The sequence below is a fragment of the Rhodococcus ruitaii genome, assembly GCF_055230935.1.
Genome location: NZ_JBUYWC010000003.1, coordinates 288,358 through 402,163, shown reverse-complemented (window position 1 = coordinate 402,163; position 113,806 = coordinate 288,358). Strand labels below are relative to the sequence as shown.

The window sequence follows — 113,806 nt, the reverse complement described above, 5'->3', positions numbered from 1 at the left end:
CGGCTGCACGCTCCCTGTTGGATGCGGCCGTGAACACCATGTCGGCGTGGCGCGCGGCGACCTTGATGCCGGGCCCGGAGCCACCGGCCTGCGCGACCAGTGGCCGGCCCTGCCGGCTCGGCGCGACGTTGAGCGGTCCGATGACGCTGAAGGATTCGCCCTTGTGATTGATCGGCGAGGCGTAGTACCGCGTGACGCCGTCGGGGTCGCGACGCACCTCGCGATTCGCCCAGAGGGCTTCGGTCACGTCGAGGAATTCCGTTGCGCGGCGGTACCGTGTCTCGCGGTCGGGGTGGCTGGTCTTGCTGTAGTTCAGCGCGAGTGCGTCGCCGACGGTGGTGACCGCGTTGAGCCCGGCCCGGCCGTCGGACGCCTGGTCGAGCGAGGCGATGAGACGCGCGAGTGTGTAGGGATCGTAGAACGTCGTCGACGCGGTGGCGATGAGTCCGACGTGCTCGGTCTCGCGGGCCATCGCGGTCAGCGCAGTGATCGGCTCGGCGGGCCCGCCGTCGAAGGCGGGTGAGTTCGGCATGCCGGGTACGTCGCCGAGGAAGATCGCGGTGAAGAGACCCTCGTCGCCGAGGTGGCCGTAGGTCATCAGCCGCTCGAACGGGTCGACGAGCGCGGTGCTGGCGTGGTGCTGCTGTTCGTAGGAGGGAGCCCCCATGTGGAGATTGACGTCGTTGCCGACGAGGTTCAGGTGGAGATAGCGCCGAGTCGCCATGGGCCGTCCTTCAGATCAGAGGTGGCATCGAGAGTCGTCCTGTAATCCCAGTCACACGCTATAGATGGATGGTTCGGCAAGTCAATAGACAATGCGTCCATCTTTTGAACGAATGGGCTCGTCTGCGTGTTCACGCGGGTCTACATCGCTTCGGATCGTGCAGGAACCCGGTCCGCGACCGCGGCTCGACCCGCAGCGATTCCCCACACTCCCGCGACCGCAAGTGTGGCACCGGCACCGCCGTAGACCATCCCGCTCGGGTTGGCCATCACGTTGCCCGCGGCATACAACCCCTCGATCACGTCGCCGTCGACATCGAGAACCCGCCCTTCGACGTCGGTGCGGGGCCCACCCTTCGTGCCCAGCGCCGAACTGATCACCTCGACGGCATAGAACGGTGCCGTTTCGACCGGACCCAGTGTGGCACCGGGGGAATCCGGATCGCCCATCCTCCCGCCCGGGAATCGGTCGAACGCACTACTGCCCCGCGAGAAGTCCGGGTCCACGCCGTGCGCCGCGTGGTCGTTGAAGCGCGCGACGGTGTCCGTCACCGCGTCGGTCGGAAGCTCCAGTGCTGCAGCGAGTTCCGATATGGATGACGCCCGGACGACCCACTCCGGAGCCGGAGCCCCCGGGCGAGCGCCGAATACACCGAACCTGTCGACCGTGGACTGGTCGAAGATCATGTACGCCGGGATATTCGGGTAGTCGAGTCGCGACTCGTCGAGATGATGGAAGGCACCACCGAAGGCGTTGTAGTTCGCCGCTTCGTTGGCGAAGCGACGGCCGTAGCGGTTGACCATGATCGAGCCGGGGAGCGCCCGCTCACGCGACGACAGCATCGCAATAGGAGCCCCGTCGCGCCGGGTGCCCGGGCAGGGTACCGACGGCGACCACCACGCCTCACGCATATTGCCCAACCGGGCACCGACTCTCATGGCCATCCGGAGGCCGTCACCGGTGTTCGTCGGCGCACCGATGGGACGCGTCAACGGGCCACGCAAGAAATCGCGCACCAGATCCGGGTCGTACTCGAACCCTCCGGTCGCGAGCACCACCGCGGAGGCTCCAATGGCCTTCACTCCATCGCCGGTCTCCACCTCGACACCGTCGACGACTCCCTCATCGGCGCACAGCCGCAGCGCCCGGGCCCCGGCGTGAACGTCGACCCCGCGCTGGAGGCACGCCTTCAGGAGACCACCGACCAGCGCGCGACCCAGCCCTTCTTCCTCGGCTTCCGCGCGGGCGGCGAGCATCTCGGGCGCAACCACCCCTGTTCCGCCACCGAGTGGCATTTCGGCCAGCACGATGCGTTGGATGTCGCCGGCAATACGGTCGATCCACTCCTCGATCCCGGCGAAGGAGAACAACCCGGGTTCGAGTGTCCGCCCACCGCCGGGCTTCCCGCCGGGATGTTCGGGGTGGTAGTCGGGATATCCCTCGACAAGCTGGAGTCGTAGGTCGGTGTGCTCGTGGAGGAAGTCGACGAATCCGGGGCCGCCAGCAATCAACGCCTCGGCCAACTCGGGCAGGATCATCCCGTTGGACAGGCTCGACAGGTAGGCCATTCCCTCCTCCAGGGAATCCTCGACGCCTTTCTCCGCCGCGACCGGGTTGCCGGGAACCCAGATTCCCGCACCGGACAGTGCGGTGGTGCCGCCGATCAGCTCGGCCTTCTCGAACACCGCTACGTCGACACCCTCGAGCGCGGCGGCGAGCGCTGCGGTGAGGCCGGCGGCTCCCGACCCGAGAACGATGACGTCGTACGTCTCCTGCATTGGCATTCGCCCCACCATCTCGTCTCGCACGTGTTGTATATATTGAACGCCTAGTCTCTATTGATGCACGTTCGCTATGGTAAGCGGGATCACACCACCCCACAAGAGCCCACTCGAACCGGAGGCCGGAGTGTCAGAGCCCGAAACCTACGATGTCATCGTCCTCGGCAGCGGCGCCGCAGGACTCACCGCCGCATTCACTGCAGCACACGCAGGTGCCCGTGTCGCGGTCCTCGAGAAGAACGACCGCGTCGGCGGCACGACCGCCTGGTCCGGAGGGCACGTCTGGATCCCGAACAACCCCTACATGGCAGACATCGGCGCGACGGACAGTGTCGACGACGCGATGACCTACCTGATGTCCCTCGGACGCGGCATCCTCGACGAACGCCTGGCACGTGCCTTCGTGGACGCCGGACCGAAGATGGTGCGCGCACTTGCCGACGACGGCGGAGTCAGGTTCTTCGCCGTGCCCGGCCTACCCGATTACCACCCGTCGAATCCCGGCGGCAAGACCGACGGCGGCCGCACACTCGGGCAGGAACTGTTTGCCTTCCCCACCCTGGGTGAGTGGCAGGACAAGGTCGAGGTGACCCCCTACTACTCGCCCTACCTGCGCATGGACGAGACCGCGATCGGCTGCGCCGTCCCCAAGGCGCCCACCGACGAGGAGAAAGCACACCGCGAGGCCGAAGACCTGCGCGGCATGGGCGGAGGCCTCGTCGGCCACCTCCTGAACGCGTGCCTCCAGGTAGGCGTCACGATCGAGGTGTCCACAGCGGCACACGATCTGATCATCGAGGACGGCCGCGCGGCCGGTGTGGTCGTCGAGACCGCCGACGGAGGCCGGGCCCTCCATGCCACACGCGCTGTCATCCTGGCCACCGGCGGATTCGAGTGGAACGAGGAATACCGCACTGCGTTCCTGCGCGGCCACGTCACGAAACCCGCCTCGATACCCACGAACACCGGCGACGGACTGCGCATGGCGATGCGCGCCGGAGCTGCACTACAGAACATGCGCGAAGCCTGGTGGATCCCCATCACCGAACTCCCCGAGGGCATCAACTCGATGAACCTCGAGATGATCAACGGCGACCGCACCCGGCCACGCAGCATCATGGTGAACCGCACCGGCCGACGCTTCACCAACGAGGCCGTCAGCTACAACTCGGTCGTGGGCGCCTTCCATCAGGAGGACGTCACCGCGTTCCGGTACGCCAACCTTCCCGCGTGGCTGATCTTCGACCACACCTACCTCACCACCTACGGATCGACGGGTCGCCCCTACACGGGCACCACACCCCCGTGGCTGGTGGAGGCGTCCACCCTCCGCGACCTCGCGCTGGCGCTCGGCATCCCCGGCGACGAACTCGAGCGCACCATCGACCAGTGGAACGCGAACGTCGCCGCAGGTAAAGACCCGCACTTCGGCCGAGGCGAGAGCGCCCACGACCGGTGGTGGGGTGATCCTTACAAGAAAGGGAGCATCGAAGGCACGCTCGGACCGATCACGGACGGTCCGTTCTACGCCATGGAATTGACCGCCGGCGTCATCGGCACCAAGGGCGGGCCGAAGGTCGACGAGCACGCCCGCGTCATCGATCTCGACGGCACCGTGATCACCGGGCTGTATGCGGCGGGCAACGTCTCGTCGCCGACCGGCGCGTCGTACGGGGGCCCCGGCGGAACACTCGGCCCCGGAATGACATTCGCCTGGATCGCCGGACGGCACGCAGTCGGTGCAGATCGATGAGCACGTGCGGCTCGATCGTCGAGGCGTGGCGTGAGCGGGTCGCTGCCGGTCCGCACCGCGCGGCGATCCGATACTTCGACGGCACGATCGACGCCGCCACCGCCGAGTCGCTGACCGATGCGCTGGCCACCGAGCTGCAAGCGCGGGGTGTGCGCTCGGGCGACCGGATCGGCATCTATCTACAGAACATCCCGTACTACCCACTTGCCCTGCTGGCCGCGTGGAAGGCCGGCGCAATCGCGGTGCCGCTCAATCCGATGTACCGGGGCGACGAGTTGCGGCGTCTGGTCGAGGATTCCGGCACGACGGGGATCATCGTCGCGCGTGGTACCGACGAGGAGACACGCAACGCGTTGGCGGGAACCCCGGTCCGGTGGTTGATCTCGGCGTCGTCGCGAGATTTCCAGACACGGAACGACCCTCGGGTGTTCACCGAACCGGACCCCGCGCCCTCCCCCGACGGCGACCTCACCACGATCCTCGCTGCACGACGAGGTCAGCGTCCGGCTCGGATCATGCACGACGGCGACGACATCGCCTTCCTCACCTACACCTCCGGCACGACCGGACCGCCCAAAGGCGCGCTGAACACCCACCGCAACTTCCTGTGCGCTGTCGCCGGCTACGCCGACTGGATCCGCCTTGCAGCCGGCGATGTCTCCTACGCGATCGCTCCGATGTTCCACATCACCGGCCTCTCGCTCAACGCCGGGATCGCGCTACTGAACGACGCCACACTGAGCATGAGCGGACGATTCGAGGCATCGGTCGCACTCGACACGATCCGTGAGCACGAGGTCACCACGACGGTCGGCTCGATCACCGCGTTCAATGCGTTCTTCGGCGTCCCCGGTGCGGGCGACCACCATTTCGCGAGTGCGAAGCGCATCTACTCCGGCGGAGCTCCGATCCCACCGGCGACGATCGACGCCTTCCGCGACCGGTTCGGCGTCTACCTCCACAACATCTGGGGGATGACCGAGACGACGGGCGGGGGCATCGCGGTGCCGCCGGGTGTGGCGGCTCCCGTGCACGGGCCGAGTGGCACGCTCTCGGTAGGGGTCGCCACACGCGGCGTCGAAGTCGTCACGGTCGATGCCCAGGGCCGGTCGCAGCCACCCGGGGAGGAGGGCGAACTCGTCGTCGCGGCGCCGCAGGTGATTCCCGGCTACTGGCAGAACGAGGAAGCCACGGTGCACACACTTCCCGGTGGCCGTCTGCATACCGGCGACGTCGCCATCATCGACGACGAGGGCTGGGTCTATCTCGTCGATCGCATCAAGGATCAGATCAACACCTCGGGCTACAAGGTGTGGCCGCGCGAGGTGGAAGACGTGTTGTACGAGCACGCTTCGGTACTCGAGGTCGCGGTGGTGGGGGTGCCCGACAATTACCGAGGTGAAGCGGTGATCGCGTATGTCTCACTGCGAGACGGTAAGAGCACCGACCCGGTCGAACTGGTCGAGTTCGCGGGCGAGCGCCTCGCGGCGTACAAGCGACCCCGCGTGGTCCACGTGCTCGATGCGCTCCCGAAGACCGCGACCGGCAAGATCCAGCGAAGCGCGCTGCGCGACCGGTGAGCGACAGGAGGATCTCTGGCCGAGGGATCAGCGCCGAGGGGTCCTGCGGCTGTAAGGGCGTCGGAGTTCCGGATGGTCGTTGCTCCGCTTCACTGCAGCGACGATCTCGGGATTCGATAGATAGAGTTGCTCGTTTCGGGTCAGCAAATCTGCCGGTTCGAGGATCAGCGTGCCGTCTGACTCTTCCACGATCCGGTACCTCGCAGCGCGGTTCTTCACCTTGCCCAGACTGATCCTGTTGCGACTGTCCAGTTCTGCGTGCAAGTCACTCATCAGAGCCTCATCAAGTCTCGGTCGGTGTAACTGTGCCCATTCGGCACCGCTTCCATACCCTACCCACATGCAGCAGATGATGCAACGACAACATTACCCATTTGCCCATCCGGTTCATGATCGCTAGGGTCTTGCGAGTGGCCACCTTTCGGATCATGGACGAACCCGACGACGCGATGAATGCGCTACATGCATCGAACCCCGAGATGTGCGAGCGCATAGAGGACGCTTTCGATGCACTCACAGCCGATCCGACTAGCCGACGATTCAAGACCAGGTATCTGTCACCTCCCACCCCCGGTCGGTGGGTATACATCGTCTACGCCCCGGCAGGGGGCGAAGACTGGTGCTTTGTGTGGTGGCTGGATCCCACAACAGAAGTGCCGGAGGTCGTCATCGACTATGTCGGTCCGAACGTCTTCGAGTAACCGTCCGCCTACCGGAACAGGGCTCGTCTCGTGTGCGGGTCTCCGGGTCCATCGGCTCGATGCCCTCCTCGATCGCCTTGATCAGCAAGGCCGTGAATCGGGTGTAGAAGCGCGCCATCCGGATGAATCCCGTGCCGAACCAGAGCCCCGGCTGCGCCGATCGGCGCCAGGTGTTTGCGTACTCGCCGTCGGCGGCGCGACCGTACGCCTTGTCGATCTTCGCTGCGGCGGAGCCGAGCACCGGCTTCAGGTGACCCCAGAACTGGTGGTAGCCCGTCGCGAAGACGATCAGCTCGACGTCGCGCATCTCCGATCCGTCGGTGAACACCACCGTAGTGCCGTCCTTGATCTCCGCGACCTCGACACCCTGCTTCAGGCGGACTCGACCATCGGCGATCAACTGGGACGCGCCGATGTCGATCTGGTAACTGTCCTTGCCCGACATGTGCGCGCCGATGATCCCTGTGCCGTCCGGACCCCAGTTGAGCTTGAACCCCTGGGATTCGAGTGCGTCCAGTAGTTCCTTGTCGGCCGCCTTCGCGAGCTGCACGAGTTCCTTGTTGAATTCGTCCACTCGTTCGTTGGGCAGGGCATAGGTCATCTGGTCGGCGAAGTCCGGAGTCAGCGTCATGTCTTCGGTGAACAGCGTCGACCAGTACTTGTGGTAGCTCGGGTAGGTGACGACGTAGGTCGAGGTGCGCTGCACCATCGTGACGTCGGCGTCGTGCTCCCAGAGGTCGTGCGCCAGTTCGTGACCGCTGACCCCCGAGCCGATGACGAGCGTCTTCTTGCCGGCGTAGCGGTCGCCGTCCTGGAATTCGTCGGAGTGCACCGCGACACCGCGGTATTCCTGGAGTCCCTCGATCTCGGGAATGCGCGGCGAACCGAACATACCGCCCGCGACGATGAAGTGGCGCGGGTGCAGGTCGCGGATCGAGCCGTCGCCCAGCTGCACGCGGACGGTCCACCGTTCGGATTCCTCGTCGTAGTGGCCGCCCAGGAACGTCGTGCGCGTCCACACGTTGAGGTCGAGTGTGGTGGCGTACGTTTCGAGCCAGTTCGCGAACTTGTCCTTGGGGGTGTGCGCCGGCCACGTGGCGGGAAGCGGGAGATACGGCAGGTGGTCACCGTAGACCGTGCTGTGCAATGCAAGCGATGCGTAGCGTTTGCGCCACGTGTCGCCGATACGTGCCTCCCGGTCGATCACGAGCGTGTCGACGTCGAGGGCACCCAGCCTCGCCGCGAGAGCCAGGCCGTTGTGGCCGGCACCGAGCACGAGCACGGTGGGGTCGCGATCGTCGAACGACGTCTCGTTGTGCCTGTCGTCGGCCCAGCGCGTGCGGCCCGGGACGACGCCGTAGACCTTCCCTTCGGGGCGACGGTGACGAGTTCCCTCCGGGAATGCTTCGAGCGCTTCGACCTGGGTCTGCAGCGTGAACGCAACGAAGCGCGACCCGTCGCGTACGAGTCGCGCGAATCCGCGATCGATCCGGTCATTGGTCGTGAAGTCGAAGAACCCCATGATGTCGTCGCCGGAGACGAAGGGCTCCTGCTCTGCACTCACAGCGAAGCCGGACGCGCTCCATTCCTTGGTGAGCTCGATCAGACGACCAGCGGTGTGCGCGCCACCTACGGCGTGGTGGAAGTCCCACGGGAAGGCCATGAAGTCGCGCCACGTGGCGTCGGGGTGCAGGCATGCCTCCAGTTCGACCTCCGAGCCCTTCTCGAGCGCAGACGCGAATTCCGCGAGCCAGGCCGTGAAGACCTGTGCCGCATTCGGAGTGTCGCTCTCCGGGGCCGAGGTGCGCCGAGCTTCTGTCATTGGGTGCGACTCCTTCTCGGTGTGATGCTCGATCCGAAGACTTGTGTATTTATCGAACAGTTTGGTTCTATATACACACATATTGGTCGAGTGGGGCGCACCCCGTCAAGGGTTCGGAGCGGAACCTTGTGGCGCCCAACGCGATCAGCTACCGTTTAAGTGCATTTTCTGCACATATCTGTGCACTATATGAGACGGAGGTAGGGATGACGGTCAGCGACTCCCATGACGTGGGGGCCGGGCTGATCGTCCGCACTGTTGCGTCGCCACGCGCTTCGACGAGGCGATTTCTGGTGCTGGTCCTGAGCCGCGACCACTCGAATACCTGCCGCGATCTCGCCGCCGACGGACTGGCGATCGTCGTGGTCCCCGTCCGTTCCGGCAGTGCACTCGACGACAGCGACCGCGCCTTGCAGTGGGCCCGCTCGGTGGCCACCGACCTTTTCGATGCAGACCCGAGCCGCATCGCCGTTCTCGATACACCGGAAACGCAGCCCCGCGCCGCCGAGCTCGCCGAACGAGTACGGGTTCGGAAGGAACCCCCGATCCTCGCCGAGACATTCCACTCCACCGATAACGATCTGCACGCTCGCATCGCGGCACTCCCGGGTTTCGACGGCCTCACCGAGCCCGCCGTCGCAGTCCACCGCAGGGTCGAACCAGGCACACTCGACCAACTCGACCACCTGACACGGTGGGACACCACGAGCATCGACACCATTCGTGCGGCCTACGCCAAGGTCACTCCTCCCCCGACCCCGACGAACGACCGAGTCGAGCGGGTCGACGACATTGTCCCCGGCACCGAGGAGCGACCCGGCGTACCCGTCCGGTGGTACCGGCCGTGCGAGGCCACCGGTCCACTCCCCGCGATCATGTACTTCCACGGCGGCGCCTACATCATGGGTGGGCTCGACGAGAACGACGATCGGCTCGATCTCCTCGCCGCCGACATCGGTTGCGCGGTCGTCTCGGTCGACTACCGTCTGGCACCCGAGAATCCCTACCCCGCAGCGCTCGCCGATGCCGAGCTGGTCTGGCGCCACATCCTCGCGAACGCCGACGCTCTCGGAGTGGACCCGAGCCGTCTCGTCATCGGCGGTGCAAGCGCCGGAGCCGGGCTCGCCACCGCGTTGTGCATCCGGCTCGCCGAGGTGGGCCTGCCCCAGCCCGCGCTCCAGCTCTTGGTCTATCCGATGCTCGACGACCGTGAGCACGGCTCCCTCCGGGCACTCGAGGGCGGTGCCGGACATTGGGGTCTGTGGCGACTCGAGGCCGAACGTCACTCGTGGCGGGCGTATCTCGGCGAACTCCACGGCACAGTCCCCCCGGCAACAGCCGCACCCGGACGAGCGACACCCGACGACGTGCGCGGCACCGCACCCGCATTCATCGGTATCGGCGACGTGGACGCGTTGCTCGACTCCAACCTGCACTATGCCGCGCAACTGTCCCGAGCCGGGACTCCGGTCGAACTCCATGTCTACCCCGGGGTGATCCACGGCGGGTTCGTCGCCCGCCCTCGTACACGACAGACTCAGCGTTTCCTCGACGACGTCCACACCGTCCTGCGCAGGGTCTTCGAGACCGAGAACTGACGTTCAGCGCATCGCGGCCAGCAGCGCGTCCGACATCGCGTCGATCGCGCGTTCACGCTCGATCTCCCACCCCTGGATCAGCCAGAGATGCATGAAGTAGTCGAGCATCGAGTAGAGCATCGCGGCACTGAGACGCAATTGCTCCCTGGTGGCCGACGTCTTGGTGCCCGACCATTCGACGACCAGTTCCTCCATGGTCCGCATGTGTTCTGCGGCGAACTCCGGATCGGCGGCGCGCGCCTCGTGCAGCGTCTTGTAAAGGATCGGCGCCTCCAGATAGAAGTCGACCATCCGCTCGAAGAACTTCCGCACCGAGGCTGCCTGCCCGCGCCCCCAGTTGAAGCCGTCCTGGGTCTGCCACTCGACCATCCGCGCGTCGCGGAGGTTTCGCAGCACTGTCGCCTTGCCGTCGAAGTGCAGGTAGAAGGTTGCTCGCCCGATTCCGGCCCGCTGCACGATGTCGTCGACCGTGGTCGCGAAGTATCCGCGCTCTGCGAACGCATCCAGGGAGGCATCGAGGATACTCTGCCGTGTCAGGTTGCGTTGACGCTCGCGCATGGACAGTCGTGGAGTAGTGCTCATGAGTCGGTGATCCTAACTGTGGCCGCAGCCGTGATCAGGGCCGCAGCCGGGCGGCCTTGCTGAGCCGGAACCCCGGGGGAAAATTCTCGTCGTTCGCCTTCACCGAATTGGTCAGCCCCGCCTCCATCATCTCGGCATCGAGATGGAACTCCTGCTCGTCCGGGCGGACGAGCCGCCCCATGGACTCGACCATACCGGTAAGGAGACTGCCCATGTACTCGCCCTGATGCTGCTTCATCATCCTGAAGAACATCTTCTGGATGACGACGGTGTCGGTCGGGCGGTTGCGTGCACACGCCTTCGCGTACGTCTGTACCTCGTCCTCGAGGTCTTCGCGGGCCACGACCTTGTTGAGGAAGCCGCATTCGTACATCTCGTCGGCGGTGAACGGCCGGCCGGTGAACACCATCTCCTGGAAACGCCGGATCCCCATCGTCATGGCCCACGTCCACATGCGCGGGCCCCAGCCGACGTAGCGGAACGCGGCATGCCCGAACAGTGCGTCGTCGGAGGCGATGACGAGGTCGGCATCGGCAGCCTGGTAGAAGTGCCACCCGTAGCAGTAGCCCTTGACCTCGACGATGCTGATCTTGTTGAACTCCTGCAGACTCCGACAGCCGGACTGGGCGTCGGCGAACCACGGCCCGTAGTTGCCCATGTTGCGGTACGAGTCCTTCGGCGGATAGACGACGTCGGGATCGTCGATCTTGAATTCCTTGAGGCGCTCGGCCGAATCGCCGCCCTCGACACCGGCCATGAAGTCCGGCAGGTCCACTCCGCTTCCGAAATCGTCGCCCTCGGCCCGCACCACCAGGACCTTCACGTCGTCGTCGATGCTCGCTCGATGCAACAGGTCGGCGTAGCGCAGTCGCGCGGCCACGGTGGGCGCGTTCAGGCGGTCGGGCCGGTTGAACGTGATGGTCGCGATCTTCGACGCCGGATCCTTCTCGTAGAGGATGATTTCGTCCGCCGACGGCGGTTCGTTGTTCGACATGTGTGCTCCTCGAGGTCAGTACTGGTTGCCGAGACTTGTCACCGAGCGGGAGCCCGGCCGATCACTCCGTTTTCCTCCAACGCACGCAGGTCGTCGATGGTGACGCCCAACGCCTTCAGTTCGTCCTCGTTGTGTTCCCCGAGCAACGGCGCCGGTCGCTGTGTCAGTCGCTCGGGGAGTCCGGTCATGGTGAATGGCAGGGTGCTCTGCCGGTACCGGCCGGCCACAGGGTGTTCCATGTCCTCGAAGAACTTTCGCGCGATCAGCTGGTCGATCTCGGCCTGGCGGTGTGGCTGCATCATCTTCGCGACCGGAACACCGGCGCTCCACAGCCGGTCGACTATGCGCTCGGAACTTCGGCCTTCGCACCAGGCCTGCAGGAGCTTGTCGATCTCGTCATGATGCTCGAGACGCCCTGCAGCGGACGCGAAGCGGGCGTCCCGGAGTTCCGGAACCTCACTCAGGGCATCGACGAGCGCACCCCACTGGGTGTCGTTCTCGACGGCGAGTGCGATCCAGCTGTCGAGCCGGCCGAACTCGTCGATGTCTCGTGTCCGGTACAGCCCTTGCGGAGCGGCGTCCGGCCCTCGGTTTCCCTGTCTCGTCAGGATCGCCCCGGTCGCGGTGTATTCGACGATCTGCTCGGCGGTGATGCTCAGTGCCGCATCGATCATCGACGCTTCGACGAGCGCGCCCTCACCTGTGGCCGCGCGGTGTTCGAGCGCGAGCAGCAGACCGTACACCGCGTGCATGCCGGCGTTCGGGTCGCCGATGCAGGAGGGTTCGAGTGGGTTTCTGTCCGGGTAACCCGTCATCCAGGTCAGGCCTGCGGCGTCCTCGATCGAGTAGGCGAATGCGGCGATGTCGCGCCAGGGACCGTCGAGCCCGAAGCCCGGCATACGCACCATCACGATGTCGGACCTGATCTCGCGTACCCGCTCGTAGTTCAGTCCGGCCTGATCGAGCACCCGCGGCGTGAAGTTCTCTACGAGCACATCGCAGGTTTCGATGAGACGCTCGAGTAGTGTGCGCCCTTCGTCGGTGGTGAAGTCGATCGTGACGCTCTTCTTGCCGGCATTTCCGCCGAGATGGATGGGTGAACGTTCCCACCACATGTCGACGTCACCCGACACCCCGCCGACGAGCCGACCACCGTCCGGCCGCACCACGGACTCGAGGTGAATGACGTCGGCGCCGAGCAAGGCGAGCAGGTGGGTCGCGGTGGGACCGGCCCAGAAAGCCGTCATGTCGAGCACCCGCAAGCCGGCGAGCGGCAAGGTGCCACTGCTGCTGTCACTGTGTGCGCGCACAGGGCCGAACGGGTCGTGGTGTGCGCCGAGAGCTGGAGACGGTTGCGGCGCAGCCCAGGTGAACGACGACACCTGGAAGGGTTGACGAGGCTGCAGGAACTTCCCGTACGGGTTCTCGACGAATACCGTGCGCGCTTCGAAGTGGTCGAGTGTGGCGACGTTGCTGGGATCTGCGACGGGAGCGTGCGGGATTCGGAAGGCGATCGCCAGTTCTCGGATCTCGTCGACGGTGCGCTCGGCTACCCATTCAGCAATCAGGGGCGCCACCTCTGCCGGACGGGACATGATGGCGTCGTCCTCGATCCATTCCGCGTGGTCCATCATCACGTAGAGGTCTTGACGCTGTTGCAGCGTCCCGCAGGCCATTCCGACCAGACCATCGGCAGCCTGCTGCACGCCCGGGAGCACCAGAGCGCGTTCGGCGCGCCACGGCCGCTCCATCACATCGTGGTAGGTGACGGGGTAATACGTCAGACTCAACACGATCGCCTCGAGCATCGACAGGTCGATTAGGCACCCGCGACCCGTGAGGCGCGAATTCACCCGTCCGGTCAGTGCCCCGATGGCGGTGTAAGTGCCGGTCACGAATTGTCCCACCCGGCCGCCCACCTGGACAGGCGCACGATCGGGCGCGCCACGACCCAGCCCGACGATCGCACCGGACCACGCTTGAAGCGTGAATTCGGTTGCAGCCCTGTCGCTCCACGGGCCTTCGAGTCCGAACGGGCTGATCGATACGATGACGAGGTGCGGGTGGTCGGCTTCCAACCGCTTCGGATGCAGCTCGGCGATGGTCGCGAATGGGGAATCGGCCGACCAGATCACCGCATCGGCGCTTGCCAGCAGCCGCCCGACCTGCATTGCGACGTCTGCGGATTCGGGATCGAGGACAAGGCTTTCCTTGCCGCCCGCCAGGAACTGGAACAGCGGACCGCTCTCCTCGCCCCCGATCTCGGCGCCCGAGCCGGACCAGCGGCGCAACGGGTCGCCTTCCACGGCTTCCACTTTCAGGACCGTGGCACCACCGTCGGCCAGGAGCCTGGTCCCGTAACCGCCGGCGACGCCGACGGACAGATCGACGACGACGAAACCCTCGAGCGGAAGCTCTTCGATCCGACTGTCCTGACCTTTGCACATTCGAGATTCCTCACGCCCGTCGGATCAGCGGCCAACCCAGTTCGCTGGACGATGTGTCTTGTCATTGGACACTGTCCCTCAGCGCAGGTGTCATCGTCAAGCAAATAGTGAGACCATCCAGTGAAATGCTCGCGTTGGTCAGCCTACGGTGGCACCAGAAGAGCTGTCGGCGACGTGCTTCTCCATCCGCAGGGCGCTCAACAGCTGCGCCGACAGCAGGCTCGCATCCTGCGCGATGCCGGCAGCAGCGACGAAACGATCCGGTCGCAGGAACAGGACAGACTCGCGGTGGACGTCGAACCAGGCCTTGAGCTGCCCCGGGTCGCCGACCACGGTCACGTCGTCTCCGTAGGAAGTCTGCCCCACCTGGGCGGCGGGAACGACAGCGACGAGCCGCGCACCGATCTTGCGCCACGCCGCCACGCTGGGCTTGTCGAGCACTGCGGTGGGGTCGTTGTTCCAGCAGAGCACCGCGAACCAGCTTCCGAGCGCCTCGTCGAGCCGGCATCGGCCGTTCTCGGTGACGACCTCGGGCTGAATGAACATCCGGCCGACCGGCGAGTCCTTGCCGGGGAGAGGTACCACCGCCCCGGTCTCGTATCGCGGCATCGGCTTGAACCGCATCTCGAGGATGTAGCGCTTGAGAGTGGGGAGCGCCGACGCCGAGCGAAGCACACGGTCGCGAAGCCAGGCAAGGCGCTTGTCGCGCACCGAGATCACCCGACCGATCGTGGTCGACAGGTCGATCATGGCGCGGGCATGCCCGCGCCGTTCTGCGTCGTAGGTGGTCAGCAAGCCGGGGTCGGCCTGCCCGGAGCACACCGCGGCCAGCTTCCAGCCGAGGTTGACTGCGTCGCGCACACCGCTGTTGTACCCCTGCCCTTGCCAGACGGGCATGAGGTGGGCGGCGTCTCCCGCGATGAAGATGCGTCCGCGGCCGAAGTCGCCCGCAATCCGCGAGTGGTGGGTGTAGACGCGGTAGGCGATGATTTCGGCGTCCTCGGGACGCGGGATGTGCAGGCCGAGGAGTGTGCGCACGAAGCCGATGTCGTCGACCTCGCTGTCGTGCTCGTCGTCCATGAGCATGAACTCGAAGCGCCGGATGCCGTGGGCGATGGAAATGGACGCGTAGGGCCGCTCGGGGTCGGCGCCGACGTAGCTGTTCGGCGAGCCGAGGGGGTCGTGCGCGAGGTCGACAACCAGCCAACGGGTGGACGACGTGACACCGTCGAACGCCGTCCCGATGATGTGGCGGGTTCGGCTCTTGCCGCCGTCGCATCCGACCACGTATCGTGCGCGCACCTCGCGAGGTGCGTCCCGGTCGCCGAGTTCGACGACGACACCGTCCCCATCTTCCCGCAGGGACTGCATCGGGTTGGACCAGCACACCTCGACGGTGTCGAAACGTGCGAGGCCTTCGAGGAGTTCGGCATCGACGAGTGGCTGGACGAATCCGTTGCGCCGCGGCCAGCCGAACTGCGCCTGACTCGGCGCCATCTCCGCGAGAAGCTCACCGCCACCGTTGACGAATCGCAGGATCTGATTCGGAATGAGGTGCTGTTCAACGTTTTCTGCTAGACCGATGCCCTGAAAGGCACGCATGGACTCATCGTCCAGTCCCACGCCACGCGGGTAGTCGATGAGGACGTCTCGCTCCTCCGCGATCAGAACCTGCAGGCCTCGGGCCCCCAGGATGTTCGCCAAGGTGAGCCCCACGGGCCCGGCTCCCACGATGAGCACATCGACGGCAGCAGACTCCGAAGCGGATCGTTCTCGACCGTCGGTCACGGGCATTCCCCTTGCGTCAGTGTGTGTATTTATCGAACACCGAGCTTCTATATACACACGTACTATGTCGAACGCGGAGCTATAGTGTCAACACCGCTACCGCAGCCGAAGTGCATATAATGAGCGTCATGTTGCACTTTTCGCTCACGGGCATGCACTGAATGCCGACGTCGAACGGGCGCCAGCAGCCTGCACCCCAGGTCGGAAGCCGGACACTGGCCCGCGGACTCACCGCGCTGCTCGCCGTCGTGGACTCCCCCGACGGCATGACCGTTCAGCGCCTCGCTGCCGAACTGGACGTCCACCGCTCGATCGCGTACCGAATCCTGCAGACATTGCGCGACTTCGGCTTCGTGACGCACGGATCCGACGGCAGCTACCGCCCCGGAGCGCTCCTCGCAGCCCTCTCGACGTCCTACCTACCGGCGCTGCGCGAGATCGCCACCCCGGTGATGCGGCGCCTCGCCGACCAGGCCGGGTGCACCGTGCACCTGTTCGTCGTCGAGGGCGAGGAAGCAGTCTCGATCGAGGTGGTGGAGCCCGTGACGGTGCTCCAGCACATCGCTTTCCGCGCCGGAATGCGGACGCCGCTGGACCGCGGCGCCGCCGGGTACGCGCTACTGGCAGCGGGCCCGGCGCTTCCGGGCGAGCCCGAGTCGGTCGTCGAGGCACGGCGCCGTGGATACGCCACGAGCTCGGGTGAGGTCGAGTCCGGTGCCTACGCGGTCGCGGCCCCGATCGCGAACTCACACCCCGCGGCGTGCCTGACGCTCATGAGCCATCGCGAAAACCAGCTGTCCACGGCTGCGCCGGAGGTCGTGCGGTCGGCACAGGAGATCGCATCGGCAGTGCTCGAGGGCTGAGCACCGTCATGCGTCGCCGCAGAGAAAACCGATCACTGCCTTGTCGCAGATCTCCTGCTGCTCCCACTGCGGCCAGTGTCCAGCTCCGTCGATGAAGAGGAACCGCCCGTTCGGCATCTTGTCGGCCATGTCCATACCCGCCCCCGCAGGTCCGGACGGGTCGTCGCTGGTCCAGATCACCAGTGCGGGTGCCGTCACTGCGGCCAGGTCGACGTCGGTGACCATGTTGCGCCGCCGCACATCGGGATCCTGCAGGCACAGGACGTGCCGCATCGACTCGGCGAACCCGGGTCGCGAATAGATCGCGCGTCGGCACCCGACGAGTTCGTCTGTGACACTCGACGGGTCGGCCATGAGCCACTCGAGACGCGCCCGGATGCGTTCCTCCGAAGGGTCGTCGGCGGCGGCCTGGCTCAAGTCCCTGATCCGCGCCATCACCTCCGGGGCAGCCATGGTCCCGCCGGGCGTGTTGAGCACGACACGGTCCAGTCGTTCGGGGTGCTCAACAGCGAATTTGATTGCCACCCAACCACCGAGCGACTCGCCGGACAGGTGCACGCGCTCCAGATCCAGATCATCGAGTAGCGCAGCGAGATGCCCGACGTAGGTGTCGATCTCGAGATCGCGCTCGGTCGGGGTGGTGTAGCCCTGCCCGGGGAAGTCGTAGGCGACGACGGTGAAATGTTCGGAGAGCGCAGGAATGTTTCGCGAGAATGCTTCCAGATGCCCGCCCGTGCCGTGCATGAGCACCAGCGCAGGCCCGGAGCCCGCGCGCAGCACGCGGGTCCGCCATCCGTCGATCGCGCGGTACTCGATCGTGTGCGCCACCGTGCCGAGGTCGTCCCAGATCGTCATTGCGCAGCCAACTCCTTCGGTAGTGCAGTGACCTTCGGTAGTGCAGTGGCCTTCGGTAGTGCAGTGGTGACGGCGAATCCGGCAAACCACTCTTTGATCGGGCGGTAGTAACGACGTGTCATCTCGTAGTCGCCCTGCGTGGACAACGCGCCGTAGGCGGCGATCCAGGTGCGTATCTCGTGGGCGGAATGGCCACCCTCCTCGACGAACCAGTCGGTCGATCTCTCATCGAACGCAGTGGTGTCGCCCGACTCGAACGCGTCGAGCACAAAGGTGTCGAACTCGGGGTTGAGGTCGTGAAAATCGGTTGCTCCCGACGCAAACTCACCCGCCGCCGCGACCGTGCGAGATTCCCGCACCCGACGCTGCTCGGCCGTGGGATTGCGCCCGTGGATAATTCGTTCGGCCACGTCCGGCGTAGCGTTTTCCATGCGGGGCACCGGCGGGTCGTGCGAGAGGCCGCCCGACCCGACGATCAGCACTCGCTTCCCTGACTCCGCCAGCGCTCGTCCTGCAGCCTCCCCCAGCAGACGCGCTCGGCTTGCGGGGCCGAGCGGCTCGGCCACACAGTTGATGAACACCGGTACCAGGGGCGGAAGCTTGTCCACAGAACCGAACAGGAACAGCAGCGGCTGAACGAAGCCGTGGTCGACCTGCATCGCCTCGGACAGCGCCACATCGATGCCCGACTCGAGTGCGTGCCGCGCAAGGGTATAGGCGGCGTCGCGGTCGACGGGTAGCGGACCCTTCGGCAACCCGTAGTCGCCCACGGATGTGGCTGCCGCACCCACGCAGAACGACGGCATCAGCTCGTACAGGAATCCGTTGTAGTGGTCAGGGGCGAAGACCAGCACGAGTTCGGGATCGAATTCCTCCACAAAGGCGCGTGCCCCTGTGAGCTGGGCGTGCACCTCGTCCGCAATGTCCGCCGCAGGGTCGTGCAGCCCGATCAGCGGCGAGTGCGACGAAGCGCAGAGGGCAAGCGGCATGGTCACTCCGTTCATCGGCCGAGCAAGCCGCGGTGTTGCGTTATTTACACATCACCTCTCGGTATCTACACGCGAGACAGTAACACTCGCCCCCCGGAGGTTCAACGAAGTCCGCCCCGCAGCCGCCATCCCCTCCTGAACGAATGGCACACCGGGTTCGATCATCGAGACGAAGGGCACATTCGCTCACCGGGAGAAGGAACTGACCGGCAGACGCAACCGCACCTCGGTACCGCAGGGTGCGTTCGACGAGAATCGAATGTCGCCGCCGTGCCGTTCGACGATGTGCTCCGAGAGAATCAAGCCGATCCCGGACCCGTCCTGTTTCGCCGAGAACACCCCCGACGTGAGGCGGTTCTCGGGTGCACGCGCCATACCCCGACCCCGATCCGTCACGGAGACACAGGCCCACTCCCCGTCGCGCGACGTACTCACCGTCAGTTCCTTGACCTCGGTGGTCGGCAGCATGATCTCGTCGATCGCATTGAAGCACAGGTTGATGATCACCTGTCCGATCAGCACACTCTCGCCCTGAACCGGCAGGAGATCGGTCGTCGGATGCACATCGACGCGGATGCCGAGCTCGGCCGCACGCAACCGCACGAAATACAGGCTCTCGTCGACCACCTCGTTGAGATCCAGTGCGGTCATTGTCGATTCGATACGTCGCACATACCGTTTGACAGATGCCACGATCTCCGCGGCGCGGCTCAATTGTCTCTCTGCCATATCCAATCCGTACGACAGCTGCTCGCGGTCGAGGGTTCCTCCCGCGACACGCGCCTTCAGTCCGCCCAGGTAGTTCGACGACGCGGCGAGGGGCTGACCGAGCTCGTGGGCCAGAATCATCGCCATGTCGCCCATCGCGTTGTAGCGGCTCAGATACTGGAGGTTCGCCTCCTGGTACTCGTGCCGCAGTTCCAGTTCGACGCGTTCGGTGACGTCGCGGAAGGCCAGCACACGCGAGACGATGCCGTCGTGCACGACGTCCTCTAGCTCACCGGCCAGCCACGCGACACTCCCGCCCGCTTTCGCGATCCTCTGCGTGATCTTGACGGATCCGTTACGGGACGCGAGTTTGGCCACCACCTGTTCGGAGTTCAGCGCTGGGTCGCACCGGCCCAGGTCTTCGAGATGGACGCCCGTCAGCCGATCGGGGGTGGAATCGAACAGTCGCGCGGCGAGCGGAGAGATATCTTCGATGCAATTGTCCTCGTCGAGCACCAGAATCCCTGCCGATGTGTGTGTCATGATCCGCTGCAGCGACTGCGACACCCAACTGAGTTCCTGCTGGATTTCAACCTCCTCCGAGATGTTGCGGAACTCGACCATCACCACCGGACCGTCCTGGAATTGCATGAGCGACGCGGTGGCATCGGTGAGGAAGTCGACGCCGGCCTTGGTCCGGTATTTCCACTGCCGGCGACTCGACCCGTGGACGACGGCGGACTGCAGCCACGCGACACCGAGCGCTCGCCGGTACTGCCGTTCCTGGCTGCTCATGTGGTGCGCCTTGAGCGGGCGCAACTCCTCGAGCGTGAATCCGAACATTCGACAGGCTGCAGGATTAGCCCACAGGATGTTCTTCGACGCGGCCTCGTGGATCAGGATTCCCGTCCGCGTGTGTTCCGCCATCGCTTGAAAGTCGCGCCGGGTCGGGAACATCGATCAGCACCTCCGAAACGGGACGACCCATCATGGAACGCCGCCGGTCACAACCGCCATCGGTAATTACTTTATGACCTCGGGAGAAAACCCCGATACCGCCGTAGCCGACTCGTCCATAGCGTGTTCATCAGCGCGAACACGTAGCGAACGGAGACGACATGACGATCCCCAGCACCACCGAACGGATCGCGGCCGAGCCTGTCGGCACGGCCCGGGAACGTGCGTTCGACGATGCACTCGAGACCCTGCGCGACCGACGCGACGAGTTCAACCAACAGCACTTCGTCCCGCCCGAGTACATCGCCCAGCTCAAACGCGCAGGGATCTATCGGGCATCGACGCCGGTGCAGTTCGGCGGTGAACCGATGGATCCGTCGTCGTTCATGAAACTCGTCGAGCGGATCTCCGCGGTCGACCCTGCCACGGGCTGGGTCGCGAGTTTCGGATCATCGCTGGTGTACTTCTCTGCTCTGCCGGTTGCAACGCAGGCGAAGATCTACGCCGACGGACCCGACCTCGCCTATGCCGGTGGCCTGTTCCCAATGCAGGAAGCCGAGAAGGTGGAGGGCGGTTACCTGTGCAGCGGGCTCTGGCAGTTCGCCAGCGGGTGCCGCGGCGCCGACATTCTCGGCATCGGCCTCGCCGGGGGCCCGGAGACCAACGGCATGCCTCTCACAGCACTGGTGGATCCGGCCGACGTCGAAATCGTGGAGAACTGGGATGTGGCCGGAATGAAGGCCACCGGCTCCCACGCCGTCCGCGCAGAGCAGCTCTTCGTGCCCGAAGAGATGACCTTCGTGCGTGGCGGAGTGCCACAGGTGGACGAACCGATCACCCGCTACCCGATGCTCCCGTACGCGGCGCAGGTCCTTGCCGTGGTGACGCTCGGGGCGGCTCGCGGCGCCCTCGACTATGTACGTGAGGTGGGTTCGGCCCGTTCCAGCATCACCGGCGGCACAGCCAAGGGGAACCGCCCCGCATACAAGTCGGGCCTCGCGAAAGCCGAGGCCGATCTGCGCTCGGCGCGGGCATTCTTCTACGAGGTCACCGACGAGGTCTGGGAGCTCGCCGTATCGGGCGCCACCATCACCGACGAACACAAGGCATTGCTCCGATTGGGTGCGACCCAGGCTGCGCATGTAGGCCGCGCTGTAGTGCTCGCCGCATTCGATCTCGCGGGCACCGGCGCGATCTACGAGAGCCATCCACTCCAGAGATACCTTCAGGACGCGCTCGTTCCAGCCCAGCACGCGATGCTCCAGACCAACACCTTCGAGGCCGCCGGTTCGATCCTGCTCGGGCTCGACGCCGGTATCCCCAGTTTCCCCTGACCGGGCTCGCACCCAACCGAAAGGACGCCGTCATGGCCGAACCGCTGCGCACCCTGTTCTGCATCGGCAACAACCAGAACTTCTTCGATCTGCCCAAGGCGGAGATCGGCCCGGTCTGGGTCGGCATTTCCACCATGCTGTCGGACCTGAAAAACATGGACGGCATCGACATCATCGGCACGTTCGATGACGACGCCCACATGGTCGGGCCGTCCGATGGGTGGCCGTGGACCTGCTACGTCCTTGCCGATGTGCGGGACCAAGAAACGGTGAAAAATGCCTGCAACCTGCTGCGCACCACCATGATCGGCGAATACGCACTGTGGAAGTACTTCAAGATCGAAGCGCGGATGGGTCGTGAGCTGACCATTCGGGACGACGTGGAATCGTGATCCGATGACCGCCCTCGAACGCCGACTCGCGGTTCTCGAAGCGAAGGACGCCGTCCGCGACTGCCTGACCCACTACATGGACCTGTGCGACGTGCCCGGGCCACCTGAGAGCGCCGACCAGATCGGCCTGCTGTTCACCGCGGACGCAACCTGGGAGGGTGTCGGCCCTGAGTACGCCGGCAAGTTCGGTATCGCCCGAGGCCGCGCCGAGGTGGTTGCGCTCGTCTCGCGGTATCTGCCACCGGCAGAGCACTTCGTCCGCAATACTCATCTGGTCGGCAGCGAGCAGATCCGGGTCACAGATGATGATGCTCGGGGCCGCTGGATCATGCAGCAAACTTCGCTCTACACGGACGGGACCGCCGAGTTGTTGTGCGCCCGACTCGACATCGACTTCGAGATCGAACGACTCCCCCATCCCGCCGCCCGGATGAGCCGGTTCCGCACCCAGCGGATGTTCGCGACACCGCTGCCCACCGACGCAATGGCCCACCTGCACTGACGCGGACGCCCGCACGACACGACCCCCAAAGGAAGAGCACCATGACAACGGTCGAGCATTCGATCCAAGAGAACTACGGCGACCTCGTCGGCACCGATCGGGTCGCCGGCCGGCTCTATACCGATCCGGAAATCTTCCGCGTGGAGATGGAGAAGATCTTCTACCGCACGTGGGTGTGGGTCGCGCACGAGAGCGAGATCCCCGAGGCCGGATCGTTCAAGACCACACAGGTGGGTGATCAGCCGGTGATCGTCACCCGCGATCGCAAAGGCAATTTCAACACCCTGCTCAACCGGTGCCGACATCGCGGCGCGACCGTGTGCGACCAGCGCAGCGGCAAGGCGAACGGTTTCACCTGCCCCTACCACAACTGGTCGTACGCACTCGACGGTCGCCTGCGCGGCATCCCCTACCCGGACGGGTACGAGGGCGTCATCGACAAGAAGGACTACCCGCTCCAGACCCTGCGCACCGAACGCTACATGGGAATGATCTGGGCGACGTTCAACCAGGACGCCGAGCCGCTCGAGGATTTCCTGGGCGACGCCAAGATCTGGATGGAGCGGTTCTTCAAGCAGAGCAACGGTTTACCGACCAAGGTCATCGGGGTACACAAGTTCCGATTCAAGGGAAACTGGAAGATCCAGCTCGAGAACACCACCGACGGCTACCACTTCCCGATGGTCCACAAGTCGTGGATGGCCTCGGTCGACGCGGAAACCGCGAACATGATGTCGTTCATGGACGATCCGAGCGCCGAAACACACTCGCTCGGGAACGGGCACAGTGTCGCGATCATGGCAGCCGCCCACATGGACCTCGACATCGACGACGGAACCGAAGAGATCCAGCCTCGATTCCAGCATCTCGTCGACGAACTCGCCGAAGCCGGCGAAAGTCCCGAGCGGATCCGCCGCTACATGCGCTCGATGCACGGATGCGGATTCAACCTCAACACGTTCCCGAACGTGGCGATGTCGTCGTCGTTCTTCCGCGTGCTCATCCCCATTTCCGTCGACGAAACCGAGATCTGGCACATGGCCATCGGCATGGACGGCGGGCCGGAGAGCGTCAACCAGGAGCGACTGCGCATTCACGAACATTTCCAGGGGCCGTTCGGTTTCGGAAGCCCCGACGATGCCGAAGGCTGGACCCGCGTGCAGATCGGTGCCGGCGGCAATCCCAACATGCCGATCCTCGTCAACCGCGGGGAAGCGCGCGAACATCTCACCGAAGAAGGCTGGCCCACTTCACACGTCACCGACGAGACGGGAATGCGTGAGGCCTACGCAATGTGGAAGAAGCTGATGAGCGATGACTGATCTCACCCTGACCGACCCGCGCGTCCTGCGCGCCATCGAGCTCGTCTGGAAGGAAGCCGAAGCGCTCGACGACAAGGACTACAAGTCGTGGGAGCAGATGTATACCGACGATGCCCATTACGTCGTCCCCATCGACCCGGATACCGACGACTTCCAGTCGTCGCTCAACCTGGTGTACGACGACAAGCGCATGCGGCGTCTTCGCGTCGAGCGCATGCTGCAGGGCTATTCGCCGTCTGCGGTGGCGGCGGCACGCACCGTCCGGGTCATCTCCCGCTTCACCGTGCGCGAGCTCACCGACACCACCGTCACCATCCGCTCGGCTCAAATTCTCAACGCGTTCAAACGAAACGAGTTCCTGACACTCGGTGCGAACCTGACGCACACCATCGTCTTCGACGACGAAGGTGACGACAAGATCTCCCTCAAGGTGATCCGCCTCGTCGACAGCGAGGACGCGGTCAGCGCCTCCGGTTACCTGCTGTAAGGAGCTGACATGCCCACACCACGCACCGACGGCATCGCGGTCGTCACCGGCGCCGCCGGCGGAATGGGCGCCGTCATCGCCCGGAAACTGCACACCGACGGTCGGCGCGTCCTGCTTGCCGACCTCGACGGCGCTGCGGTCGACGCGCTCGCATCGGAATTGTCCGCAGACGGATCCACCGCGCGCGGGGTCAAACTCGACGTCGGCCACAAAACCGGGTTCGAGAAGGGGCTTGCGGTGTGCGAAGAGCTCTGGGGCACGCCCACGATCCTCGTCAACAACGCTGCGATCACCCAGGCAGCCGACCTGATGACCCTCGCCGAAGACGACTTCACCAACGTCCTGAACACGAACGTCAACAGCATCTTCTTCGGATGCCAGGTGTTCGGTGCTGCCATGGCCGGCGAGGGTTTCGGACGAATCGTCAACATGGCCTCGCTCGCGGGCCAGAACGGCGGCACAGCCACGGGCGGCCACTACGCCGCATCCAAAGGTGCCATTCTCACCACCACCAAGGTGTTCGCGCGTGAGCTGGCGAGCCGGGGCGTGACAGTCAACGCCGTCTCTCCTGGCCCGCACGACCTGCCGGTGGTGCGCAGGACGGTGCCCGCCGACAAGCTCGACAGCATCATCGCCGGTATCCCGGTGGGGCGGCTCGGCAGTCCGTCGTTCATCGCGGACACGGTCGCGCTATTGGTGTCCGATGACGCCTACTTCGTCACCGGCGCCTGCTGGGACGTCAACGGCGGACTGTACGTCCGCTGACTGTCGCTACACAAGGAGAACCGGACATGGCACTCATCGACGTCATCGTCTCCGATATCACCCAGGAAACTCCGACCGTCAAGTCGATCAGGTTGGAAAAGCCCGACGGGTCGCCGCTGGGTACCTATCTTCCGGGTGCGCACATCGACGTGGAAGGGCCGACGGCCATCACCCGCCAGTACTCGCTCTGCAGCACCCCAGACGCCGCGGACTCGTTCGCATTCGCCGTCAAGCGTGAAGCCAACTCCCGCGGCGGGTCTGCCGCTCTGCACGAACTCGCGGTCGGCGACAGGCTTCGCATCAGCGAACCCAGGAACCTACTCGGCATCGCAGACGACGCACAGCACCATGTGCTCGTGGCCGCAGGCATCGGCATCACCCCGATGTTGAGCATGGCCCGCTACATGGACGTCCACGACATCAGCTTCGAACTTCACTACTTCGCCCGCACCGAAGCCGAGGCCGCGTTCCTGCCGTTGCTGAACGACCGCTGCCCCGAGAAACTCCACGCACACATCGGAGTTGCCCGCGACGGCCAGGAACAGGTACTCGACGCGGCCTTCACGACATTGCCGACAGGTACGCACGTCTACACGTGCGGACCGGACGGATTCATGGACAAGGTCGTCGCGGTCGCGGGCCGGCATGTCTCGCCCGATGCTGTCCACCTGGAGAACTTTCACGCCGTCGAGCAGCCCGATGCTGCGGAAAACACGGCGTTCGAGGTGGAATTGGAAGGCGAGACCTACGAGATCCCCACAGACAAGAGCATCGTCGAAGTACTTCAGGAGAACGGCTGCGACATCGACACCTCGTGTGAGGAAGGGATCTGCGGCACCTGCATCATGCAGGTATTGGACGGGGCGCCCGAGCACCGCGACAACGTGCTCACCAAGGCCGAGAAGGAATCGGGCGAGGTCATGGCGGTATGCGTGTCGCGCACGAAGAGCACCCGACTCGTGCTGGATTACTACTGAGCTGGATTATTACTGGGGTTCTTTGTTTCTCGGGGGACCGAATCATGGAACAGGCGCGGGTCGTGGGCGTTGATGATGTGGACGTCAGGCCGGTTCTCAGCCCACAGTTCGCTGAGGCGAACATGGTTTTCCCGGACACGGTTCCAGTCGTGGGCGATGATCCGCTCCATGGCCCGCAGCGAAAACGGTGACCGTGTGCCATCGAGCTGACCGTGGTGGTAGAAGGCGTCACCCGTGTGAAGAATCCATCGGTCTCCTGCATCGACGGCGACGGCCGCGTGTCCCCGACTGTGGCCGGGCAGGGCGATAAGCACGATTCCGTCGTCGATCTCGGTCAGCTGCCGAACGCCACGGAAGGAGCGCCACAAATCCCCTTGCGCGGGCTCGTAGGTGACAATTCGAGGTACGTGATCGCGCTGGGTAGGCAGATAACGGCCCTTTTCGATCGGCCCATGGGGATGGAGCGCCGCGTCGTTCTCCTTCGCGGTGAGATGCACCCGAGCCCAGGGAAAGTCGGCCAGTCCTCCGGTGTGATCGGCGTCGAAGTGGGTAAGCACGATGTCGCGTACGTCGTGGGGGTCATGGCCCAAATCCTGGATTTGCCGGATTGCGGCCTCGGCTTCGTCGAAGACCGGGCGGACGAAGTGCCGAGCGGGCCCGAATCGGGCGTCCGGTGCCTGCCGGTCGCGAAGGCCCAGTCCGGAGTCGACGAGGACCAACCGCGATCCGGTTTCCACCAGCAGGACGTGGCATACCAGCCCTCCGGGTGCGCCCCAGGGGCGCATGGTGCCGCAGTTGAGATGCGTGACTTTCATAGTGTGACCTCTTTCGGGTGTTCAGCCGAAGGCTTCCATGATCTCGGCCATTGCGGGAGGGTCGCCGCCGATCAGACCGGCATCGATCTTCTGGATAGGCTTGGTGCCGCCACCGTCGGAGATCTCGATCACCGAGCCGCGTGATGATCGGTTTCCAGATAAGCGAAACCGTCCGTCGGCGCCACTGATGCGGCCTTCCTGTCCGACGGTGAAACCGGCTGCCAGGGCGCGATCGTAGAGATCCTGGTAGCTCTCACTCCAGTAGGCGGTGTGCTGGACGCCTTCGTGGCCGGCGTCGAGGAAGTCGCGGTACATCGACGGCGCATCGTTGGTCGGCGAGATCAGCTCAATCTGGATATGCCGCCGCTGTTGGCCCGGAGCCGGTAGGCGGCCTCCTCCGCCCGAGCAACCGGGTAGACGGAGTCCAGTCGCGGGGTGATCTTTCCATCGGCGACCGCGGGAAGCACATTCTCGGTGAGGGCGCTGACAACGTCGGCGAGTTCGGCACGAGTGCGGATGCTGAAAGTGGTGCCGATCAGGCGCTGTCGACGGAACGCGAAGGTGTCGAGGTTCAGTTCGGTGGCGGCGAGGTCCTCGCTGGTGGTGGCGACGATCACCGTCCCGGCCGTGAACGGACCGGCTTCCTGCGAGTTCGCGGTGTAGCTGCCCTCCAATGCGTACCAGTCGGCGCGGTTGAGACCGGCAGCCACCACCTGGATACGCAACGCGCCGAGCTGGTCGGGTACATCGACCGTGTCGAGAACCCATTCGGATCCCCTGCCGCCGATCAGGGCGCGCATACGGGTGGGCTCGGATGCGGTGGCTGTCGTCACGGTGTGCTCCTGCGGGTTAGTCGTCGAGGCGGGGCGGGGTGGTGTCGAGCAGGCGTGGGTCGGGCTCGGCGCCGCTCATGGAGAGGGCGCCCTTGAGCGCGCCGGCGAGTGTGAGCAGATCCCGGGGACTCGTCTTGTCCAGACCACCGAGGAGTTGTTTGAGGATGGTGAGCTGGTCGAAGTAGATGCGTTCGGTGACCAGGTTCTCGTTCTCGTCGAAGACGAAGTAGGCCGTCATCCGGGTGCGGTGTTTCGAGCGGGTCGGCGGGATCGGACCGAGATTGCCCAGGTGGGTGCCGAGCAGCCAGAACTCCACAATGACCGCGTCCGGGCTGTGCCGGACGGCGATGAGTTCGTGGTCCTGGTCCGGGAACGCGACGCGGGTGTCGGTGTAGTAGCCGCGTACTTCCGAGTCGCCGTCGTGCACCGACATCTGGGCGATCAGCTCGTAGTGCGGATGCGGGAAGGTCGACAGTGTGGCGTCCCAGTCCTGGTCGACCTCGTCGCGGAAGTGGTCGAGCACGAGTTTCTCCCGGGCGCGCAACACCTCCTCCGGTGGCATCGTGAAGCGGGGCGGGATCTGGGTAGCGGTCATGGCCGAGTCTCCTGCGGGTCGGTGCCGAAAGGGGTGGTGCTTCTCAGTCGCGGTGGGTGAGCGATCCGTGGACGAAGGTGGGGTTGGTTCCTGGGTTGGTCCAGGCGCCAGTCAACTCGCTGGAAGGGAAGAACTGCAGGAATCGCTCGTCCGTCTGGGCGTGGTCTGCGATCGTCTTTTCCATGCCCCGGCGTCTTGATCACCGCGACACCCGGTCCGAGGATCACCGAGCCGTCGATCGGCAGGAATGCCTCGGCGGGCACGTCGCGGTAGGCGGCGGGTTGGTACCACGGCTTCTGCAGCGGGTGCAGCTCGGCCATGCCTCCAGGAAACCGGACGCCTTCGCGGTGAGTTCGTCGAAATACGGTGTGTAGCGGCCCAGTTCGTGATCGACAGGAACGGCGCGATCGCCCGTGATGCACGGAAGAGGCCGAACCGCGACGGGTAAGGCAGCGTGATCAGGTCGCAGGCCTCGACGGCATCCGGCTCGTCGAGGCCGGAGAGCGTGTCAACCTCCACGCCGATCGCCGGAAGGTCGGCCGACTCGACACTACCCCACGGAAACGCGGTCATCCGCTCACCTCCAATAAATACCCACACCGTGGGCAATAAGATGTGAGTCACACTATATCCACATCGTGGATTTTGACAACTACGGTGCGTCCATCGGCAGGCGCGTAGGCCACACTGGGTTCATGACCCGCAGTACTCAGTCGCCCGGAGAACCCACCGCTGCCAGGCGGGGGCGGCCTCCCAAAGGAGCTTTCCGGCTCTCCCGGGAGGCCATCGTCGATGCGACACTCGAGGTGATCGACACCGACGGTGTTGCGGCGGTCAGCATGCGGGCGGTCGGACGAGTGCTCGGTGTGGATGCGAAAAGTCTCTACAACCACGTCGAGGGCAAGGACGGTCTACTCGACGCCGTCGCCGAGGCACTTCTCGGCGGGATCGATCTCCCCGCACCCACGGGTGATCCAGAAGACGATCTGCGCCGGATCGCGCAAGCTTTCAGGGAGCAGGCCCTGGCACACCCGGCAGCCGCGGCACTCGTGCTGACCCGGCAGCTGTCCTCCCTCGAAGGCCTCGCTCCCATCGAGGCGGTCCTGCACGTCCTGGGAGAAGCGGGATTCAGCTCGACCGAATCCGTCCATCTGCTCAGGACATTCGTGGCAACACTCATCGGAGCGCTCCTCCGCGAAGTCTCCGCCGGGCCGACCTACGGCACCTCGGATCCTGAACTCGTCGCAGAGCGGATGCGTGTGCTCCGTGCCTCCCGACTCGTCAACGTCGCGGCGGCAGCCGAGGAACTTGCGCATTTCGATGGCGAAGCCGAGTACCGGTACGCTGTCGACTGCGCAATCGAGATAGTGCTCAATCGCGCCGCACGGGCCTCGTAGTAACAGGAAATCGGACCACGACCGACCTGCTTCTATCGATCCACGTCCCGGACCTCCACTCCATATCGAAGGAGGTCCCGGACGAAGGTTCCTATGCTGTCGGAGTCGGTCTTGCTCTTGATTCGGGCCCGGTGAACATCGACGGTCTTCACGCTCATGCCCAGCCTCCGAGCGATGTTCTGACTCGGCAACCCTTCGACGACCAGCGCGAGGATCTGCCGTTCCCTCGGAGTCAAGCACTCGAGCTTATCCTGAACCACTGCGCGCGAAACATGTTCGGCAAAACGGGTTCTGGCCTTCTCCGCACCGGACTGCACGGCGTCGAGCAGTCGCTGCGGATCGTAGGGCTTCTCGAGGAAGTCCATCGCGCCCTTCTGCAGCGCCCCGACGGACATCCTGATGTCGCCGTGTGCAGAGACGAAGATGATCACGACGTGCGGAGCGAATTCGTTGATTCTCTCCTGCAGCCGCGTGCCGCTCATCCCGGGCATCCGCACATCGAGCACGATGCACGCCGGCATCGAACCGTCGTACACATCGAGGAAGGCATCGGCACTGTGGCAGATCACCGGCTTGATACCGATGCTCTCGAGAATCCAGTCGACTGAATCGCACAGCGCGGGGTCATCGTCAACGACATACACCGTCGTTGCCGGAATGTCCTCGGGCGTGCGTGGCGTGGTCATTCGGTGTCGCCTCGCGGCCCGGTACTGTCTCCCCACGCAGCCTCAGCGGTCCAATACCGTGCTCCCACCGCACTGAGTTCGGGCTCCCACGGCGTGGTGCGCCTCAACAATGGTTCTTCACCGCGCACCGACTCGTCGGCGGCTTCCGGCCCGTCCGCTTCCACCGTCCAGTGCACCCAGTTGACCTCGCGGCCGTACTCGTCGTGCACGAACAGGTCGACGTGATGCCACCCGTAATTGAAGGTGTCCTCGTAGCAGGTGAGAAACATCCGGTGATGGTTGATCGGTCGCGGTGTCAGCATCCGAGTATCTTTCGAAGTCCCGGTATCTTTCGAATTCACTGTGTCTCCCGAATCCGTCAGTGGTGCAGTCATCGTCATCCGGCTATCGGAGGAAGCTCACGGAGTGCAGCCTCGATTTTCTCCCCCACGTCGAACAGATGCCCCTCGTCGCCTGCCGATCCGATCACCTGCAGACCCAGTGGAAGGCCCGACACCGTGCGGGCACCCGGCACGACCACCACCGGCACACCGAGTAGTTGCCATGGGCGGCTGAGGATCGGCGATCCGGTTGCAGACAACCCCTTCGGCGCCGGACCGGTCGCGGCCGGCCCGACGATCACGGACGGGCCGTCGAGGATCTCGCGCAGGAGTTCGCGCGAGCGGTCGCGACGGATCAGGGAGGCGGCGTATGCCGAATCTGTGATCTTCCGACCCTGCTGCAGGAGATCCACAATCTGAGGACTCAGTTCGTTGCGATGCTCGTCGAACTCACGGGTACGCATCTGTGCGGCCTCGTATCCCATCACCGTGAGGTGATCGTCTGCGAGGGTCTTTACGTGGTCGTCCCAGTCGAGCAGATCGGACCGGATGCCGAGATCGTTCAGGAGGGCGGGGATTCGCCCCAGCAACACGCTCATCGCGGGATCCATGCGGTCGAGCTCGCTGCCTCCCCAGACGAGAACTTCTGAAGTACTGCGGATCGAATCGCTCGGGTGCACACCGCGGAACGCATCGTGCACGTAACGGAGGTCGGCGACCGTGCGGGTCAGAAACCCCAGTGAATCGAGCGATTCGCTCAGGCCGATGATTCCCGACATATCGGTGCTGCCGTGTGACAGGACCATTCCCGCCGCGCCGCAGTACGACGCGGGTCGAGTGAGGGATCCTGCAGTCTGCGTTCCGAGCGCCAGCGGCACCGTGCCTGCACCCACCGCAGCGGCGGACCCGCTCGACGACCCACCCGGCGTGTGATCGAGCGCGTGCGGGTTGCGGGTGGGGCCGGGACGGAAGTAGCCGAACTCCGTCGTCACTGTCTTGCCCTGGATGACGGCACCGAGCGATCGGAGCCGAGCAACACAGGGTGCGTCGGAAGTCGCTGCGGAGGAAGACGTGACGGATGAGCCGGCACGGGTGGGCAAACCGGCGACGTCGATGAGGTCTTTCACGCCGACGGAGACACCGCGCAACGGAAAGTCGCGCGGATCGCGGTCGATGTCCGTTGCCTCGGCGGCCACCGTCTGCGACAGCTGCACCCATGCCGCGAGTTCCGGCTCCCGAGCCTCGATCGCTGCCCTGACCTGGGAAACAGCCTCCGTCGCCGTCGTCGAACCCGCACCTATCGACCGCACTTGATCCGAAACCGAGAAGCCAACTGCGGGCGAGTTCACATCTTCCTCCTACATTCGCTGACCTCACCATTCTGCCCAGTTGGCGCGGTCGCCGACAGTAAAGGTTTCTCTCCTACCCGAGCAAGGAAGCGGCAAATATGTTTTTCCACACCGTCGGTCCGATGGTTCCGCTCGAACATTTCTTCACGCACCACGCCCATTCCCAGCCCACAAGAAAGGCGGCTGCACATGGCTTCGTCCGTGGCGCCGGACAAGATCATCGATTCTCCCCGACCGGGGACATCGAAGAAGATCGATTTCGGCAGAATGAACCGCAAGGCCTGGCTCGTCACAGCGCTGCTCGTCCTGTTCCAGATCGTTGCGTTCGCCGACAAGGCAGTCTTGGGCCTGGTTGCGTCCGAAGCGATCCCTGATCTGGGTATCTCCGCGGTCGAATTCGGTTTCATCGGCAGTGCCTTCTTCTTCCTGTACGCCATCGTCTCCGTCGTGACCGGCTTCCTCGCCGCCAAAGTCTCGGTGCGATGGATTCTCCTCACGATGGGCGTCGTGTGGGCGGTCATGCAGTTCCCCATGCTTCTCGGTGGCGGTGCCGCAATCCTGCTGGTCACCCGCATCGTCCTCGGCGGCGCCGAAGGACCGGCCACGGCAATGTCGCTGACCTCGGTCCACTCGTGGTTCGAACCGCGGCGTCGCGCCCTGCCGTCGAATCTCGTGGCTGCCGGTTCCACCCTCGGTCCCGTGCTCGCCGCACCTGCGCTGGCGTGGGTCATCGGCGAGTGGGGCTGGCGCTGGGCCTTCGGAGTGCTGGGGATCGTCGGATTCGCCTGGGTCGTCGCGTGGGTGTTACTCGCCGGCGACGGCCCGTACTCGGGTCACGGAAAACACGGCGAGGATGGTGTGCCTGCCGAGACCGACGCCGAGTTGAACACCGAGGACGTCGACAAGCAGAAACCTGTCGCACTCTGGCGCGCATTCGCCAGCCTCGCCTTCCTTGCCGCAGTGATCGGCGGCGGCTCCAACTTCTGGGTGCAGGGATTCGTGACGACGTGGCTTCCGCAGTACCTCGGGACCGTCGTCGGGCTTTCCTTGCCCCAGGTCGGAACGGTCACCACCATTCCGTGGATCCTGGGCGCGGTCGTGCTGCTGCTCCTCGGGTTCCTCGGCCATCGGCTGATGCAGAGGGGGTTCGATTCGCACCGTTCCATCGCGATCCCCTTCGGTATCGCGGCACTCGTTGCCGGTGTCTGCTTCATCCTCGTCCAAGCGATGTCGGGTGTCTTCGCTGTGGCGCTGCTGTGTATCGCGGCCGGATGCAGCCTCGCGTACCCCATGACCGCATCAGCGTTGGCGTTTTCCGTGGGCAAGAAGCAACGGCCCATCATGATGGCCACGCTCGGTGGTGTCGCCTCCGTGGGAGCGATCATCTCGCCCACGCTCGTCGGATGGCTGATGACCCGAGCCGGATACGTTTCGCCGCCGTCCGGATCGGAACTCACTCCGGAGATGGCGAACAACATGGCAACCGGTGTGCACCTGGCATTCACGATCACGGGCGTCGTGCTGCTCGTCGGCGGCGTGCTGTGCATCCTGTTCCTCCGCCCCGAGGCCCTCGGACGCAAGCTCCAGGCCGGCTACAGCAAGTAAATTTCCCCGAGCAAGGAGGGCACTCATGTCCACCGATACCACCACCGACATCGATAAGGGCCTGTTCCGCGAGGTCATGGGCCACTACCCCACCGGAGTCGCAGTTGTCACGGGATGCGCGGACGACGGCGAGTTGCTCGCTCTCGTCGTCGGCACGTTCAGCTCGGTGTCGCTCGAGCCTCCCCTCGTCTCCTTCATGCCGATGAAGACATCCAAGACGTTCGAGAAGCTCCGCCGATGCACCTCGGTGTGCATCAACATTCTCGGCGGCGAGCAAGAAGACCTGGTCTCGACAATCGCACAACGATGGGAGAACAAGTTCGACGGCATCGACTGGTTCACCTCACCGTCCGGCGATCCGGTGCTGGCGCAATCGGTCGCGTGGGTCGACACACGCATCACGAACACAGTCGACGCGGGCGACCACTGGATCGTCCTGTGCAGCGTGAGTGACATGGCCGTCACCAATCCTGTAGCGCCCCTGGTGTACTTCCAGGGAGGCTACGGAAGTTTCGTCAGCACATCATTGATGGCCCGCATGGACCACGAGATCCTGGGCACGATCGAGGAAGCGGACGCCGCACGTCCCGATGTCGAGTCACTTGCCCAGGACGTCGGATGCGAGGTCAACCTCTATACCGCGATCAGCAGAGAAGAGATGGCGACCGTTCTGTCCGCGGTCGGCTCGGGTATCGAGCGGGAGAACGGACTTGCGCGGCGGATTCCGATGGTGCCACCCATCGGCGACAGCGTGGTCTTCGACCTCGCCGACGACGAGCAGGAGCGGTGGCTGGCCAAGGCCCGCGGCATCGACGAATCCGTGAAAGAGCACTACCGGCAACGGATTGCGTTCCTCCGCACCCACGGCTACGTACTCTCCCTGCTGCCACGAGAGGGCATTACCGCCTACGACCCGATGTGCGAGGCCACGCGGCGATACGAGTGCGGGCGCCTGACACCCTTGCAGGAGCGTGATATTCGGGCATCGATCGTCGAAACAACGGTCGACTACCGTCCGCGGGAACTCGATCCCGAGTGTCGCTACAACGTGGGCTCTGTCGTGCTGCCCGTCCGTGACCGGGACGGTAACCACACACTGACGCTACGTCTGGCACAACTCCCGATGCATGCGTCCGGAGCGGAGGTCGCGGAATGGATTTCCAGGGCCAAGGCAGTCGTCGCGGTGTTGGAAGGAGAAGCTCGACCAGCGTAAGAGCGGAGCAACGGACAGATACAACCTTTGCGAAGGCCTGTGTCTGTCAATTGCCGTTGCAACTACCGCCGGCGCGCCCTGCCTACTGTGTCGACCTGGAGTGCGCGCACCGCATCGAACTGGCGGCCGGATTCAGAAGCACCCCCGCTACCCTCGGCGCCTGCGACACCTCCCGACAGGCCGCGAATTTCACTCGTCCGGTGGGTACGTCAGGGTCCCGTCGTGCACCCGCGCATTCTCGTTCAGGGAAGCCACTTTCGTCGACGAAGCGGACAAGATGTGTCTCACGTCGAGGCCCGCGACGATCAACGCGTCGGTGATCAGCCGACGATGGCACCGCCACGGTACCGCCTCGCTGCACATGATTGCCGGCCGCTCGTGCCCGGCGAGTTCGATCAGCTCGTCCATGCCTTCCCGGAAGTCGTCGGTCTGCATGTAATCTGCATAATCTCGAAATGCCTTGACGCGCCATGCTCCATTGGCTGTGGGTGTGCCGCGCGGCGTATGACGCCTACCTCCCAATTGCCGCATCCACCGGTAGCCGATATCGGACGGCAGAGCCGCGATGATCGCCACCCTGTTCCACTGGGGGAACTTTCGCGAGGACGGAAATGAACGGACATCGACCAGGTGGCTGACGTCGTTGGCTCGCAGCATGGTCAACAGTTCGTCGAACTCCCGTGTCGAGTGCCCGATCGTCCATACGCTGCTGATGATGGGTACCTACGCCTTCGTCAGCGCGTCGCCCTTGTGCATGGCGATATGAGCGGTCTTGTCGCTCTCGATCTCGTACTGCGGGTCGCCCGTACTGCAGCGGCGGATGTGCCCCTTGTACTCCACGTCTTCGGTGTGCTTCTTGATGATCACGCCCTCGACGTAGCCGGCTTCGGAATTCCATCGAACGTGGTCCCCGACACGGAAATCATGTGCCATGGCTGTGCCCTCCATGCGTTGATGCTCGCTGACCGTTCTCACACGAACAGGGAGTTGTTGTCCTCCGGTGGCGCGCTGGGAGCGTTCCTCCATTTGCACGGCTTTCCGTTGGTTCACAACCGACGGAAAGCCTGACCAACGGTGGAAGCTTTCGAATCAGCGTTGCCCGGGGCGTTGCTGACGCAACTTCGCCACCAACTCCTGCGCCTTCCGCTGATTCTCCGGCTTGGACGCCTCGCGCTTGATGACCTGGACCGCCTTGATCGCGACGCCGGTCTTCAGAACCTTGCTGAACATGCCCATCGTGTACCCACCTGTCGCTGTTCCCGAGAGTTCGGTACTTCTACCATACGGAGCGGTCGGAACCGCACCCGCCGACGTGGTGTCCACCGCACCTCCGATTACACGGGGAGTGGCCGTTCGACAGCCGAACGCAGCAACGAGCGGAATCTTCCGGGCGCCTCCAACCAGGGAAAGTGCCCCGCCTCCGGAAGGATCGCGACGTCGCAGTCGAGGCGCGCACCCAACCGCGTCAACTCGTCGGCAGGTCGTGGATCTCCTGCGCCTCCGATGATCATCGACCCGGACGGCAGCACATTTCGCAGTTCGTCGATACGGGCATCGAGGGGGTGTGTCTTCTTCTCCACACCCAACTGGCTGTTCATCGAATAGTTGATCGGACGCCGGATGCGCGCGGCTTCCAGCGCCCACCGCCACGCGCGACGTCGGTCGGCGTGGTCGGTGAACCAGGACAGCGCGAGGAACTCGATCTCCTCGGCCTCGGACCGGGTCTCCATCGCGTCGAGGATCTCGAACCGGGATTGCTGGGTGTACGTTCGCCGCGACACTTCTGTCGTCTTGCACGGCTCACGCCAGTTACCCGTGAACGGTCCTGCCAGGTGGATGAGCCGCGCGACCCGTTGGGGGTGCGCGAGCGTGAAATAGCTGGCCAGGTCTGAACCGTACGAATGACCCACCAGCACGACCTGCTCGTGACCCCACCCGTCGAGGAGTCGTTTCAGGTCGGCGATGTGTCGTGTGAGGGTGTGGGGGCCGTCCCAGCACGACTTGCCCGTACCGCGCTGATCGTAGCGATGTACGACGGTGACGTCGTCGAGCATCTGCGCGACCGCTTGCAGATAGTCGGGGATTCCGGGGCCGCCGTGCAACAGAACGACCGGCGGCGCAGATCTACGCAATCCGGTCGTCCAGGTGCGGAGCGTGGCATCGTCGTCCATCCCGACCATGCACATCGCCATACACACAATCTAGAAGGTTCGCCGACGCTCCGCTGCCGGACCCGGCAAGAAGGTGTCAGCGCGACGCTCGCGCCAGCAGTTCTCGGGCTTCCTCACTGCCGTTGAGGACGCGGGAGGTACGGCGCTCGATCTTCCATTCCCCCTCGATACGGGCGAGTTCGAAGCGGTTGGCGGTCACGCGCCACACTCGGTACGAATCGGAATCGAGGTTGCGACGAAGCAACAGCGAGTGGCAGGTGGCGGTGGCGGTGGCGCCGTCGACCCGGATGTGGACGGGGTCGAGGAGGTGGCCGCAGCCTTCGGTGATGTAGTCCTGATGGGGCCGGGTCCGCACCATCTCGGTGATCGCGTCGCGGCCTTCCATCACCCGGATGTCGACGTCGTAGACGGCGTCCTCTGTCCACAGCGCACCGACGGCATCTGCGTCGCCGGCATCCACGGCGGGACCATAGGCCGTCAGCACGTCCTGGATCGCGGCCTTGTCCTCGAGGAGCTGAACGCGCTCGAGCAGCGAGGTCACCAGTTCTGCAGTGTCGGTCATGTCGCTCCGTCCGGACCGAGGGCACATCGTGGTCAGCGATGTGAGGGCGAACCCTGTTCTACCGGCCCTGGCAGCGCGAGGTGTCCTGCGTCCCGTTCAACGGAAAGGGCAGCGGCGACACACCAGTGCCTGCGGGGCCTCCGTGCGTCACCACGATCACGCGAACTCGCCGACACGCCCACGAGGCGTTATGCCACGTTGCGCTTCGGCGGTCGAGTTGGCCCCGCGTGTGGGATATGGTCGGGCCGCTGAGCCAGGAAAGGTTCGGTAGCTGGACACAGAGGATCCGATGCCGCACGAACAACACTTCACGTTGGGTTTGTGGGTGCCGTATCTGGCGTTCGTTACTGCGGCGGTCGGCTGCTACGTCGGATTGTGTTGCGTGAAGCAGTCCAGGAGATGCCTGACGCGCGCTGTCGGTGTGCGCTGGCTCGTGATGGCAGCCCTGTCGATCGGCGGAGTCGGCATCTGGCTCATGCACTTCATCGGCATGTCGGGTTTCTCCGTGCCTGCTTCCCCCGTTCGCTACGACCTCGGCACCACCTTGTTCTCGGTGGCACTTGCTGTTGGGGCGACGCTGTTCGGCCTGCTGATCTCGGACGCTTATCCATCCGCAGCCCGGCGGCTCCCACGCTCTGTGACGCTGACCGTCGGCGGGACAGTGATGGGAACGGCCATCGTTCTCATGCACTACAGCGGCATGGCCGCAATCCGAATCCAGGGCATCATCCACCACGACCCGACAATGGTGGCAGCATCTGCGGCCATCGGCATCGTCGGGTCTGCGGCCGCGATGTGGGTATTCGAAGTGCCCGGGAAGTTTCCCGCGCGGGTGGCATCGACACTGTTGCTGGCCTGCGGCGTGGTGGCGTTGCACTACACCGGCATGGTGGGCATGAGTGCAGAAGTCGACCTCGATGCGCCCGCCCCCGAGGGCATGTCGGCGTTGTCGCTGTTGTTCCCGGCGTTCGTCGTCGGGATCGTCGTGCTTGCGGTGCCGATCGCCGCGCTTCTGCTCTCCCCCGAGAGCGACTGGGGTCTAGACGATCGGGGGCAGCTGGACGACCTGTCCCGCGTAGGAAAGTCCGGCACCGAAGCCGACGAGTAGCGCGGTGTCTCCCGGCTTGGATACGCCGGACCGGAGTAGTTCCTCCATTGCCATCGGGATCGACGCGGCGCTCGTGTTACCGGTCTCTCCGATGTCGCGCGCGACCGCGACGTTCTCGGGTAGATGCAGTCCCTTGATGAGCGCGTCGGTGATCCGGCTGTTGGCCTGATGCGGGACGAAGGCATCGAGGTCGGCGGCGCGTACGCCGGATTTCTCCAGTGCCTCGGTGCACGCCTTCCCCAGAAAACTCACCACCCAGCGGAATACCGCCGACCCGTTCATCCGGATGTACGGACGCACCGCCGGGGCACCGCCCGCCGCTGCTTCAGCGACTTCGTCGAAGTACGTCGTGAAGTCTTTGTCCTGCTTGATGGCGTCGGTCTGACTTCCGTCCGAGCCCCACGCGACCGGACCGATCCCCTCCGACTCGGCCGAACCCACCACGGCCGCTCCGGCACCGTCTGCGAAGATGAACGCGCAGGTCCGGTCGGTCGGCTCGAGCAGGTCGGACAACCGTTCCACCCCGATGACCAGCACATTCCGGGCCTGCCCGGCACGAACGAGGGCCGCGGCGTTGCCGAGGGCGTAGCAGAATCCCGCGCAGCCGGCCGAGATGTCGTAGGCGGCGGTGTCTTCCATGCCCAGTTCGGTGGCCACCACTGCACCGGCAGACGGCCCCAGCACCATCAGCGACGACGTAGCGAGCACGACAGCGTCGATCTGCTGGGCCTCCAGACCGGCCGCGGCGAGTGCGTCGCGGGAGGCGGCGACGCTCATCGAGATGATCGTTTCGTCGTCTTCGGCCCACCGCCGCGAAGAGATGCCGGACCTCGTCTTGATCCATTCGTCGGAGGAATCGATCTGGTCGACGATCTCGGCATTGGGCACGACGCGCCGCGGTCGATACACCCCCAGACCCAGCAGTGCAGCGTGGGTGACGGGTGCGGCGGTGGCGATCTGAACGGGCATGATTTCCTCTCCACATGAACCAGGTGGTTCACCCTCGTATTCAATTGTGTGCAGGCCGCCGGCTGTGTGCAGAACACCGGGCGAGCAGCACCCCGACAGTGCCGGTGGCCTGCGCCCGGCGCTCATTTTGTTTCGGGAAGGTTTACGTTGTCACCTTCGAGTCCAGCTTGCTCAGGCGACACGCGGAGCCAGAGGCCGATCAGGAAGCGTGTTCTTCCCCTGCCATCGTGTATTCGCCCTGTTCGAGACGTTCGACCAGTTCTCGCGTCCATTCGATGGCGCTGTCGGTGGTCTTCGCCCAATACCTGATTGCCTCGATGTGGTGCTGCCAATCCGCGTCGGAATTGCGCTCGTACTCGCCGACGACTCGCTGACGCTTGACCGTCAACGCGTCGAGCCGCACGCGAAGTAGGTCGAGCACGCGTTCGCGTGGCAGCACGGACATGAGCCCGATAGCCGCGACGATCTCAGCGGGATCCTCCCCCGAGGCGAGCGCTTTCTCGAGCAGCGTGCGGAACTCTTTCTCACCTTCGGCTGTGATCGAGTACTCGGTCCGGGCCGGGCCTGCTGCGGGGGAATCGGAGGCCACTTCCTGCAGAAGCCCTTGGTCGCGGAGGCGCCGGAGACCGTGGTAGACCGAGCCCTGCTTGAGACTCCCCCACAGGTCGACACTCCAGCCCTCGAGGTCGCGCATCACCTGATATCCGTGCGCGGTGGTGTGCCCACGAACTGCTCCGAGGAGGAGAAGCCTGGTGGCAGTCACTGGGGGAACCTTCCGTCGCGAGGTAGTGACGACCAATCTAGTACATCTTGACTAGTCGACAGAATGCTCTACCGTCGAACGGCAGTAGTCAAGTTGTACTAGTTTCAGACTGGAGGACTTCACATGCACCTCGTCATCGCCGGGGCCTCGGGCGCAACAGGCCGGATGCTCATCGACAGCGCCGCCGCAAGCGGCCACGAGATCACCGCCCTGGTTCGTCCGGGAAGCGGGTTCGACGCACCGGACGGCGTACACATGCGAGAGGCCCAGGTCACCACCGACCGCGCGCTGACACTCCCCCACGACACTGACGCCGTGATCTCGACCCTCGGAAAGAGGTCCTACGACGACACCGATCCCGTGTGTGCCGCGGGTACCGAAAACCTGCTGGCCGCAATGCAGCGTCAGGACATCCGCCGGATCGTCGTGGTATCGGCGTCGCCGGTACTGCGGTCCGGTGTCGGTGAACCGTGGTGGTTCCGCCACACAATTCGTCCGATAGTCCGACGTAAGGGCCCGAACATCTACTCGGATCTCGAAGCGATGGAAGAGGTGCTGCGCACGACGGGTTCGTTCTGCGACTGGACGATCCTGCGTCCCGGCTACCTCGTCGACAAGCCGGGACGCGGCCATCGTCTGATCCCCGAGGCGAATTCGATCGCCAGCGTGCACCGCGTCGACCTGGCCGGAGCCTTGCTGGAAGTCGTGCAGAACCCGGACACCGGCCGGCGCGCGTACGGCATCGGCGTGGCGAAAGCGAATCGGACGACGTAGGTGTCCGAAATGATGGTTTGTGGCGCATATTTCGCCTCACCAACCATCATTTCGGGCATCTCCGCCGCCCAGCACCGTGTCGGGCTCTGCCAGGAGCTGCTAGTTTGCGGGGGTGCCATACCTCGGACTGATCATCACCCTGCTGTGGCTGGGTTGCCTCGTCGACGTGATCTGCTCCGACGAAGAGCGCGTCCGGCACTTACCCAAAATGCTGTGGCTGATGGTGGTGCTTCTCCTACCGCTGGTCGGATCACTGCTCTGGCTGGTCCTCGGCCGACCCCAGGGCATCGCGGAGATCCTGGCATCGCAGTCGGCTCCCCATCCGCGACCCACCCGTCCCGTCATCGATCCCGAGCACGACGAGGACTTCCAGCACCGATTCCGCGCGCGCGTCGAAGAGCAGCGCCGGGTCGCTCAGGAACAGCGTCAGCGTGAAGAAGGCAACGAAACCGCCGGTTGACCGTCGGGGGCCAACTCCGGACTCGCACCACCCCTCGAAGGTGCGATATCGCGGTAGCTGCGCCGACCCTCACCTCGCGGTGCTCGGCAGGCCGATGCCCCTTGCATGGCATCGTCGCCTCGACTATCTCACAACGAACCCTCAGCGTTACTTATTCTAAAGAATCAGTGCGAATTGCCCGGCACGCTGACCCTCGCTCCACCACCCACGCCTCGAGCCGACGCAGCTCGGCGCAGACTCCGACCTTGACCTTATACCCCCTGGGGGTACGGTAGGGGTATGGCCGAGTACACATGTCCGATGCATCCGGAGATCCGACAGCAAGGGCCGGGCTCGTGCCCGATCTGCGGCATGGCCCTCGAGCCCGTAGTGGTGACGGCCGAGACCGGCCCGAGCCCCGAACTCGCCGACATGACGAAACGGTTCTGGGTCGCGCTCATCCTCACCGTCCCGGTGTTCGTCCTCGAGATGGGCTCGCACCTGATCCCCGCGCTCCACGACCTCGTACCGCCCAGGGTGTCGACGTGGATCCAATTCGCCCTCGCCACCCCGGTCGTGCTGTGGGCGGGATGGCCGTTCTTCGTCCGCGGCTGGAATTCGATCCGCACCCGGTCGCTGAACATGTTCACGCTCATCGCGATGGGCACCGGTGTCGCGTGGGCGTACAGCGTGGTCGCGACGCTCGCGCCCGGGATCTTTCCCGACGAGTTCCGTCAGATGGACGGCTCCGTCGCCGTGTACTTCGAGGCCGCCGCGGTGATCACGACGCTGGTGCTGCTCGGCCAGGTCCTCGAACTCCGCGCGCGTGAGCAGACGTCCGGCGCGATCAAGTCGCTACTCGATCTCGCACCGAAAACCGGCCGACGGATCGACGACGACGGCACCGAGCACGACATCCCCCTCGACCACGTGCACATCGGAGATCGCCTACGGATACGCCCCGGCGAGAAGGTCCCGGTGGACGGTGTCGTCGACGACGGCCGCTCGTCCGTCGACGAAGCGATGGTGACCGGCGAATCGATGCCGATCACCAAACAGACCGGCGACCACGTCATCGGCGGCACGGTCAACGGCACCGGCAGCCTCGTCATGCGCGCCGAGCAGGTCGGCAGCGACACGGTGCTTTCGCGGATCGTCGCGATGGTCGCCGAAGCGCAGCGCACCCGCGCACCGATCCAACGCCTCGCCGACGTCGTCGCATCGTGGTTCGTCCCCGCCGTCATCGCGATTGCCGTGATCGCGTTCATCGTGTGGGCGCTCGTCGGCCCGTCACCATCACTCACCTACGCGCTGGTCGTTGCGGTGTCGGTGCTGATCATCGCGTGTCCGTGCGCCCTCGGGCTGGCAACTCCGATGTCGATCATGGTCGGTGTGGGACGCGGCGCCGGACTCGGCGTGCTCATCAAGAACGCCGAGGCACTCGAGCGCATGGAGAAGATCGACACCCTGGTCGTCGACAAGACGGGCACCCTCACCGAGGGCAGGCCCACGGTCACAGAGATCGTCGCGGCCCACGGCTACACCGGCGACGAGGTCCTGCGTCTCGCCGCAGGCGTCGAACGCGGCTCCGAGCATCCCCTCGCGATCGCGATCGTCGATGCCGCCGAACACGCGGGGATCACCGCCCCCGAAGTCGCCGATTTCGATTCGCCGGTCGGTCGCGGCGTGGTCGGCGTGGTCGAGGGCCGACGTGTGACCATCGGCAATGCGTCGTACTTGCAGGACGAAGGTGTTGCCACGCAGACACTGCGCGAGCGCGCCGACGATCTGCGCCGCGATGGCGCCACCGCGATCTACGTCGGTGTCGACAAGGCGGTGGCCGGGGTCCTGGCCATCGCCGACCCCGTCAAGGACACCACCGCGACTGCGCTCGAGGAACTCCGCGGCGACGGCATCACCGTGGTCATGCTCACCGGCGACAACCGCACCACCGCCGAGGCCGTGGGCCGCAGCCTCGGTATCGACCGGGTCGAGGCCGAGGTCCTCCCCGACGGGAAGAGCGACGTGGTGCGCCGACTCCGCGACGAAGGCAGGGTGGTCGCCATGGCCGGTGACGGCGTCAACGACGCACCCGCGCTCGCCGCCGCCGACGTCGGTATCGCGATGAGCACCGGCACCGACGTGGCGATCGAGAGTGCGGGCATCACCCTGCTCCACGGCGACCTCACCGGCATTGCGCGGGCACGCGCGCTGTCGGAGGCGACGATGAGCAATATCCGCCAGAATCTCGTATTCGCGTTCGTCTACAACGCAGCCGGTATCCCGCTTGCCGCCGGAGTTCTCTACCCGGCGTTCGGGATCCTGCTCTCGCCCATCGTCGCGGCCGCTGCGATGGCGCTGTCGTCAGTCAGTGTCATCGGAAACGCCCTGCGCCTGCGGGCGAAGGAGTTCTGATCCTAGCCCCGAATGGCGTCACGCAGTTCAGCGGCGAGGTCATCGGTGGCAGCGACGATTCCGCTCCACCGCTTCGTGAGGTCGGTGTCGAACACGATGGGACGGTCGTACGCGTCGATCACCGCTCCTCCCGATGCCTCGACCTGCACAACCGCCGCCGCGATGTCCATCAGGCGGTGCGTGTCGCTGCCCGCGTCCACGAACGCGTCGGTCGACCCTGTCGCGACGAACACCGCTTCGAGGGTGCTGCAGCTGAGGATACGGACGCGAGTGGCCTTCTCCGCGACACGCCACCAGGCGTCGCGGTTGCGTTCGTGCGGACGGAGCATCGAGACCGCGGCCGACGACAACGACGTGCACCCGCTGGTCCGGAACGCAGACCGGCTGCCCGACGCCCACCAGGTCTCTCCGGTGTGTAGCCAGGTGGTCGACGCTTCGGTGAATTCACCGTCCATCACCACGGCAGCGCTGAAGCACGCCAAAGGAATTCCCGCGGCAGCGTTGGCCGAACCATCTACGGGATCGACGACGAGGGTGACGGCGGACCCGACGTCGACCCAGCCCCGCTCCTCCGACAGCACATTCGCGCCAGCCACGGTGGCCGCGGAGATGATGGCGTCCTCGACGAGGACGTCGATGAACATCGTCGGCGTGCCGTCGGCCCCTTCCATCGCGATGGACTTCAGCTTCTCCCGCGAGTATTTCGCTACGGCGTCGCGGTAGGCGGTGAGGGCGGCGTCGGAGGCTGCGCTGAGCATGCGACCGGCAGTGGTGGTCGCAGATTCGGTGAGATGCATTCGGTTACTCCAGATCGTATGTAGCAGAGAAAATCAGGACACGACCTTGCGGACCCAGATGGCGAGACCCTCCACGACCATCACCACTGCAAAGATCATGAGCACGATCATGGTGACCACGTCGAACTGCATGACGCGGGCCGCATTCATCAGGTAGAAGCCGAGCCCGCCCGCGCCGACGACACCGAGAAGCGTGGCGGCGCGGATGTTGGTATCGAGCTGGTAGAAGAGGTGCGCAATGATCGCAGGACCCGATTGCCGCACCGTCGCGGCAATGAGGACCTGCATGCGTGCCGCGCCACCGGCGACCACCGCGTGTTGCACACGAACGTCCGTCTCTTCGACGGAATCGGCGATCAGCTTGCTGAGCAAGCCAATTGCACCGACCGACAAGGCAATTGCACCTGCTGTGGCACCGAGGCCGGTGACAACGATGACGATGATCGCGAGAATGAGATCGGGGATGCCGCGCACGACCACGATGAAGATGCGGAACCCCTTTGCTATGCCTGGCGTCGGCGCGACATTCCGGGCGGCAAGCAGACCCACGGGGATCGCGACGATCAGGCCGATCAAAGTTGCCGCGAGAGCGATCTGCAGCGTGACGATCAGCTGCGCCCAGAGCTCGTCGCCGATGCCGCCGGTACCGGGCGGAAAGAACAGGGAGAGAGTGTTCCACATCGACCCGAACCCCTCGACCATGCGCGAGAAATCGAGGTTCGCGGCCCAGGTCGACACCAGCAGAGCCAGCACGAACAGGACGACGTAGGAAGTGCGGACCATACGCTCACCCGTCCACGGTGGGCTGACGCGGTACCGACCGTCAGAGGTGCGCAGCGCGGTGGAAGTCTGCTTCTCACCCGGCTCCCGCTCCACCCAGCCGCCCTGAGCATTCGAGACACGACTGCTCAAACGGGAGAACAGTCCACGTCGCGCGGGGACGTTGTCGCCGAGCACCATCCGCCGCAGAGCACCGGAAATCAACTCGACGATGACGCACAGCGCGACGATGAACAACGCAAGGGCCATACCTCGCTGATAGTTCATGGTGCGTAGCGCGGCCGAGAGTTCGAGACCGATGCCGCTCACACCGACATAGCCGAGGATGACGGAGGCCCGCAGGTTGATGTCGAATCGGTGCAGGGCCGTGGCGACCACCGCAGGCATGATCTGCGGCAACACGCCACCGGTGATCTGCTGCCACCATGTCGCTCCCGCTGCGCGCAGGGCGTCGCGGGGGCCGGGATCGGAGTCTTCGATGGCGTCGGCATACAGCTTGCCGATCATGCCGACCGAGTGGACGCCGAGGGCCAGGATGCCGCCGATCGCGCCAAGACCGAACAGACGCAGGAACAGGATTGCCAGCACCAGTTCGGGAATGGCTCGAGTGATCACGATGATGGCACGAGCAGGCAGCCGCAGGGTCGCGGCGGGAGCCGTATTGCGGGCCGCACCGAGCGCAACGGGGATGCTCAGCACCACGGCCAGCACGGTGGCAAGCAGCACGATACCCAGAGTCTGGCCGGTCATCGCGACGAGCTCGCCGATCGGCGGGAAGTCGAGCGGGACGATGCGCGACAGGAAATCTGTTGCGTTGCCGACACTGTCGATGATCGTAGCGAGGTTGATCTTCAGCGATGCGATCGACCACAACGCCGCCGCGAACAACGCCAACAGGATGACCTGCACACTGATGCCCTGCCACGTGGGTCGCGGGAGCGTCTTGACGGGCAGTGGGGCCGTGAACGTCATCGGTTCGGGACGGTCTGCGCAGCTACAATCGGATCGACGGCGGAGTAGATACTCATGGTCTCGCCCCGGTCGATCACCGACACCGGCTTGTCGAGCACGACCTGCCCGTGCCGCAGGCCGATGACGCGATGCCCCCACGACAGCGCAAGGTCGACCTGGTGCAAGCTACACACCACCGTCAGATCGTCTTCCGACGCGATCTGCGAGATGAGTGCCATGACCTGCGCGGAGGATTCGGGATCGAGAGACGCGACGGGTTCGTCGGCGAGCAGTATCCTCGGCCTCTGGATAAGTGCCCGCGCCACCGCGACACGCTGCTGCTGCCCACCGGAAAGGGTGTCTGCTCGTTGGAACGGACGGTCGGCGAGACCGACGCGATCGAGTTGTTCCATCGCAGCGAGACGCACCGCCTTCGGATACATCACGAGACCGAACCGGGGTCCACGCAACGAACCGAGAGCACCGGAACACACGTTCTCGAGTACCGACATGTTGCCTACGAGGTGGAACTGCTGGAACACGAATCCGACCTTGCGGCGTAGCTCCCGCAGGTCACGGCCGCGGGCGACACCCACGTCGTGACCGAGGACCCGCACCGTGCCCGAGGTGGGCAGGTGCAGGCCGTTGAGCAGACGCAGCAGGGTCGACTTACCCGACCCCGACAGGCCGAGCAGCGCAACTACTTCGCCGGGGTGCACCGTCAGTGACACATTGTCGAGCGCCCGGAGATCTGGGGCGAACACCTTGCTGACCTGGTCGAGTTCAACGGTGGGTCGGAGAATCTTGTCGATGGAGGCGCCGAGGCGCACGTGGTCGGGGTCGGTCATGTCGAGCTCCAGTGATCGAGGATTCGAGTCAGCTTGCGCACGACGGTGACTGCGTGATCTCACACACCTTGCGGACACCGTCGTAGAAGTCATCGGTGACGGGGATGTACCCGTACTCGGTGCCCTCAGGGAGGTCGCACTTCTCCTCGGAGGAGCAGTAGCCTGCCTCGACGAGCGCCGGACGATTGAGCTTGGTGGCGAAGATGTCGGTGAGCTGGTCGATGAGATCCTGTGGCAGCGTGGTCAGTACAGCGGAGGGACTGGCCGCGATCGTCTCGGACTCCCAGATCACATCGAGATCGCCCTCGGCCAGATCGCCTTTCGCGATGAGGGTGTCGGTGATCATCGTGTCGAACGCGAAGCCGGCGTCGCACTGACCGCTCTTGACCGCGAGCGCCGACGCGTCGTGGCCGCCTGCGAAGACCGGGGTGACGTCGTTTGCGGGATCGACACCGGCTTCGAGCAATCCGGCCGACGGGTAGAGATACCCGGAGGTGGACGTGGGGTCGACGAAACACACCGTCCTGCCGCGGAAGTCTTCGAGCGAACGGATGTCGGATCCTGCGGGCACGATCGCGTACGACCGATAGCCGGGGTCATCGTCGGGACCGTCGGCGAACACACCCAGCGGGGCGACCGGAACGCCGCTGTCCTTTGCCGTCGCATAGGAGAACGGTCCGTAGTGCCCGATGTGGACCTTTCCGGCGCGCTGGGCTTCGATGACGGCCGCGTAGTCCGTGGCGTTCTGAAACTCGACGGGGATACCGGTCTCGTCCTCGACGACCTGCTGGACGAGTGCGAACTCCTGCTGCAGGCTCGTGCTGTCCTCGCTCGGGATAGAGGCCAGGACCAAGGTCTCGGGGACACCTTCGCCGGAAGAGGCGCCGGCTGTGGAGTCTTCGTCGGCGCTCGAGCCACAGGCGGCCAACGTCAGCGCTGCTGCGGCGGCCATGGCGACACCGACGAGAGGTTGGGAGGGGGAGATACGCATGATGAAAGCTCCTTGTCGATCCCGCGGAAGCGAGTCGGGGCACGAGGGGGCGACACCGTAGCGGCATCGTTGGAATCAAGCCTGTCTGCACGGTGTATCGAACCTCCCAACCCGAAGTGAATTCCCGACCTCGGATGGAAGACGTTCGCGGTGGCCTGTCCGCCCACTACGAGGCCGGCCCCACACCGATTCGGCGTGGGGCCGGGTTACTCATGATGCGCGTAGCACCGCGCGGGTCACCGGATGACCGTACTCGAACGAGACGAGGACGAGGTCGGCGCGTTGCCCGACGGTCAGGGCACCCCGGTCGGCGAGCCCTACTGCCGTTGCCGCACCACTCGTGACAAGCGAGACCGCGGCAGGCAGCGTCATACATCCATCGGCAAGGGCGAACGCCGCACCGAGTAGCGACGATGGCAGGTAGTCCGATGCCAGCGCCGTCACCAACCCCAGCTCGGCCAGTTCACCGGCGGAGACGTTGCCCGAGTGGGAGCGTCCACGCAGCACGTTCGGACCGCCCATCACGACGGACATGCCACGGTCACGTGCTTCCCGCGCGGCCTCGACGGTCGTCGGAAACTCGGCGACGTTGCCGCCCCGGGCGGCCAGGTCGGCGATCTCGACGGCCGATTCGGGATCGTGGCCGAAAACGCGGGCGAGACCTTTTCGGGACTGCTCGGCCAGCCAGCCCATCGTCTGGTCGCGGATCCCGGCGTTCGCCTCACGTTCCGACGCAAGTTCGTCGACGACCTTGCGTGCCTCGTCCGGCGAGATCCCGCGGATACCGGCGATGTAGTTCTCGTAGTAGGTTCGGTCGGCGTACTGGCCGATACCCGGCGTGTGATCCTCATGGGAGATGACCGCCGGTGCTGCGGCGGTGACGACGCCCGCACCGACCAGCCGTTCGAATTCGTCACGCATCGCTCCGAATCCGGCTGCAGATCGAACATCGAGGCGATGCAGGACGCGGTGGTCGACGAGTCGTGCGTCCGTGTCTCGAGTGCTCCAGCCCTCGATGGACTCGCACATCTGCTGCGCGACATGGACGCTGCGTCCCGTCGTCGCGGTGGCACGGTCGGAGAACGATGCACCGTGGAACACGGTCGTCACGCCCGCCGCGCGCACCTTGCCCTCGAACGACATGAGCGAGAACGCCCACGGCAGCTCGACTCCCGGTCGTGGGAGACGCTCCTTCTCGAGGCCGTCGGAGTGCACGTCCACCAGGCCCGGCAGGCACAGCAGACCGCCACCGTCGACGTCGGGCCGCACGCCGGGAGTGGACGGTCCCACCTCTTCGATCCTGCCGTCACGCACGACGATGCACGCATCCTCGAGGATGCGGTCCGGCAGTACCGCCCGGACGTGCCCGACCACATAGTTCTGCGGTGCCGACTGCAGCGTCCACGACGTGGCGCTCGATACTGCGGCTGTCGAGGCAGAAGGCTGGACGGTTTCTGTTCCGGTCATGCTGCATCTCCCAACACATCTGTGGCGGCGCCGATTTGGACGACGTGACCGTCTGCGAACCGCACGACACGTGTCGCGAGACGGTGTATGGCGTCAAGATCGTGGAATACCGCGAGCACCGCGACCCCGGTTGCCGACAGCGACGCGATGAGTTCGAGTGCGCGTTCGCGGTTGACCGGGTCGAGGGCCGACACCGGCTCGTCGAGCAGCAGCAGCCGCGGCGGGTGGACGGTGCCGGCAGCGATGTTCACGCGCTGACGTTCGCCGCCGGAGAGCACACTGCAATCGACGTCCCACAGCGCCTCGTCGAGGGAAAGTCGCTGCAGTGCCTCGGCAGCGGCGTCTCGGGCATCGACTCGGTTCAACCCACGACGACGTGCGGACGCTGCGACCACCTCGAGGGGCGCGGTGCGCGGCGGCGCCGACAGGAACTGCGACACGTAACCGAGTTCGCGTCCGCGCAGTCGGGCCATCTCCCGGTCGGACAGCCCCGTCAGTTCGACCGGTCCGGCGTCGGTGTGCAACACGACCGACCCGGCATCGGGCAGGTAGCTGCGGTGCACGCAGCGTAGGAAACTCGATTTTCCGGCGCCCGACGGTCCGGCGAGCGCGACGTGCTCGCCGCGGCCGACTTCGAGGTCGACACCGTGGAGCGATACGACGGTGCGACCGTCGATGGTGTGGAGCGTGAAGGATTTGCGCAGGTCGCGGACGGTGAGGACCGGATCTGCGGTGGTGGTGGACTCGGACATGGTCACCTCCGTGCGGCTGCGACGAGCCGCTGGGTGTAGGGGTGGTGGGGGTCCTGGAACAGCTGGTCGGTCAGGCCGGTCTCCACGACGCGGCCGATGTTCATGACCAGCGTGCGATCGGTGAGTGCCTCGATGACCGCGAAGTCGTGGCTCACGACCACCGCGGCGGTGTCGCGGTCGGCGAGCAGGTTTCGCAGCAGATCGAGCACGCCAGCCGCCACCGACGCGTCGAGGCCCGTGGTGGGCTCGTCGAGCAGCAGCACCCGCGGATCGGTCGCGAGGGCCTTCGCGATCTGGACGCGCTGGCGCATGCCGCCCGAGAAAGTGTGGACTGGATCGTCCATGCGTTCGAGGGGCACCTCGACCTTCTCCAGAAGATACGCTGCGCGGTCGCGGATCTCGTAGTAGTTGCGCCAGCCGGCGGCGGTGAGGCGCTCCGCGATGTTGCCGCCCGCCGAGACGGTCATCGTGAGTCCGTCTGCGGGGTTCTGGTGCACGAGACCGAGGGTGTCGATGCGCAGCGCGCGACGCTCGGCGTCGGCGAGGGTGAATACATCGGTGGTGCCGCCCCCGACGGTGGTCAGGAACATCGCGCCGTTCGTGGCCTTGTCGTCGCCGATCAGGCAGCGCAACACCGTCGACTTGCCCGAGCCGGACTCGCCGATCAGACCGAGTGCCTCACCCGGTGCGACGTCGAAGCTGACATCCCACGCGGCAACAACGGCGCCGGTGACCGGGCTGATCGCGGTGCCGGTGTCGGGACCGGTTCCCGGGACGGCGTCGGCGCCCCCGGGGCCGTGCACCTTGCCGACCTCCCGTACAGCGAGGGTCCAGCCGTCGGGGTGTGCAGGCACTGGTCGATCGGTGAGTTCGGCCGGATCGCGGCGGGTCATGGTGTGTGCGGTGCGGACGCGGCGTTGCGGGTCGGGCAGGAACTGCATCGGGGCATGCGCATTGTGGAGGGCTTCGTCGATGTCGGCGTCGACGACGCGGGTGCACCACTCGACGTCACTGCACATCATCCGCCCGGGCGACGCCTCCACGAGGAACGTGTCGGACGAGCCGCAGCGCACGCAGATCTGGTCGTCGCTGCCCTCGACCTCGAACGGGACGTCGTCGAACGTGAGCGGCTGCACCGGGGTGTAGGGCGGGACCGCGAAGATACGCTTCTCACGTCCGGCGCCGAGCAGCGTCAGATGAGGTGAATTGTCCAGGCGCGGAATATCCCACCGCGGGATGGGCGACGTGATCATCACGTACCTGCCGTCGACGAGCACCGGGTATCCGGTGGTCTTGGTGATGACGCCGTTGCGGACGAGGTCCTCGTAGAGACTGACCCACATCATCGAGTAGTCGGCCTCGGCGTGCATACGGGCACATTCGGCGACCGACTTCTGCACGGCCCGAAGCGGTTCCGAGTTGGGAACCTGCAATACCAGGATCTGGTCCTCGGTCATCGGCTCCTCGGGGATACGGTGGCGCGACTGGATGATCGTCGACTCGCGGGTGTCCTTGGTGGAGGCGCACTTCTCGCTCGACTCGATCAGCCGTCGCAAGTTGGTGGCGTTGACGCCGTCGTCGTCACCCTGGTCGATCACCTTGACGACGTCGGTGCCGCCGACGAGACCCAGCGTGACCTGAAGCCCGCCGGAGCCCCATCCACGGGCGACGGGCATCTCACGGGAGCCGAACGGAGTCAGGTAGCCGGGCACGCACACCGCGGTCAATGTCGCGCGGCGGATCTCGCGTTTGGATCCTTCGTCGAGGATGCCGCGTTCGCGGGTGGCGGCGTCGATTGCGCCCAGTGTGTGGGTGACGCGTGAGCCGGTGTCGCGAGTGGTGAGCAGGTCGGTCATCAGCAGGTCCTTCCGAGAGGTTCGGTGTTGCGGTCCGCGGCGTCGTCTGCGCCGGCCTGCACGGCGATCTTCCGGTCGATCATCGAGCGGAAGGTGACGTAATGCGGAAGCTTGAGATGTTCGAGGAAGCCGCAGGAATCGAGACCGTCGGTGGTAAGCAGAAGGGTCTGCTCGAGGCCACCGGTATCGCCGAAACGGCGGCACGCGATATCCAGGTTCGCCATCGCGATGGCCTTGCGTTCGTTGTGCCCGAAGCACAATCCGTAGCCGACGTCGAACCGGCCACGATCCTCGTCGGGACCGTTGAGATCTTCGATCGCCTCACATTCGGTGACACGCACATCACCGACGGAGAACGCGTGTCCGGTATGTGGGTGCCGGACCCGAACCGGGATGCGGCCGTGTCGCACCTCGCCGAGTGTGACCTCGTGCAGGTTGCCTTCGGTGCCGCGGATCGATCGGTACCAGGTGCCGATCAGCGAGCCGGTCTCGGCGCGTGCCATCGACGCGAGCACTGCCGAGCGTGGTGCCGGGGGTGCGGCAGGGTGGCGGGAGATGTCGAACGGTTCGGGGTCGGAGCCGTCGGCCGGGCGACTGTCGGTGAGCAGATCCATCTCGCGTAGCAGTTCCGAGAAGCGCTTCGGGTGCCGTTCGGCGTCGGTGCGACCCGGGGTGGGTGCCTCGTCGATGACGGTCGGTGGCGCAGGCTCGTCGTCGCGAAGGAGCATGCGGCCGGTGTAATCGCTGGTACGGCCGAGCAACTGGGGTCCGTCCGGGGTTCGCCACGCCGGCACGATACGGCGCAGCACTGTCATCTCGTCGGGGTCGACGGGTTCGCTGACTGCCAGTCGCGGCAGGGTCGACTGGTGGGCCCGGACGAGGTGGGCGGCCTCGATGACGTCGCCTTCCGCCTGGCGGAGTGCGTCGGCGGCGGTGTCGGGGTCGTAGAGCGACCCCTCACCCATCACACGATCGACGGCGAGGCGCATGCGGCCGGTGATCTGTTCGGTGGTCAGGCGCGGTGAGTTGTCCGCCTCACGCGCGGTGCGAACGAGGCTCTCTGCGGCGAGGATCGCATCGAGTCCACCGCGGGCTCCGGAGTATCCCATGTCAGTTCTCCTGTGCGGTGTTCGTACGGGGGGCGCCGATGCGAGTGGTGCGCGACAGCCCGAGGACGGCGCCGTCGTCTGCGACGAGCAGAATGTCGATGCCGGCGGGAAAGTCGGCGACGGCTGCGTTGCGGGCGCTCCGCAGCGCGTCGTCGAAACCGAGCGGCGCAATGATTTCGGTGCCGTTCACGCCCGGTCCGGCGAGTTCGGTGGGCGTTCCGCCGTCGAGGGATCCGATCGAGCAGATGACGGTCGAGGCGGATTCCGGCGACAGCGCGGTTCCGCGGGTGGCGGAAAGCAGTTCGTCGGCAGCGATAGGACGAAGCGCGGTGATGTACTTCGCGTGGCCGAGGGCTACGACGGGGGCGCCGGTCGCGACGGTGAGCACCTCGCTCCAGCCGGAGCCGTCTTCGAGCACGGCGACGCCGGTTTCCAGGTCGGCGAGGGCGAGTGCGGGCAGCAGGGCGGGCGGAAAGTCGGTCGGCGGTAGCGTCTGAGGCAGCCCGGGACGGCTGAACGCCTGCAGCATCGTACGATAGACCCGCTGCGCAACAACGGGATCGAGTCCGATTCCCATAACCTGGTCGGCGGCGGCGATAGTCACGTCAGCTCCTCGAATTGAACGATAGTGGGGGCGATGTGCGCCCATTCCTCGGCGTCGGCGCGCTCGAACTCGGCTTCCATGCGGGCACACAGATCAAATACGTGACCGGCATTCGGGCGGTCTGCGGCGACTTCGGCGTCGCACACGGCGGCAGCGAGCACCGCAGCGCGGTTGTCGCCCATGCGCATGGCCCAGCCACGGGTGCCGTCGATCCGCACCTCCGCGTGGCAGGCCAGAACGTTGCCGAGGAAGAAACGGACATGGCCGATCGGTTCACGAACCTGGGTCGCGATGCACCCGATCTCAGGGGCGGTCAGGACGGTCAGTTCCGCACCGTCGGACAGGCACACATCAGCTGCGCCCACCAGATCCAGTTCTGGTGCCACGGCAAGCAGCTCGGCGAGCCGATCCCTGCTATAGGTATAGGACATCATCGGCTTTCCTTCACGGGGTTCGATATGGAGGTCTGTTCGCCGATCTCCATGACCACTCGGATCATGTCGGCGCGCATCCATGCGGTGCTGTAAGTGACGACAGTGCCGGTTTCCGCGTCGCGGTTGACGCTTTCGATGACCCACACGGGGGCGACGTAGGTCATCTCGAGGATCTTGCTCATCTCCGCGGACGGCAGTTCCATGGCGGTGCGGCACCACGACCGCACGACATCGAATCTGCCCATCTGGCGCAGGAGTTCGTCAAGAGACTCCTCGACGCGCATGGCAGAGCCGAGTTCGGTGACGGCGTCGCGTCGCACCCATTCCTCCCCCAGCGCGGCCACGCGGTCGTCGACGTAGCGCAGACGCCGCATGTAGTGGGCGGGGGTGCCGGCTTCGATCTCGAGGTAGCCCGCGGGGATCTCGGGAGTCGGCCGGATCTCGGACTGCAACACCGACGAGCGTGGTACCGCTCCGGCTGCTTCGACAGTGCGATGCCACGACGGCCGCTTCTCCTTGGAGACGACGTAGTCGATGCGGCGGTTGACGTAGGTGCCGGACCCGCGAAGTCTGCGGACGAGGCCGCGACGCTCGAGTTCCTGGACCGCCGCACGGGCGGATGCCCGTCCCACGCCGAACCGTGCCATCAGCTCGTGCTCGCTCGCGAGTCTGGTGCCCGCTTCCAGCTGGGCGATCTCGTCGGCCAGCTGGCCGGCGATCTTGTGGTAACCGTTGCGCTGCGTCACACCATAGACAGTGGCCGACCGAGTTGTACGGGCAACTTCACTGTAGGTAACCGGAAAGGAAACGCGGCTGAACGACTGGCCCAGTTGTTCGCGCCGATCATGCAAGCACGAATAGTTCTGGTGCTACATATCATTTCGGCATCGGAAGTGGACGGGGTCGGCCGCGCTCCCCTACAGTGGCGCCCGTCGCCTTGACGCGGCGCTTCTTCCTGGAGGTCCTCCCCGACACAGGAGATGCAGTTCAGGGCCCCGCCGGCTCCTCCCCTCGATTTCGCCGGCGGGGCTCCCCTACCAGCCGCCCCGGCCTCCCCCGAAGACCTGCACAGCGGTCCGGTCCAGAACCTCCCCGACTCCGAACCGACCTCTGGCAACGACTGCCACTCGACCATAGGGCAATCTGCTCACCTATGTGCACTGAATCACATCATCGCTCGTCGAACGCTCGAGCAACGAAGTGCTACTTGCGATCGGCGTGCCCGAGGTCGCGCGCCGGATCCACGACGTCGCGTACGCGCTGCTTCAAGGTGACGATATCGGGGAAACCGCCGTCCGCCTTACGATCCCATACCGCTATACCGTCGACTTCGACGCGAAAGACCCCGCCGGTTCCGGGCACGAGTGCGACCTCGGCGAGGTCGGTGCCGAAGGTGTTGAGCAATTCCTGCGCCATCCATCCCGCACGTAGCAGCCACTGGCATTGGGTGCAGTAGGTGATGGTGACGCGAGGTCCCGTAGCGATCATGACGACGAGATTATCGCGGATGAAGGAAGCCCCGCCGATCGTGGTGGGGATCGGCGGGGCTTCGGCGCAGGCCGGAGATGGGGGGTTACCGGCCCGCGCGGTCGTCCTCGCAGGGGGGACAGGAGGACGACCCGCGTCTGAGTGTATCGACCAAGATTGCTACTCGCGAGTATTCGCGAAAAGCTACCCGAACGGGTAGGTACGGCACCGGACCACCAGATGAAGCAAGATCGTTTCAATCGGACAAAAATCCACCAATCCACTCGAGGCGAATCCGTCACCAGCAGTTTCACATTGGTTTCATCCATCGCCCGAAGCCATCGGGAAAGATCGGTCGTTGTCGCAGGTCAACCGCTTCGCCCCACACTTCGTGCGCCACCGTCCGATTCAGCTGGGGCGCGCGTCGGGGTGCTCGCGCACGAAGTTCAGGTAGGCCTTGGACGGCGTCGGGCCGCGCTGACCCTGATACTTCGATCCCACCTTCGCGCTTCCGTACGGAAACTCGGCCGGGCTCGTCAGCCGGAACAGGCACAGCTGCCCGATCTTCATCCCCGGCCACAGCGTGATCGGCAGGTTCGCGACGTTCGACAGTTCGAGGGTGATGTGCCCGTCGAAACCCGGGTCGATGAAACCGGCCGTCGAGTGGGTGAGCAGACCGAGGCGCCCGAGAGACGACTTGCCCTCGAGTCGGCCCGCGAGGTCGGACGGCAGCGAGCAACGTTCCATCGTCGAGCCGAGGACGAACTCTCCCGGGTGCAGTACGAACGACTCGTTCTGGGGAACTTCCACCAGCGAAGTGAGCTCGTCCTGCTGTCTTGCAGGATCGATGTGGGTGTAGCGGGTGTTGTTGAAGACACGGAACAGACTGTCCAGGCGCACATCGACGCTCGACGGCTGCACCAGGTCCGGGTCGTAGGGGTCGATCCCCAGATGTCCGGAGGTGATCTGGGCGCGAATGTCGCGATCGGAGAGCAGCACGGATAGAGGTTAACAACCTCGTTCGTACGCCTCAGCTCCCGTCGAGGTGGGTGGCCATTGCGAGGAGAAGCTCGGTGCATTCGTCGATCACATCGTCCCGTTCCAGCGGCACGGTTTCGTCGAGCCACGCGGTGAGCGCCTGCGCGAGACCGCCGACGACGTAGTGGGCAGCGAGGTCTAGACGCGGGCTGGGTTTGACCTCGTAGAAGTCCTCGGCCTGCAACATCACCAGGCCGGCGAACATCCGGGTGGACTCGAGCCGCCGCCTGGCAAGCTGTGGATTGGCCTGGCTGACGGAGAACAGCATGCGCCCGAGCCTCGGATCCTCGCCGATCTCGTGCACGATGTTCCCGACGCACGCTCGGACGATGGCCCGGTCTTCGCGAGGCGCCTCGGCTATCACCGCCAATGTGCTGTCGGCGATGCGCTGGACCACGTAGTCGTACACCGCTCCGGTGAGTTCGTCGCGGTCGGCGAAGCTCTCGTAGAAGTAGCGCGAAGCGAGGCCGGCGCGTTTGCAGACACCGCGGACGGACAGGGTTGCGTCGCCGTCAGCGGCGCCGAGCAGATCGAGACCGGCGTCGATCAGTTTGGCCCTGCGGTCGGCCAATCGTTCCTCACCTGCGCGTCCACCGTAGACCCGTCCTGTCGCCATGCCACCCATCATCTCAGCAAAGGTCCTGTACGCCCGAATTTTCGCTGCCTGCGGTCGCGAGCGGTGTGCGCTAGTCGCCGGAGAGTCTGCTACAGTGTGCTCCGAGCGTGGGCCGGAGTCGGTGAGAATCGACAAAAGCCCAGCGTGCCGATGTAGTTCAATGGTAGAACATCAGCTTCCCAAGCTGAATACGCGGGTTCGATTCCCGTCATCGGCTCCAGCGGAGCGATCGCGAACCTCGCTCCCGACCTCATCCTGATGAACACCGCCGACAAGGATGCGGACACCCTCGAAGCCTCACTCGAGGCGACCGCCCACGGTGTCATTCACCCCCGAGAACGGCGACCGATTCGCATCTTCGGAGCTCACGCCGTCGAAGACATGTTCTCGCGTTGATCGGTTCAGCGGTGACAAACAACCCGGGTACTCGAATCGGCGAGGTGACACGTCGACTGTCCTTGCGGCCGAACACCGGTCAGCACACTGGCCCGGCATCCGTCACGCGCGGGGTTCGCCGCCGGCGCTGCCCGCCGCGTCGGTCTGGGGCCGTGCATCGACCCCCAGCAGCGTCAGCACGATCAGCAGACCGGCCCCGCCGACGAGGGCGATGTCGGCCACGTTACCCACGAAGAATCCGTTGTAGTCGATGAAATCCACGACGTGGCCCCGCGCAAAGCCGGGCGTGCGGAACACGCGGTCGCCGAGATGACTGATCGCTCCCCCGAGGAGTACAGCCACACCGAGTGCCCAGAACGGATTGAGCACGCGGGTGGCAAAGATGCAGAGTCCGACAACAGCGACGGCGGCAATCGCGGTGAGAATCCAGGTGAACTGCCCACCGATCCCGAATGCGGCACCGGGGTTGTAGACGAGCCGCCACTGGAGGAACTCACCGATGACCGGGATCGACCGCCCGTCGCTCAGGGTCGATTCCGCCCACCACTTGGTGAGCTGATCCAGGACCACCACCGCGACGGCCACGGCAGCAATCCACGGCAGGTACCGGCGTGACGGTTCTGGTGCCGGGCTACCGGGCGCGGGCGTCGACGTCATGAGAACATGGTCGCCGATCCTCCGCCATCATGGTGACCCGGCTGCGCCGACACGGCGAGCCTGCCGAGCCGAATGGGAGTCGGATCCGATCGGGCCGGACGAACTCGCCGGGTGAGAACGAATCGCTGACTACAGATCCCACTGCACAGCAAGCGCATTGGGACCACGCAATGCGACGCCTACCTGACTGGTGATTTTCGCCGAGATCTCAGCGCCGTCACGGAACCGCAACCCGGGCAGGCGTTCCAGCAGCGTGGTCAGCGCCGTCTCGAGTTCCGCAAGAGCGAGCCAGTTGCCGGCACAACTGTGCGGTCCCTGCCCGAAGGCGAGTTGGGCGTGCTCACGGCGGGTGATGTCGAATCGATCCGGATCGGGGAACACCGCGGGGTCGCGCAAGGCAGCGTTGATCGAGAAGATCATCGGAGTCAGTGCCGGGATGTCGATCCCGTTCCACACCGTTGCCTCCGGACAGACGCGCGGCAACAATCCGACGGGTGGCTCCCAGCGCAGACCTTCCCAGATCGCCCACGTCGCGTGAGTATCAGGATCCGAGCGCAGGATCTCCATCTGGCCGGGGTGCGTGAGCAGCGCGGAGAGGGTATTGCCGAGGGCAAGCATGGTGGTGTCGGCGCCCGCAGGGAACAGCAGGCGCAGGAAGGACAGGATCTCTTCGTCGTCGAGAGATTCGCCCTCGATGTCTTCGGTCACCAGAGTTGAGATCAGGTCGTCGCCAGGCCTGCGTCTGCGCTCGGCGATGATCGGAGTGACGAAGCCTGTGAACTCTTCGGACGCCTGCCTCGCCGCAGGCGGATCGAGTGGGTAATGGAACAGGTCCTGCGCCCAACGGTGTACCACCGATTCGTCTTCGACGGGCAGACCCAACAATCGGCTGATCAGCAGCACCGGGTAACGGGTTGTGAACTCGGCGACGAGATCCGCGCTCCCACGATCGGCGAATCGATCGATCAGCTCGTGCGCGAGTGGCGTCAACAACGGTGAGATGTACTCCGCAACCTGTCGGCGCCGGAACGAGGGCGAGATCAGCGCGCGATTCCGTCGGTGCTCGTCACCCGCCATGCACTGCAGAGTCTTGCCCAGTACCGGCCCGGTGGTCATCGGGTAGATCGCAGAGGCCGGGAAGGTCGCTTCATCTTTGAACGCTGCGGCGACGAGGTCGTTGGTCAGTAACAACACCGCGCGAGCGCCCGCGAACGGCACCACGGCGTAGGGCCTGGCCGCGCGGAGGTCTGCGAGCACGGAGTGAATGGCGGGGTGATCTTCGAATGCGAAGTCCACCCCCTCGATATCGACGCTGTCCAGAACGGATGGTGCGGCCACGGCGCTCCTCAACCTGACGCGAGACAGTGATACGAATATTCGTATCGTCCGATGCATATATTGGTACTGACGCGAGGGTAGGAGCTTCGATGACAGAGCGCAAGACCCGGGACACCACCGCCTCACCTCCGACGGGCAGGGTCGTCTCGATCGTTGAGATGCTCGCCCGCAGTGCGCCCGCGACGTCTGCCGACGTCGCCGATGCGCTCGGGCTGAGCCGCTCGACCGTCGGATCGATCCTGACCGTACTTCGCGACCACGGCTGGGTCCGCCGACTACCTGATCTGAGCTACGCTCTGGGTCCGTCATTGGCCGGCATCGGCGAACGAGCACGAAGTGCGTTACCTGTCCCGGACGGGCTGCAGGCGCACATCGACACCCTCGCCACCCGCGTCGACTGCGGTGTCGCCCTGAGTGTGGTCGACGACGGGAAGCTGACCTTCGTCGCCATCACCGAGGGCATCGGACATATCCCGGCAGGCATCGAGGTGGGCTTGACCCTGCCCATGCAGGCTCCCGCCGGAGCCACGGTTGTCGCATTCGCCGATTCCGCAGTGAAGCAGCGCTGGCTCGACACGGTTCCGGTAGACCGCCGAACGAAACTCGAGAACGGTCTTGCGGAAATCGTCGAAGCCGGGGTCGGGGTGTGGGGAACCGCCGCCGCGGACATCGAACGGATCGATCTACTGACGCAGGTGCTTTCACACCTGCCGAATGATCCCGCGAGCCGACCACTACGAGGTCGCGTGCGGGGGGCCATCACCGGCACCGGCGGACACCTCTACGACAGCGCAACATTGTCGTGCGCTCAGGACCTACCCATCAGTTATGTATCCGCACCTGTCTTCGACAGCACAGGGCGCCCCCTGTGGGAGTTGCAGATAGGACCCCTCCGCCCGGCCGTCCCGCCGAACGAACGCGAGCACTACATTCGTGAAATAAAAAACACTGCAGCAGAACTCAGTTCCGTCCGGCGGCAGCCGTAGCCCTACTGCGATCGAGCTGAGCCGCGAGTGTCGCGGCCAAGTCGCCGCGCTCCCCGACCACGACGTCGGAGAGCCCGAGCCAGTTCGCCATCTCCCGCAACTCGGCCGCGAGTGCTTCTGCGACAGCGCCGACGTCTGCCCCTTCCTCGACGAAGGCGCCCGGAACGCACAACGTATCTCCTGCTCTGTCGGCTTTGAGATCCACGCGCGCAACAAGTTCCCCACCCAGAAGGAACGGGTAGACGTAATACCCGTGCACGCGTTTGTGCTCCGGGGTGTAGATCTCGAGGCGGTACCGGAAGCCGAAGATCCGCTCGGTGCGGGGCCGGTGGAACACCAGCGGGTCGAACGGGCACAGGAGCGCGGTGCCGCGTGCGCGACGCGGCGCGCGCGTTTCCGAGTGCAGGTAGGCGGGCTCGTTCCATCCGCGGACCGTGACGGGCACGAGGGTGCCTTCGTCGACGAGGTCGGCAACAGCGGGGCGGGCCTGATCGGCGGACAGGCGATAGTAGTCGCGCAGGTCGGCGGCTGTCGCGACGCCGAGGGCCCGCGCAGATCTGCGAAGCAGCTCCCGGACTGCGTCCTCCTCGTGGATTCGTGCGGCGAGCACGTCGGCCGGCAGCACCCGTTCGGCGAGGTCGTAGTAGCGACTGAACGCGACCCTCCTGTCCGCCGACAGCTCTCCCGCGGCGAACAGTTGTTCGCAGACCACCTTGACGTCGCTGCGTCCCCACCAGGGTCCGCGGCCGCCCGATCGTTCGATCCGGAGATGCTTCTCGATCTCGCCCGCCGGCGCAGCACCGACCGCGGTGATCACGTCGAGGATGTCTCTGCCCAGGGTGGGGTTGCGTTCGAGAACGCGACGTTCACCTGCCCACCGACCCCCGGAGTAGCGCTGCATCCGCCACCGCATCAGAGGCCAGTCTTCGACGGGGATCAGCGCTGCTTCGTGTGCCCAGTACTCGACGAGCGCTCGTGGTGCTCGCGCGCTGTGGCGCCATGCCGCGGCATCGAGAAGATCGCGGTCGTAGGCTCCGATCCGGCTGTACACAGGCATGTAGTGCGCGCGAACGGCTACGGAGACAGAGTCGATCTGGAGGAGAGCCGTCCGGTCGACGGCCCGGAGTACGTGCCGCCGAGTGGCCGGCCCGGCCGGGCGCCGGTCTGCGAAGCCCTGGGCGGCAACGGCGGTACGGCGGGCTGCCGCGGCAGTCATCTCGAGCATGGACCAACCGTGCCATGCGCTACCGACAGCCGTCGCCGGGGTACAAGGCACGAACAAGTGTGGATCCGAGCCCGGATACCGGGCTCGGATCCACACTTTGCAGTTTCGGATTCGCCGCTGGCACGGCTACCGCTTGCATGCAGCTACGCGGACGTGAGCAGGTCGTCGATCTGGCCGATTGCCGAGGTGGCGCCCTCCACCACACCCATGTCCAGCACCTTCTGCAGTGCATCGGCCGATTCGAATGCGCTCACGTACGTCGCCCGAGTGCCACCGTCGTGTTCGGCGAAGGTATAGGCGTTCTCGGACACCGGGAGTTCCGGGTTCGGAGTGAAGTCCTCATCGGCGAATCCGTCGGCGAACGAGAAACTCCACGGCTCGTCGACTGTCGCGACCTCCCAGTACCCGGCGTATTTCTCGCCTTCAGGGCCCGTCATGTAGTAAGTCATCCGGCCACCCGGCCTGAGGTCATGGTCGACCACGGTCGCGGGGTAGCCGGGCGGGCCCCAGACCTTCTCCAGCTGACGCGGATCGGCATAGACTTGCCATACCCGCTCCACAGGTGCCTCGAAATCGGCGATGATCGTGAGGGTTCGGTTGTCGAGATCTTGTTTGACGTCGGTGACAGGCATAGTTCAGCCCTCCTTGGTCGAGTCGGATGCGATGAGTTCGTCGATGCGCGCGATGCGACCACGCCACACTTGCTCGAGCTCGGTGAGCATGGACGCCACCGACCGCACCGCCTCCACGTCGCCGCTCGCCAGCTGTTCGCGACCACTGCGTCGCTTGGTCAGCAGCCCCGCTTTCTCCAGCACGGCAACGTGCTTCTGAACTGCAGCGAAGCTCATCTGGTACTTCGCCGCGAGTGCGGACACCGAGCTCTCCCCTGCCAGTACCCGACGCATGATGTCGCGTCGAGTTCGGTCGGCAAGAGCGTGGAACAGGGCGTCGGCCCGGTCCTCGTCATCTCCGCTCACCACCCCAATATACAACCATATGGTTGTACGTTGTCAAGGGTCCGACCGGCGCACATCAGGGAGTGACGCACGCCTCAATTCTGCGGCGTAACACTGCCGGATCCTGGCCGGATAATTACCGGACGAAAGGATCCAGGAGCTCATGACCACCCCGCCGCCCGGCTGGTATTCCGACCCCGAGTCCGTCCGCCTCATCCGCTGGTGGGACGGCGAACGGTGGACCGCACATACGCACCTCGCCACCAGTTCCGGGCCCCCGGCAGCTGTGGTTCAGACGGAAGCACCGCCGACCGTCGACGACACCCCGCGCAGCTGGCTGATCACGGCCGTGAAGATCGGGAGTGGGTTCCTCCTCATGTATCTGACCCTCGGCGCGTGTGACCACCTGACGCTCGGGGCGATCACGCTCCCCTGACGACCTGCCGGGGACCTTTCTCGGGGCTACGGTGGTATCCATGGTCTCGATCGAGTCGATTGTTCTCGAGGTGCCCGACCCGCCCGCGGCGGAGTCGCTCTACACCGGAGCCTTCCGCTTGGGCGACCGGGTATGCCTCCGCGAATCCGAGACACCCACAACCGGGTTCCGCGGATTCACACTGTCGCTCGTGGTAGCGCAACCGAGCACCGTCGACCTCCTCGTTGCCAGCGCCCTCGACGCCGGTGCCACGGAAGTGGCACCGGTCAAGAACAGCCTCTGGGGCTACGGCGGTGTGGTGCAGTCTCCGGACGGGACGCTCTGCACACTGGCGGCGTCCTCGAAGAAGGACAGCGGATCGGCCGAACGCAAGGTCGACGATGTGGTGCTGCAACTCGGAGTCGAAGACGTGAAGGCGAGCAAGCAGTTCTATGTCGATCGCGGACTGACCGTCGTCAAGAGCTTCGGCCGCAGATACGTCGAATTCGATATGCCCGGCGCGCCGGTGACATTGACCCTGCTCGGGCGCAGCGCACTTGCCGAGACCGCGGGAGTCTCGCCCGAAGGCACCGGATCGCACCGGGTTGCCATTCGCAGCACGGCGGGCCCGTTCGTCGACCCCGACGGATTTTCCTGGGAGTCCGTATAGCCGTCGTTGCACTTTCGTAACCCACGGCGTCACAGCCAGGGCACCGCATCGACCCGCGGGTTACAGATCACTTGCAGATCCATACGTTTGCAACACCCACCGCCGACCGCACCGCCCATCATGAAAATCGGGTCGGAACCTCAGCCATGTTCGGAGGAACTACGAATGGATGGGCGAAGAGCACGGCGCGCAGCAATTGCGCTCGCCGCGCCCCTGGCACTGCTGACGAGTGTGGCGCCGGTGGCATCGGCGGACATCGACACGACGGTGAGCTGGTCGGTGTACACGAAAGAGGACTCGGTACAGGTCCGGTTCAATTATCACCAGCCCCCCGACAGGGACTCGCCCTACACGTGTATGGCCTCGATTGTGGGCGCGACGAGAAGTATCGACATGAATACGGTCACGTACGGGGTCGTCGAGTTCACTGGCGTCAACGAAGGCACGCACACCGTGAGTGCGACGTGCGAGAACAGCGACGGCAGCCAGCAAAGCGTCGGGAGGATTCTCTTTCATCTGCCCGGCCCGGACCACTGGCACCTCGCCCGAACCCAGCACGCCGTCATCGACTGATCATCACGTAAGTCGGCTCGAAAGAGGTCCGTTGTGCGACTGCACCATATTCCGCTTCGCGTTGCGACGGGGGCGTTCATCCTCAATTCGGGGCTGGGTAAGCGAAACCTCCCGGTCGAGAACGCGACAGCCCTCCAGGGCATGGCCGGAAATGCGTTTCCAGCGTTCAAGAAGATGGACGCCGCGACATTCGGCAGGTTTCTGAGTACCTCCGAGATGGGAATCGGTGCCGCTCTGCTCACCCCGATCGTGCCACCGTTCGTCGCCGGCGCCGCACTCACGGCGTTCGGTGGCGGGATGATGACGATGTACTGGCGTACGCCCGGAATGCACGAAGGTGGTACACCGAAACCCACTCAGGACGGCACCGCGCTCGCGAAGGACGTTTGGCTGCTCGGTGCCGGCCTCACCCTGCTTCTCGACGGAATCAGGAAGTAGTATTCACGATCGAAAACGACACCACTACAGCACTTTCGGAGAATCGCCGGTTACGTCCGGATATCGATCAAGATCGGTTCTGCGGATCGGTGGTCAAATGCACGCATCTACGGTGGAATGGAGCGATGAACATCGCTGAAATGCCACCCACCGAACGACGCCGAAAGGCGCTCCAGGCCATCAAAGATCTCGGGCAACAACGCAGTGATCACGCTGTCCTGAAAGTTCGATGCCCCAAGAGCCACACGGTCGCCGCCGTCTACAAGACGGAAGAAGGGCCGGTGGTGGTATGCGGCGTCGGACCGGGCGGCCACGGCTCCCGCGATCGGGAGGCCAACAATCGCGGCAACGGCTCCCTCGACGACAAGTTCATCGATACCGTCGAAGCAACCCAGTTCGAGGACGACGAGCTTCCCGCCGGCTGCGGATGCGGGCCGCGCACACTCTCCCGCAAGAAGCTTCAGACCGCAGTCGCAGGACACGAACACATCGTCACCTTGACCTGACTATTCCGGCCTGGGCGACCTCTTGCCCAATTCCTCCACCTTCGTCAGGAGGACGGCACGTTCGCGATCGTTGCCCGTCGCCTCAGCTGCGGCAAGTAGTTCGGCCCGAGCCTCCCCGAGCCTCCCCAGTTGCGCGAGAAGGTCCCCCCGAACGCTCGGCAGTAGGTGATATCCAGCGAGCTTCCCCGACACAACAATCCTGTCGACATACTCGAGCGCGGGCGCCGGCCCGTATGCCATCGAGACTGCCGCCGCGTGGTTGAGATCCACCACCGGCGAGGGCGCCAGACGCTGCAGCGCCTCGTAGAGCAACACGATCCGTGGCCAGTCGGTGTCCGAAAACTCTGCTGCGCGCGCGTGGCATTCGGCGATCGCGGCCTGCAGACCGTACGGTCCGCGTCCACGACCTATCGCATCGGCGCGGTCCAATGCCACGAGACCCCGGGTGATCTGCCCGCGGTCCCACCTGGTGCGGTCCTGATCCGCCAGCAGAATCGGTTCACCCGACGCCGTGGTACGCGCGGGGAACCGCGCCGCAGTGAGCTCCATGAGCGCAACCAGCCCGTGCGCCTCCGGCTCGTTCGGGACGAGCTCGGCGAGGATCCTCGCGATCCGCAACGCCTCCGCGCTGATGTCCGTGCGCAGCCACTCGCCACCCGAACTGGCCGCATAACCCTCGTTGAACACCAGATACAGCACACCGAGTACCGCCGAGAGTCTGGCTGCGAAGTGGTCGCGCCCCGGCACTTCGAACACGGCCTTCGCGGCCGTGAGTGTTTTCTTCGCGCGCACGATGCGCTGCCGCACCGTCGAAATCGGTGTCAGGAAGGCGCTGCCGATCTGTTCGGTCGTCAAACCACCGACGAAGCGAAGTGTCAACGCCACTTGCGCTTTTCGCCCCAGCACGGGGTGGCAGGTCATGAACATCAAGCGCAGGACGTCGTCGTCGATCCGATCGGGATCCCACGAGGAATCATCGAGGTGCGCTGCATCGCTCTCGAGTTCCCGCGCCATGTGCGCGTGCCGCTCGTCGAGACGTGCCTGTCGTCGCCACGTGTCGATGGCGCGGCGGGTGGCGACGGAGGTCAGCCATGCGGCCGGGTTGCGAGGAACGCCCGCGGCAGGCCACTGCTCTATCGCTTCGAGCAGGGCCTGCCCCACGAGATCCTCGGCGAGATCGAGATCACCGACCTTGCGGGTGAGGGTCGCGATGATCTTCGCCGATTCGATCCGCCACACTGCGTCCACCGCGCGTCGTACGCGCAGTGTCGCCTCGTCGTTCATTACTCAGCCGTTCATCACTCAGCCGTTCATCACTCAGCCGGTGACCGGGCGGTCGGTGCCGAGTTCCTCGCGCCAGACCTGTTCCCTCTGGATGTACTCGTTGTCCTGGTCGAACTCCTCATTCTCGTGCACGCGACGCACCTCGAGCTTGCTGCCCGGACCCAGGGGGCACCGCTTTGCCCACTCAGCAGCTTCGTCCTTGGTGGCGGTCTGGATGAGCCAGAAGCCATTGAACAGTTCCTTCGTCTCGCCGTAGGGACCGTCGGTGACGAGCGGTGTCTCGGAGTCGAAGTCCACGACGAATCCTTCCTCCGCCTCGGACAGTCCCTCACCGCCGAGCAGGACGCCGGCCTTGATGAGCGATTCGTTGTACCGGCCCATCGCGTTGACGATCTCGTTGAAATCCATGTTCTTCGACGCTTCGATGGCGGCGTCGGTGTCGCGCATGATCAGCATGTACTTCATGAGAATCTCCTCGTTCCGTGAATCCGTCGGACCGCCTTTCGGTCCCTCTGTGTACACGTCGAACAAAGCAGACGCCGATCGACACGACAGACCAGAAACTTCGAAGAAGTTTCGGAGCACTCACACACCACCGTGGAGGAGGCGTCGGAACACGTCGAGAACCTCGTCTGCCCACCCGAGGATCGACAGCGCACTGTCGATGTTCTGCGGCGGACTCTGCACGAGAGTGTCCTGCCGGATGAGTCGCTCGAAGTCGACCGTCGCGTCGGTGCGCACTGTCCCGTTCGGGTGGCGGAACTCGACCCCCGCGCTCGCCATGATGCCGATGATCTCTTGCGCGAGGATTCCGTAGCCGACGGTGGTGGGATGCACACCATCGAGTGAGAACAGGCCACCGGTCGCCCGTCCGCCTTTGCCGTCGGCGGTGAGGAACCGGGTGTCGGGGACTGGATCGAGCGCCGCGAGCGCCGGCGGCAGGGGGTACGGCGTCCACCACGCGGGCCTGGCACTGAGATCGTCGTGGTAGCGACGGGCGGCGAGGCGTTCGAGTACACCCGAGACATCGAGCAGGTACCAGTCACGTCCGTCGGCCCGCGCATCGGCAACGGCTTGCTGGATAGTGTTGTTGTAGTGGTCGATCGCGGTGTCGACCGCGCGTGCCTCCTCGCCGGTGATGTGGTCGTCGTGTGCCGCATCGAAGTGCTTCTCGTCGATCCACGGCCGCGTGTAGTAGGCGAAGTAGCGTGAGCCGTTCTTGCCGCCGAGACCGCGCGCGACCGGGGCGATCGTCACGTGGGGGATCGTGCAGAGGATGACGTGTCGTGCCGAGATGCGGCGCACCTGCTCGACTACTTCCGCGAACTCGGCGTCGAAATGTTCGGGGCGCCAGATGGTGTACGAGTTCTTGCGGTCGAGGTCCTTGTAGTCGTCGCCGCTCCACACGACACGCAGTCGGGTGACGGTGCCGAGTGCGTTGTTGGAACCGAGGAAGACGACAAGCGTCTCGATGCCGCTGTCAGTGTCGTCGTCGTGGTCGTCGCCGAGGGCTGCGGCAGCGTCGAACAATGTCATCGTTTCCTGCGCGGGTGCCCAGTGCGGGTAGACGCGCATGGCCGCACGGTCGCCGTTGTTCTCGACGATCTGGTCGAGGAGGTTGTCGCTGGGTGTGGTGATTCGGGCCGCGCAGAAGGCGGCGGTCTTCTCGAGGGAGTCACGCAGATCCCACCCGTAGCAGGACAGGTTGTCGTTGTAGCTGCCGATGACCGGCGCGATCGCACCTGGGCCACGTTCCCAGTAGTCCTCGACCTCGTCCATGAAGGTGCGCAGGGTGAACAGCGCCGCCGGGATCTCCCACGGCTCGAGTTGCGGGCCGTAGCGGTCTCCGAGGCGACGCAGCATGACCTCGATGTTCAGCGGCAATCCGCCTGGTCCGCCATAGCGCGGATACCGGAACGATTCGAGCGCACCGAGTTCGTAGGCGACGATGGCGGGCACCGATACGTCGGTCCGGTAGACGGCACCGCTCTGGAAGCCCTGCAGCAACGAGTCGCCGAGCGCGACAAGTGCGTGCGGCGGGGTGCCGCGGGAGGCAACGCTCACCGGCACGCCGACGGTGGGATCGAATTCGGGCACACGTGGCGGTTCCGCTGCTTGCGCAACAACTTCTTTCGGTGTTCCCTCGGGAAGCCCCACCCCATGAGCGTGAGCCGCGCAGCACACGATGTCAACGGCCGGCGGCCAACAGTCGCCGATAGGACGGATCATGGGGAGGACACAGGAGGTGCAGAGATGAGCGACGCCGACTTCGCCCACACCGATCGGGCGGAGAAGAACCGTCGGGACAAGGCGCTGGGGCTCGCACGGTTCGCGTGGCATCGAGGTATCACAGGAGCAGACCTTCTCGCGATGACCGACGACGCCCGACGCCGATTCGCGCGGGCGGCCGATGCGCATCCACCGCGGTCGATGGAGACGTGGACGCTGGTGGCGTCACTGCTCGACGAGAAGGCTGCGTGGGCGCAGACTCACGTGGATCATCCGTCTGCGACGCGCGACCACCTCGACGAGAGAATCATGTGGGTGAAGCCCCCGACCCGGTCGTGGCTCGAGTGAATGTCCGTCTTTTGCACTCTGTTGATTCATGGTGCAAAATTGCACTCCGTGAGCGAAAGTGCAACCTCGCCGAGCGGTGCGCGTAGTCCGCGTATGCAACGCACGTACGATGCCTTGGTGTCGCACGCGCGCACCCTCACTGCAGAACGCGGCCTTTCGGGTTTCACGGTCGAGGAACTCTGCGAGAGCGTCGGTATTTCACGACGCACCTTCTTCAACTACTTCCCCACCAAGGAAGACGCGGTGATCGGCGAGCACGACGCGGGCTTCCTCCAAGAAGAGAAAGACGAGTTCATCGCACGCGGCGAGGGTGACCATGGCGGTGGCGCCCTTTCCCCCACCCTGCTCAGCGACATCGCGAGACTGGTGATCGCCCGAGCACGCCAGAACGACTTCACCCGGCAACGTCATCAACTGTTCCGGGACATCCTCCATGCCGAGCCGCAGCTGCTGGCGAAACTCATGTCGGTCGGCGAGTCTCAGCAACGCGACTTCGTACGACTCGTAGCCGACCGGGAACGCCTACCGTTCGACGATCCGCTGCCCAAGGCAGTCGTGGGCGTCACTCTCTCGCTCACCTTCCAAACCGTCGACGAATTCTTCAGCGACGACAACACCTGCTCGTTCGAGGAAGTCATGACACGCAACATCACGATCGCCCGGGAGTTCTTCGGCCAGACCCTCGATCTCACCGATCCGACAGCCCTCACCGATCCGACAGGAACCCCGTGACCACCACAGCCACCGACGAACCTCTGGTTCTGACCCAGAAACGCATCTGGATCATCTTCAGCGCGCTGATCGCCGGCATGCTGCTCGCCAGCCTCGACCAGACCATCGTCTCGACGGCCATGCCGACGATCGTCGGCCAGCTCGGCGGAGTCGAACACCAGGCGTGGATCACCACCGCGTATCTGCTTGCCACCACGATCGTGATGCCGGTATACGGCAAGTTCGGCGACGTCTTCGGTCGACGTCACCTGTTCCTCATCGCGATCGCGGTCTTCACGCTGGCATCGGTGGGGTGTGCGTTCACCGACGATTTCTGGACCTTCGTGGTGTTCCGCGCCATGCAGGGTCTCGGCGGCGGTGGCCTGATGATCCTGTCGCAGGCGATCATCGCCGACATCGTTCCGGCCAGCGAACGCGGCAAGTACATGGGCCCGTTGGGTGCGATCTTCGGTCTCGCAGCTGTCGGCGGCCCGCTGCTCGGCGGGTTCTTCGTCGACCACCTGACGTGGGAGTGGTGTTTCTACATCAACATCCCGATCGGCATCATCGCGTTCATCATCTCGTGGTTCATGCTGACCCTGCCGACGAAGAAGCCCACCAAGAGGATCGACGTGCCCGGCGTCCTGGCACTCTCCGTAGCGACGACCTGCCTGATCTTCTTCACCGACTTCGGCGGCAGCGCTGATCGCGGCTGGACCGATCCGCTGACATGGCTGTTCGGCGCCGGACTCGTCATCGCCGTGTGCCTGTTCGTGCTCATCGAGTCGCGTGCGCAGGATCCGATCATCCCGCTGTCGCTGTTCCGCAACTCGATCTTCGTCAATGCCACCGCGATCGGGTTCGTCCTCGGTCTCGGCATGTTCGCGGCGATAGCGTTCATGCCGACGTTCCTGCAGATGGCATCCGGTACATCCGCGGCAGTGTCGGGTCTGCTGTTGCTGCCGATGATGGCAGGCATGATGCTGACGACCATCGCATCGGGCCTCGCGATCACGAAGACCCAGCGGTACAAGATCTATCCGATCGCCGGCACCGCCGTCATGGTGGCCGCGATGCTGTGGCTGACGACGCTCCAGGGCAACACACCCCTGTGGATCGTCTGCTCGATGCTGTTCGTCTTCGGCTTCGGCCTGGGCCTGGTGATGCAGGTCGTGGTGCTCGTCGTGCAGAATGCAGTCCCCGTCGACGAGATCGGCACCGCGACGAGCACCAACAACTACTTCCGCGAGGTAGGCGGCGCGCTGGGTGTCGCGATCTTCGGCACGATCTTCACCAACAAGCTTGCGGAGAATCTCACCACGGTGTTCACCGAGGCCGGTGCCGACCCCGAGCAGGCGGGTCAGGCCACCGCCACCCTGGATCCGGCGGTGATGAAGCAGCTCCCCGAGCCGATCCAGGACGGCATCGTCAATGCCTACGCCGACTCGCTGGCTCCGGTGTTCTGGTATCTGGTCCCGTTCCTGATCATCGCGTTCCTGCTCGCGTGGCTCGTCAAGGAGATCCCGCTGTCCGACGAGGCCGGCATGATCGCGCGGGGTGAGGCCGTGGCGGATCCGAACAAGATCCATGCCTCCGATGAGGTGGCAGATGCGGTTCATGCCGAGGCTCCGCAGGCCTCCGACGATGCGGACGTACCGGACCGCGGAGCGTCTACGTAGATCTGATGCTTCTGCCACCCGGTAGCAGGCGGTGGCCGTGTCGGTTCCGCGACGCTGCCGACTAGGCTCGACGCCGTGAGCGTACGTGCAGGAATTATCGTGACCGGAACCGAAGTGCTCACCGGGAGGATCGCCGACCAGAACGGACCATGGCTGTCCCAGCAGCTCCTGGCACTCGGTGTCGACGTCGCCCACATCACGATCTGCGGCGACCGGCCCGCCGACATGACCGCACAACTGCGCTTCCTCACCGATCAAGGCGTCGACCTCATCATCACCAGCGGTGGTCTCGGCCCCACCGCCGACGACCTCACCGTCGCTACCGTCGCCGAGTTCTGCCATCGCGACCTACTGCTCGACCCCGAACTCGAAGAACACATCGCGGGCATCATTCGCCGCCACCGCCCGCACATCCCGGACCTCGACGCCGGGCCGACGCGTATCGGGATCCGCAAGCAGGCCCAGATTCCCACCGGTGCCACCACCCTGCCTCCGACCGGCACAGCACCGGGCGTGGTAGTCCCTGTAGCAACCGGGACCCGGCCGGTCCCGACCATCGTCATCCTGCCCGGCCCGCCCGGGGAGCTACAGGCCATGTGGCCGAGCGCGGTCACCTCACCTGCCGTCGCCGAAGTCCTGTCCCGAGCCGACGACCTGCAGCAGGAAACCGTGCGCGCCTACGGACTCCACGAGGCAGAACTCGCCGAGACACTGCGCCGGGCCGACGCAGAGATCGCCGGCCTCGACCGACTCGAGATCACCACATGTCTTCGACGCGGTGAACTCGACATGGTGACCCGATTCGCCTCCGCCGACTCGGACGTCTACCGCCGTCTTCTCGACGTTCTCACCGAACACCACGGACACCGGATCTTCTCCACCGACGGCACCACCATCGAAGACCAGCTGATCGACGTCCTCGACGGCCGATCGATCGCGACGGCGGAGTCATGCACCGGCGGGCTCATCGCCGCGCGGCTCACCGACCGCCCCGGATCGTCGGCCTATGTCCTGGGTGGCGTCGTCTCGTACTCCAACGACGCCAAGTCCGATCTCATCGACGTACCGGCCGAGATGATCACTGCGCACGGCGCGGTGAGCGAACAGGTTGCCGCAGCCATGGCCGAGGGCGCCCGACTCCACCTCAAAGCTGACGTCGCGGTCTCCACCACCGGGATCGCCGGCCCTGACGGTGGCACCGAGACCAAGCCGGTAGGCACAGTCTGCTTCGGCGTTGCGATCGACGGACGGCCGACGTACACGCTCACCCGACGCTTCCCCGGAAACCGCGAACAAGTTCGAACCCTCACCACCACAGCTGCGCTGCACCTGGTTGTCGCACAACTCGAACGATGCTGACCCTGACCTCCCGATTGCCTGTGATCGAATGGGCTTCGGTCACAGACAACCAGCACAGGAGTCGACGATGAGTGAAGCGATCACACCGGTCCGTGTCAAAGGTGTGACGATCGGCGAAGGCACCCCCAAGGTGTTCGTGCCCATCACCGGATCCACACCCGATGCCCTCCGCGACCAGGTCGGCGCCCTCACGGGCCTCGCCGACGTCATCGAATGGCGCATCGACTTCTTCGCTGCCTGGGGAAGCCCGGACGCCGTCGTCACGCAGGCTCACGCGCTCGCCGAACAACTCGACGGGGTGCCACTGCTGGCCACGTTCCGCACGGCACACGAAGGCGGTGCAGCGGCGATCGGCGACGAAGACTACGCCGATCTCAATGCTGCGCTCGCCGGGTCGGGGGCGGTCGATCTCGTCGACGTCGAGTACCGCCGCGAACCCGCCGCCGTGCGACGGGTCATCGAGGCCGCGCACGCGCACGGTGTCGCGGTGGTGGCGTCGAACCACGACTTCGACGGCACCCCCGGGCGCGATGACATCGTCGCCCGGCTGTGCGCCATGCAAGAATTGCATGCCGACATCTGCAAGATCGCGGTGATGCCGACGTCCGCCGCCGACGTCCTGACACTGCTCGACGCCACCCGTCTCATGCACGAAGAGCACGCGAGGCGCCCGGTCATCACCATGTCGATGGGCGGGCTCGGGGTGATCTCGCGGCTGGCCGGTCAGGTGTTCGGGTCGGCCGCGACGTTCGGGATGGTGGGGGCACCGTCGGCACCCGGTCAGGTCGACGCGGCCGAACTGAAAGAGGTGCTCGCTCTCCTCGACCGGTCTCGGTAACGGCTACCGCTCGGCGTCGTCCCACAGTTTCAGCACGGTCGTGAGGATCTCCTCCGATGCGCCGAGTCCGCCGAGATGACTCTCTCCGTGCAGATGATGGAATTCGGCGTCGGGGAGCAGATCCACCATGTGCAGGCCGTGTTCGATCGGGATGATGTGATCGGTGTCGCCGTGCCACCATCGCACCGGCACCTTCACGTCGGGCACCCGGAAACCCCAGTCGCGGGTGAACACGACGATGTCGGCGAAGGGCGCGGCCATCTGCTTCCGGCTGCCGTTGAGCAGGTCGTCGAGGAACATCGCCTTGAATTCCGGCCGGGCCAGCAGCCGACGATCACCTTCCGGCGACAGCTTCCCGTACAGGTCGATGATCGGCGACGCGAACGGTTTGACGACGCGGATCGCGGTGCTCGTCGCCACACCGATCGGCACCCCGCCTCTGGCGAGCAGCGGCGCGACGAGGGATCCGAGTTGCATCAGACCACCTGAGATCGCGTCGGGACCGACGACGGGCGGAACCCCGCCGAGCACAGCGGCACCCATGACGCGTTCGGGCATCGCGTAGGCCGTGGCGAGAGTGTAGGGCCCGCCGCCGGACAAACCGACGATGCCCATCCGATCGATCCCGAGGGTGTCGGCGACAATGCGCAGATCCTCGGCGAAGGAGAGGACCCGGTCGTAGGTATGGGGTGTCGACGAGCCGATACCGGGACGATCCAACCCGATCAGGCGCACGTTCGCCCGTTCGGCGAAAGCCCGGGCCTCGATCGGGATCTGCCGGCGAGCACCCGGGGTGCCGTGCAGCCAGAAGACTGTACGCCCCTGCGCGGATCCGAATTCTGCGAAGCCGAGCCGGCGCCCTCCCGCGACCGCGACGGTGCCTTCCAACTTGGGACGTGCGACGTCAACCATGCGCGTCAGCATGGCATGTACCCTGCACCACACACCTGACCGGGGCTGCCTTCGAAACCGACTCCGGTAGACGTGACTCGCGTTACAGTTATCTGACCACAGGTATTGTCAGATCCGAACCGTGGAGTTCACCATGACCAAGACGCTGGCACCCGCCCCTCCCGGACTCACGCCTGTCCCCGGAGACAAGGGACTGCCGTACGTCGGGTACGCCCTCGACTACATGCGCAACCCACTGAAGGCATACGACAAGCGCTACCGCGAACACGGACCCGTGTCGTGGTTCACCTTCGCGGGGAACCCGTGGGTGGTGCTCCTCGGGCCCGACGCGTGCGGTGCCGCGCTACAGAACCGCGACCGCGCACTCGTCAACGGTGCCGGGTGGCGCGTACTCATCGGACCGTTCTTCGACCGCGGCCTGATGCTGCTCGACGGCGACGAACACACCGCGCACCGGCGGATCATGTCGCAGGCCTTCACCCGCGACCGCATCACCCGATACACCGAGTCCATGCACCCGGCGATCGAGAAGACCCTCGACACCTGGACGCCCCGAGAAGACTTCCGCGCCTACCCCGCCATCAAGGAACTCACCCTGGGCCTCGCCACCTCGATCTTCATGGGTGGCGCCGAAGGATCCTCAGCGCGTGAGATGGACGAGGTCAACAAAGCATTCATCGGGTGCGTTCAAGCAGCGACAGCCATCGTGCGCTACCCGCTGCCCGGCACCCGATGGCGACGAGGAGTCCGTGGCCGCGCGCGACTGGAAGAGTTCTTCCGCCGCTATCTGCCTGCACGGCGGGCACACACGGGCGACGACCTCTTCTCGGTGTTGTGCCACGTCGAATCCAAAGACGGTGAACGATTCTCGGACGACGACGTCGTCAACCACATGATCTTCCTCATGATGGCGGCGCACGACACCTCGACGATCACGTTGTCCACCGCCCTGCAGTATCTCGGGCAGTTCCCGCAGTGGCAGCAGCAGTGCCGCGACGAGTCGGAGGCGCTCGATACGTCGACCCCGTCGTTCGAGCAACTCGATCAGCTCACCACACTCGATCTCGTCATCAAAGAGTGCCAGCGCCTCGTGACCCCGGTGCCCGGGGTCATACGGCGCGCGGTCGCCGACACGGAGATCCTCGGGCATTTCATCCCGAAGGGCACGCTGATGAACGTCGGTCTGCACTACACCCATCACATGCCCGACCTGTGGCCGGACCCGGAGCATTTCGACCCGGGGCGGTTCTCCCCCGAGCGTCGCGAGGATCGGGTACACAAGTACGCGTGGTCGCCGTTCGGCGGCGGTGCCCACCGCTGCCTCGGCATGTATTTCTCCGGAGCCGAGGTCAAAACGGTGCTCCACCACCTGCTTCTGCGCTACCGATGGCATGTGCCCGCAGAGTACGTCGCGCCGATGAACTTCACGTCGTTGCCTTTCCCGAACGACGGTCAGCCGATCGACCTCCGAGTGCGCTGATACAGGCGTAGAACGAAGATATGTCCGCAGAGGCGCTCGACGACCACCTCCTCATCGCGATCCGGGCCCTCCGCACGGGAACCCCCGACCGCCGGGTCGACGACGCACTGTTGCTCGAATTCTTCGACGCGCAACTGCAGTCGCGCCACCTCGACTTCGCGGCACGCGAGATGCAGCGGCGCGGCGAAGGTTTCTACACGATCGGCTCGGCCGGCCACGAATCGAACGCGGCGCTCGGTCTGCTCACCCGCGTCACCGATCCCGCTCTGCTGCATTACCGCTCGGGTGGCTTCTATGCTGCGCGCGCGTCGCTGAAGGACGGCACGACGCCGATCCGCGACGTGCTCGCCGGGTGCGCCGCATCGACACTCGATCCGATCTCCGCCGGCCGGCACAAAGTGTTCGGCAATCCCGCATTGAACATCCTGCCGCAGACTTCGACGATCGCGTCGCATCTGCCGCGGTCCGTCGGTCTTGCGCTGGCGCTCGCTCGCATGCAGAAGCTCGGCCTGGAGGGCACCTGGCCGGCGGATTCGGTGGTGGTGTGCAGTTTCGGCGATGCCTCGGCGAATCATTCGACCGCGACCGGCGCGATGAACGCCGCCGCGTACTGCAGGTATCGCGGCCTGCCGGTGCCGCTGCTGCTGGTGTGCGAGGACAACGGTCTCGGAATCAGTGTGCGCAGCCCCGAGGGCTGGCTCGAGCAGTTGCTCTCGCGTTTCCCTGGCATCGAGTACCGGGCGGTCGACGGCGCCGACGCGGTCGCCACTCTCGTCACCACCGGCGAACTCGTCGAACGGGTCCGCACAACACGCTCTCCCGCAATCCTGCATCTGAAGACGGTGCGGTTCCTCGGCCATGCCGGGTCGGACGTCGAGAGCGCCTACCGTGGCCACGACGAGATCACCGCCGACTACGCACGCGACCCGCTGCTCTCGACCGCCGCTGAACTCGTCGCCCGGGAACTCTGCACCCCGGCCGAGATCATCACACGCTACGAATCGGTGCGCGCCGAGGTTGCCGACGTCGCCGACACACTCCACCACCCCCCACGTCTCGAATCCGCAGCGCAGGTGATGCGTCCACTACATGTCCACGGCCGGGGGCACTCCGCCGCCGACCCGCACCCGCTGCCGCGGGAACCACTGACGCTCGCGCAGGCCGTCAACCGCACACTCGGACACATTCTCGACGAGTTTCCGCAGGCGTGCGTGTTCGGTGAGGATGTGGGCGCCAAGGGCGGTGTGTACGGGGTGACGCGCGGGATGCAGGAGCACTTCGGCACGGTCCGGGTGTTCGACACGTTGCTCGATGAGCAGACGATCCTGGGTACCGCGCTCGGGTTCGCGGTGGCCGGGATGCTGCCGATACCGGAGATCCAGTATCTCGCTTATCTGCACAATGCGGAAGATCAGCTGCGCGGCGAAGCGGCAACTTTGAAGTTCTTCTCCGACAACTATTTCAGCAATCCGATGGTGGTGCGCATCGCCGGGCTGCCGTATCAGCGCGGGTTCGGCGGCCACTTCCACAACGACAACTCCGTCGCGGCGCTGCGCGACATTCCAGGCCTGGTTCTGGCGGTCCCGTCCGATCCTGCGACGGCCGGTGGACTGCTGCGCGCGTGCATCTCGCTGGCCCGCACCGAAGATCGCGTGTGCGTATTCCTCGAACCGATCGCGCTCTATCACCAGCGCGACCTGTACGACGAGAACGACGGCCTGTGGCAGCAGTTCCCCGACCCCGCGCCGATCGCGCCGGGCACGGTACGCACCTACGGCGAGGGCAGCGACGTGCTGGTGGTGACGTTCGGCAACGGTGTGCGGATGAGCCTGCGCGCCCTCCGCAGCGCCCCACGGATCGCGGCGACGGTGCTCGATCTTCAGTGGCTCGCGCCGCTGCCCCTGACCGCGCTCACCGAGCACGCGATGCGGTTCCCACGGGTCCTGGTGGTCGACGAAACACGTCGTAGCGGGTCGGTCGCGGAGTCGGTGATCGCGGCGCTCGTCGACGCGAACTATCCGGGACGGATCGCCCGCGTCACGAGCCGCGACAGTTTCGTGCCGCTGGGTCCGGCCGCGGCACATGTCCTTCTGTCCGAGGACGAGATCGTCGACGCGCTGCTCGACTGATCAGGGTTGTCTCAGCTCTCGCGGTGGGTGTATGGACAGAGACACCCATCGCGGACATCGATGGTCCGCAATGGGTGTCGGAGAGTTTTCGGCGGTCGGAGGTCAGACCTGCACGGACGCCAGGGCGTCGTTGAGGGTCTTGCTCGGCCGCATCACAGAGTCGGTCTTCTCGCGGTCCAGCTGGTAGTAGCCCCCGATGTCGACGGGGGAGCCCTGCACCTCGAGGAGCTCGCGCACGATGGTGTCCTCGTTCTCGGCCAGGGTGCGGGCGAGCGGGGCGAAACGCTCCGCCAGTTCCTTGTCCTCGGCCTGCGCAGCGAGTGCCTGCGCCCAGTACAGCGCGAGATAGTACTGGCTACCCCGGTTGTCGAGCTCGCCGGTCTTGCGGGACGGGTTCTTGTTCTCGTCCAGCAGCTTGCCGGTCGCGGCGTCGAGGGCGTCGGCCAGGATCTTGGCGTGCTCGTTGTCGTTCTTGATGCCGAGGTCCTCGAGGCTGACGGCCAACGCGAGGAACTCACCGAGCGAATCCCAGCGCAGGTGGTTCTCCTCGACGAGCTGCTTGACGTGCTTGGGAGCCGAGCCGCCGGCGCCCGTCTCGTACATGCCGCCGCCTGCCATCAGCGGGACGACAGACAGCATCTTGGCGCTGGTGCCGAGTTCCAGGATCGGGAACAGGTCGGTGAGGTAGTCGCGCAGGATGTTGCCTGTCGCGGCAATGGTGTCCAGTCCGCGGATCACCCGCTCCAACGTGTACCGCATCGAGCGCACCTGCGACATGATCTGGATGTCGAGGCCCTCGGTGTCGTGATCCTGCAGGTACAGCTCGACCTTCTTGATCAACTCGTTCTCGTGCGGGCGGTACGGGTCGAGCCAGAACAGGACCGGCATCCCGGAGTTGCGTGCACGGGTCACGGCGAGCTTGACCCAGTCGCGGATCGGCGCGTCCTTGACGGTGCACATGCGCCAGATGTCGCCTGCCTCGACGTGCTGGGTCAGCAGCACTTCCCCGGTGTCGGCATCGACACAATTGGCCTCGCCTTCCTCGGGAACCTCGAAGGTCTTGTCGTGCGATCCGTATTCCTCGGCCTTCTGCGCCATGAGCCCGACATTGGGGACGGTGCCCATCGTGGTGGGGTCGAACGCACCGTTGGTCTTGCAGAAGTTGATGATCTCCTGGTAGATGCGCGCAAATGTGGACTCCGGCATCACGGCCTTGGCGTCCTTGGGCCGCCCGTCTGCGCCGTACATCTTCCCGCCCATGCGGATCATCGCAGGCATCGAAGCGTCGACGATGACATCGCTGGGCGAATGGAAGTTCGAGATGCCGTTGGCGGAGTCGACCATCGCCAGCTCGGGACGGTGCTCATGGCACTCGTGCAGGTCTTTGATGATCTCTTCGCGCTGTGTGCTCGGGAGCGTCTCGATCTTGTCGTAGAGGTCGACGAGGCCGTTGTTGACGTTGACGCCCAGCTCGTCGAACAGCGCCTGATGCTTGGCGAAAGCGTCCTTGTAGAAGGTCTTCACTGCGTGACCGAAGACGATCGGGTGCGAGACCTTCATCATTGTCGCCTTGACGTGCAGAGAGAACATCACTCCGGTCTTGCGTGCGTCCTCCATCTGCGCTTCGTAGAACTCGAGCAGCGCTTTCTTGCTCATGAACATGCTGTCCATGATGTCGCCCTCACCCAACGACACCTCGGGCTTGAGAACGATCGTCTCGCCGCGCGCGGTCACGAGCTCCATGCGGACCGTGCGTGCCTTGTCCAGCGTCATCGACTTTTCGCCGTGGTAGAAGTCGCCGTGCGTCATGTGCGCGACGTGGCTGCGCGACGCCATCGACCACTCACCCATGCTGTGCGGGTGCTTGCGGGCGTATTCCTTCACCGCGCGGGGTGCGCGCCGATCGGAGTTCCCCTCACGCAGGACCGGGTTGACGGCACTACCGAGGATCTTCCCGTAGCGCTCCCGAATCTCGCGCTCTTCGTCGGTCTTGGGGTCGTCCGGGAAATCCGGAATCGCATAGCCCTTGCCCTGTAATTCCTTGATCGCGGCGAGGAGCTGCGGCACGGAAGCACTGATGTTGGGCAGTTTGATGATGTTGGTTTCGGGCAGCTGCGTCAGACGTCCCAGCTCGGCAAGGGTGTCCGGAATGCGCTGCTCTTCGGTGAGGCGGTCGGGGAACGCGGCCAGGATCCGCGCCGACACCGAGATGTCGCTCGACTCGACCTCGACGCCCGCGGCGCCGGCGAAGGTGCGCACGATGGGCAGGAAGGCGTGCGTCGCGAGCAGCGGCGCCTCGTCTGTCAACGTGTAGATGATTTTCGGTTTATCGGCGCTCATGGCGGTTCTCCCACGTCGTATCGGTCCGATTCCGAACAGCACCGGGTGTGGCCACCGGAATCGCGTCGCGTCTCAGGTTACGTGCGACACAACGATGATATTCAAGAGCGGTTGTCGTGGTTGAAGCCCATCTGTGCTCCACACCATCGGAGGCCGGTTCAGCAGGCCGCGAGGACGCGGGACATCGCCTCGTGCTCGCTGGGGGTGATCCAGAGTTCGTAGACGGTCTTGACCTCGATCTGCTGCGCCACGTAGTCGCAGTGGTAGTCGGCGTTGGGCGGAAGCCACTGCGCGGCGTCGGAGTCGCCTTTCGACTGGTTGGTCGGGCCGTCGACGGCGATCAGATTGCGGGGATCGTTCGCGAGGTTACGACGCTGTTGCTCGTCGAGTTGCTGCGCACCCGTCTTCCACGCGTTCGACAGTGCGACGACGTGATCGATCTGGACCTGCGACGACGTAGCCGTGCCGCGCCGGAAGAAGATCTCGTTGCCGGTGTACGGGTCGTGGAGCGTGCCCGTGCGCACGGTGCAGTCCTTGGTGGCCGGTTCGAGCGAGATGTGCACGAGGTCTCGTTTGAGGATGTCGTTGCGCGTGTCGCAGCCGTTCTTCCCGAACTCGACGGTGACGCTGTCGGTCCACGCAGAGCCGAATGCCTCCCGCTCGTAGCCGCTCTGCGATGCGGCGTCGCGCACCGGAAGCGCTGCGAGCGCCTGGAGCACCCCACCGATGTCGGCGTCCGAACCACTGTACGTCGACGAGCCGGTGCCACCGGACGAATCAGCGGCATCGGACGAGTCGGAGTCGTACGGTTCGAGAAGAACCACGACGACGGAGAGCACGACGAAACAGAGCAACGAGAGCCATCGAGGGATCGATGACTTCTTTGTGCGCGCCATGAACTACTGGGCCAGCGGCGGCATCTTGACGACCTGGCCTGCAAAGGACAGTCCGGCACCGAAGGCGAGCAGCAGTGCAGTTGCCCCCGCCTCGACCTGGCCGGTACGCAGCATTTTCTCCATGGCGAGCGGGATGGAGGCCGCGGAGGTGTTGCCGGTCTCGATGATGTCGTCGGCGACGGCCACGGTATCGGGCAGTTCGAGTTGCTTGACGATGACGTCGTTGATCCGCAGGTTGGCCTGGTGCGGCACAAATGCGTCGAGATCCGCGAGCGCCACACCGGCCTTGTCGGCGACCTGACGCACGTATTTGCTCATTTCGAAGGCGGCCCAGCGGAACACTGCGGTGCCTTCCATGATGATCCAGGGGCGCGGCTGGTCGGGGTTCTGTGCGAAGTCGACCCAGTCGGGTTCCTGCCGGATCGCGTTGCCCTGGGAGCCGTCGGATCCCCAGACGGTGGGGCCGATACCCACTTCGTCGGAGGCGCCCACGACCACGGCGCCTGCGCCGTCACCGAAGATGAACCGCACGGAGCGGTCGGTGGGGTTGGTCGCGTCGCTCATCCGCTCGACACCGACGACGAGCACGTTGGTTGCCGATCCGGCACGGACCAGGTCGGATGCGACACCGAGCGCATAGCAGAAGCCCGCGCAGCCGGCCTGGATGTCGAGGGCAGCGGCGCCGTGCGTGCCGATCTTGTCGGCGACGAGCGCAGCGGCCTGGGGGGTCTGGAAGCCGTAGGTGGAGCACGCGACGATCACCGTGTCGATCTGCGCGCCGGTGAGCTTCGCGGCGTCGAGGGCCTTCTCCGCGGCATCGACCGACATCTCGACGATCGTTTCCTCGGGGTGCGCCTTCGCGAAGCGGCGCTCCTTGATGCCGGAGCGAGACTGGATCCACTCATCGCTCGAATCGATCAGTTCGCAGATCTCAGCGTTCGTGACGACACGCTCCGGGCGGTGGACACCCAGCCCGAGCAGCACGCTGTTCCGCAACGGCGCTGGAGCGGCGATCTGTGCACCCATCCGGAAGACTCCTCTGCATCCTCGTGGCGCTGCTGTCATAGCATCGCCGTCCGAACACGGTAGCGCGGGTCGAACACCACTCGTCGCGACCCCCCTGATGGATCGCGCGACACGGCCTAGCGCTTGCGCATAAGGCTTGCCTTACCTATATTCACCAGTGGGCCTGTTGAGGACCGAGTGGAGAGCTGAGGGCTGCAGCGAACTCCCGGTCCCCGCCTACGGCGGGTCCTGCTGCTTCCGAGCGCGGGACCCGCCGGTTTCGTCTTCACCGTCTTCGCACCCGCGCTCCGGCGCCCTCCCCTACCTCACCTCGGCGCCCTCACTCACCGGCATCGTGCGGGCCTGCGGCTTCCCGAACAGCGCCCGCAACGAGAACCGGCCGAGTTCGGGGTCGTACGGCCGATAGGCGGCGTAGACGAGAACATGGAACCGCTCGTGCAGCGTCAGGGCGCGGCGAATCTCGGGCGTCATCCGCCCGTGCAGGTCGAACGTCCTCACGCCGGATTCGATATAGGATCGGAACTCCCGCGGCGGCGTCAACGCCCGTCGCGGCGAGAGATCCACCCTCATGTCGCTGAGCTGGACGATGGGAACCTCCGCTGCACCGAGACACAGGGCCAGATCGAGGTCCTCATGGATCTCCGACGCGACACTCACCTCGTCGCGGACCCGCTCCCACGCGGTACGACGGATCGCCATATTGGCGCCGTGCAGGTTCCTGTACGGCCGCTCCCCTCCGAAAATGCCACGCTGAACCTGCTTTTCGACGTACCACCCCTTGAGGCGCCGATACGGCGAATCGTACGAATTGTGCAGGCCGCTGATGGCGCCGACCGCCTCGGTGTCGCCTCTGCCGAAATAGTTGCGCACCACCCGAGCCCAGCCGGGGCGGACGCGGGTGTCTGCATCGACACGGCCGAGGAGGTCGCCCTCCGCAGCCTCGAACCCGGCATTCCTCGCATGTGCGACACCTGATTTCGGCTGCTCCACCAGCTTGATCTTCGAGCTCTTCTCCTGCGCGCGCCGCACGACGTCGACGGTGGAGTCCGTGCAGTTGTTGTCGACCACGACGATATCGAGGAGGTCGTCCTGCTGCTCGATCAACGCGTCGAGGCACGGTCCGATATACACCTCTTCGTTGTGAACGGGAACGATGACGGACAGTCCTGCTCGTGTGACCATGGCGCCCGATGCTACCGCCCACACAGCGATCGGCCCGCCTCAGGCGTTTCACCCGAGGCGGGCCGATCCATCTCTTTACCAACCGTTTCCGGTCACCTGACGACCAGTTCACCGCCTTCGACCGACACGGTCACCGCGCCGCCTTCGACGAGTTCGTCATCGAGCAACAGATCGGCGATGCGGTCATCGACTTCGCGCTGAATCGCACGGCGCAGCGGACGCGCACCGAATTCGGGCTGATGCCCCCGGTCGGCAAGCCAGTCGACTGCTACGCCATCGATGTCGAGATCGATTCCCTTGCCCGCCAGCTTCTTCCGAGTGTCATCGAGCAACAGATCGGTGATGCGTCGCAGCTGCTCGTCGTCGAGCTTGCGGAACAGCACGATCTCGTCGATCCGGTTGAGGAACTCGGGTCGCATCGTCTCGCGCAACCGAGCCATCACCCTGTCGCGCAACGGCTTCTCTGTGGCCTCGGCGTCGCCGGTGACGAAACCGAGTGCACCACCGCGGCTCGAGATGATGTCCGATCCGAGATTGCTGGTCATGATCACCACGGTGTTGCTGAAGTCGACCGTGCGCCCCTCACCGTCGGTCAGGCGGCCGTCGTCGAGGACCTGCAACAGTGTGTTGAACACGTCCGGGTGCGCCTTCTCGATTTCGTCGAGCAGCACCACCGAATACGGATTCCGCCGCACCCGTTCGGTGAGCTGACCGGCTTCGCCGTAGCCGACGTACCCGGGCGGGGCACCGACGAGCCTGCTGACGGTATGCCGTTCGCCGAACTCGCTCATGTCTATGCGCAGCATCGAGCGTTCGTCGCCGAACAGGACTTCCGCCAAGGCTTTCGCCAGTTCTGTCTTACCGACACCGGTCGGTCCGAGGAACAGGAAGCTGCCCACCGGCCGGCCCGGATCGCTCATCCCCGAGCGGCTACGCCGCACCGAGCGGGCCACTGCCCGTACGGCTTCGTCCTGCCCGACGACGCGCTCGTGCAGTTCGCTCTCGAGGTTCCGGAGCCGATCCTTCTCGCCACTCGTCATCCGGGTAACGGGAATTCCCGTTGCACGGGAAACGATTTCGGCGATCAACTCCGTGTCCACCACGGGGGCATCCACGTCGTCGGACGTGGGCTCACCCGAGTCGATCCGGGTCTGGATCCGAACGATCTCGTCGCGGATCCGTGACGCCTCCTCGTAGCGCTCGGCCGCCACAGCGGCATCCTTCTCTGCCTCGAGCGACACCACCTGCCCGCGGAGGGCATCGGTGTCGACCCGCGCCGCCCGCAGGCGCAACCGCGCGCCTGCCTGGTCGATCAGGTCGATGGCCTTGTCGGGCAACTGTCGATCCGGCAGGTACCGCACCGACAGATCCACCGCTGCCTCGATCGCCTCGTCGGCGTACCGGACACCGTGGAAATCTGCATACCGCCCGCGAAGTCCGTGCAGGATGGTCACGGTATCGTCGTGCGACGGCTCACCCACCGTGACCGGCTGGAAGCGCCGTTCGAGCGCAGGATCCTTCTCGATGTGCTTGCGATACTCGTCGAGCGTCGTCGCACCGACGATGTGCAGTTCACCGCGGGCAAGCTTGGGCTTGAGGATGTTGCTCGCATCCATCGAACCCTCACTGCCGCCGCCACCCGCACCGACGACGGTGTGCACCTCGTCGATGAAGACGATCAGAGCGCCGTCCTGCGCGGTGATCTCGTCGAGCACCGAGGTGAGACGCTCTTCGAAGTCGCCGCGATAGCGAGTGCCGGCCACCATCGAGGTCAGGTCCAACTGGACGATGCGCTTGTCGCGCAGACTGTCCGGGATGTCGCCGTCCACGATGCGCTGGGCCAACCCCTCGACGATCGCAGTCTTGCCGACGCCGGCCTCACCCACGAGCACCGGGTTGTTCTTGGTGCGTCGTGAGAGGATTTCTACGGTCTGCTCGATCTCTTCGGCACGACCGATGACGGGATCGATCCCACCGCCCCTGGCACGATCGGTGAGATCGACGCCGTACTTGTCGAGGGTCGGTGTCGAGGATTCGGTCTCCGCGGGTGTCGCGGGGACCGACTGGAGCGCGGTCTGGAGCGCCTGCGGGGTAACCCCCAACGACGCAAGCAGACGACCCGGCGCGCGGCTCTGGTCGGCGGCGAGCGCGAAGAACAGGTGCTCGGGATCGATGTAGGTGGACCCGAGGGCTCGGGAGAGTTGGTGCGCCTCGAGAAGCGCGGTCTTCACCGCGCCGCTGAGGGCAGGCGCATCGACTGTGCTTCCGACGGTGCTCTGCGGGAGTCGCTGCTCTACAGCCTTGATCACGTCGGCCGGGTCCGCGCCGGAGCGAGTCATGACCGTCCGAGCCGGTTCCTGCTCGGCCATGGCACGCAGAACGTGCAGCGCGTCGAGATCTGTGTCGCCGCGTTGTGTCGCGAAATGGACGGCAGCAGCCATGAGCTCCTGGGTTCCGCGGCTCATGAAGCGCGAGATGTCGATGCGGCCGGGGCCACCAGGCCCGAAGAATGACGGCATTCCGAAGCCTTTCTGTTGGACTTGAGTCATACGTACTCAACTAACATGTGCACCTCGCGATCAATTCCCGAGGAGAAGTGATCTAGATCACAGTTCGGCGACAGCCGGTGCGCCCGCGTAGCGTGGATGCGTGCACACGCAGTACGGGCCGCAGCTCACGCTGTTCGCGGCCGAGTTCGACTTCGCTCTCGACGAATTCCAGCTCCGGGCCTGTCGCGCACTCGAGAGCGACCGCGACGTCCTGGTCTGCGCGCCCACCGGCTCCGGGAAGACGGTCGTGGGCGAGTTCGCCGCTCACCTTGCCCTCGCGTCGACCGGAACATGTTTCTACACCACACCGATCAAGGCGTTGAGCAACCAGAAGTACCACGACTTCGCCGACCGCTTCGGCGACGAGCAGGTAGGTCTGCTCACCGGCGACGTCAGCCGCAATCCGGACGCGCCGGTGGTCGTCATGACCACCGAGGTCCTGCGGAGCATGCTGCACAGCCACTCCCCGCTACTGACCGGCCTGACCCATGTCGTCATGGACGAGGTGCACTATCTCGCCGATAGCGAGCGCGGCGCGGTGTGGGAGGAATCGATACTGCATCTCCCGGCATCGGTACGGCTGGCGAGCCTCTCGGCGACGGTGAGCAACGCCGAGGAGTTCGGCGAGTGGATCACCCGGGTGCGCGGCGCCACCACCGTGATCGTCGAGGAAACGCGCCCGGTACCGCTCACCCAGCACATGCTCGCAGGGGGTCGACTGTTCGACCTGCTGTCGCCGGTCGACGGCAGCGTCGACGACGCCCTCGACCGCTACATCGCGCATCGACGGCTGGTCGAGGCCGCACCGCCACCGTCCCCCGGCCGCAGACGCCGCCGGCGCCACGGGCACCGGCCCGAACCCGCCGGCGCCGACCGGCCCGAGATCGTTGCGCGCCTGGAAGCCGAACAACTCCTGCCTGCCATCTGGTTCCGTTTCAGCCGCGCCGGGTGCGATGCCGCGGTCACCGAGTGCCTCGACGGGTCGGTGCGGCTCACTGATGGATCCGATCTGTCCGAGATCCGATCCATCGCGGAGAGACACACCGCGGCGCTGCCCCTCGCAGACCTCGATGCGTTGGGCTACGCCGAGTGGATCGACGGTCTCGAACGCGGCTTCGCCGCGCACCACGCGGGTCTGGTGCCCGCGTTCCGGCACACCGTCGAGGAACTCTTCGCGCGCAACCTGGTAAAAGTCGTCTTCGCCACGGAGACGCTCGCCGTGGGCGTCAACATGCCCGCCCGGACTGTGGTGCTGGAACGTCTCGTCAAACCGGCAGCCGACGGCCCGGTACGGCTGACCGCAGGCGAATACACCCAGTTGACCGGCCGCGCCGGCCGGCGCGGCATCGACGAACACGGACACGCCGTGGTGCTGTGGAGTCCCGACATCGCACCCGCAACGGTCGCCGGACTCGCCTCCACTCGCACCTATCCGCTGCACAGTTCGCTGCGTGTCGGTTACAACACCGCGGTCAATCTCATCGACGATCTCGGCGTGGACGGTGCTCGTGCGCTACTCGGTCGCTCGTTCGCCCAGTTCCAGGCACAGAACTCGGTCGCCGCGCTGGCCGACGCAGCCCGGGTCAACACGGAGACTCTCGCGGCGCTCGATGCGGAACTCGGCCAGGCAGCCGGATTCGCCGAATACCGGGACCTGCGCGACCGGCTCGCCCATGCTCGCAACACCGCCCCGTCCGATACGGTCACCGTGCTGGCGCGCGCCGTCCGCTCGCACCCCGGTCATCGTCGTGGCGACCGCGACCGACTGCTCGCGCTCGCCGCCCAGCGCAGTGCCCTGCACGCAGACACCGAACTGCTGCTCGCACAGGTTCGTACGGTCTCCGAACGCCTGACCGACACATTCGATCGCACCCTTGCACTACTCGACGAACGCGGCCACATCCTGCACGACCCGATCACCGGTCACGCACATATCACCGAGGACGGCCATCGGCTCAGCCGAATCTATTGCCGCAGTGATCTTCTCGTATCAGAGTGCTTGCGCACCGGCGCCTGGTCCGGTCTCGAACCCGCCGAGTTGGCCGCCGTTGCATCCAGCGCGCTCGGGGAAAACCGTCGTCGCACTGCCGTATCCGCGGGACGGACGACACCCGCGATCGACGAGGCCCTACACGCGACGGTCCGGCTGTGGGGTGGACTCGCCGCCGCCGAGGAACGGCACGGTCTGACGGTGAGCCCGGAACCCGATCCGGCGCCGGTCGCTGCGATCTACCGGTGGGCGCGCGGCGACGGGCTCGGTGCGGCACTGCAGGTGGCCTCCGATTCGGGGGATTCCGGTGGAGATCTGGTCCGCTACTACCTGCGGACGCTCGACCTCGTCGACCAGACACGGTTGTGCCGACGGGACGAGCTACCGCCCATGCCGTCCACCCTGCTGTGAACTCCCACCGGGCTTCATTTCGACAGCAGCTCCACCCCGCACAGTTCCTCCGACAACGCCCACAGCCTCGACGCAACGTCTTCATCCTTCGATCGGGCGCTCGACTGCACCCGCTTCGGATTCCCGCGCATCTCGAAGAACGAGCCTGGACCGTAGAAGCCACCCGGTTCGACGTCCGGGACCGTCGCCGCATACAGCGACGGCAACGCGCCCATCGCGGGCGACTGTCCGATGATCGGCGTCGAGAGCTCCATGAGCTTGCCGTACAGGGTCTCGCTACGGAACTGCAGATTGGTCGACGAGTACCCCGGATGCACGACCAACGAGCGCACCGGAGACTCCCGATCGGTCAGGCGCCGTTGCAGTTCGTAGGCGAACAGCAGATTCGCCAGCTTCGACTGCCCGTATGCGCGCCAGCGGTCGTATCGCCGCCGTTCCCAGTTGAGGTCGTCCAGATCGATCCGCCCGATCCGATGCATCGCGCTGCTCACCGTCACGATCCGGTCGGTGATGCGCCCGAGAAGCAAAGCGGTGAGCGCGAAATGCCCGAGATGGTTGGTACCGATCTGCATTTCGAAGCCGTTCACTGTCCGCCGCAATGGAACCGCCATCACACCCGCGTTGTTGATCAGGACGTCGACCACCTCGTGCGACGCCGCGAGACCGTCGACGAACTCGCGCACCGAATCCAGATCGGCCAGATCCAGCCGGCGCACCTGCACATGGTCGCCGAGCCCGTCCGCTGCCTGCTCACCTTTATCGACGTCGCGGCATGCGAGGACCACGCGAGCGCCTGCGCCCGCCAGGGCTCGCGCGGTTTCCGCGCCGAGCCCGCTGTTGGCACCCGTCACCACGAACGTTCGGCCGTGCTGATCGGGGATGTCCTGGACCGTCCATGCAGGCATACGCTCACCCTACGGGCGCGTACGTCCGCGGGACAGGTTTCAGGATCCGGCGCCCGCGAGGAGCACCCCGGTCAATGCGATCGCCGCGACCCACACGGTCGAGAGTGCAGCGAGCACGAAGGGTCGACCGCCGACCTTCCGGATCGTCGCGACGTGCACACCGGCGCCGAGCGCGAACATGGCCGCCGCGAGGAGCACGGTCTGCAGGACCGACGCGACATCGAGGACGGCGGCGGGGATCAGACCGGTAGACCGCACGGCAACACACCCGAGAAACCCCACGACGAACAGCGGCACCAGCGGCGGGCGCTGTGCGCCGGTACCGGATTCGGTGCGCCGCCGGTGCAGACCGAGAATCGCGATCACGGGTGCGAGCATCAACACCCGGGCCAGTTTCACCACGGCGGCGACCCCGAGTGCCGCTCCTCCGATCATGCCCCCTGCCGCAACGACCTGGGCCACCTCGTGAATCGAGCCCCCTGCCCACAATCCGGCGGCGTGGTCGGAGAGGCCGAAGGCCTGTGACAGCAGGGGAACCGCAGGAATCATCATCGTGCCGAAGACCACCACGAGCGCGACGGCTGTGAGTACTTCTTCCTCCTTCGCGTCGACGACACCGTCCACCGCGGCCACGGCAGCCGCACCGCAGATCGAGAATCCGCACGCGATCAGCACTCGCTGCGTCCAGGTGAGCCCGAGCAGTCCGCCGACGAACATCGTCCCCCCGATACCGAAAGCCACCACAGCGATCACCACGACGATGACTTTCCAGCCGAGACCGAGCACGTCTCCGATCAGCAACTGCAGCCCGAGCAGCGCGATACCCACCCTCAGCACCCGTTTGGACGAGAAGGCGAGTCCCGGGCGGACACGCTGAGGGAGATCGACGACGTTCGCGACGACCGCACCGAGCACGATGGCGATCAGCAGGGGGCTCACGGACGGCACCACAGCGTGGACGCCCATTGCCGTCGCCGCTGCGACAGAACACAGCGCGAGCCCCGGCACGAGGCCGGGGCTCGTCGATGTCTCGGCGACGGAGGCGCGATCAGTGGAGACGTTCATCTGTCGAGCGTGCGCCGAATCCAGGTTCGGGGGTAGCCATCACTTCCGCATGGGCACATATCCCATCGATATGACTACACCCTGGGGTAGATGTCGCCGACGTGCCCGGCGGTGAGCCGGCCGTCGATGACTTCGACCACCTCGTCGACCGCACCGAGATTCGCGCGGTCGTGCGTCACCAGAACGGTTGCCGCCCCCTGCCGATGGGTCAGGCGGGTGATGAGGTCGACGATCTCCGCGCCTCGCTCGTGATCGAGCGCACTCGTCGGTTCGTCGACCAGGAGCACCGTCGGGTCGTTCATCAACGCCCGCGCAATATTGACGCGTTGGCGTTGCCCGCCCGAGAGCTGATGCGGACGCCTGCCGATATGGTCGGCGAGCCCGACCGCGTCCAGCAACTCCACGGCCCTGGCGCGAGCCCCGGACGTCGACCGGCCATCGATCGCGGCGGTGACCTGCAATTGCTCGACGGCGGTCAGCGACGGCAGCAGATTCGGCTGTTGAAACACGATACCGACCTTCTTCCTGCGCAGATCTGCCAGTTCACCGCGGGACATACCGGTCGTGGACGTACCCGCCAGGGTGACCGTGCCGGAGTCGGGGGTGATCAAAGTGGCGGCGACGGCCAGGAGGCTCGATTTTCCGGAACCGGACGGGCCGACGACCGCGGTGACCGTCCCGCCCTGAACATCGAGGTTGATGCGATCGAGTGCGACGAGGCGATCGTCGCCGTCGGGGTAGGTGAGTGTGACGTCGGTCAGGTTCAGGCTCATCGGGCACTTCCCAGGGCAATCAGAGGGTCGACGGAGGTGACACGGCGGACCGCAAGAGCTGCGCCGAAGGCGCCCAACGCGATCATCACCACCGCTGGAAACAGGACGGTCGACAAAGTCATCTCGAAGGGGACGGCACCGCCGATCACCGCACCGAGCGCCGCGGCAAGACCGGTGCCGATCAGCGTGCAGACGGTCAGCAGGACCACGGCCTGACCGAGTGCGTCACGCAGCAGGAACGACGTGGGGGCCCCGAGCGCTTTCAGGACCGCGATGTCGCCGCTGCGCTGCACGGTCCACACCGTGAAGAACGCACCGATGACGAGCGCGGAGATCACGAACAGGAAGCCGCGCATGAGTTGCAGTGATCCGTTCTCCGAAGTGTACGAGCCGATCGCAGACAGCGAATCGTCCTTCGAGACGGTCTTCGTGCCGGCCAGCTGGTCGGTGGCGGCGCTGCCGAAACCGTCCGCGGTGGTCAGCGCGATCACTGTGGCGGCCGAATCGGTGAGCGGAGTCCACACCACGGGGGTGTGCCCGAAGGAGTCATCGCCGCTGACGGCGGCCACGGTCAGGTCCTCACCGTTCACCGAGATGGTGTCTCCGGGCCCGGCAGCCAGTTCCTCGGCTGCCGTCTCCGACAACACGGTGGTTCCGGAGGAGATCTGTTCACCACCCGGCACCAGCGTCGATCCGGATTCCACGGCGAACACGGAGACCGCCAGTTTCGACGCCCCGGCACTCGCCCGCGATGTGGAGATCCCGACGGGTTCGGCGCTCGTCACACCCGGCGCATCGGACCACTGTTGCCACTGCGCGCGGGTGACGGTGGAGGTCGTGTAGGACAGATCGTCGTCGCCCGGATCCGAGAAGACGATACGGTCGGCGTTCATATCCGTGATGGCCGAGATGTTCTGACGGGCGAGGCCCTCTGTCAGGCCGGACAGCAACCCGACCAGAAGGGTGATCAGGACGATGACAGCCCCCATCAGGGCAAATCTGCCCTTGGCGAATCTCAGGTCTCTCCAGGCAACGAACACGGTGCAGCCATCTCCTCTGTCGAATATCGGATGCGGGTCGACAGCCGAATGGTGTCGAAATGTCGATGCCGTCCACTCTTGTCGTCGCGGCGCCCGCAGACATCCGGCGCCAGGGGTGGATTTCCGCATCGAAGGACGGTCCTCGATCTCCACCTTTCGACAGGTGTGGACGCGCGAAGAGATCCGTATGCTGGCACGACAGTGAACACCTCGACGACCGCCACCAAAGTCCTGGCCTGGTGCCTGCACCTGCTCGTGATCGGCTTGCTTGCGCTGACGGTCGTGCGTGCGGTGGCGGCCAACGACCCCGACGCGGTCGCGGTGGCGACGGTGGCCGTCGTCCTCGCGCTGACATACGCGATCGGCCCGATGCTGCCGCTCGTCGCCCGGTCACCGAGCGCGGCTGCCGTCTGGCTCAGCGCGGTCGGCGCCGTGTGGCTGATTCTGCTGATGGAGTCGGCAGAAGGAGTGTGGCTGGCCTTCCCCCTGTACTTCGTGCAGCTCCATCTGTTGCCGCGGCGCGGTGGCCTGATCGCGGTGGCGCTCACCGCAGGCGCCGCAGTGGCGGGCTTTGCGGTTCATCAGGGCACGGTGACGCCCGCGGCAGTGATCGGGCCTGCGCTCGGTGCCGCGGTCGCCGTCGCAGTCGTGTGGGGTTACCGGACCGTGTACCGCGAAAGCGAACAGCGCCGGATGCTGATCGACGAGCTCACCGCGACGCGGGCCGACCTGGCGACCGCCCAGCACCGTGCGGGTGTCCTCCAGGAACGAGAGCGGCTGGCACGCGAGATCCACGACACCCTCGCTCAGGGACTGTCGAGCATCCAATTGTTACTGCGCGCGGCCGAGCGTGCCTTGCCGACCCGGACCGACGATGCTGCCGGCTACGTCGTGCAGGCTCGTATCGCGGCGGTGGACAATCTGGCGGAGGCGCGGCGGTTCGTCGCTGCACTGGCACCCCCGGCCCTCGAGAACACCACCCTCGCCGACGCACTCGACCGCCTCTGCGCGGCCACGTCGGCACGGCATGACCTCGACGCCCGGTTCCACTTGACCGGCACCCCGGTGGCCGTGCCCATCGCCCACGAGGTTGCGCTGCTGCGCGTTGCGCAGTCCGCGCTCGCCAACACCGCCCGCCACGCCGCCGCCACCACCGTGAAGATCACCCTCAGCTTCCTCGACGACGAGGTCGCGGTGGATGTCGTCGACGACGGCTGCGGCTTCGACCCCGGGTCCGTACCTCCCCCCGGACCGGACGGCGACGGATTCGGGTTGGCCGCCATGCGGGCACGGATCCACGATCTGCACGGCACCTTCACGGTCGAAGCCGCACCGGGAAACGGCACGGCCCTCGCCGCCCGGCTTCCCCTTTCCACCACCGAACCGCACTCCACCACAGAGGTTGATCCGTGAACGAAGAACCGATCCGACTCCTGCTCGCCGACGATCATCCGGTCGTGCGCGCCGGACTGCGCGCGGTACTCGACACCGAACCGGGCATGACGGTGGTAGCCGAGGCCGAAACGGCGGAAGACGCCGTCGCCCGTGCAGCGGAAGGCGACATCGACGTCGTCGTCATGGATCTGCAGTTCGGCGACGGAATGACCGGCGCCGAAGCCACCGCGGCGATCACTGCCCGCCCGGACGCGCCGAAGATCCTGGTCGTGACGACCTACGGCACCGACGCCGATACCCTGCCTGCGATCGAGGCAGGCGCAACGGGATACCTCCTCAAAGACGCAGCACCCGAGGATCTCGCCGCGGGAATCCGGACGGCTGCGGCCGGACGTACCACACTGGCCCCGACCGTCGCCGATCGGCTCGTCACCCGGCTACGCAATCCGGGTACGGCACTGACCCGACGCGAAGTCGAGGTCCTCGCCCTGGTTGCGGAAGGATTGTCCAACCAGCGGATCGGGCGGCAGCTGCACCTCACCGAGGGCACCGTCAAGTCGCATCTTGCACACATCTACACCAAACTCGGCGTCGATTCCCGCACCGCGGCGGTGGCTGCAGCCACCGAGCTCGGCCATATTCGCCGCTGACAGCCGCTCGCGGAGGTCCGGGCGACGGGCGCGCCGATTCCCTCGTAGACTGCGCCGAACAACACTACCGAGTCCAACACGCGGAAGGTTCGACGATTGAGCCGGCATTCGGGGGAAAAAGACCGGTCTCTCGTCACGGCGCTGCGCGCGAAGGTCGGTGACGCCGCTGCCGACGTCTACGACCTGCACGCCGCGACTCTGTACGGGTATGTGCGCGGGTTCGTCGATCCATCCGTAGCTTCCGATGTGGTGCACGACGCGGTGTGGATCGCGATCGAACGGATCCGGACGCTACGTGATCCCGGCATGTTCCGGCCTTGGCTGTACGCACTCGCGCGGTCGGAGTGTATGCGCGGCTCCGCGTCGGATTATGTCCCCGCCGGTCCCGATGCCGATACCGATACCGATGTCCTCGCTCCGGTCCACGCGCTCGATCCGACAGATCTCGAGGCGGTCGACCTCGCCGTGCGGTACGGGTTCACCGACCATCAGGTCGCCGCGATCATCGGCCGGGGATTCGATGTGGGTGCCGCCCTCGAACGTGCACGCGCCGCCTCCACCGACCCGGCCGGGCACCTCGCCCGACTGCCGACCGCACCGCCACCGCCTTATCTGCGCAACCGTGTGCTCACCGCGCCACCGGCCGCCGCTGAACGCACCGCGATGGGACGCCGGATCGATCCTGTCGACCGCGCTGGCTTTCCGGTGCCGGGGCAACCGCGACGCGCAATCCTCGCGTGGGGCGCCTCCGCGGTCGGGCTCGCAGCATTGGTCGCCGTCGCGCTGTTGGCGTTCGTCGATCGCTCACCGTCCGAGCAGAGTGTCTCGAGCCCGGGCGGCGCGACCCTTCGCCTGGACCTCGGCGACTACCCGCACGGCACCACCGCCCCGGCCACGACTACACCGACCACCACGATTCCTGAAACGAGCACGACCGTTGTCCCGGTCCCGGCCACAACGATCGACGTGACCGAAGCCGTGACAGAGACCTCCTCTCCTGCGACCACCACCGATCCGTCACCCACGACCGAGCCGTCCCCCACGACCACCGAGACCAGGTGGTCTTCTCGACGTGAGCCTTCCAGGAACGACGACTCCGACGACGACTCCGAGCGCTCGGAAACCGACGGAAGCAGTGCTGGCGGGAACAGCGGTGGCGGCGGAAACAGCGGCGGCTCGACGAACACGGCGCCCCCGCTGTTCACGTTCGAACCCTGGACTCCCTGACGCCTCTCGGAGGAATCGGCCGGACGCGTCACGGACAGGAGCCACGGCAGAGACCACAGGAGTCACAGCAGGGGCCACAGGAGTCACGGCAGGGGGAATGTCACTCCGGTGAGCTTCTCCGACAGCTCCCACAGTCTCCGGGCGTCGCCGCGATTGTGCGCCCGACGCGCGATCCGGGCCTGGTGCGGTGAACCGTACAACAGCATGTCCGGCCCGATCAGGCCACCGGTCATCGACGGGTCCGCCGCCGCGCACACCACCGATTCCGCACCCTGCGCGGGGGTGCGCTGCAGGATCTTCTTGCCGAAATCGAAGAGTCCGTCGAACCACGTGCCGGTGTGGCTCCCGACCTCCGTGGCGGCGTACCCGGGGTGGGCGGCGATCGCACGCAGGGGCGAACGAGCCTCAGCGAGGCGCCGCTCGAGTTCCACACTGAACATCAGATTCGCGAGCTTGGACTGCGCGTAGGCACTCGCCCGGCGGTAGCGGCGATGTTCCCAGTTGAGATCGTCGAGGTCGAGTCGACCGAAAAGGTAGGCAGCGCTCGACACGGTGACGACGCGCGTGGTGATGCGATCGAGCAGCAGCCCGGTCAATGCGAAATGCCCCAGGTGGTTCGTACCGAACTGCATCTCGAACCCGTCCGCCGTCCGGGTCAGCGGCAACGCCATGACCCCGGCGTTGTTCACAAGTACGTCGATCGTGCGGGTCCCGAGGTTGCCGGAGAACTCGTGGACCGAATCGAGGTCGGCCAGATCGAGCCGGTGCATCGACGCAGTGGGACCGATTTCCGAGGCGATTCGTTCGCCCGCGACTGTGTTGCGTCCGGCAAGCAGGACCGTGGCTCCGGCTGCGCCGAGTGCACGAGCGGTGGCCTCCCCCACACCACTGGTAGCGCCGGTCACCAAGAAGGTGACCGGCGCTACCAGTGGTGAAGTGGATTCAGGCGCCAATCGACGCCTTCATCATCGGGAGCATCTCCCAGAGCTCGTCCTGCCAGTAGCCCCACGTGTGGGTGCCGGTGGCGGGGAAGGAGAAATGCGCGTCGATGCCGAGGGTGGCAAGACGGACCTGGAATGCGCGGTTCTGTGCAAGAGCGAGCGCTTCGAGTCCCATCGCGTTGGCGGTGTTGAACACGCCGATCGCGGAGTTCGGGCGATCGTGCTCACCGGGCAGGCCGCTCGAGGCGGCAATCCACATCGGCAGCCCCTGCAGGTTGGGGGCGGCGACGAACGGGTCGTGGCGCAACCACGCAGAATCCCACGGCGGGCCCCACATGGCGTCGGAGTTGAATCCGCCGGCGTCGAGCATGGCGACGCGGATCGCTTCGCGCATGCCGGGCGCAGACAGGTTCAGGTATCCGGACAGCGAGCCGGCGAACCCGAACTGGTCGCGGTGGTAAGCAGCGAGGATCAGTGCCGCGTTTCCGCCCATCGACAACCCGACGACCGCATTGTTGCTGCGGGAGATGCCGTAGGCGGCGGCGAGGTGATCAGGGAGGTTCTGGGTGAGGAACGATTCCCACTTGTAGGTGTACTCCTGGCCGTTGAAATTGCTCGGCGCGTACCAGTCGGCGTAGAAGCTCGATTGCCCACCCACCGGCATCACGACGTTGATGCCGTTGTCGGCGAGCCATGCGGCGTTGGTCTGGTGCTCCCAACCACTGACATCGTCGGTGGCACGCAGGCCGTCGAGCAGATACACAGCCTTGTTGCTGCCGTTGTTCGCGTGCCAGATACGCACCTTGATCTGACCGACACCGCCGGGTGCTGCGACCCAGTCCTCGGAGAAGCGGGTGTACGGGTCTGCCGACGCGGTGCCTGCACCGATACCTGCGAATACGAGCGTGAGCGGAACCACGATCGCCGCCACGAGCAGCCGCACCAAAGCGCGCGCTCCCCGCCGCGTTCCGTTTTCGGACGAATTCGTCACACCAAGCTCTCCTTGAACGTTTTCCCCAGAGATCACTCTCGGCACACGATAATAGTGCGCGCGAGCCTTAAGCAGGCTTGCACACAATCGTTATCCTGCAAAGCCGAAACCGATATCGAGGCCTCGGCCGCTACCGTGTCCACACATGTCTGACGCTCCCTTGCCGGTCCGGGACGGACTGAACCCCACCCGCCTACGGCTTCCGGAAAACTGCATGTCGGAGACGGTTGTGGAGTACCTGTGCACCCGCTTCCCCGACGACGCCGAACGGATCGGACAGAAGGTCGACTCCGGTGAAGTCGTTGCCGGTGACGGAACTGTGATCTCGCGGACCCATCCGTACGTTCCGCACATGTTCGTGTTCCTCTATCGAGACCCGCCCACCGAGACCCGCGTACCGTTCGAAATCGACATTCTCCACCGTGACGACAATCTGCTCGTTGTCGATAAACCTCACTTTCTTCCTACAACGCCCCGAGGGCCGTGGGTCGCGGAAACCGCACTCGTGCGGTTGCGCCGTGCACTCGACCTGCCCGAACTCACCCCCGCGCACCGACTCGACCGCCTCACCGCCGGAGTGCTGGTCTTCACGGTGCGCCGCGAGGCGCGCAGGGCCTATCAGATGCTCTTCGAGAACCGGATGGTCGAGAAGGAGTACGAAGCCGTCGCGCCCTCCGCGCCACACCTCCGGTTCCCGGTAGACGTGCGCAGCCGCATCGTCAAGGAACGCGGGATACTTCAGGCGCGTGAAGTTCCGGGCCGGGCCAATGCCGTCACCCGCATCGACGTCCACGACGTCCACGGCGAACGCGCGTTGTACCGCCTGTCACCGAGGACCGGGAAAACGCATCAATTGCGCGTACACATGAACTCCACCGGCATTCCCATCGTGGGAGATCCGCTCTATCCGTACGTGTACGACATTGCACGTGAGGACTATTCGGCACCGCTCCAACTTCTCGCGCGGGCGATCGAATTCGACGATCCGATCACGGGTCGGTGGAGTCGCTTCACAAGCTGCAGAAACCTGGCAGCATGGGATCACAGCACCCCTTGACCCCGTTGACGGCCGACCCGGTGACGGCGTGGGCTTCTCGTCTTGGAGGATCCATGAATCTCGGCAGCATTTCTCGTACTTATGACGGCCGAGTGGCCCTGCGTTTCGAACGCGCGTTCCCCCATGCTCCGGAGAAAGTGTGGAGCACCATCACCGATCCCGAGTATCTCGACGCCTGGTTTCCTGCGGCGGTCGACTGGGATCTCACTCCGGGTGCGCAACTACAGTTCCGCACCACAGACGAACGGGTACGCCGGTTCGGCCTTCCCGCTGGACACACCGCAAGCGGTTCGGTCCTCGTCGTGCACCCCGGACAGATACTCGAGCTGATGTGGGATTCCGACGTCCTGCACTGGGAACTGGCACCCGACGGTTCCGGCGGCTGCTGGCTCACCCTCACCCACACCACGGATACCGAGGACGACGCCTACGCGCACGGTGCGGGTTGGCACGCCGGGTTCGAGGTCGTCGAGGCCCAGCTCGACGGCAGGCCCGTCGATTGGTCGATGTCGGACCGCGCGGAGGAACTCGCCGAGCACTACCGCAACCCGGGCAGCTGACGCGGGCGCGCCGCCGCCCCTACCCGGTCTGCTCGGTGGGGACTCGCACCTCGGTGCGGTCCGATACTCGGGCGATGATCTCCGACGCCCACGAACCGATTTCGTCCCAATCGCGGAAGTCACCGAGCCGGGCACCTGACATCCGGACGATCGCCCGCTCGCCCACACTGAGTACGGCGGGATCGATCTTGCCGGCGAACGTCCGGTGCTCACGGGCACCCGTACGCGCCATGGCGGGCGCGACGTCGTAGTGGTTGTTCACGGGGCGCCCCGGCTCCTCGATCGGCCCGGACGAGAAGAGGAAGACGTCCCGGCGACGCAGCGCCACGGAGTACTCGTCGAGAAAATCCCGGGCCGGACGCAACCATCGATTGCGGTAGACGGCGCTACCCACGATCACGACGTCGTAACCGGCGACGCTCGATACTGCACCGGGCGCGCTGACATCGACATCGGCGCCGTGATGGCGCAGACCCGCAGCCAAGACTGTGGCGAGTTCTGTAGTGGAGCCATGCTTGCTCGCCACCACCACCAAAATCCTCATTCTCACCCTCCAGAGGCCCGCGTTTCCCCATGATCACGCGGAGATCGACCCGCAGACCAGAGTCCAAGTGCCCTTCTCCGGAGCTTCCACCGGGGTTCATATCCCGCACTCGCGACATATCGGGAACTCGATGGCACAGTTGCGTCCAGGGAGCACTCGGTGCACACCACCGGACAGGAGGACCATGACGCCGGCAGAATCGACCACATCGACGTCCGCGGAGACCGAACGCAAGTACACGGCGACCCCCGACCAGAAGCTGCCCGATCTATCGGGAATCGCGGGAGTGGCGTCGGTCGACGTCGACACCGTCGACCTGTCCGCTCAATACTTCGACACTTCCGACCTGCAGTTGCTGCGATCGAAGATCACCCTTCGCCGTCGCGAAGGCGGAGACGACGCCGGCTGGCATTCGAAGCTTCCCGCCGGCGGCGACACCCGGACCGAGCTGCATCATCCGTTCGCGGCGGACGACGCCACCGACGAGGTACCCGATCCCCTGCTCGGGCTGCTCCGCGGAGTCCGGCGGAACCGCCCCGTTGCTCTCGCCGCGCTTCTGAACACCCGGCGCCATCGACATCGGCTTCGCGGGACGGACGGTGCACTGCTCGCCGAAGTGGTCGTCGATGACGTGACCGCGATCCGCAGCATCGACGACGCCGAACCGCAGTGGCGGGAGGTCGAGGTCGAGCTCGGGCCAGGGGCCGACCCCGCGATCCTGGATGCCGTCGAGGAGCTCCTCGTCGCGGAGGGCATCACCCGTTCACCGAGCCCGTCGAAAATCCACCGGGTGCTCGGCGATCTCCTCCCCGTCCCCGGACGCCTTCGCGGTACTGCTGCCTATCTGCGCGACTATCTCGCGCATGAACGCCAGACGCTGTTGATGGCCGACATCGCGGTGCGCCGCGACACACCCGATGCCGTGCACAGCATGCGCAAGGCCGCCCGCCGCCTCCGCAGCGCACTGCAGACCTACGCCGACGATTTCGCGATCGACACCGCACTCGTCGAGGAACTGCGCTGGCTCGGACGGTGCCTGAGCCCGTCCCGCGATCTCGAGGTCCAGCATCAACGACTCGCCGATCGGGTCGCGGAGATCAGCGTCGAGCGCTACCGCGAAGCCACGCGTGCGCGTATCGACGAGTACTTCACGGCAAAATCGAGCGCGGCGCGCTCCGAAGCGATCACGACTCTCGACTCCGATCGATATCTGGCGCTGATCGACGACCTCGACACACTGATCGGTGAACTGTCGTCCGCGCCGAAGAAACAGGACACGCCGCACCGGCCCAAACCGGCGACGCTCGCTGGGTCGGTCGAGGGCCTCGCCAAGAAGGTATCGAAGCGTGTGGACAGGGTCGCCGGAGCTCCCGACGATACCGAGCGCGACGAACGGATGCATCGTGCACGCAAAGGGTCGAAGCGGCTGCGCTACGCGATCGAGGTGATCGCGCCGCTGCATCCGAAACGCGCCGAGCATGCCCTCGACAGGTTCGACGAGTTCCAGGACCTGCTGGGTGAGTTCCAGGATTCGGTGGTCGCCCGCGACCATCTGCTCGATCTGGCGTCCGAGCAAGGACATTCCGCCGAGTCCAGCTTCGGTCTCGGTGTCCTGCACCAACTCGAAGCCGAGATCGGCGCACAACAGGCCGTGCATCTCGAGTCGGCGTGGAAGAAGGCATACAAGTCGGCCCGCAGGCTGTGGCGCTGAATCGGGACCTACGACCCTGCCACGAAGCGCCGATAATCCCGGGCATGCGGCGGATTCGCATGGCGTAACGTGACATCCGTAGCCGATCGGTCGCCCGTCCCCACAGGTCGCCGTACAAGTGAAGGAGACATCGATGAGCACACCGAGCACCAGGAAGTCCGTCGTTGCAGGAGTCGACGGTTCCGAGACCGCTGCGGCAGCCGCACGGTGGGCAGGCGCACTCGCCGCGCGCCTCGAGGTCCCCCTCGAACTCGTTCATTCACTACCCAGCGAGGGAATCTTCTACAGCGAAGCTGCTGTCCTGATCCAGTCCCAGATGCTCGAGCAGCTCGAGAAGGACGGCAAACAGGTCCTCGCCCATGTCGTCGACCTCGTTCATGCCGACAACCCCGGCCTCGAGGTGCAGAGTTTCATCGGCCCCGGACCCGCCGCCACCTCCCTTCTCGAAGCCGCCGACGACGCTCGCGTAGTCGTCGTCGGCGCTACGGGCGCGGGCAAGGTCGAGAACTTCCTACTCGGCTCGACGGTCGTGCGCGTCTCCAACCACGCGCCGTGCCCGGTGGTGGTGTGGCGGGGCGACACCACCGATCCACTCCCCAGTACCAAGCCCATCGTCGTGGGTGTGGACGGCAGCGAACTCTCTGTTGCTGCAGTAGAATACGCGTTCGTGTACGCGCAGACCCTGCAAGCACCACTGGTAGCCGTGCATTCGTGGCTCGGCGACGCCGCACTCGGCGTCGGCGCCACTGCCGCGCTGGTCGACTGGGAGGCCGTAGCGGAGTCGGAGACTGCTGTACTCGCCGAGTCCCTCGCGGGTCTGCAGGAAAAGTACCCGGACGTCGAGGTCCGTCGTGTCATCGATCGCGGGCCGGCCGCGAAGGTTCTGCTGAACCACCTGCACGATGCGCAGCTCGCCGTCGTCGGCAGCCACGGTCGCGGCCAGTTTGCCGCCGCCCTACTCGGCTCGACCAGCCAGAACCTTCTGTACAACGCACCCTGCCCGGTCCTCGTCGCGCGCAAACCCTGAACGAAGTACCGAACCGGAGTCGAACAGGCCCACGCCCCGCAACGGGTGTGGGCCTGTTCGACTCGCGACGTTCAGAGTGCGACACCGAAGGCGGCCCCGAGCCCGTAGGTCACCGCCATGGCAAGTGCGCCCCCGAGTACGACCCGCATCACCGCGCGTCCCGGTCGCGCACCCCCCAGCCAGGCGCCGACCGATCCGGTCGCGGCAAGTGCGAGCAGGACGGCGACGAAAGTCACTGGGATGCGGATGGGCTCGGCCACGAACACGATCATCAGAAGCGGCGCCAATGCACCCGTCGTGAACGCGACCGCAGACGACAGCGCCGCGACCCACGGGTTCGCGAGTTCCGTCGGATCGATTCCCAGCTCGATCTCCGCGTGGGCATACAGGGCGTTGCGGGCGGTCAGTTCCTCGGCCGCAGAACGCGCTGTGGCGCTCGACAGTCCCTTGCCTTCGAGCAGGCCGGTCAGTTCGTCGAGTTCCGCTTCGGGCATCGCTGCGAGCTCGCGGCGTTCGCTCTGCAACGCGGCTCGCTCTGTGTCGCGCTGCGCACTCACCGACACGTACTCCCCCAACGCCATCGAGACCGCACCCGCGGCCAGTCCTGCCACACCGGCGACGAGAATCGTCGACCTGTCCGTGGTGGCTGCGGCAATGCCGACGACCAGACCGGCGGTGGAGACGATGCCGTCATTCGCACCGAGAACCCCGGCCCGCAACCAGTTCAGCTTGGTGGCCAGGCCGCCGGTGTGCGGCTCTGCGGCATGGTCGGACACTGACTCCGGTATCGGCATGCTCGTCAGGGTAGAACTCGCAGACAGCTTCCGACAGCACGGTCAGCCTCACCTCACCACGGAGCGTCGCCGAGTTCCCGTTCGAGCCAGCCGGTGTCGGGTGAGAATCCGTCGCTGGTGTCGAGGAGCACAGCGTCTTGCCAGTCGTCGCGTCGTCGCAGTTGTTCGTCGAGCACCGCGGGTGTCGCATCGGAGGGATCGTCTCCGCGCGCGGTGCGGGACTTCATGCGCTGCGCCAGCACCTCCGGGGCCGCTGTGCATTCGATCTCGATCAGATCTGCCGTCGTCGAAGCTGCGGTCTCTCGGGCAGCGCGACGATGTTCCGCGGACAACCACGTCGCGTCGAGCACCACCGATTCGCCCCGCTCGAGCAACTCACCGGCGCGGCGGCACAGCTCCCGGTACGTGGCCTCGGTTCTCGCCGCAGAATACAGACCGGAGCCGACTCCGTCTCCGGTGCGTTCGGTCGGGGCCATCCCCGCAAGTTCCTTGCGGATCACGTCACTTCGCAGGACGGTGGCCCGAAGATGACGGCCGATCGTCCGCGACAACGTCGACTTCCCCGTTGCAGCAACACCACCGACGAGAACCAGCCGTACCCGTCCTCGATTCAGATTGCGCTCGACCTGCCCGAGGAAATCGAGAGCGTCCTCCCGGGAGGCGACGTCGCCCTGCTCGTGACGTAGCGCAGTCACCTTGGCGCGCACCAGCGCTCGGTAGGCGATGAAATGGTGAACCAGCGATTCGGGCGGATGATCATCCGCGTGTATGGCGTACTCGTCGAGCAACGTACGCGCCGCGTCGAGCGCCCCGAGGCGTTCGAAATCCATGGCCAGAAAAGCGATGTCGAGAGTCGCATCGCCATAACGCAGTTCGTCGTCGAACTCGAGGCAGTCGATGATTCGGGCGCCGTCGTCCAGACAGAAGATGTCGTCGCAGAGCAGGTCGCCGTGCCCGTCGACCGCCCGGCCGGCCGCAATGCGCTCGTCGAACAACGCCGTGCGCCCCTGCAGATAACGTTCGGACGCACCGCGGATCCGAGTCAGAGCGGCCTCCATCTCCCGGCCGATCTGCAGACGCTCGAGGTGGTCGAGGCTCAGCCGCCACAGCTCGGCGACGAATCCCGCAGTCGCGCACCGGTCGATGTCCGGGTCGTGCGGCGACGCGGCATGCAACGCCGCAACCTGCCGCGCCACGTCTTCGACAGCCGCGCCGATGTCTTCACGCCGTCCGATCAGCGCCGCCATACGCTGATGGTCGGGAAGTCTCGTCATGACGACGAAGTGCTCACAGACCTCGCCATCCGGATCGTGCATGTCGGCCACGCCGAGGTACACGTCCGGGGCGAGGCGCCGGTTGAGTTCCACCTCCCGATGGCAGATCCACTCCCGTGCAGCGCGGGTCCGATTGTCGAGAAAACCCAGATCGAGTGATTTCTTCATCTTGTGCACCCGATCGCCGACGAAGAACACCACCGAACTGTGAGTTTCCCGCATCGACGCATATGAGGTCTCTGCTTGCCCGTTCACTGCGCACCTCTCGTGTCGTTCTGCAGTCTTCTCGCCCTACTGTGCCCGCATCTCCTCGAGTTCGTGCACCGGAGCGGAACAGTGCACCGGAGCGGGACAGTGACTTGCGCCGTTGCGCCTGAGCGCCCCGCCCGAAAGCGGTAGTTTGCTGTCGAGTGGATATCGGACAGGGGAGCATGGCTACCGACGGGGAATGGCGTATCACCGAGAGCAGGACCACCGAAGACGAGGTCATCGAGAACGAGGTCACCGTGAACAACGCTTCCGGAGCACACAGGGTCATCATTCTCTCCGCAGCGAGGACGAAGATCGAACGCGACCTTCTGGACCGATGGTGCAACTCGGCCGACCTTCCCGCCGAATACCGCACACCAGGGTGTCCTGACGTCCTGGACCTGGACTCACGTGTCCTCGCATCCGGGCTCTCCGACCGAACCGACGATCCGCTGCTGCTCCCTGTCCGAGTGGTGTGGCTCCCCGCCGAACGTGACGGCGCCCGCCGAGCGCGCTTCTCGGATGTACTCGCGCTGACCAATCCCCGCAATCCCAACACCCTGATCCAGAAGTGGCTGGTCAGCAGAGCCACCGACCGGTATCGCATCGTCGTGGCAACACCCGCGCATCTCGAGGACCTTCGTGAACAGCTCACCGCCGAGGAACCCGGCCGGGTTCCCGATGCGGCGTCCCTCGCGCGTTACGTGACGCGTCGCGCCGTGGTCTCCCTCGAGCGTGCCGAACGCGCGGTGATCGGCGATCGATACAAGGTGCCGCGGCTCGTTGCCGCGCAGATCATGGATCAACCGTCCTTCCGGCGACGTCTCGACGCCATCGCAACCGAGGAGCATCTGTCCCGCGACGAGGTCGACATGCGAGCCCGCGACGCTCTGGACGAGCTCGTGGCAGTGCAGTCACGCCTGGTCACGGATCTCTTCACGCAGGCCATGCGGCCACTGCACACCTCGGCGTGGACAGTGCATGCCGACGACTCCGGGCTGGAATCGCTGCGTGAACTCAATCGCACGCATCCGCTGGTGTTCCTGCCGTCCCACCGGTCGTACGCAGACGCGTTCGTCCTGGGCAGCATCCTGGCCGATCACGACTTCCCCCGGAACCACCTGATGGGCGGCGCCAACCTCACATTCTGGCCGATCGGCCCCATCGCACGTCGTACGGGCACCGTGTTCATCCGGCGGAGCTTCGGGGACGACACGGTGTACAAGGCGGCGTTGCAGGAGTACTTCGCGTTTCTGCTGAGCAAACGATTCAACCTCGAGTGGTACTTCGAAGGTGGCCGAACGCGCACCGGTAAGCTCCGCAGACCGCGCTACGGTCTCCTCAACTACGTCGCGGACGCCATCCGAAGTGGTCGTGTCGACGACGCGATGCTGGTTCCGGTGTCGATCACCTACGAGGGCCTCGCCGAGGTCGCGGCCGTGGCAGCCGAGCAGACCGGCACCCCGAAGAAACCCGAGGGACTGAGGTGGCTGGCGGATTACGCTCGCCGTCAGCAACGCAGCGCCGGCAACGTCTATGTGCAGTTCGGCACACCGTTGTCGATGCGAACACAACTCGCGGCGGGAGGGGATCCCGACCTGTCGGATCCCCAGGCCGGAGGGGGCGCAGCCCCCACCCCGGCGACACACGAGGGTTTGCGGCGCACGGCGATGCAGAAGGTGGCATTCGAGGTGGCGGTCGGAATCAACCGCACCACGCCGGTCACGGTGAACAGCCTCGTCACTCTCGCCTTGCTCGGGGTTCGCGACCGGGCGCTCACACTCGACGAAGTGCGCGCCGTTGTCGCGCCGGTCCGCAGTTATCTCGATGCCCGCGGCGCCCCGCAAGGCGAAGTGCAGCTCCTCGATCGCGAGGGCGGACTCGCTCAGGTCCTCGCGGCGCTGACCGACGCCGGCGTTGTGACGACGTATTCCGGGGGCGACGAAGCGGTGTATTCGATCCAGCCCGGTCAGCATCTCGTCGCCGCGTTCTACCGCAACAGCGGTATCCACTGGTTCGTCAACCGTTCGATCCTCGAGCTCGCTGTGCTCCTCGTTCACGAACGTCCCAGCGACAACCCGGTGCGCTCGGCGTGGAACGAATTGAAGAATCTGCGTGACCTGCTCAAGTTCGAGTTCTTCTTCCCTGACCGCGACACCTTCGAATCCGAGATGAGGAAGGAAGTCGAGCTCCTCGTGCCCGAGTGGGAGTGGGGAACGCCGCTTCCCACCGAGGGCCGGGCACTCAACGCGCTGATCGAGACCGGTATGTTCGTGTCGCACCGCACGCTGCGCTCGTTCTTCGATGCGCAGCTCGTCGTCGCCGAGCGGCTGGCGCGCAGGGATCCTACGCTCGAGGTCGAGGACGGCGCATTCCTCGAGGAGTGTGTCGCGGTGGGTCGGCAGATGCTGCTGCAAGGCCGGTTGCACGGTTCGGAGTCCGTATCCTCGGAACTGTTCGCAACAGCATTGGAGCTGGCGCGTAACCGCGGGCTTCTCGACCGGGACGACGACACGGTCGCGCAGAAGCGCCGCGCGTTCGCGTCGCAGCTGCTGGCCGTCGGTGAACGGGTCCTATTGGCCGAGTCACTCGACGTATCGAACAGGAAGGCGGAGCGGTGAACATCGAGCAGGCGCTGCACAGGGTGCGGACGGGACCGCAGGGTCCCGCGGTGGCTGCGTTCTTCGACTTCGACGGCACGATCGTGCATGGTTTCTCGGGGCTGCATTTCTTCCGCGACCGACTCCTTGCGGGCAAGGTGACCGCGGCCGAACTCGCGTCGACCATGGTCAACGGTCTGCGCGGCACCGACAGCGAGGCCGATTTCGAACGCTTCGTGGCAGTCGCGTTCAAGGCGTGGCGCGGGCACAGCGAAGACGAACTGTACGAGATCGGGCAACGCCTGTTCGCGTCCACGATCGCCGGCCATCTGTACCCCGAGGCGTGGCAGCTCATCGGGGCGCATCAAAATGCCGGCCACACCGTCGTGATCGCGTCGTCGGCGTCGCGCTACCAGATCCAGGCCGCCGCCGACGCACTCGGCGTCGAGCATGTACTGTTCACTCCACTCGAAGTGGTCGACGGCGTCCTGACCGGGAAGGTCGACGGAAAGTCGTTGTGGCGCAGCGGGAAGTCCGACGCCACCCGCGCATTCATCGACGATCACGGCATCGAAGGCCCACTCAGCTACACCTACTCCAACGGGGGTGAGGACGCCGAGTTCCTTGCCACGACCGGACACCCGACCGCGACCAACCCCGACCGTACACTCGACCGGATCGCACGCGACCGCGCGTGGCCTATCCTGCGATTCCGGCCGCGGGGTACGCCCGGAGTGAAGGAGGCTGCGCGCACCGCCGCAGCCTACGGCGGGATTGTCGGTTCAGTCTGGACAGGGCTCGGGCTCGGGCTGATCAACCGCAGCCGCAAAGTCGCGCTCGACTCGATCATGAACATCGGGTCCGACGTGTCGCTCGCACTCGCGGGTATCGACGTGCGGGTACACGGAGAAGCCAACGCGTGGGAACATCGTCCGGCGGTGTTCATCTTCAACCACCAGAGCCAGCTCGACCCGGTGGTCCTCGCGAAAGTCCTGCGGCACGATTTCACCGGCGTGACGAAGAAAGAAATGGCGAACGACCCGTTGTTCGGTCCGCTGCTGCGATTCGCCGGCGCCACCTTCGTCGACCGCGGCAACACCGAACGCGCCGTGGAGGCACTGGCACCGGTGGTGAACACCATCCAGCAGGGCACGTCGGTCATCATCGCGCCGGAGGGCACACGCTCCGTGACACCGCAGATCGGGCGGTTCAAGAAGGGTGCGTTCCGCATCGCGATGCAGGCAGGTGTCCCGATCGTTCCCGTGGTGATCCGCAACGCCGGGGAGATGCTGTGGAAGCACTCCACGCTACTCCGGTCGGGTACCGTCGACGTCACTGTCCTCGACCCCATCGACGTGCGCAAGTGGCGTGTCGCCGATCTCGATACGCACATCACCGCGGTCGAAGACCTGTACCGCAAGACCCTCACAGACTGGCCGACCGAATAGATGGCGGACGACGACACCTTCGACGAACGAGTACCAGACTCCCCCGACCCGCGTGAACCCCCCGACCCGCCTGACACCACCGAGGCGACAGGAGCGGCGAACGCCGAGGCCACTGACAAGAGCAACGGCAACGGTTCTGCTCTCACCCCGAAGCGGCGTCGCTATCTGAAGTGGATCATCGGCGGCCTGCTCGTAGTGGTGCTCACCGTCGAAGTGATCCTCGTGTGGCCGGAGCTGACCGACGGTGTCAGCGGCCTCGGTCACCTGTACTGGTGGTGGGTGATTGCCGCGATCCTCGCGTCGGTTGCGGAGATGACGAGTTTCGCAAGCGTGCAACGCACGCTGTTGTCGGCCGCAGACGTGAAGGTATCGCTTCGCCAGTCGCTCGCGGTGGCTCTCGCCTCGAACTCGATGAGCGTGACCCTGCCCGGCGGCCCCGTTGTGGGAACCACCTTCACCTACCGGCAGATGCGTAAGTGGGGTGCCGCCCCCGTCATCGCAACGTGGCAGCTCGTGATGGCCGGGCTGCTACAAGCTGCAGGGCTCGCGCTCCTCGGGCTCGTGGGCGCTCTCCTCATCGGCGCCACCACGAACCCGTTCTCGCTCATCTTCTCCGTCGGCGGCCTCGCCGCGTTCCTGATACTCGTCCAGTACGCGGCCAGCAATCCCGGTTCGCTCGAATCCATCGGCCTGATCGCACTGCGCGGTCTCAACCGGCTCAGGAAGAAGCCGGCGGATGCCGGTTCGCGGGCGTGGCGCAAGATCGTCGATCAGATCGAGACCGTCAAGCTCGACCGCCCGCACGCCTCACGAGCCTTCGGCTGGTCACTGTTCAACTGGCTGTGCGACGGCGCGTGTCTCGCGTTCGCCGCCTACGCGGTCGGAGGTACACCCAGCCTTGCCGGTATCGCCGTCGCCTACGCCGTCGGAACCGCGACGAGCCGCGCGATTCCGTTGCTGCCCGCCGGCCTGGGTGTCATGGACGCGGTGCTCGTGCCCGCTCTCACGGCGAGCGGAATGTCCGGCGCGGAAGCCCTGTCCGCTGTACTTGTGTATCGCCTGGTCAGCTTCGTCCTGATCGCCGCGATCGGTTGGATCGTGTTCGCTCTGCGCTACCGCGGCACCCCGAACGAGGACGACGACGACCCGGGGCCCAGATTCGACAAACTGTGGCAGGACTGACACTGCCGGGTGTGTGCCGACGCCACACCTGATCATGAATCCCGAATTCGTCCCGATTCCGGCGCTACGGGACTAGCGTCTACGCAGTCGAACGAGTGGAGGGACGAGGTTCGTGGCACAACACGAAGCTGCACACAAGCGCGAGGTCTGGTCGGGGCGATCGGTGTTCATCATGGCCGCTATCGGCTCGGCTGTCGGCCTGGGCAATATCTGGCGATTCCCGTATATCGCGTACGAGAACGGCGGTGGGGCATTTCTCATCCCCTACCTGGTGGCCCTGCTCACCGCGGGCATTCCGTTGCTGTTCGTCGACTACGCGATGGGCCACAAATTCCGGGGGTCGCCGCCGCTGGCCTTCCGGCGGCTCAGCCGCGGCAGTGAGTTCGTGGGCTGGTGGCAAGTCCTGATCTGTTTCGTCATTGCCGTCTACTACGCGGTGATCATCGCGTGGGCGGCCTGCTACACCTATTTCTCGATGACCGAGGCATGGGGCGACAGCCCGGAAGAGTTCTTCTTGGGCGACTTCTTGCGTGTCGACGGCGAGTCGTCATTCGGGATGAGTTTCGTACCGGGGGTCGCTTGGCCGTTGGTCCTGGTCTGGGTAGCGACCCTGGCCGTTCTCGCCCTCGGTGTGCAGCGTGGCATCGGCAACGCCAATCGAATCTTCGTTCCGCTCCTCATAGTTCTGTTCGGCGCCATGGTGGTCCAGGCGCTGCTGCTCGACGGAGCGAGTGTGGGGCTCGACGCGTTCTTCACACCCAACTGGGAGGCGCTCACCGACACCGGGGTATGGATAGCGGCCTACGCGCAGATCTTCTTCTCGTTGTCGGTTGCTTTCGGCATCATGATCACCTACTCGTCGTACCTGAAGCGCAAGACCAACCTGACCGGCTCGGGTCTCGTCGTCGGTTTTTCCAACTCGAGTTTCGAGGTGCTGGCCGGCATCGGGGTGTTCTCGGCCCTCGGATTCATGGCACAAGCTCAGGGTGTCGCGGTAGACGAGGTCGTGGCCAGCGGTATCGGTCTCGCCTTCATCGCGTTCCCGACCATCGTGTCGCAGATGCCCGGCGGTCCCGTTTTCGGTGTGTTGTTCTTCGGGTCGCTCGTATTCGCCGGCTTCACGTCGCTGATCAGTATCCTTCAGGTGACGATCTCCGCATTCCAGGACAAGACCGGCCTCGGCAAGGTGCCGGCGGTACTGACCATCGGCGGGGTCTCCGCGATCGTCTCGCTTCTGCTGTTCCCCACTACGACCGGCCTGAACACGCTCGATGTGGTGGACAGGTTCGCGAACCAGTTCGGAATCGTCGGCGTCGCATTCGTTGCGATCATCGTCATCGCGTGGATTCTGCGACGACTGCCGGAGCTGCGTGACCATCTCAACATGTCGTCGTCGTTCAAGGTGGGCCTGGTCTGGCAGATCTTCGTCGGGGTCATCACCCCCGTCGTGCTCGGCTACATGCTCTTCAGTGAGATTCGCGACCGGATCGACGAAGGTTACGGTGGACTGCCCGACGATCTCGTGGCCGTCTTCGGGTGGGGTGTGCAGATCGTTGTGATCGTGCTGGCGATCGTCATGTCGTTCGTACCGTGGCGCCGCGGCATAGAAGATGAATTCGCGCTGGACGAGAACCGTCCTCCCCTCACAACGACACAGCAAGGAGAGAACCGGTGAGCACCTCCGCGATAGTGATGATGATCCTCGCACTCGCCACGCTCTGGGGTGGCCTGCTCGCGAGCATTCTCCACCTGCGCAAACATCCCGACGACCCTGAGTGACTCCCTCCGGCGACAGTGTCGGTTGAGTAACACACGGTGCGGCGCTCTGGCCGGAGCGCCGCCCTTGTGCTTTCCTGATCCTCAACAGTCTCAACCTTTACTTGAGGCTGAGTGTTGAAACGATGCGTCGAGACCGATGTGTCGAGAGCTGAGACCAGGAGCACCCATGACCCGCAAGCCCACGCGCGCCCGGATGCGCCCCTTCGCCGCCGCGGCCGCGCTGGCCGTCGCGGCCGGCCTCGCACTGCCCGCCGCCGCCACCGCTCAACCGGCACCGGAACCGCCGATCGCCGACGCGCCCGCAGCCGAGAGCGCGATCACCACCGCACTCGGCGTACTGCACTCGACGCCGGGCGCAGACCAGGCCGCACTTGCTGCGGCCGAAGCCATCGCCGGCGCACGGGGCAGTGCCGTCGACGCAGCCGAAGGCACTCCGCTCGGCGCATACGATGAGCTGACGGAGTTCCTGCGCGCCCTGGGAATCGAGCCATTCCTCTACCCCACCGGCGCACCGTTCTGCACGGCCGACGGCAACCTGCCACTCGGCATCGCCCCGGCAATGGCCGGCGCCCTCCCCGGCCCGTGGCCGAATCAGGACGTCCTCGGCCAACCCCTCAACGTCGTCGATCCCGCACAGACCCTGTTCGCCTTCGTCCCGATGGGACTCGAGGACGATGCGAACACCGACGGCATCCAACTCGCGTGGCTCAATGTCAACACGCTCCAGGGCGGGCTGGTGCCGATGGGCACGCTCGAGGAGGCCGGGTCTGCGGCAATCCCTGAGGGCGTGGCAGGGCCGGCCCGCACGTTCGCCGAGCAGGCGGTCGCCGCATTCCTCGCCCAGGCGGTTCCGTTCGGCGGCGTGCGCGTGGCACCGGTCGACACCGGCGCGGGCACTGTCTTGGCTGCCGTGTTCGGCTCCGTACAGAACGGCGAGTCGTCGTGCTTCTTCCTGCCCACCGTCGGCATCGTCGACGTGCCCGCCTGACCCCGGGAACGCGTCGCAGCGGGTGAGCTCAGCTCGCCCGCTGCTGCCGTTCGAGGCGATCGAAGACCAACCGGACCGCGGTGTCCATGTGGTCGACAACGTTCTCGGCACTCTGTCGCCCGTTGGCCCAGGAGACCAGAGTCGACATCCAGACGTCCGCGACGATGCGCACCGCGTTGAGCACCTCCTCGGTAACGATCTCGATACCGGCCGACTTCGCGAACAACTCGGTGAGCACCTGCCCGAGCCGGTCGAGCTCAGGCGCCGACGACGCATCGGCGAACATCACGGCACGCACCAGCGCGTCGTACTGTTGCGGGTCCCGCTCCAACCTCGAGACGGACGCGCGCAGGACACTCATGATCCGCTCGTGTGGCGTGTCGCCAGGCAGCTCGTCGCTGGAGAAATAGTTGCCGACCTCTTCGAACTGGGTCACCA

Annotated in this window: 111 protein-coding genes and 1 tRNA gene (2 of these 112 running past the window's edge); 48 read left to right on the top strand and 64 right to left on the bottom strand. The window is 65.4% G+C overall.

Going from position 1 to position 113,806, the window contains the following annotated elements; all coding sequences use genetic code 11:
* Nucleotides 1-724, bottom strand: the 5' portion of a protein-coding gene (locus ACZI8W_RS05090) for an NtaA/DmoA family FMN-dependent monooxygenase (protein ID WP_463367398.1). The gene continues 587 nt to the left of window position 1, outside the view; only the first 724 of its 1,311 coding nucleotides appear in the window; it begins with the start codon at nt 722-724; its stop codon lies beyond the left edge, outside the window.
* 140 nt (nt 725-864) lie between these two features.
* Nucleotides 865-2,508 (bottom strand): FAD-dependent oxidoreductase, encoded by a 1,644-nt coding sequence (locus tag ACZI8W_RS05085; RefSeq protein WP_463367397.1) that lies wholly within the window; start codon nt 2,506-2,508, stop codon nt 865-867.
* A 124-nt stretch (nt 2,509-2,632) separates the two neighbouring features.
* Between ACZI8W_RS05085 and ACZI8W_RS05080 the strand changes: the two genes are divergently transcribed.
* Both ACZI8W_RS05080 and ACZI8W_RS05075 read left to right on the top strand, forming a co-directional pair.
* Nucleotides 2,633-4,258, top strand: coding sequence for an FAD-dependent oxidoreductase (locus ACZI8W_RS05080; protein WP_463367396.1), 1,626 nt, complete (start codon nt 2,633-2,635; stop codon nt 4,256-4,258).
* A complete protein-coding gene (locus ACZI8W_RS05075; RefSeq protein ID WP_463367395.1) occupies nt 4,255-5,838 on the top strand; it encodes a class I adenylate-forming enzyme family protein in 1,584 nt (527 codons plus the stop codon). The genes ACZI8W_RS05080 and ACZI8W_RS05075 overlap by 4 nt, the downstream gene beginning before the upstream one ends.
* A 27-nt stretch (nt 5,839-5,865) precedes the next feature.
* Here the strand turns inward: ACZI8W_RS05075 and ACZI8W_RS05070 are convergent, their stop codons facing one another.
* Entirely contained in the window at nt 5,866-6,111 is a 246-nt protein-coding gene (locus ACZI8W_RS05070; RefSeq protein WP_463367394.1) for a hypothetical protein, read from the bottom strand.
* 393 nt (nt 6,112-6,504) lie between these two features.
* Nucleotides 6,505-8,361, bottom strand: a complete 1,857-nt coding sequence (locus tag ACZI8W_RS05065; protein ID WP_463367393.1) for an NAD(P)-binding domain-containing protein — start codon at nt 8,359-8,361, stop codon at nt 6,505-6,507.
* A 206-nt stretch (nt 8,362-8,567) separates the two neighbouring features.
* Here ACZI8W_RS05065 and ACZI8W_RS05060 point away from each other — a divergent pair, with 206 nt between their 5' ends.
* Nucleotides 8,568-9,959, top strand: a complete 1,392-nt coding sequence (locus tag ACZI8W_RS05060; RefSeq protein ID WP_463367392.1) for an alpha/beta hydrolase — start codon at nt 8,568-8,570, stop codon at nt 9,957-9,959.
* Nucleotides 9,960-9,962: 3 nt separating this feature from the next.
* Here ACZI8W_RS05060 and ACZI8W_RS05055 read toward each other — a convergent pair whose 3' ends face one another.
* The 4 genes from ACZI8W_RS05055 to ACZI8W_RS05040 all read right to left on the bottom strand — a co-directional run bounded on the left by ACZI8W_RS05055 (nt 9,963) and on the right by ACZI8W_RS05040 (nt 15,776).
* Nucleotides 9,963-10,541, bottom strand: a complete 579-nt coding sequence (locus ACZI8W_RS05055; RefSeq protein ID WP_463367391.1) for a TetR/AcrR family transcriptional regulator — start codon at nt 10,539-10,541, stop codon at nt 9,963-9,965.
* A 34-nt stretch (nt 10,542-10,575) separates the two neighbouring features.
* Complete coding sequence (locus ACZI8W_RS05050) at nt 10,576-11,535, bottom strand: enoyl-CoA hydratase/isomerase family protein (RefSeq protein ID WP_463367390.1); 960 nt, start codon at nt 11,533-11,535, stop codon at nt 10,576-10,578.
* A gap of 38 nt (nt 11,536-11,573) precedes the next feature.
* On the bottom strand, nt 11,574-13,982 hold the full coding sequence (locus ACZI8W_RS05045; RefSeq protein ID WP_463367389.1) for a CaiB/BaiF CoA transferase family protein: 2,409 nt from the start codon (nt 13,980-13,982) through the stop codon (nt 11,574-11,576).
* A 138-nt stretch (nt 13,983-14,120) separates the two neighbouring features.
* Nucleotides 14,121-15,776 carry a bifunctional 3-(3-hydroxy-phenyl)propionate/3-hydroxycinnamic acid hydroxylase gene (locus ACZI8W_RS05040; RefSeq protein ID WP_463367388.1) on the bottom strand — a complete coding sequence of 552 codons (1,656 nt, stop codon included), beginning with the start codon at nt 15,774-15,776 and terminating at the stop codon, nt 14,121-14,123.
* Between the two features lie 155 nt (nt 15,777-15,931).
* Here ACZI8W_RS05040 and ACZI8W_RS05035 point away from each other — a divergent pair, with 155 nt between their 5' ends.
* The gene (locus tag ACZI8W_RS05035) at nt 15,932-16,633 is read left to right on the top strand and encodes an IclR family transcriptional regulator (protein ID WP_463367387.1); all 702 of its coding nucleotides are present in this window, start codon (nt 15,932-15,934) and stop codon (nt 16,631-16,633) included.
* Nucleotides 16,634-16,639: 6 nt separating this feature from the next.
* Here ACZI8W_RS05035 and ACZI8W_RS05030 read toward each other — a convergent pair whose 3' ends face one another.
* From ACZI8W_RS05030 to ACZI8W_RS05020, 3 genes are all read right to left on the bottom strand, one after another.
* Entirely contained in the window at nt 16,640-17,488 is an 849-nt protein-coding gene (locus tag ACZI8W_RS05030; RefSeq protein WP_463367386.1) for an alpha/beta fold hydrolase, read from the bottom strand.
* The gene (locus tag ACZI8W_RS05025) at nt 17,485-18,477 is read right to left on the bottom strand and encodes a 3-carboxyethylcatechol 2,3-dioxygenase (RefSeq protein WP_463367385.1); all 993 of its coding nucleotides are present in this window, start codon (nt 18,475-18,477) and stop codon (nt 17,485-17,487) included. Before ACZI8W_RS05025 ends, ACZI8W_RS05030 begins: the two co-directional genes overlap by 4 nt.
* A gap of 186 nt (nt 18,478-18,663) precedes the next feature.
* Nucleotides 18,664-20,142: an ATP-binding protein gene (locus ACZI8W_RS05020; RefSeq protein WP_463367384.1), complete on the bottom strand. Its 1,479-nt coding sequence runs from the start codon at nt 20,140-20,142 to the stop codon at nt 18,664-18,666.
* Nucleotides 20,143-20,303: 161 nt separating this feature from the next.
* On the opposite strand from ACZI8W_RS05020, the gene ACZI8W_RS05015 reads away from it, so the two are divergent.
* Genes ACZI8W_RS05015 through ACZI8W_RS04985 form a run of 7 tightly spaced genes read left to right on the top strand, consistent with a single transcriptional unit; the run spans nt 20,304 to nt 25,921 of the window.
* Complete coding sequence (locus tag ACZI8W_RS05015; protein ID WP_463367383.1) at nt 20,304-21,476, top strand: acyl-CoA dehydrogenase family protein; 1,173 nt, start codon at nt 20,304-20,306, stop codon at nt 21,474-21,476.
* A 32-nt stretch (nt 21,477-21,508) separates the two neighbouring features.
* Nucleotides 21,509-21,868: a hypothetical protein gene (locus ACZI8W_RS05010; RefSeq protein ID WP_463367382.1), complete on the top strand. Its 360-nt coding sequence runs from the start codon at nt 21,509-21,511 to the stop codon at nt 21,866-21,868.
* 4 nt (nt 21,869-21,872) lie between these two features.
* Nucleotides 21,873-22,370: a nuclear transport factor 2 family protein gene (locus ACZI8W_RS05005; RefSeq protein ID WP_463367381.1), complete on the top strand. Its 498-nt coding sequence runs from the start codon at nt 21,873-21,875 to the stop codon at nt 22,368-22,370.
* A gap of 41 nt (nt 22,371-22,411) precedes the next feature.
* Nucleotides 22,412-23,692, top strand: a complete 1,281-nt coding sequence (locus ACZI8W_RS05000) for an aromatic ring-hydroxylating oxygenase subunit alpha (RefSeq protein ID WP_463367380.1) — start codon at nt 22,412-22,414, stop codon at nt 23,690-23,692.
* On the top strand, nt 23,685-24,179 hold the full coding sequence (locus ACZI8W_RS04995; protein WP_463367379.1) for an aromatic-ring-hydroxylating dioxygenase subunit beta: 495 nt from the start codon (nt 23,685-23,687) through the stop codon (nt 24,177-24,179). Before ACZI8W_RS05000 ends, ACZI8W_RS04995 begins: the two co-directional genes overlap by 8 nt.
* A 9-nt stretch (nt 24,180-24,188) precedes the next feature.
* Complete coding sequence (locus ACZI8W_RS04990) at nt 24,189-24,944, top strand: SDR family NAD(P)-dependent oxidoreductase (RefSeq protein WP_463367378.1); 756 nt, start codon at nt 24,189-24,191, stop codon at nt 24,942-24,944.
* A 26-nt stretch (nt 24,945-24,970) separates the two neighbouring features.
* Nucleotides 24,971-25,921, top strand: coding sequence for a PDR/VanB family oxidoreductase (locus ACZI8W_RS04985; protein WP_463367377.1), 951 nt, complete (start codon nt 24,971-24,973; stop codon nt 25,919-25,921).
* Here ACZI8W_RS04985 and ACZI8W_RS04980 read toward each other — a convergent pair.
* From ACZI8W_RS04980 to ACZI8W_RS04960, 5 genes are read right to left on the bottom strand one after another with little or no spacing between them, the layout of a single operon-like run.
* Entirely contained in the window at nt 25,915-26,736 is an 822-nt protein-coding gene (locus ACZI8W_RS04980) for an MBL fold metallo-hydrolase (RefSeq protein WP_463367376.1), read from the bottom strand. The two genes, ACZI8W_RS04985 and ACZI8W_RS04980, sit on opposite strands and share 7 nt — an antisense overlap.
* A 21-nt stretch (nt 26,737-26,757) precedes the next feature.
* Entirely contained in the window at nt 26,758-27,051 is a 294-nt protein-coding gene (locus ACZI8W_RS04975) for a VOC family protein (protein WP_463367375.1), read from the bottom strand.
* A gap of 26 nt (nt 27,052-27,077) precedes the next feature.
* Nucleotides 27,078-27,569 (bottom strand): zinc-binding dehydrogenase, encoded by a 492-nt coding sequence (locus ACZI8W_RS04970; protein WP_463367374.1) that lies wholly within the window; start codon nt 27,567-27,569, stop codon nt 27,078-27,080.
* A gap of 16 nt (nt 27,570-27,585) precedes the next feature.
* Nucleotides 27,586-28,164 carry an ester cyclase gene (locus tag ACZI8W_RS04965; protein WP_463367373.1) on the bottom strand — a complete coding sequence of 193 codons (579 nt, stop codon included), beginning with the start codon at nt 28,162-28,164 and terminating at the stop codon, nt 27,586-27,588.
* 43 nt (nt 28,165-28,207) lie between these two features.
* Entirely contained in the window at nt 28,208-28,348 is a 141-nt protein-coding gene (locus ACZI8W_RS04960) for a hypothetical protein (RefSeq protein ID WP_463367372.1), read from the bottom strand.
* On the opposite strand from ACZI8W_RS04960, the gene ACZI8W_RS04955 reads away from it, so the two are divergent.
* Nucleotides 28,347-28,538, top strand: a complete 192-nt coding sequence (locus ACZI8W_RS04955; RefSeq protein WP_463367371.1) for a hypothetical protein — start codon at nt 28,347-28,349, stop codon at nt 28,536-28,538. The genes ACZI8W_RS04960 and ACZI8W_RS04955 overlap by 2 nt on opposite strands.
* Before the next feature lie 321 nt (nt 28,539-28,859).
* Nucleotides 28,860-29,561 carry a TetR family transcriptional regulator gene (locus ACZI8W_RS04950; RefSeq protein WP_463367370.1) on the top strand — a complete coding sequence of 234 codons (702 nt, stop codon included), beginning with the start codon at nt 28,860-28,862 and terminating at the stop codon, nt 29,559-29,561.
* A gap of 32 nt (nt 29,562-29,593) precedes the next feature.
* Here ACZI8W_RS04950 and ACZI8W_RS04945 read toward each other — a convergent pair whose 3' ends face one another.
* The 3 genes from ACZI8W_RS04945 to ACZI8W_RS04935 all read right to left on the bottom strand — a co-directional run bounded on the left by ACZI8W_RS04945 (nt 29,594) and on the right by ACZI8W_RS04935 (nt 31,916).
* A complete protein-coding gene (locus ACZI8W_RS04945; protein WP_463367369.1) occupies nt 29,594-30,247 on the bottom strand; it encodes a response regulator transcription factor in 654 nt (217 codons plus the stop codon).
* The gene (locus ACZI8W_RS04940; RefSeq protein ID WP_463367368.1) at nt 30,244-30,549 is read right to left on the bottom strand and encodes a hypothetical protein; all 306 of its coding nucleotides are present in this window, start codon (nt 30,547-30,549) and stop codon (nt 30,244-30,246) included. Before ACZI8W_RS04940 ends, ACZI8W_RS04945 begins: the two co-directional genes overlap by 4 nt.
* Nucleotides 30,550-30,623: 74 nt before the next feature.
* Entirely contained in the window at nt 30,624-31,916 is a 1,293-nt protein-coding gene (locus ACZI8W_RS04935; RefSeq protein WP_463367367.1) for an amidase, read from the bottom strand.
* A gap of 189 nt (nt 31,917-32,105) precedes the next feature.
* Between ACZI8W_RS04935 and ACZI8W_RS04930 the strand changes: the two genes are divergently transcribed.
* Together ACZI8W_RS04930 and ACZI8W_RS04925 are read left to right on the top strand one after the other, a co-directional pair.
* Nucleotides 32,106-33,521, top strand: a complete 1,416-nt coding sequence (locus ACZI8W_RS04930; RefSeq protein ID WP_463367366.1) for an MFS transporter — start codon at nt 32,106-32,108, stop codon at nt 33,519-33,521.
* Between the two features lie 25 nt (nt 33,522-33,546).
* Nucleotides 33,547-34,734 carry a flavin reductase family protein gene (locus tag ACZI8W_RS04925; RefSeq protein ID WP_463367365.1) on the top strand — a complete coding sequence of 396 codons (1,188 nt, stop codon included), beginning with the start codon at nt 33,547-33,549 and terminating at the stop codon, nt 34,732-34,734.
* A 189-nt stretch (nt 34,735-34,923) separates the two neighbouring features.
* On the opposite strand, the gene ACZI8W_RS04920 is transcribed toward ACZI8W_RS04925, so the two are convergent.
* From ACZI8W_RS04920 to ACZI8W_RS04900, 5 genes are all read right to left on the bottom strand, one after another.
* On the bottom strand, nt 34,924-35,430 hold the full coding sequence (locus ACZI8W_RS04920) for a DUF488 domain-containing protein (RefSeq protein ID WP_463367539.1): 507 nt from the start codon (nt 35,428-35,430) through the stop codon (nt 34,924-34,926).
* Nucleotides 35,431-35,457: 27 nt separating this feature from the next.
* On the bottom strand, nt 35,458-35,667 hold the full coding sequence (locus ACZI8W_RS04915) for a hypervirulence associated TUDOR domain-containing protein (protein ID WP_463367538.1): 210 nt from the start codon (nt 35,665-35,667) through the stop codon (nt 35,458-35,460).
* A 156-nt stretch (nt 35,668-35,823) separates the two neighbouring features.
* On the bottom strand, nt 35,824-35,970 hold the full coding sequence (locus ACZI8W_RS04910; RefSeq protein ID WP_463367364.1) for a hypothetical protein: 147 nt from the start codon (nt 35,968-35,970) through the stop codon (nt 35,824-35,826).
* A 98-nt stretch (nt 35,971-36,068) separates the two neighbouring features.
* Nucleotides 36,069-36,926: an alpha/beta fold hydrolase gene (locus tag ACZI8W_RS04905; RefSeq protein WP_463367363.1), complete on the bottom strand. Its 858-nt coding sequence runs from the start codon at nt 36,924-36,926 to the stop codon at nt 36,069-36,071.
* Between the two features lie 55 nt (nt 36,927-36,981).
* Nucleotides 36,982-37,467, bottom strand: a complete 486-nt coding sequence (locus ACZI8W_RS04900; protein WP_463367362.1) for a nuclear transport factor 2 family protein — start codon at nt 37,465-37,467, stop codon at nt 36,982-36,984.
* Nucleotides 37,468-37,756: 289 nt separating this feature from the next.
* Here ACZI8W_RS04900 and ACZI8W_RS04895 point away from each other — a divergent pair, with 289 nt between their 5' ends.
* The gene (locus tag ACZI8W_RS04895; RefSeq protein ID WP_463367361.1) at nt 37,757-38,575 is read left to right on the top strand and encodes an MHYT domain-containing protein; all 819 of its coding nucleotides are present in this window, start codon (nt 37,757-37,759) and stop codon (nt 38,573-38,575) included.
* On the opposite strand, the gene ACZI8W_RS04890 is transcribed toward ACZI8W_RS04895, so the two are convergent.
* Nucleotides 38,507-39,544 carry a beta-ketoacyl-ACP synthase III gene (locus ACZI8W_RS04890; protein ID WP_463367360.1) on the bottom strand — a complete coding sequence of 346 codons (1,038 nt, stop codon included), beginning with the start codon at nt 39,542-39,544 and terminating at the stop codon, nt 38,507-38,509. The two genes, ACZI8W_RS04895 and ACZI8W_RS04890, sit on opposite strands and share 69 nt — an antisense overlap.
* Before the next feature lie 199 nt (nt 39,545-39,743).
* Entirely contained in the window at nt 39,744-40,307 is a 564-nt protein-coding gene (locus ACZI8W_RS04885; RefSeq protein ID WP_463367359.1) for a PadR family transcriptional regulator, read from the bottom strand.
* A gap of 123 nt (nt 40,308-40,430) precedes the next feature.
* Here ACZI8W_RS04885 and ACZI8W_RS04880 point away from each other — a divergent pair, with 123 nt between their 5' ends.
* The 3 genes from ACZI8W_RS04880 (at nt 40,431) to ACZI8W_RS04870 (ending at nt 43,935) form a co-directional block, all read left to right on the top strand.
* Entirely contained in the window at nt 40,431-41,081 is a 651-nt protein-coding gene (locus tag ACZI8W_RS04880; protein ID WP_463367358.1) for an NAD(P)-dependent oxidoreductase, read from the top strand.
* 112 nt (nt 41,082-41,193) lie between these two features.
* Nucleotides 41,194-41,541, top strand: a complete 348-nt coding sequence (locus ACZI8W_RS04875; protein WP_463367357.1) for a PLDc N-terminal domain-containing protein — start codon at nt 41,194-41,196, stop codon at nt 41,539-41,541.
* A gap of 279 nt (nt 41,542-41,820) precedes the next feature.
* The gene (locus ACZI8W_RS04870; protein ID WP_463367356.1) at nt 41,821-43,935 is read left to right on the top strand and encodes a copper-transporting P-type ATPase; all 2,115 of its coding nucleotides are present in this window, start codon (nt 41,821-41,823) and stop codon (nt 43,933-43,935) included.
* A 2-nt stretch (nt 43,936-43,937) separates the two neighbouring features.
* Here ACZI8W_RS04870 and ACZI8W_RS04865 read toward each other — a convergent pair whose 3' ends face one another.
* The 14 genes from ACZI8W_RS04865 to ACZI8W_RS04800 all read right to left on the bottom strand — a co-directional run bounded on the left by ACZI8W_RS04865 (nt 43,938) and on the right by ACZI8W_RS04800 (nt 57,645).
* Nucleotides 43,938-44,732 (bottom strand): inositol monophosphatase family protein, encoded by a 795-nt coding sequence (locus tag ACZI8W_RS04865; protein ID WP_463367355.1) that lies wholly within the window; start codon nt 44,730-44,732, stop codon nt 43,938-43,940.
* A gap of 33 nt (nt 44,733-44,765) precedes the next feature.
* Nucleotides 44,766-46,484 carry a phosphonate ABC transporter, permease protein PhnE gene (gene phnE, locus ACZI8W_RS04860; RefSeq protein WP_463367354.1) on the bottom strand — a complete coding sequence of 573 codons (1,719 nt, stop codon included), beginning with the start codon at nt 46,482-46,484 and terminating at the stop codon, nt 44,766-44,768.
* A complete protein-coding gene (phnC, locus tag ACZI8W_RS04855; protein WP_463367353.1) occupies nt 46,481-47,311 on the bottom strand; it encodes a phosphonate ABC transporter ATP-binding protein in 831 nt (276 codons plus the stop codon). Before phnC ends, phnE begins: the two co-directional genes overlap by 4 nt.
* 28 nt (nt 47,312-47,339) lie before the next feature.
* Nucleotides 47,340-48,302: a phosphate/phosphite/phosphonate ABC transporter substrate-binding protein gene (locus tag ACZI8W_RS04850; RefSeq protein WP_463367352.1), complete on the bottom strand. Its 963-nt coding sequence runs from the start codon at nt 48,300-48,302 to the stop codon at nt 47,340-47,342.
* A 210-nt stretch (nt 48,303-48,512) separates the two neighbouring features.
* Nucleotides 48,513-49,769 (bottom strand): alpha-D-ribose 1-methylphosphonate 5-triphosphate diphosphatase, encoded by a 1,257-nt coding sequence (locus ACZI8W_RS04845; protein ID WP_463367351.1) that lies wholly within the window; start codon nt 49,767-49,769, stop codon nt 48,513-48,515.
* Nucleotides 49,766-50,521 (bottom strand): phosphonate C-P lyase system protein PhnL, encoded by a 756-nt coding sequence (locus tag ACZI8W_RS04840; protein ID WP_463367350.1) that lies wholly within the window; start codon nt 50,519-50,521, stop codon nt 49,766-49,768. Before ACZI8W_RS04840 ends, ACZI8W_RS04845 begins: the two co-directional genes overlap by 4 nt.
* Nucleotides 50,522-50,523: 2 nt before the next feature.
* Complete coding sequence (locus ACZI8W_RS04835; RefSeq protein WP_463367349.1) at nt 50,524-52,377, bottom strand: alpha-D-ribose 1-methylphosphonate 5-phosphate C-P-lyase PhnJ; 1,854 nt, start codon at nt 52,375-52,377, stop codon at nt 50,524-50,526.
* Nucleotides 52,377-53,486 carry a carbon-phosphorus lyase complex subunit PhnI gene (locus ACZI8W_RS04830; RefSeq protein WP_463367348.1) on the bottom strand — a complete coding sequence of 370 codons (1,110 nt, stop codon included), beginning with the start codon at nt 53,484-53,486 and terminating at the stop codon, nt 52,377-52,379. The genes ACZI8W_RS04835 and ACZI8W_RS04830 overlap by 1 nt, the downstream gene beginning before the upstream one ends.
* Nucleotide 53,487: 1 nt before the next feature.
* Nucleotides 53,488-54,090 (bottom strand): phosphonate C-P lyase system protein PhnH, encoded by a 603-nt coding sequence (phnH, locus tag ACZI8W_RS04825; RefSeq protein WP_463367347.1) that lies wholly within the window; start codon nt 54,088-54,090, stop codon nt 53,488-53,490.
* Entirely contained in the window at nt 54,087-54,521 is a 435-nt protein-coding gene (locus tag ACZI8W_RS04820) for a phosphonate C-P lyase system protein PhnG (RefSeq protein ID WP_463367346.1), read from the bottom strand. The genes phnH and ACZI8W_RS04820 overlap by 4 nt, the downstream gene beginning before the upstream one ends.
* Entirely contained in the window at nt 54,521-55,270 is a 750-nt protein-coding gene (locus ACZI8W_RS04815; protein ID WP_463367345.1) for a GntR family transcriptional regulator, read from the bottom strand. The genes ACZI8W_RS04820 and ACZI8W_RS04815 overlap by 1 nt, the downstream gene beginning before the upstream one ends.
* Nucleotides 55,271-55,727: 457 nt before the next feature.
* The gene (locus tag ACZI8W_RS04810) at nt 55,728-56,012 is read right to left on the bottom strand and encodes an Rdx family protein (RefSeq protein ID WP_463367344.1); all 285 of its coding nucleotides are present in this window, start codon (nt 56,010-56,012) and stop codon (nt 55,728-55,730) included.
* 387 nt (nt 56,013-56,399) lie between these two features.
* Nucleotides 56,400-56,990, bottom strand: coding sequence for a dCTP deaminase (dcd, locus tag ACZI8W_RS04805; protein WP_463367343.1), 591 nt, complete (start codon nt 56,988-56,990; stop codon nt 56,400-56,402).
* Nucleotides 56,991-57,021: 31 nt separating this feature from the next.
* Nucleotides 57,022-57,645, bottom strand: a complete 624-nt coding sequence (locus ACZI8W_RS04800; RefSeq protein ID WP_463367342.1) for a TetR/AcrR family transcriptional regulator — start codon at nt 57,643-57,645, stop codon at nt 57,022-57,024.
* Nucleotides 57,646-57,791: 146 nt separating this feature from the next.
* On the opposite strand from ACZI8W_RS04800, the gene ACZI8W_RS04795 reads away from it, so the two are divergent.
* Nucleotides 57,792-57,865: transfer RNA gene (locus tag ACZI8W_RS04795), tRNA-Gly, on the top strand.
* Between the two features lie 38 nt (nt 57,866-57,903).
* Complete coding sequence (locus tag ACZI8W_RS04790) at nt 57,904-58,041, top strand: hypothetical protein (RefSeq protein WP_463367341.1); 138 nt, start codon at nt 57,904-57,906, stop codon at nt 58,039-58,041.
* A 102-nt stretch (nt 58,042-58,143) separates the two neighbouring features.
* Here the strand turns inward: ACZI8W_RS04790 and lspA are convergent, their stop codons facing one another.
* Nucleotides 58,144-58,698 (bottom strand): signal peptidase II, encoded by a 555-nt coding sequence (lspA, locus tag ACZI8W_RS04785; RefSeq protein WP_463367340.1) that lies wholly within the window; start codon nt 58,696-58,698, stop codon nt 58,144-58,146.
* Nucleotides 58,699-58,827: 129 nt separating this feature from the next.
* Entirely contained in the window at nt 58,828-60,036 is a 1,209-nt protein-coding gene (locus ACZI8W_RS04780; protein WP_463367339.1) for a cytochrome P450, read from the bottom strand.
* 89 nt (nt 60,037-60,125) lie between these two features.
* Here ACZI8W_RS04780 and ACZI8W_RS04775 point away from each other — a divergent pair, with 89 nt between their 5' ends.
* Entirely contained in the window at nt 60,126-61,022 is an 897-nt protein-coding gene (locus ACZI8W_RS04775) for a helix-turn-helix domain-containing protein (protein WP_463367338.1), read from the top strand.
* Here the strand turns inward: ACZI8W_RS04775 and ACZI8W_RS04770 are convergent.
* The 3 genes from ACZI8W_RS04770 to ACZI8W_RS04760 all read right to left on the bottom strand — a co-directional run bounded on the left by ACZI8W_RS04770 (nt 60,997) and on the right by ACZI8W_RS04760 (nt 63,224).
* On the bottom strand, nt 60,997-62,247 hold the full coding sequence (locus tag ACZI8W_RS04770; protein ID WP_463367337.1) for a winged helix-turn-helix domain-containing protein: 1,251 nt from the start codon (nt 62,245-62,247) through the stop codon (nt 60,997-60,999). The genes ACZI8W_RS04775 and ACZI8W_RS04770 overlap by 26 nt on opposite strands.
* Nucleotides 62,248-62,390: 143 nt before the next feature.
* On the bottom strand, nt 62,391-62,879 hold the full coding sequence (locus ACZI8W_RS04765) for an SRPBCC family protein (RefSeq protein WP_463367336.1): 489 nt from the start codon (nt 62,877-62,879) through the stop codon (nt 62,391-62,393).
* A 3-nt stretch (nt 62,880-62,882) separates the two neighbouring features.
* The gene (locus ACZI8W_RS04760) at nt 62,883-63,224 is read right to left on the bottom strand and encodes an ArsR/SmtB family transcription factor (RefSeq protein WP_463367335.1); all 342 of its coding nucleotides are present in this window, start codon (nt 63,222-63,224) and stop codon (nt 62,883-62,885) included.
* Between the two features lie 142 nt (nt 63,225-63,366).
* On the opposite strand from ACZI8W_RS04760, the gene ACZI8W_RS04755 reads away from it, so the two are divergent.
* The 5 genes from ACZI8W_RS04755 to ACZI8W_RS04735 all read left to right on the top strand — a co-directional run bounded on the left by ACZI8W_RS04755 (nt 63,367) and on the right by ACZI8W_RS04735 (nt 65,805).
* Nucleotides 63,367-63,639: a DUF2510 domain-containing protein gene (locus ACZI8W_RS04755; RefSeq protein WP_463367334.1), complete on the top strand. Its 273-nt coding sequence runs from the start codon at nt 63,367-63,369 to the stop codon at nt 63,637-63,639.
* A 40-nt stretch (nt 63,640-63,679) separates the two neighbouring features.
* Nucleotides 63,680-64,288, top strand: coding sequence for a glyoxalase (locus ACZI8W_RS04750; RefSeq protein ID WP_463367333.1), 609 nt, complete (start codon nt 63,680-63,682; stop codon nt 64,286-64,288).
* Between the two features lie 165 nt (nt 64,289-64,453).
* Nucleotides 64,454-64,861 carry a hypothetical protein gene (locus ACZI8W_RS04745; protein ID WP_463367332.1) on the top strand — a complete coding sequence of 136 codons (408 nt, stop codon included), beginning with the start codon at nt 64,454-64,456 and terminating at the stop codon, nt 64,859-64,861.
* A 33-nt stretch (nt 64,862-64,894) separates the two neighbouring features.
* Nucleotides 64,895-65,299: a hypothetical protein gene (locus ACZI8W_RS04740; protein ID WP_463367331.1), complete on the top strand. Its 405-nt coding sequence runs from the start codon at nt 64,895-64,897 to the stop codon at nt 65,297-65,299.
* Nucleotides 65,300-65,424: 125 nt separating this feature from the next.
* The gene (locus ACZI8W_RS04735) at nt 65,425-65,805 is read left to right on the top strand and encodes a hypothetical protein (RefSeq protein ID WP_463367330.1); all 381 of its coding nucleotides are present in this window, start codon (nt 65,425-65,427) and stop codon (nt 65,803-65,805) included.
* Here ACZI8W_RS04735 and ACZI8W_RS04730 read toward each other — a convergent pair whose 3' ends face one another.
* The 3 genes from ACZI8W_RS04730 to ACZI8W_RS04720 form a co-directional block, all read right to left on the bottom strand.
* Entirely contained in the window at nt 65,806-67,089 is a 1,284-nt protein-coding gene (locus ACZI8W_RS04730) for an RNA polymerase sigma factor (protein WP_463367329.1), read from the bottom strand. It lies immediately after the preceding gene.
* Between the two features lie 33 nt (nt 67,090-67,122).
* Nucleotides 67,123-67,554 (bottom strand): YciI family protein, encoded by a 432-nt coding sequence (locus tag ACZI8W_RS04725; protein WP_463367328.1) that lies wholly within the window; start codon nt 67,552-67,554, stop codon nt 67,123-67,125.
* 120 nt (nt 67,555-67,674) lie between these two features.
* On the bottom strand, nt 67,675-69,246 hold the full coding sequence (locus ACZI8W_RS04720) for a hypothetical protein (RefSeq protein ID WP_463367327.1): 1,572 nt from the start codon (nt 69,244-69,246) through the stop codon (nt 67,675-67,677).
* Nucleotides 69,247-69,342: 96 nt separating this feature from the next.
* Here ACZI8W_RS04720 and ACZI8W_RS04715 point away from each other — a divergent pair, with 96 nt between their 5' ends.
* The 5 genes from ACZI8W_RS04715 to aroD all read left to right on the top strand — a co-directional run bounded on the left by ACZI8W_RS04715 (nt 69,343) and on the right by aroD (nt 74,253).
* Nucleotides 69,343-69,666 (top strand): hypothetical protein, encoded by a 324-nt coding sequence (locus tag ACZI8W_RS04715; RefSeq protein WP_463367326.1) that lies wholly within the window; start codon nt 69,343-69,345, stop codon nt 69,664-69,666.
* Between the two features lie 48 nt (nt 69,667-69,714).
* Entirely contained in the window at nt 69,715-70,398 is a 684-nt protein-coding gene (locus ACZI8W_RS04710) for a TetR/AcrR family transcriptional regulator (protein WP_463367325.1), read from the top strand.
* Nucleotides 70,395-72,056 carry an MDR family MFS transporter gene (locus ACZI8W_RS04705; protein WP_463367324.1) on the top strand — a complete coding sequence of 554 codons (1,662 nt, stop codon included), beginning with the start codon at nt 70,395-70,397 and terminating at the stop codon, nt 72,054-72,056. Before ACZI8W_RS04710 ends, ACZI8W_RS04705 begins: the two co-directional genes overlap by 4 nt.
* A 75-nt stretch (nt 72,057-72,131) precedes the next feature.
* Nucleotides 72,132-73,415 carry a competence/damage-inducible protein A gene (locus ACZI8W_RS04700; RefSeq protein WP_463367323.1) on the top strand — a complete coding sequence of 428 codons (1,284 nt, stop codon included), beginning with the start codon at nt 72,132-72,134 and terminating at the stop codon, nt 73,413-73,415.
* 67 nt (nt 73,416-73,482) lie between these two features.
* Nucleotides 73,483-74,253 carry a type I 3-dehydroquinate dehydratase gene (gene aroD, locus ACZI8W_RS04695; RefSeq protein ID WP_463367321.1) on the top strand — a complete coding sequence of 257 codons (771 nt, stop codon included), beginning with the start codon at nt 73,483-73,485 and terminating at the stop codon, nt 74,251-74,253.
* A gap of 3 nt (nt 74,254-74,256) precedes the next feature.
* On the opposite strand, the gene ACZI8W_RS04690 is transcribed toward aroD, so the two are convergent.
* Nucleotides 74,257-75,165, bottom strand: coding sequence for an alpha/beta fold hydrolase (locus ACZI8W_RS04690; RefSeq protein ID WP_463367320.1), 909 nt, complete (start codon nt 75,163-75,165; stop codon nt 74,257-74,259).
* A gap of 133 nt (nt 75,166-75,298) precedes the next feature.
* Here ACZI8W_RS04690 and ACZI8W_RS04685 point away from each other — a divergent pair, with 133 nt between their 5' ends.
* Together ACZI8W_RS04685 and ACZI8W_RS04680 are read left to right on the top strand one after the other, a co-directional pair.
* Entirely contained in the window at nt 75,299-76,645 is a 1,347-nt protein-coding gene (locus ACZI8W_RS04685) for a cytochrome P450 (protein ID WP_463367319.1), read from the top strand.
* Between the two features lie 20 nt (nt 76,646-76,665).
* Nucleotides 76,666-78,774 carry a thiamine pyrophosphate-dependent enzyme gene (locus ACZI8W_RS04680; protein WP_463367318.1) on the top strand — a complete coding sequence of 703 codons (2,109 nt, stop codon included), beginning with the start codon at nt 76,666-76,668 and terminating at the stop codon, nt 78,772-78,774.
* A 102-nt stretch (nt 78,775-78,876) separates the two neighbouring features.
* On the opposite strand, the gene ACZI8W_RS04675 is transcribed toward ACZI8W_RS04680, so the two are convergent.
* From ACZI8W_RS04675 to ACZI8W_RS04655, 5 genes are all read right to left on the bottom strand, one after another.
* Nucleotides 78,877-81,114, bottom strand: a complete 2,238-nt coding sequence (locus ACZI8W_RS04675; RefSeq protein ID WP_463367317.1) for an NADP-dependent isocitrate dehydrogenase — start codon at nt 81,112-81,114, stop codon at nt 78,877-78,879.
* A 158-nt stretch (nt 81,115-81,272) separates the two neighbouring features.
* Nucleotides 81,273-82,010, bottom strand: coding sequence for an HNH endonuclease family protein (locus ACZI8W_RS04670; protein WP_463367316.1), 738 nt, complete (start codon nt 82,008-82,010; stop codon nt 81,273-81,275).
* Nucleotides 82,011-82,013: 3 nt separating this feature from the next.
* Entirely contained in the window at nt 82,014-83,036 is a 1,023-nt protein-coding gene (locus ACZI8W_RS04665) for a beta-ketoacyl-ACP synthase III (RefSeq protein ID WP_463367315.1), read from the bottom strand.
* Nucleotides 83,037-83,336: 300 nt separating this feature from the next.
* On the bottom strand, nt 83,337-84,218 hold the full coding sequence (locus tag ACZI8W_RS04660; protein WP_463367314.1) for a glycosyltransferase family 2 protein: 882 nt from the start codon (nt 84,216-84,218) through the stop codon (nt 83,337-83,339).
* Nucleotides 84,219-84,310: 92 nt separating this feature from the next.
* Nucleotides 84,311-86,737 carry an ATP-dependent Clp protease ATP-binding subunit gene (locus ACZI8W_RS04655; RefSeq protein ID WP_463367537.1) on the bottom strand — a complete coding sequence of 809 codons (2,427 nt, stop codon included), beginning with the start codon at nt 86,735-86,737 and terminating at the stop codon, nt 84,311-84,313.
* Between the two features lie 130 nt (nt 86,738-86,867).
* Between ACZI8W_RS04655 and ACZI8W_RS04650 the strand changes: the two genes are divergently transcribed.
* Complete coding sequence (locus ACZI8W_RS04650; protein WP_463367313.1) at nt 86,868-89,168, top strand: DEAD/DEAH box helicase; 2,301 nt, start codon at nt 86,868-86,870, stop codon at nt 89,166-89,168.
* A 14-nt stretch (nt 89,169-89,182) separates the two neighbouring features.
* Here ACZI8W_RS04650 and ACZI8W_RS04645 read toward each other — a convergent pair whose 3' ends face one another.
* The 4 genes from ACZI8W_RS04645 to ACZI8W_RS04630 all read right to left on the bottom strand — a co-directional run bounded on the left by ACZI8W_RS04645 (nt 89,183) and on the right by ACZI8W_RS04630 (nt 92,951).
* Nucleotides 89,183-90,073 (bottom strand): oxidoreductase, encoded by an 891-nt coding sequence (locus tag ACZI8W_RS04645; protein WP_463367312.1) that lies wholly within the window; start codon nt 90,071-90,073, stop codon nt 89,183-89,185.
* 39 nt (nt 90,074-90,112) lie between these two features.
* Nucleotides 90,113-91,138 carry a YeiH family protein gene (locus ACZI8W_RS04640; protein ID WP_463367311.1) on the bottom strand — a complete coding sequence of 342 codons (1,026 nt, stop codon included), beginning with the start codon at nt 91,136-91,138 and terminating at the stop codon, nt 90,113-90,115.
* Nucleotides 91,139-91,212: 74 nt separating this feature from the next.
* Nucleotides 91,213-91,911, bottom strand: a complete 699-nt coding sequence (locus ACZI8W_RS04635; RefSeq protein WP_463367310.1) for an ABC transporter ATP-binding protein — start codon at nt 91,909-91,911, stop codon at nt 91,213-91,215.
* Nucleotides 91,908-92,951: an ABC transporter permease gene (locus ACZI8W_RS04630; protein WP_463367309.1), complete on the bottom strand. Its 1,044-nt coding sequence runs from the start codon at nt 92,949-92,951 to the stop codon at nt 91,908-91,910. The genes ACZI8W_RS04635 and ACZI8W_RS04630 overlap by 4 nt, the downstream gene beginning before the upstream one ends.
* A 201-nt stretch (nt 92,952-93,152) precedes the next feature.
* On the opposite strand from ACZI8W_RS04630, the gene ACZI8W_RS04625 reads away from it, so the two are divergent.
* The 3 genes from ACZI8W_RS04625 to ACZI8W_RS04615 all read left to right on the top strand — a co-directional run bounded on the left by ACZI8W_RS04625 (nt 93,153) and on the right by ACZI8W_RS04615 (nt 96,223).
* A complete protein-coding gene (locus ACZI8W_RS04625) occupies nt 93,153-94,364 on the top strand; it encodes a sensor histidine kinase (RefSeq protein ID WP_463367308.1) in 1,212 nt (403 codons plus the stop codon).
* A complete protein-coding gene (locus tag ACZI8W_RS04620) occupies nt 94,361-94,996 on the top strand; it encodes a response regulator (RefSeq protein WP_463367307.1) in 636 nt (211 codons plus the stop codon). Before ACZI8W_RS04625 ends, ACZI8W_RS04620 begins: the two co-directional genes overlap by 4 nt.
* Nucleotides 94,997-95,092: 96 nt before the next feature.
* Complete coding sequence (locus ACZI8W_RS04615; protein WP_463367306.1) at nt 95,093-96,223, top strand: RNA polymerase sigma factor; 1,131 nt, start codon at nt 95,093-95,095, stop codon at nt 96,221-96,223.
* 83 nt (nt 96,224-96,306) lie between these two features.
* On the opposite strand, the gene ACZI8W_RS04610 is transcribed toward ACZI8W_RS04615, so the two are convergent.
* Together ACZI8W_RS04610 and ACZI8W_RS04605 are read right to left on the bottom strand one after the other, a co-directional pair.
* A complete protein-coding gene (locus ACZI8W_RS04610; RefSeq protein WP_463367305.1) occupies nt 96,307-97,176 on the bottom strand; it encodes an oxidoreductase in 870 nt (289 codons plus the stop codon).
* Complete coding sequence (locus tag ACZI8W_RS04605; protein WP_463367304.1) at nt 97,166-98,155, bottom strand: alpha/beta hydrolase; 990 nt, start codon at nt 98,153-98,155, stop codon at nt 97,166-97,168. The genes ACZI8W_RS04610 and ACZI8W_RS04605 overlap by 11 nt, the downstream gene beginning before the upstream one ends.
* 145 nt (nt 98,156-98,300) lie before the next feature.
* Here ACZI8W_RS04605 and ACZI8W_RS04600 point away from each other — a divergent pair, with 145 nt between their 5' ends.
* On the top strand, nt 98,301-99,212 hold the full coding sequence (locus tag ACZI8W_RS04600) for a pseudouridine synthase (RefSeq protein ID WP_463367303.1): 912 nt from the start codon (nt 98,301-98,303) through the stop codon (nt 99,210-99,212).
* A gap of 53 nt (nt 99,213-99,265) precedes the next feature.
* The gene (locus ACZI8W_RS04595) at nt 99,266-99,772 is read left to right on the top strand and encodes an SRPBCC family protein (protein ID WP_463367302.1); all 507 of its coding nucleotides are present in this window, start codon (nt 99,266-99,268) and stop codon (nt 99,770-99,772) included.
* Nucleotides 99,773-99,791: 19 nt separating this feature from the next.
* On the opposite strand, the gene ACZI8W_RS04590 is transcribed toward ACZI8W_RS04595, so the two are convergent.
* A complete protein-coding gene (locus ACZI8W_RS04590) occupies nt 99,792-100,316 on the bottom strand; it encodes a flavodoxin domain-containing protein (RefSeq protein ID WP_463367301.1) in 525 nt (174 codons plus the stop codon).
* 184 nt (nt 100,317-100,500) lie between these two features.
* Between ACZI8W_RS04590 and ACZI8W_RS04585 the strand changes: the two genes are divergently transcribed.
* Complete coding sequence (locus tag ACZI8W_RS04585; RefSeq protein ID WP_463367300.1) at nt 100,501-102,027, top strand: CYTH and CHAD domain-containing protein; 1,527 nt, start codon at nt 100,501-100,503, stop codon at nt 102,025-102,027.
* Nucleotides 102,028-102,160: 133 nt separating this feature from the next.
* On the top strand, nt 102,161-103,054 hold the full coding sequence (locus tag ACZI8W_RS04580; protein WP_463367299.1) for a universal stress protein: 894 nt from the start codon (nt 102,161-102,163) through the stop codon (nt 103,052-103,054).
* A gap of 71 nt (nt 103,055-103,125) precedes the next feature.
* Here ACZI8W_RS04580 and ACZI8W_RS04575 read toward each other — a convergent pair whose 3' ends face one another.
* Both ACZI8W_RS04575 and ACZI8W_RS04570 read right to left on the bottom strand, forming a co-directional pair.
* The gene (locus ACZI8W_RS04575; protein ID WP_463367298.1) at nt 103,126-103,848 is read right to left on the bottom strand and encodes a VIT1/CCC1 transporter family protein; all 723 of its coding nucleotides are present in this window, start codon (nt 103,846-103,848) and stop codon (nt 103,126-103,128) included.
* 53 nt (nt 103,849-103,901) lie between these two features.
* Nucleotides 103,902-105,344, bottom strand: coding sequence for a bifunctional aminoglycoside phosphotransferase/ATP-binding protein (locus ACZI8W_RS04570; protein ID WP_463367536.1), 1,443 nt, complete (start codon nt 105,342-105,344; stop codon nt 103,902-103,904).
* Between the two features lie 209 nt (nt 105,345-105,553).
* Between ACZI8W_RS04570 and ACZI8W_RS04565 the strand changes: the two genes are divergently transcribed.
* From ACZI8W_RS04565 to ACZI8W_RS04540, 6 genes are all read left to right on the top strand, one after another.
* On the top strand, nt 105,554-107,992 hold the full coding sequence (locus ACZI8W_RS04565) for a glycerol-3-phosphate 1-O-acyltransferase (RefSeq protein ID WP_463367297.1): 2,439 nt from the start codon (nt 105,554-105,556) through the stop codon (nt 107,990-107,992).
* Complete coding sequence (locus ACZI8W_RS04560; protein WP_463367296.1) at nt 107,989-109,419, top strand: HAD-IB family hydrolase; 1,431 nt, start codon at nt 107,989-107,991, stop codon at nt 109,417-109,419. The genes ACZI8W_RS04565 and ACZI8W_RS04560 overlap by 4 nt, the downstream gene beginning before the upstream one ends.
* Complete coding sequence (locus tag ACZI8W_RS04555) at nt 109,420-110,601, top strand: lysylphosphatidylglycerol synthase transmembrane domain-containing protein (RefSeq protein WP_463367295.1); 1,182 nt, start codon at nt 109,420-109,422, stop codon at nt 110,599-110,601. It begins immediately after the preceding gene.
* 112 nt (nt 110,602-110,713) lie between these two features.
* Complete coding sequence (locus ACZI8W_RS04550) at nt 110,714-112,276, top strand: sodium-dependent transporter (RefSeq protein ID WP_463367294.1); 1,563 nt, start codon at nt 110,714-110,716, stop codon at nt 112,274-112,276.
* On the top strand, nt 112,273-112,380 hold the full coding sequence (locus tag ACZI8W_RS04545) for a methionine/alanine import family NSS transporter small subunit (RefSeq protein WP_463367293.1): 108 nt from the start codon (nt 112,273-112,275) through the stop codon (nt 112,378-112,380). Before ACZI8W_RS04550 ends, ACZI8W_RS04545 begins: the two co-directional genes overlap by 4 nt.
* 166 nt (nt 112,381-112,546) lie before the next feature.
* Nucleotides 112,547-113,368, top strand: a complete 822-nt coding sequence (locus tag ACZI8W_RS04540; RefSeq protein WP_463367292.1) for a hypothetical protein — start codon at nt 112,547-112,549, stop codon at nt 113,366-113,368.
* Between the two features lie 28 nt (nt 113,369-113,396).
* Here ACZI8W_RS04540 and ACZI8W_RS04535 read toward each other — a convergent pair whose 3' ends face one another.
* Nucleotides 113,397-113,806 carry the 3' portion of a TetR family transcriptional regulator gene (locus tag ACZI8W_RS04535; protein WP_463367291.1) on the bottom strand. It continues 244 nt past the right edge of the window, so only the last 410 of its 654 coding nucleotides appear in the window; its start codon lies off the right edge, out of view — the gene reads right to left on this strand; the stop codon is at nt 113,397-113,399.

Coding starts and splice junctions, on each gene's coding strand:
- ACZI8W_RS05085 (WP_463367397.1), bottom strand. CDS start 2,508: ATGCCAATGCAGGAGACGTACGACGTCATCGTTCTCGGGTCGGGAGCC.
- ACZI8W_RS05075 (WP_463367395.1), top strand. CDS start 4,255: ATGAGCACGTGCGGCTCGATCGTCGAGGCGTGGCGTGAGCGGGTCGCT.
- ACZI8W_RS05070 (WP_463367394.1), bottom strand. CDS start 6,111: ATGAGTGACTTGCACGCAGAACTGGACAGTCGCAACAGGATCAGTCTG.
- ACZI8W_RS05065 (WP_463367393.1), bottom strand. CDS start 8,361: ATGACAGAAGCTCGGCGCACCTCGGCCCCGGAGAGCGACACTCCGAAT.
- ACZI8W_RS05060 (WP_463367392.1), top strand. CDS start 8,568: ATGACGGTCAGCGACTCCCATGACGTGGGGGCCGGGCTGATCGTCCGC.
- ACZI8W_RS05055 (WP_463367391.1), bottom strand. CDS start 10,541: ATGAGCACTACTCCACGACTGTCCATGCGCGAGCGTCAACGCAACCTG.
- ACZI8W_RS05050 (WP_463367390.1), bottom strand. CDS start 11,535: ATGTCGAACAACGAACCGCCGTCGGCGGACGAAATCATCCTCTACGAG.
- ACZI8W_RS05045 (WP_463367389.1), bottom strand. CDS start 13,982: ATGTGCAAAGGTCAGGACAGTCGGATCGAAGAGCTTCCGCTCGAGGGT.
- ACZI8W_RS05040 (WP_463367388.1), bottom strand. CDS start 15,776: ATGCCCGTGACCGACGGTCGAGAACGATCCGCTTCGGAGTCTGCTGCC.
- ACZI8W_RS05035 (WP_463367387.1), top strand. CDS start 15,932: ATGCCGACGTCGAACGGGCGCCAGCAGCCTGCACCCCAGGTCGGAAGC.
- ACZI8W_RS05030 (WP_463367386.1), bottom strand. CDS start 17,488: ATGACGATCTGGGACGACCTCGGCACGGTGGCGCACACGATCGAGTAC.
- ACZI8W_RS05025 (WP_463367385.1), bottom strand. CDS start 18,477: ATGCCGCTTGCCCTCTGCGCTTCGTCGCACTCGCCGCTGATCGGGCTG.
- ACZI8W_RS05020 (WP_463367384.1), bottom strand. CDS start 20,142: ATGTTCCCGACCCGGCGCGACTTTCAAGCGATGGCGGAACACACGCGG.
- ACZI8W_RS05015 (WP_463367383.1), top strand. CDS start 20,304: ATGACGATCCCCAGCACCACCGAACGGATCGCGGCCGAGCCTGTCGGC.
- ACZI8W_RS05010 (WP_463367382.1), top strand. CDS start 21,509: ATGGCCGAACCGCTGCGCACCCTGTTCTGCATCGGCAACAACCAGAAC.
- ACZI8W_RS05005 (WP_463367381.1), top strand. CDS start 21,873: ATGACCGCCCTCGAACGCCGACTCGCGGTTCTCGAAGCGAAGGACGCC.
- ACZI8W_RS05000 (WP_463367380.1), top strand. CDS start 22,412: ATGACAACGGTCGAGCATTCGATCCAAGAGAACTACGGCGACCTCGTC.
- ACZI8W_RS04995 (WP_463367379.1), top strand. CDS start 23,685: ATGACTGATCTCACCCTGACCGACCCGCGCGTCCTGCGCGCCATCGAG.
- ACZI8W_RS04990 (WP_463367378.1), top strand. CDS start 24,189: ATGCCCACACCACGCACCGACGGCATCGCGGTCGTCACCGGCGCCGCC.
- ACZI8W_RS04985 (WP_463367377.1), top strand. CDS start 24,971: ATGGCACTCATCGACGTCATCGTCTCCGATATCACCCAGGAAACTCCG.
- ACZI8W_RS04980 (WP_463367376.1), bottom strand. CDS start 26,736: ATGAAAGTCACGCATCTCAACTGCGGCACCATGCGCCCCTGGGGCGCA.
- ACZI8W_RS04975 (WP_463367375.1), bottom strand. CDS start 27,051: ATGTACCGCGACTTCCTCGACGCCGGCCACGAAGGCGTCCAGCACACC.
- ACZI8W_RS04965 (WP_463367373.1), bottom strand. CDS start 28,164: ATGACCGCTACCCAGATCCCGCCCCGCTTCACGATGCCACCGGAGGAG.
- ACZI8W_RS04955 (WP_463367371.1), top strand. CDS start 28,347: ATGCCCCGGCGTCTTGATCACCGCGACACCCGGTCCGAGGATCACCGA.
- ACZI8W_RS04960 (WP_463367372.1), bottom strand. CDS start 28,348: ATGGAAAAGACGATCGCAGACCACGCCCAGACGGACGAGCGATTCCTG.
- ACZI8W_RS04950 (WP_463367370.1), top strand. CDS start 28,860: ATGACCCGCAGTACTCAGTCGCCCGGAGAACCCACCGCTGCCAGGCGG.
- ACZI8W_RS04945 (WP_463367369.1), bottom strand. CDS start 30,247: ATGACCACGCCACGCACGCCCGAGGACATTCCGGCAACGACGGTGTAT.
- ACZI8W_RS04940 (WP_463367368.1), bottom strand. CDS start 30,549: ATGCTGACACCGCGACCGATCAACCATCACCGGATGTTTCTCACCTGC.
- ACZI8W_RS04930 (WP_463367366.1), top strand. CDS start 32,106: ATGGCTTCGTCCGTGGCGCCGGACAAGATCATCGATTCTCCCCGACCG.
- ACZI8W_RS04925 (WP_463367365.1), top strand. CDS start 33,547: ATGTCCACCGATACCACCACCGACATCGATAAGGGCCTGTTCCGCGAG.
- ACZI8W_RS04915 (WP_463367538.1), bottom strand. CDS start 35,667: ATGGCACATGATTTCCGTGTCGGGGACCACGTTCGATGGAATTCCGAA.
- ACZI8W_RS04910 (WP_463367364.1), bottom strand. CDS start 35,970: ATGGGCATGTTCAGCAAGGTTCTGAAGACCGGCGTCGCGATCAAGGCG.
- ACZI8W_RS04905 (WP_463367363.1), bottom strand. CDS start 36,926: ATGGCGATGTGCATGGTCGGGATGGACGACGATGCCACGCTCCGCACC.
- ACZI8W_RS04900 (WP_463367362.1), bottom strand. CDS start 37,467: ATGACCGACACTGCAGAACTGGTGACCTCGCTGCTCGAGCGCGTTCAG.
- ACZI8W_RS04895 (WP_463367361.1), top strand. CDS start 37,757: ATGCCGCACGAACAACACTTCACGTTGGGTTTGTGGGTGCCGTATCTG.
- ACZI8W_RS04890 (WP_463367360.1), bottom strand. CDS start 39,544: ATGCCCGTTCAGATCGCCACCGCCGCACCCGTCACCCACGCTGCACTG.
- ACZI8W_RS04880 (WP_463367358.1), top strand. CDS start 40,431: ATGCACCTCGTCATCGCCGGGGCCTCGGGCGCAACAGGCCGGATGCTC.
- ACZI8W_RS04870 (WP_463367356.1), top strand. CDS start 41,821: ATGGCCGAGTACACATGTCCGATGCATCCGGAGATCCGACAGCAAGGG.
- ACZI8W_RS04865 (WP_463367355.1), bottom strand. CDS start 44,732: ATGCATCTCACCGAATCTGCGACCACCACTGCCGGTCGCATGCTCAGC.
- phnE (WP_463367354.1), bottom strand. CDS start 46,484: ATGACGTTCACGGCCCCACTGCCCGTCAAGACGCTCCCGCGACCCACG.
- phnC (WP_463367353.1), bottom strand. CDS start 47,311: ATGACCGACCCCGACCACGTGCGCCTCGGCGCCTCCATCGACAAGATT.
- ACZI8W_RS04850 (WP_463367352.1), bottom strand. CDS start 48,302: ATGCGTATCTCCCCCTCCCAACCTCTCGTCGGTGTCGCCATGGCCGCC.
- ACZI8W_RS04845 (WP_463367351.1), bottom strand. CDS start 49,769: ATGACCGGAACAGAAACCGTCCAGCCTTCTGCCTCGACAGCCGCAGTA.
- ACZI8W_RS04840 (WP_463367350.1), bottom strand. CDS start 50,521: ATGTCCGAGTCCACCACCACCGCAGATCCGGTCCTCACCGTCCGCGAC.
- ACZI8W_RS04835 (WP_463367349.1), bottom strand. CDS start 52,377: ATGACCGACCTGCTCACCACTCGCGACACCGGCTCACGCGTCACCCAC.
- ACZI8W_RS04830 (WP_463367348.1), bottom strand. CDS start 53,486: ATGGGATACTCCGGAGCCCGCGGTGGACTCGATGCGATCCTCGCCGCA.
- ACZI8W_RS04820 (WP_463367346.1), bottom strand. CDS start 54,521: ATGTCCTATACCTATAGCAGGGATCGGCTCGCCGAGCTGCTTGCCGTG.
- ACZI8W_RS04810 (WP_463367344.1), bottom strand. CDS start 56,012: ATGATCGCTACGGGACCTCGCGTCACCATCACCTACTGCACCCAATGC.
- ACZI8W_RS04800 (WP_463367342.1), bottom strand. CDS start 57,645: ATGGCGACAGGACGGGTCTACGGTGGACGCGCAGGTGAGGAACGATTG.
- ACZI8W_RS04790 (WP_463367341.1), top strand. CDS start 57,904: ATGAACACCGCCGACAAGGATGCGGACACCCTCGAAGCCTCACTCGAG.
- lspA (WP_463367340.1), bottom strand. CDS start 58,698: ATGACGTCGACGCCCGCGCCCGGTAGCCCGGCACCAGAACCGTCACGC.
- ACZI8W_RS04775 (WP_463367338.1), top strand. CDS start 60,126: ATGACAGAGCGCAAGACCCGGGACACCACCGCCTCACCTCCGACGGGC.
- ACZI8W_RS04770 (WP_463367337.1), bottom strand. CDS start 62,247: ATGCTCGAGATGACTGCCGCGGCAGCCCGCCGTACCGCCGTTGCCGCC.
- ACZI8W_RS04765 (WP_463367336.1), bottom strand. CDS start 62,879: ATGCCTGTCACCGACGTCAAACAAGATCTCGACAACCGAACCCTCACG.
- ACZI8W_RS04755 (WP_463367334.1), top strand. CDS start 63,367: ATGACCACCCCGCCGCCCGGCTGGTATTCCGACCCCGAGTCCGTCCGC.
- ACZI8W_RS04750 (WP_463367333.1), top strand. CDS start 63,680: ATGGTCTCGATCGAGTCGATTGTTCTCGAGGTGCCCGACCCGCCCGCG.
- ACZI8W_RS04745 (WP_463367332.1), top strand. CDS start 64,454: ATGGATGGGCGAAGAGCACGGCGCGCAGCAATTGCGCTCGCCGCGCCC.
- ACZI8W_RS04735 (WP_463367330.1), top strand. CDS start 65,425: ATGAACATCGCTGAAATGCCACCCACCGAACGACGCCGAAAGGCGCTC.
- ACZI8W_RS04730 (WP_463367329.1), bottom strand. CDS start 67,089: ATGAACGACGAGGCGACACTGCGCGTACGACGCGCGGTGGACGCAGTG.
- ACZI8W_RS04725 (WP_463367328.1), bottom strand. CDS start 67,554: ATGAAGTACATGCTGATCATGCGCGACACCGACGCCGCCATCGAAGCG.
- ACZI8W_RS04715 (WP_463367326.1), top strand. CDS start 69,343: ATGAGCGACGCCGACTTCGCCCACACCGATCGGGCGGAGAAGAACCGT.
- aroD (WP_463367321.1), top strand. CDS start 73,483: ATGAGTGAAGCGATCACACCGGTCCGTGTCAAAGGTGTGACGATCGGC.
- ACZI8W_RS04690 (WP_463367320.1), bottom strand. CDS start 75,165: ATGGTTGACGTCGCACGTCCCAAGTTGGAAGGCACCGTCGCGGTCGCG.
- ACZI8W_RS04685 (WP_463367319.1), top strand. CDS start 75,299: ATGACCAAGACGCTGGCACCCGCCCCTCCCGGACTCACGCCTGTCCCC.
- ACZI8W_RS04680 (WP_463367318.1), top strand. CDS start 76,666: ATGTCCGCAGAGGCGCTCGACGACCACCTCCTCATCGCGATCCGGGCC.
- ACZI8W_RS04675 (WP_463367317.1), bottom strand. CDS start 81,114: ATGAGCGCCGATAAACCGAAAATCATCTACACGTTGACAGACGAGGCG.
- ACZI8W_RS04670 (WP_463367316.1), bottom strand. CDS start 82,010: ATGGCGCGCACAAAGAAGTCATCGATCCCTCGATGGCTCTCGTTGCTC.
- ACZI8W_RS04665 (WP_463367315.1), bottom strand. CDS start 83,036: ATGGGTGCACAGATCGCCGCTCCAGCGCCGTTGCGGAACAGCGTGCTG.
- ACZI8W_RS04660 (WP_463367314.1), bottom strand. CDS start 84,218: ATGGTCACACGAGCAGGACTGTCCGTCATCGTTCCCGTTCACAACGAA.
- ACZI8W_RS04655 (WP_463367537.1), bottom strand. CDS start 86,737: ATGCCGTCATTCTTCGGGCCTGGTGGCCCCGGCCGCATCGACATCTCG.
- ACZI8W_RS04645 (WP_463367312.1), bottom strand. CDS start 90,073: ATGCCTGCATGGACGGTCCAGGACATCCCCGATCAGCACGGCCGAACG.
- ACZI8W_RS04640 (WP_463367311.1), bottom strand. CDS start 91,138: ATGAACGTCTCCACTGATCGCGCCTCCGTCGCCGAGACATCGACGAGC.
- ACZI8W_RS04635 (WP_463367310.1), bottom strand. CDS start 91,911: ATGAGCCTGAACCTGACCGACGTCACACTCACCTACCCCGACGGCGAC.
- ACZI8W_RS04600 (WP_463367303.1), top strand. CDS start 98,301: ATGTCTGACGCTCCCTTGCCGGTCCGGGACGGACTGAACCCCACCCGC.
- ACZI8W_RS04595 (WP_463367302.1), top strand. CDS start 99,266: ATGAATCTCGGCAGCATTTCTCGTACTTATGACGGCCGAGTGGCCCTG.
- ACZI8W_RS04590 (WP_463367301.1), bottom strand. CDS start 100,316: ATGAGGATTTTGGTGGTGGTGGCGAGCAAGCATGGCTCCACTACAGAA.
- ACZI8W_RS04585 (WP_463367300.1), top strand. CDS start 100,501: ATGACGCCGGCAGAATCGACCACATCGACGTCCGCGGAGACCGAACGC.
- ACZI8W_RS04580 (WP_463367299.1), top strand. CDS start 102,161: ATGAGCACACCGAGCACCAGGAAGTCCGTCGTTGCAGGAGTCGACGGT.
- ACZI8W_RS04575 (WP_463367298.1), bottom strand. CDS start 103,848: ATGCCGATACCGGAGTCAGTGTCCGACCATGCCGCAGAGCCGCACACC.
- ACZI8W_RS04570 (WP_463367536.1), bottom strand. CDS start 105,344: ATGCGGGAAACTCACAGTTCGGTGGTGTTCTTCGTCGGCGATCGGGTG.
- ACZI8W_RS04565 (WP_463367297.1), top strand. CDS start 105,554: ATGGCTACCGACGGGGAATGGCGTATCACCGAGAGCAGGACCACCGAA.
- ACZI8W_RS04555 (WP_463367295.1), top strand. CDS start 109,420: ATGGCGGACGACGACACCTTCGACGAACGAGTACCAGACTCCCCCGAC.
- ACZI8W_RS04540 (WP_463367292.1), top strand. CDS start 112,547: ATGACCCGCAAGCCCACGCGCGCCCGGATGCGCCCCTTCGCCGCCGCG.